At 51.0% G+C, this 100,506-nt stretch carries 98 protein-coding genes, 2 tRNA genes, 2 rRNA genes, 1 other RNA gene, 4 pseudogenes and 1 other annotated feature; of the genes and pseudogenes, 87 read left to right on the forward strand and 20 right to left on the reverse strand.

The genetic code is table 11. The features are described from left to right. The 6 genes and pseudogenes from BN1190_RS01000 to BN1190_RS01025 form a co-directional block, all read left to right on the forward strand. Positions 1–121 (forward strand): 23S ribosomal RNA (locus BN1190_RS01000); the annotation flags it as partial. A gap of 199 nt (positions 122–320) precedes the next feature. After that, positions 321–436, forward strand: a 5S ribosomal RNA gene (gene rrf, locus BN1190_RS01005). 483 nt (positions 437–919) lie between these two features. Continuing rightward, a pseudogene (locus BN1190_RS15360) lies at positions 920–1,063 on the forward strand (YihY/virulence factor BrkB family protein); the annotation flags it as partial. A 413-nt stretch (positions 1,064–1,476) separates the two neighbouring features. Continuing rightward, positions 1,477–1,953, forward strand: a complete 477-nt coding sequence (locus tag BN1190_RS01015; RefSeq protein ID WP_040285185.1) for a glutathione peroxidase — start codon at positions 1,477–1,479, stop codon at positions 1,951–1,953. Positions 1,954–2,060: 107 nt separating this feature from the next. Continuing rightward, positions 2,061–3,527: an IMP dehydrogenase gene (gene guaB, locus BN1190_RS01020; protein WP_040285186.1), complete on the forward strand. Its 1,467-nt coding sequence runs from the start codon at positions 2,061–2,063 to the stop codon at positions 3,525–3,527. Positions 3,528–3,657: 130 nt separating this feature from the next. Beyond that, on the forward strand, positions 3,658–5,001 hold the full coding sequence (locus BN1190_RS01025; RefSeq protein WP_040285187.1) for a D-alanyl-D-alanine carboxypeptidase family protein: 1,344 nt from the start codon (positions 3,658–3,660) through the stop codon (positions 4,999–5,001). Positions 5,002–5,027: 26 nt separating this feature from the next. Here the strand turns inward: BN1190_RS01025 and BN1190_RS01030 are convergent, their stop codons facing one another. Then, positions 5,028–6,440, reverse strand: a complete 1,413-nt coding sequence (locus BN1190_RS01030) for a PLP-dependent aminotransferase family protein (RefSeq protein WP_040285188.1) — start codon at positions 6,438–6,440, stop codon at positions 5,028–5,030. A 160-nt stretch (positions 6,441–6,600) separates the two neighbouring features. Beyond that, positions 6,601–6,815 (forward strand) — a binding site (T-box leader). Positions 6,816–6,885: 70 nt separating this feature from the next. On the opposite strand from BN1190_RS01030, the gene serS reads away from it, so the two are divergent. Further along, positions 6,886–8,169: a serine--tRNA ligase gene (gene serS / locus BN1190_RS01035; RefSeq protein WP_040285189.1), complete on the forward strand. Its 1,284-nt coding sequence runs from the start codon at positions 6,886–6,888 to the stop codon at positions 8,167–8,169. 27 nt (positions 8,170–8,196) lie between these two features. Here serS and tadA read toward each other — a convergent pair whose 3' ends face one another. After that, positions 8,197–8,700 (reverse strand): tRNA adenosine(34) deaminase TadA, encoded by a 504-nt coding sequence (gene tadA / locus BN1190_RS01040; protein ID WP_040285190.1) that lies wholly within the window; start codon positions 8,698–8,700, stop codon positions 8,197–8,199. A gap of 134 nt (positions 8,701–8,834) precedes the next feature. Between tadA and BN1190_RS01045 the strand changes: the two genes are divergently transcribed. From BN1190_RS01045 to BN1190_RS01060, 4 genes and pseudogenes are all read left to right on the forward strand, one after another. Beyond that, positions 8,835–9,473 carry a deoxynucleoside kinase gene (locus BN1190_RS01045; RefSeq protein ID WP_040285191.1) on the forward strand — a complete coding sequence of 213 codons (639 nt, stop codon included), beginning with the start codon at positions 8,835–8,837 and terminating at the stop codon, positions 9,471–9,473. Beyond that, positions 9,470–10,138: a deoxynucleoside kinase gene (locus BN1190_RS01050; RefSeq protein ID WP_040285192.1), complete on the forward strand. Its 669-nt coding sequence runs from the start codon at positions 9,470–9,472 to the stop codon at positions 10,136–10,138. The genes BN1190_RS01045 and BN1190_RS01050 overlap by 4 nt, the downstream gene beginning before the upstream one ends. A gap of 123 nt (positions 10,139–10,261) precedes the next feature. Next, positions 10,262–11,545 carry a kynureninase gene (gene kynU, locus BN1190_RS01055; RefSeq protein WP_040285193.1) on the forward strand — a complete coding sequence of 428 codons (1,284 nt, stop codon included), beginning with the start codon at positions 10,262–10,264 and terminating at the stop codon, positions 11,543–11,545. A 17-nt stretch (positions 11,546–11,562) separates the two neighbouring features. Continuing rightward, positions 11,563–11,715, forward strand: a pseudogene (locus BN1190_RS01060) (tryptophan 2,3-dioxygenase); the annotation flags it as partial. Positions 11,716–11,926: 211 nt separating this feature from the next. Here the strand turns inward: BN1190_RS01060 and BN1190_RS01065 are convergent. The 3 genes from BN1190_RS01065 to BN1190_RS01070 all read right to left on the reverse strand — a co-directional run bounded on the left by BN1190_RS01065 (position 11,927) and on the right by BN1190_RS01070 (position 15,692). Then, on the reverse strand, positions 11,927–14,656 hold the full coding sequence (locus tag BN1190_RS01065) for a class I SAM-dependent DNA methyltransferase (RefSeq protein ID WP_040285194.1): 2,730 nt from the start codon (positions 14,654–14,656) through the stop codon (positions 11,927–11,929). A 190-nt stretch (positions 14,657–14,846) separates the two neighbouring features. Then, positions 14,847–14,999 carry a hypothetical protein gene (locus BN1190_RS14950; RefSeq protein ID WP_179860728.1) on the reverse strand — a complete coding sequence of 51 codons (153 nt, stop codon included), beginning with the start codon at positions 14,997–14,999 and terminating at the stop codon, positions 14,847–14,849. 57 nt (positions 15,000–15,056) lie between these two features. Then, positions 15,057–15,692: a JAB domain-containing protein gene (locus BN1190_RS01070; RefSeq protein WP_052461632.1), complete on the reverse strand. Its 636-nt coding sequence runs from the start codon at positions 15,690–15,692 to the stop codon at positions 15,057–15,059. Positions 15,693–16,108: 416 nt separating this feature from the next. Here BN1190_RS01070 and BN1190_RS01075 point away from each other — a divergent pair, with 416 nt between their 5' ends. Continuing rightward, on the forward strand, positions 16,109–16,834 hold the full coding sequence (locus BN1190_RS01075; protein ID WP_040285195.1) for a hypothetical protein: 726 nt from the start codon (positions 16,109–16,111) through the stop codon (positions 16,832–16,834). 849 nt (positions 16,835–17,683) lie between these two features. Here the strand turns inward: BN1190_RS01075 and BN1190_RS01080 are convergent. From BN1190_RS01080 to BN1190_RS01105, 5 genes are all read right to left on the reverse strand, one after another. After that, on the reverse strand, positions 17,684–17,926 hold the full coding sequence (locus tag BN1190_RS01080) for a hypothetical protein (protein WP_040285196.1): 243 nt from the start codon (positions 17,924–17,926) through the stop codon (positions 17,684–17,686). A gap of 58 nt (positions 17,927–17,984) precedes the next feature. Then, positions 17,985–18,410, reverse strand: a complete 426-nt coding sequence (locus BN1190_RS01085) for a phage major tail protein, TP901-1 family (RefSeq protein WP_052461633.1) — start codon at positions 18,408–18,410, stop codon at positions 17,985–17,987. Positions 18,411–18,473: 63 nt separating this feature from the next. Further along, positions 18,474–20,021: a phage major capsid protein gene (locus BN1190_RS01090; RefSeq protein ID WP_040285270.1), complete on the reverse strand. Its 1,548-nt coding sequence runs from the start codon at positions 20,019–20,021 to the stop codon at positions 18,474–18,476. A 401-nt stretch (positions 20,022–20,422) separates the two neighbouring features. Further along, positions 20,423–20,758, reverse strand: a complete 336-nt coding sequence (locus BN1190_RS01100; RefSeq protein WP_040285197.1) for a hypothetical protein — start codon at positions 20,756–20,758, stop codon at positions 20,423–20,425. Between the two features lie 365 nt (positions 20,759–21,123). After that, positions 21,124–21,729: a hypothetical protein gene (locus BN1190_RS01105; protein WP_040285198.1), complete on the reverse strand. Its 606-nt coding sequence runs from the start codon at positions 21,727–21,729 to the stop codon at positions 21,124–21,126. 174 nt (positions 21,730–21,903) lie between these two features. On the opposite strand from BN1190_RS01105, the gene BN1190_RS01110 reads away from it, so the two are divergent. Then, complete coding sequence (locus BN1190_RS01110) at positions 21,904–22,701, forward strand: hypothetical protein (RefSeq protein ID WP_040285199.1); 798 nt, start codon at positions 21,904–21,906, stop codon at positions 22,699–22,701. Positions 22,702–22,752: 51 nt separating this feature from the next. Here the strand turns inward: BN1190_RS01110 and BN1190_RS01115 are convergent, their stop codons facing one another. The 3 genes from BN1190_RS01115 to BN1190_RS01125 all read right to left on the reverse strand — a co-directional run bounded on the left by BN1190_RS01115 (position 22,753) and on the right by BN1190_RS01125 (position 25,502). Beyond that, complete coding sequence (locus BN1190_RS01115; RefSeq protein ID WP_040285200.1) at positions 22,753–22,941, reverse strand: hypothetical protein; 189 nt, start codon at positions 22,939–22,941, stop codon at positions 22,753–22,755. 176 nt (positions 22,942–23,117) lie between these two features. Next, the gene (locus BN1190_RS01120; RefSeq protein WP_052461634.1) at positions 23,118–23,909 is read right to left on the reverse strand and encodes a hypothetical protein; all 792 of its coding nucleotides are present in this window, start codon (positions 23,907–23,909) and stop codon (positions 23,118–23,120) included. Positions 23,910–24,065: 156 nt separating this feature from the next. Continuing rightward, positions 24,066–25,502 carry a recombinase family protein gene (locus BN1190_RS01125; protein ID WP_040285201.1) on the reverse strand — a complete coding sequence of 479 codons (1,437 nt, stop codon included), beginning with the start codon at positions 25,500–25,502 and terminating at the stop codon, positions 24,066–24,068. A gap of 112 nt (positions 25,503–25,614) precedes the next feature. Here BN1190_RS01125 and BN1190_RS01130 point away from each other — a divergent pair. The 3 genes and pseudogenes from BN1190_RS01130 to kynB form a co-directional block, all read left to right on the forward strand. Beyond that, positions 25,615–26,316: pseudogene (locus BN1190_RS01130) on the forward strand (tryptophan 2,3-dioxygenase); the annotation flags it as partial. A gap of 25 nt (positions 26,317–26,341) precedes the next feature. Beyond that, positions 26,342–27,694 (forward strand): sodium-dependent transporter, encoded by a 1,353-nt coding sequence (locus BN1190_RS01135; RefSeq protein WP_040285202.1) that lies wholly within the window; start codon positions 26,342–26,344, stop codon positions 27,692–27,694. Positions 27,695–27,715: 21 nt separating this feature from the next. Continuing rightward, positions 27,716–28,363: an arylformamidase gene (gene kynB, locus BN1190_RS01140; protein WP_040285203.1), complete on the forward strand. Its 648-nt coding sequence runs from the start codon at positions 27,716–27,718 to the stop codon at positions 28,361–28,363. Between the two features lie 187 nt (positions 28,364–28,550). Here the strand turns inward: kynB and BN1190_RS01145 are convergent, their stop codons facing one another. Continuing rightward, a complete protein-coding gene (locus tag BN1190_RS01145; protein WP_040285204.1) occupies positions 28,551–29,918 on the reverse strand; it encodes an aspartate kinase in 1,368 nt (455 codons plus the stop codon). Between the two features lie 157 nt (positions 29,919–30,075). On the opposite strand from BN1190_RS01145, the gene BN1190_RS01150 reads away from it, so the two are divergent. The 11 genes and pseudogenes from BN1190_RS01150 (at position 30,076) to BN1190_RS01200 (ending at position 40,217) form a co-directional block, all read left to right on the forward strand. Further along, entirely contained in the window at positions 30,076–31,368 is a 1,293-nt protein-coding gene (locus BN1190_RS01150) for a homoserine dehydrogenase (protein WP_040285205.1), read from the forward strand. A 4-nt stretch (positions 31,369–31,372) separates the two neighbouring features. Continuing rightward, complete coding sequence (thrC, locus tag BN1190_RS01155; RefSeq protein ID WP_040285206.1) at positions 31,373–32,431, forward strand: threonine synthase; 1,059 nt, start codon at positions 31,373–31,375, stop codon at positions 32,429–32,431. Between the two features lie 6 nt (positions 32,432–32,437). Beyond that, complete coding sequence (gene thrB, locus BN1190_RS01160) at positions 32,438–33,325, forward strand: homoserine kinase (RefSeq protein ID WP_040285272.1); 888 nt, start codon at positions 32,438–32,440, stop codon at positions 33,323–33,325. 276 nt (positions 33,326–33,601) lie between these two features. Next, positions 33,602–34,057: a MarR family winged helix-turn-helix transcriptional regulator gene (locus tag BN1190_RS01165; RefSeq protein ID WP_040285207.1), complete on the forward strand. Its 456-nt coding sequence runs from the start codon at positions 33,602–33,604 to the stop codon at positions 34,055–34,057. 63 nt (positions 34,058–34,120) lie between these two features. Then, entirely contained in the window at positions 34,121–35,077 is a 957-nt protein-coding gene (gene mhqE / locus BN1190_RS01170) for a ring-cleaving dioxygenase MhqE (protein WP_040285208.1), read from the forward strand. A 19-nt stretch (positions 35,078–35,096) separates the two neighbouring features. Beyond that, on the forward strand, positions 35,097–35,990 hold the full coding sequence (locus BN1190_RS01175; protein ID WP_040285209.1) for a VOC family protein: 894 nt from the start codon (positions 35,097–35,099) through the stop codon (positions 35,988–35,990). Between the two features lie 90 nt (positions 35,991–36,080). Continuing rightward, positions 36,081–36,677, forward strand: a complete 597-nt coding sequence (locus tag BN1190_RS01180; RefSeq protein ID WP_040285273.1) for an alpha/beta hydrolase — start codon at positions 36,081–36,083, stop codon at positions 36,675–36,677. Between the two features lie 119 nt (positions 36,678–36,796). Beyond that, positions 36,797–37,408, forward strand: a pseudogene (wrbA, locus tag BN1190_RS01185) (NAD(P)H:quinone oxidoreductase). A gap of 325 nt (positions 37,409–37,733) precedes the next feature. Beyond that, positions 37,734–38,258 carry a sigma-70 family RNA polymerase sigma factor gene (locus tag BN1190_RS01190; protein WP_082023224.1) on the forward strand — a complete coding sequence of 175 codons (525 nt, stop codon included), beginning with the start codon at positions 37,734–37,736 and terminating at the stop codon, positions 38,256–38,258. Between the two features lies 1 nt (position 38,259). Next, positions 38,260–39,132 carry an RsiV family protein gene (locus BN1190_RS01195; protein WP_040285210.1) on the forward strand — a complete coding sequence of 291 codons (873 nt, stop codon included), beginning with the start codon at positions 38,260–38,262 and terminating at the stop codon, positions 39,130–39,132. Between the two features lie 134 nt (positions 39,133–39,266). After that, positions 39,267–40,217 (forward strand): polysaccharide deacetylase family protein, encoded by a 951-nt coding sequence (locus BN1190_RS01200; RefSeq protein ID WP_040285275.1) that lies wholly within the window; start codon positions 39,267–39,269, stop codon positions 40,215–40,217. 404 nt (positions 40,218–40,621) lie between these two features. Here BN1190_RS01200 and BN1190_RS01205 read toward each other — a convergent pair whose 3' ends face one another. Further along, complete coding sequence (locus tag BN1190_RS01205) at positions 40,622–41,458, reverse strand: zf-HC2 domain-containing protein (protein ID WP_040285211.1); 837 nt, start codon at positions 41,456–41,458, stop codon at positions 40,622–40,624. Next, entirely contained in the window at positions 41,451–41,927 is a 477-nt protein-coding gene (locus BN1190_RS01210) for an RNA polymerase sigma factor (protein ID WP_040285212.1), read from the reverse strand. Before BN1190_RS01210 ends, BN1190_RS01205 begins: the two co-directional genes overlap by 8 nt. Before the next feature lie 425 nt (positions 41,928–42,352). On the opposite strand from BN1190_RS01210, the gene BN1190_RS01215 reads away from it, so the two are divergent. From BN1190_RS01215 to BN1190_RS01230, 4 genes are all read left to right on the forward strand, one after another. Continuing rightward, entirely contained in the window at positions 42,353–42,883 is a 531-nt protein-coding gene (locus BN1190_RS01215) for an RNA polymerase sigma factor (protein WP_040285213.1), read from the forward strand. Further along, positions 42,880–43,650 carry a hypothetical protein gene (locus tag BN1190_RS01220; RefSeq protein ID WP_040285214.1) on the forward strand — a complete coding sequence of 257 codons (771 nt, stop codon included), beginning with the start codon at positions 42,880–42,882 and terminating at the stop codon, positions 43,648–43,650. The genes BN1190_RS01215 and BN1190_RS01220 overlap by 4 nt, the downstream gene beginning before the upstream one ends. 215 nt (positions 43,651–43,865) lie before the next feature. Continuing rightward, on the forward strand, positions 43,866–44,621 hold the full coding sequence (gene thrB / locus BN1190_RS01225) for a homoserine kinase (protein WP_052461636.1): 756 nt from the start codon (positions 43,866–43,868) through the stop codon (positions 44,619–44,621). Between the two features lie 521 nt (positions 44,622–45,142). Continuing rightward, on the forward strand, positions 45,143–46,054 hold the full coding sequence (locus tag BN1190_RS01230) for a hypothetical protein (RefSeq protein ID WP_040285215.1): 912 nt from the start codon (positions 45,143–45,145) through the stop codon (positions 46,052–46,054). An 848-nt stretch (positions 46,055–46,902) separates the two neighbouring features. Here the strand turns inward: BN1190_RS01230 and BN1190_RS01240 are convergent. Continuing rightward, the gene (locus BN1190_RS01240) at positions 46,903–47,763 is read right to left on the reverse strand and encodes a helix-turn-helix domain-containing protein (protein ID WP_040285217.1); all 861 of its coding nucleotides are present in this window, start codon (positions 47,761–47,763) and stop codon (positions 46,903–46,905) included. Positions 47,764–48,130: 367 nt separating this feature from the next. Between BN1190_RS01240 and BN1190_RS01245 the strand changes: the two genes are divergently transcribed. From BN1190_RS01245 to BN1190_RS01255, 3 genes are all read left to right on the forward strand, one after another. After that, a complete protein-coding gene (locus BN1190_RS01245; protein ID WP_052461639.1) occupies positions 48,131–48,814 on the forward strand; it encodes a YiiX/YebB-like N1pC/P60 family cysteine hydrolase in 684 nt (227 codons plus the stop codon). Between the two features lie 63 nt (positions 48,815–48,877). Next, complete coding sequence (locus BN1190_RS01250) at positions 48,878–49,753, forward strand: hypothetical protein (protein WP_040285218.1); 876 nt, start codon at positions 48,878–48,880, stop codon at positions 49,751–49,753. Positions 49,754–49,783: 30 nt separating this feature from the next. Further along, entirely contained in the window at positions 49,784–50,065 is a 282-nt protein-coding gene (locus tag BN1190_RS01255) for a hypothetical protein (RefSeq protein ID WP_040285219.1), read from the forward strand. Between the two features lie 117 nt (positions 50,066–50,182). On the opposite strand, the gene BN1190_RS01260 is transcribed toward BN1190_RS01255, so the two are convergent. Then, positions 50,183–50,275 (reverse strand) — tRNA-Ser (locus BN1190_RS01260). Between the two features lie 127 nt (positions 50,276–50,402). On the opposite strand from BN1190_RS01260, the gene ffs reads away from it, so the two are divergent. The 16 genes from ffs to rsmI all read left to right on the forward strand — a co-directional run bounded on the left by ffs (position 50,403) and on the right by rsmI (position 61,365). After that, positions 50,403–50,670, forward strand: an RNA gene (gene ffs, locus BN1190_RS01265) — signal recognition particle sRNA large type. A gap of 177 nt (positions 50,671–50,847) precedes the next feature. Next, a complete protein-coding gene (gene dnaX / locus BN1190_RS01270) occupies positions 50,848–52,629 on the forward strand; it encodes a DNA polymerase III subunit gamma/tau (RefSeq protein WP_040285220.1) in 1,782 nt (593 codons plus the stop codon). Positions 52,630–52,653: 24 nt separating this feature from the next. Next, entirely contained in the window at positions 52,654–52,974 is a 321-nt protein-coding gene (locus BN1190_RS01275; RefSeq protein ID WP_040285221.1) for a YbaB/EbfC family nucleoid-associated protein, read from the forward strand. Between the two features lie 11 nt (positions 52,975–52,985). Continuing rightward, positions 52,986–53,582, forward strand: a complete 597-nt coding sequence (gene recR, locus BN1190_RS01280; RefSeq protein WP_040285222.1) for a recombination mediator RecR — start codon at positions 52,986–52,988, stop codon at positions 53,580–53,582. Further along, the gene (locus BN1190_RS01285) at positions 53,579–53,809 is read left to right on the forward strand and encodes a YaaL family protein (RefSeq protein WP_244898649.1); all 231 of its coding nucleotides are present in this window, start codon (positions 53,579–53,581) and stop codon (positions 53,807–53,809) included. The genes recR and BN1190_RS01285 overlap by 4 nt, the downstream gene beginning before the upstream one ends. 93 nt (positions 53,810–53,902) lie before the next feature. Beyond that, positions 53,903–54,166: a pro-sigmaK processing inhibitor BofA family protein gene (locus BN1190_RS01290; RefSeq protein ID WP_040285223.1), complete on the forward strand. Its 264-nt coding sequence runs from the start codon at positions 53,903–53,905 to the stop codon at positions 54,164–54,166. Positions 54,167–54,257: 91 nt separating this feature from the next. Next, the gene (locus BN1190_RS01295; RefSeq protein WP_040285224.1) at positions 54,258–55,706 is read left to right on the forward strand and encodes an aminotransferase class I/II-fold pyridoxal phosphate-dependent enzyme; all 1,449 of its coding nucleotides are present in this window, start codon (positions 54,258–54,260) and stop codon (positions 55,704–55,706) included. Further along, positions 55,699–56,328, forward strand: a complete 630-nt coding sequence (gene tmk, locus BN1190_RS01300) for a dTMP kinase (protein ID WP_040285225.1) — start codon at positions 55,699–55,701, stop codon at positions 56,326–56,328. Before BN1190_RS01295 ends, tmk begins: the two co-directional genes overlap by 8 nt. Before the next feature lie 47 nt (positions 56,329–56,375). Then, positions 56,376–56,705, forward strand: a complete 330-nt coding sequence (locus BN1190_RS01305; RefSeq protein ID WP_040285226.1) for a cyclic-di-AMP receptor — start codon at positions 56,376–56,378, stop codon at positions 56,703–56,705. Positions 56,706–56,726: 21 nt separating this feature from the next. Continuing rightward, the gene (locus tag BN1190_RS01310) at positions 56,727–57,167 is read left to right on the forward strand and encodes a YaaR family protein (protein ID WP_040285227.1); all 441 of its coding nucleotides are present in this window, start codon (positions 56,727–56,729) and stop codon (positions 57,165–57,167) included. 55 nt (positions 57,168–57,222) lie between these two features. Then, positions 57,223–58,230 carry a DNA polymerase III subunit delta' gene (gene holB, locus BN1190_RS01315; protein WP_040285228.1) on the forward strand — a complete coding sequence of 336 codons (1,008 nt, stop codon included), beginning with the start codon at positions 57,223–57,225 and terminating at the stop codon, positions 58,228–58,230. Next, the gene (locus BN1190_RS01320) at positions 58,223–59,041 is read left to right on the forward strand and encodes a PSP1 domain-containing protein (protein WP_040285229.1); all 819 of its coding nucleotides are present in this window, start codon (positions 58,223–58,225) and stop codon (positions 59,039–59,041) included. Before holB ends, BN1190_RS01320 begins: the two co-directional genes overlap by 8 nt. A 21-nt stretch (positions 59,042–59,062) precedes the next feature. Continuing rightward, positions 59,063–59,422 (forward strand): DNA replication initiation control protein YabA, encoded by a 360-nt coding sequence (yabA, locus tag BN1190_RS01325; protein ID WP_040285279.1) that lies wholly within the window; start codon positions 59,063–59,065, stop codon positions 59,420–59,422. Between the two features lie 68 nt (positions 59,423–59,490). Then, on the forward strand, positions 59,491–60,264 hold the full coding sequence (locus BN1190_RS01330) for a tRNA1(Val) (adenine(37)-N6)-methyltransferase (RefSeq protein ID WP_040285230.1): 774 nt from the start codon (positions 59,491–59,493) through the stop codon (positions 60,262–60,264). Further along, a complete protein-coding gene (locus tag BN1190_RS01335; protein WP_040285231.1) occupies positions 60,227–60,496 on the forward strand; it encodes a GIY-YIG nuclease family protein in 270 nt (89 codons plus the stop codon). The genes BN1190_RS01330 and BN1190_RS01335 overlap by 38 nt, the downstream gene beginning before the upstream one ends. After that, positions 60,493–61,365 carry a 16S rRNA (cytidine(1402)-2'-O)-methyltransferase gene (rsmI, locus tag BN1190_RS01340; protein WP_040285232.1) on the forward strand — a complete coding sequence of 291 codons (873 nt, stop codon included), beginning with the start codon at positions 60,493–60,495 and terminating at the stop codon, positions 61,363–61,365. The genes BN1190_RS01335 and rsmI overlap by 4 nt, the downstream gene beginning before the upstream one ends. A 58-nt stretch (positions 61,366–61,423) precedes the next feature. Here rsmI and BN1190_RS01345 read toward each other — a convergent pair whose 3' ends face one another. Beyond that, positions 61,424–61,699, reverse strand: a complete 276-nt coding sequence (locus tag BN1190_RS01345; RefSeq protein ID WP_040285233.1) for an AbrB/MazE/SpoVT family DNA-binding domain-containing protein — start codon at positions 61,697–61,699, stop codon at positions 61,424–61,426. A 258-nt stretch (positions 61,700–61,957) separates the two neighbouring features. Here BN1190_RS01345 and metG point away from each other — a divergent pair, with 258 nt between their 5' ends. The 25 genes from metG to BN1190_RS01470 all read left to right on the forward strand — a co-directional run bounded on the left by metG (position 61,958) and on the right by BN1190_RS01470 (position 85,372). Next, positions 61,958–63,925: a methionine--tRNA ligase gene (metG, locus tag BN1190_RS01350; RefSeq protein WP_040285234.1), complete on the forward strand. Its 1,968-nt coding sequence runs from the start codon at positions 61,958–61,960 to the stop codon at positions 63,923–63,925. A gap of 123 nt (positions 63,926–64,048) precedes the next feature. Continuing rightward, positions 64,049–64,816: a TatD family hydrolase gene (locus BN1190_RS01355; protein ID WP_040285235.1), complete on the forward strand. Its 768-nt coding sequence runs from the start codon at positions 64,049–64,051 to the stop codon at positions 64,814–64,816. 133 nt (positions 64,817–64,949) lie between these two features. Beyond that, a complete protein-coding gene (locus BN1190_RS01360) occupies positions 64,950–66,236 on the forward strand; it encodes a G5 and 3D domain-containing protein (RefSeq protein WP_040285236.1) in 1,287 nt (428 codons plus the stop codon). A gap of 189 nt (positions 66,237–66,425) precedes the next feature. Beyond that, positions 66,426–66,983: a ribonuclease M5 gene (gene rnmV / locus BN1190_RS01365; protein ID WP_040285237.1), complete on the forward strand. Its 558-nt coding sequence runs from the start codon at positions 66,426–66,428 to the stop codon at positions 66,981–66,983. Beyond that, positions 66,980–67,879 (forward strand): 16S rRNA (adenine(1518)-N(6)/adenine(1519)-N(6))-dimethyltransferase RsmA, encoded by a 900-nt coding sequence (gene rsmA / locus BN1190_RS01370; RefSeq protein ID WP_040285238.1) that lies wholly within the window; start codon positions 66,980–66,982, stop codon positions 67,877–67,879. Before rnmV ends, rsmA begins: the two co-directional genes overlap by 4 nt. A gap of 391 nt (positions 67,880–68,270) precedes the next feature. Further along, on the forward strand, positions 68,271–68,537 hold the full coding sequence (veg, locus tag BN1190_RS01375; RefSeq protein ID WP_040285239.1) for a biofilm formation stimulator Veg: 267 nt from the start codon (positions 68,271–68,273) through the stop codon (positions 68,535–68,537). Positions 68,538–68,664: 127 nt separating this feature from the next. After that, complete coding sequence (locus BN1190_RS01380; protein WP_040285240.1) at positions 68,665–68,850, forward strand: small, acid-soluble spore protein, alpha/beta type; 186 nt, start codon at positions 68,665–68,667, stop codon at positions 68,848–68,850. A 175-nt stretch (positions 68,851–69,025) separates the two neighbouring features. Further along, complete coding sequence (ispE, locus tag BN1190_RS01385; protein WP_040285280.1) at positions 69,026–69,889, forward strand: 4-(cytidine 5'-diphospho)-2-C-methyl-D-erythritol kinase; 864 nt, start codon at positions 69,026–69,028, stop codon at positions 69,887–69,889. Between the two features lie 58 nt (positions 69,890–69,947). Continuing rightward, complete coding sequence (gene purR / locus BN1190_RS01390; protein ID WP_040285241.1) at positions 69,948–70,775, forward strand: pur operon repressor; 828 nt, start codon at positions 69,948–69,950, stop codon at positions 70,773–70,775. A gap of 1 nt (position 70,776) precedes the next feature. Continuing rightward, the gene (locus BN1190_RS01395) at positions 70,777–71,151 is read left to right on the forward strand and encodes a RidA family protein (protein WP_040285242.1); all 375 of its coding nucleotides are present in this window, start codon (positions 70,777–70,779) and stop codon (positions 71,149–71,151) included. A gap of 163 nt (positions 71,152–71,314) precedes the next feature. Next, entirely contained in the window at positions 71,315–71,593 is a 279-nt protein-coding gene (gene spoVG / locus BN1190_RS01400) for a septation regulator SpoVG (RefSeq protein ID WP_040285243.1), read from the forward strand. Between the two features lie 197 nt (positions 71,594–71,790). Beyond that, positions 71,791–73,164: a bifunctional UDP-N-acetylglucosamine diphosphorylase/glucosamine-1-phosphate N-acetyltransferase GlmU gene (glmU, locus tag BN1190_RS01405; protein WP_040285244.1), complete on the forward strand. Its 1,374-nt coding sequence runs from the start codon at positions 71,791–71,793 to the stop codon at positions 73,162–73,164. Positions 73,165–73,179: 15 nt separating this feature from the next. Then, positions 73,180–74,139: a ribose-phosphate diphosphokinase gene (locus tag BN1190_RS01410; RefSeq protein ID WP_040285245.1), complete on the forward strand. Its 960-nt coding sequence runs from the start codon at positions 73,180–73,182 to the stop codon at positions 74,137–74,139. A 103-nt stretch (positions 74,140–74,242) separates the two neighbouring features. Continuing rightward, positions 74,243–74,878, forward strand: a complete 636-nt coding sequence (locus BN1190_RS01415) for a 50S ribosomal protein L25/general stress protein Ctc (RefSeq protein ID WP_040285246.1) — start codon at positions 74,243–74,245, stop codon at positions 74,876–74,878. A gap of 76 nt (positions 74,879–74,954) precedes the next feature. Next, positions 74,955–75,512 (forward strand): aminoacyl-tRNA hydrolase, encoded by a 558-nt coding sequence (gene pth / locus BN1190_RS01420; protein ID WP_040285247.1) that lies wholly within the window; start codon positions 74,955–74,957, stop codon positions 75,510–75,512. Positions 75,513–75,583: 71 nt separating this feature from the next. Then, entirely contained in the window at positions 75,584–75,799 is a 216-nt protein-coding gene (locus BN1190_RS01425; protein WP_040285248.1) for an anti-sigma-F factor Fin, read from the forward strand. Between the two features lie 79 nt (positions 75,800–75,878). Then, positions 75,879–79,412 carry a transcription-repair coupling factor gene (gene mfd / locus BN1190_RS01430; RefSeq protein WP_040285249.1) on the forward strand — a complete coding sequence of 1,178 codons (3,534 nt, stop codon included), beginning with the start codon at positions 75,879–75,881 and terminating at the stop codon, positions 79,410–79,412. An 82-nt stretch (positions 79,413–79,494) separates the two neighbouring features. Next, the gene (gene spoVT / locus BN1190_RS01435; RefSeq protein WP_040285250.1) at positions 79,495–80,031 is read left to right on the forward strand and encodes a stage V sporulation protein T; all 537 of its coding nucleotides are present in this window, start codon (positions 79,495–79,497) and stop codon (positions 80,029–80,031) included. Positions 80,032–80,176: 145 nt separating this feature from the next. Next, positions 80,177–81,745: a putative polysaccharide biosynthesis protein gene (locus BN1190_RS01440; RefSeq protein ID WP_244898651.1), complete on the forward strand. Its 1,569-nt coding sequence runs from the start codon at positions 80,177–80,179 to the stop codon at positions 81,743–81,745. Positions 81,746–81,749: 4 nt separating this feature from the next. After that, a complete protein-coding gene (gene mazG / locus BN1190_RS01445) occupies positions 81,750–83,222 on the forward strand; it encodes a nucleoside triphosphate pyrophosphohydrolase (RefSeq protein WP_040285252.1) in 1,473 nt (490 codons plus the stop codon). Next, positions 83,209–83,499 (forward strand): RNA-binding S4 domain-containing protein, encoded by a 291-nt coding sequence (locus BN1190_RS01450; RefSeq protein ID WP_040285253.1) that lies wholly within the window; start codon positions 83,209–83,211, stop codon positions 83,497–83,499. Before mazG ends, BN1190_RS01450 begins: the two co-directional genes overlap by 14 nt. A gap of 87 nt (positions 83,500–83,586) precedes the next feature. After that, the gene (gene yabP / locus BN1190_RS01455; protein ID WP_040285254.1) at positions 83,587–83,883 is read left to right on the forward strand and encodes a sporulation protein YabP; all 297 of its coding nucleotides are present in this window, start codon (positions 83,587–83,589) and stop codon (positions 83,881–83,883) included. After that, entirely contained in the window at positions 83,880–84,347 is a 468-nt protein-coding gene (yabQ, locus tag BN1190_RS01460; RefSeq protein WP_040285255.1) for a spore cortex biosynthesis protein YabQ, read from the forward strand. The genes yabP and yabQ overlap by 4 nt, the downstream gene beginning before the upstream one ends. A gap of 55 nt (positions 84,348–84,402) precedes the next feature. Further along, positions 84,403–84,822: an FtsB family cell division protein gene (locus tag BN1190_RS01465; protein ID WP_040285256.1), complete on the forward strand. Its 420-nt coding sequence runs from the start codon at positions 84,403–84,405 to the stop codon at positions 84,820–84,822. 130 nt (positions 84,823–84,952) lie between these two features. Next, a complete protein-coding gene (locus tag BN1190_RS01470) occupies positions 84,953–85,372 on the forward strand; it encodes a S1 domain-containing RNA-binding protein (protein WP_040285257.1) in 420 nt (139 codons plus the stop codon). Between the two features lie 456 nt (positions 85,373–85,828). Here BN1190_RS01470 and BN1190_RS01475 read toward each other — a convergent pair. Beyond that, positions 85,829–85,902, reverse strand: a tRNA-Met gene (locus tag BN1190_RS01475). A gap of 305 nt (positions 85,903–86,207) precedes the next feature. Between BN1190_RS01475 and BN1190_RS01480 the strand changes: the two genes are divergently transcribed. The 12 genes from BN1190_RS01480 to lysS all read left to right on the forward strand — a co-directional run bounded on the left by BN1190_RS01480 (position 86,208) and on the right by lysS (position 100,024). Then, positions 86,208–88,628 (forward strand): SpoIIE family protein phosphatase, encoded by a 2,421-nt coding sequence (locus tag BN1190_RS01480; protein ID WP_052461637.1) that lies wholly within the window; start codon positions 86,208–86,210, stop codon positions 88,626–88,628. Between the two features lie 25 nt (positions 88,629–88,653). Continuing rightward, on the forward strand, positions 88,654–90,057 hold the full coding sequence (tilS, locus tag BN1190_RS01485) for a tRNA lysidine(34) synthetase TilS (protein ID WP_040285258.1): 1,404 nt from the start codon (positions 88,654–88,656) through the stop codon (positions 90,055–90,057). 53 nt (positions 90,058–90,110) lie between these two features. Further along, positions 90,111–90,653: a hypoxanthine phosphoribosyltransferase gene (hpt, locus tag BN1190_RS01490; RefSeq protein ID WP_040285259.1), complete on the forward strand. Its 543-nt coding sequence runs from the start codon at positions 90,111–90,113 to the stop codon at positions 90,651–90,653. Between the two features lie 130 nt (positions 90,654–90,783). After that, positions 90,784–92,778 carry an ATP-dependent zinc metalloprotease FtsH gene (gene ftsH / locus BN1190_RS01495; protein ID WP_040285260.1) on the forward strand — a complete coding sequence of 665 codons (1,995 nt, stop codon included), beginning with the start codon at positions 90,784–90,786 and terminating at the stop codon, positions 92,776–92,778. Between the two features lie 108 nt (positions 92,779–92,886). After that, positions 92,887–93,651, forward strand: a complete 765-nt coding sequence (locus BN1190_RS01500) for a type III pantothenate kinase (protein ID WP_040285261.1) — start codon at positions 92,887–92,889, stop codon at positions 93,649–93,651. Positions 93,652–93,665: 14 nt separating this feature from the next. Beyond that, entirely contained in the window at positions 93,666–94,553 is an 888-nt protein-coding gene (gene hslO, locus BN1190_RS01505; RefSeq protein ID WP_040285262.1) for an Hsp33 family molecular chaperone HslO, read from the forward strand. Continuing rightward, positions 94,531–95,463: a peptidyl-prolyl cis-trans isomerase gene (locus BN1190_RS01510; protein ID WP_040285263.1), complete on the forward strand. Its 933-nt coding sequence runs from the start codon at positions 94,531–94,533 to the stop codon at positions 95,461–95,463. Before hslO ends, BN1190_RS01510 begins: the two co-directional genes overlap by 23 nt. Before the next feature lie 130 nt (positions 95,464–95,593). Then, on the forward strand, positions 95,594–96,520 hold the full coding sequence (gene cysK / locus BN1190_RS01515; RefSeq protein WP_040285264.1) for a cysteine synthase A: 927 nt from the start codon (positions 95,594–95,596) through the stop codon (positions 96,518–96,520). A 119-nt stretch (positions 96,521–96,639) separates the two neighbouring features. Beyond that, positions 96,640–97,491, forward strand: a complete 852-nt coding sequence (folP, locus tag BN1190_RS01520) for a dihydropteroate synthase (protein WP_040285265.1) — start codon at positions 96,640–96,642, stop codon at positions 97,489–97,491. Between the two features lie 16 nt (positions 97,492–97,507). Further along, positions 97,508–97,876: a dihydroneopterin aldolase gene (gene folB, locus BN1190_RS01525; RefSeq protein ID WP_040285266.1), complete on the forward strand. Its 369-nt coding sequence runs from the start codon at positions 97,508–97,510 to the stop codon at positions 97,874–97,876. Continuing rightward, positions 97,873–98,382 (forward strand): 2-amino-4-hydroxy-6-hydroxymethyldihydropteridine diphosphokinase, encoded by a 510-nt coding sequence (folK, locus tag BN1190_RS01530; RefSeq protein ID WP_040285267.1) that lies wholly within the window; start codon positions 97,873–97,875, stop codon positions 98,380–98,382. Before folB ends, folK begins: the two co-directional genes overlap by 4 nt. Before the next feature lie 133 nt (positions 98,383–98,515). Then, positions 98,516–100,024, forward strand: a complete 1,509-nt coding sequence (gene lysS, locus BN1190_RS01535; RefSeq protein WP_040285268.1) for a lysine--tRNA ligase — start codon at positions 98,516–98,518, stop codon at positions 100,022–100,024. Positions 100,025–100,506: the final 482 nt, after the last annotated feature.

Here is a 100,506-nt window from a genome sequence, read left to right on the forward strand (position 1 = left end):
TGAGATTTCCCATTACGCAAGTAAGTAAGATCCCTCAAAGATGATGAGGTGGATAGGTCTGGTGTGGAAGCATGGCGACATGTGGAGCTGACAGATACTAATCGATCGAGGACTTAACCAAACAAAAAAGCGGAGACGACCGTTTTGATGCGACAAGCATAAGGCGAATCGACGGAGTGGCGGTTTCTGCCACGCAGACGAGTTGACTTATGACCTCGAGCATCAGGGAGTCGAAGCTGGATTAAAAGCGGAAGGGCCGTAAGGCGGTCTTGACTGCACAATGTCTGTTTTATCCAGTTTTGAGCGAACAAGCTCATCTGTCTGGTAATGATGGCGAAGAGGTCACACCCGTTCCCATACCGAACACGGAAGTTAAGTTCTTCAGCGCCGATGGTAGTAGGGGGCTTCCCCCTGTGAGAGTAGGACGTTGCCGGGCACTATAAAAAGCGGGGACGACCGTTTTGATGCGACAAGCATCAGGGAGTCGGAGCTGGATTAACACGAGCGGAGACAAAATGTCTCTGCTCGTGTTTTTTTATTGCATGGAATGCTAGCATGTAAATGTTATCATGGGTCTGCCACCCGTCGCAGAGTATTAACATACAGTTTCGCTTCAGAAGGCGGTCCGTAAGAGTGAAGAGGCTACGGGTTCTCCTCTGATTTCCTGCATGGACTGCGGATGTGTGAAACCCTTAGAATAGAATAAGATAATGGATGGTATGATGATAAGTATTGGATGGCATTTAACATGATTTTGGGCTACGCCGTATGGGGTAAAAGCTCCTAATCATGACTTTCAAGATGGAAAGATAATTTTTCAATAAATTGGTTGTCAGGACTCTCAATGTCCCCCTAATATAGATGGCTGTGTCTTTAACCGGCTTCTCCATGAACCCAAGACGACAAAAGGAGATTGATGATGAGTATAGGTATTAAAGTCCTAAAAAGGTTCTTTTTTGAGCGTTTTTTTGACCAAGCGGCTCAAACTGCCTACTATCTGCTGCTGTCGATATTGCCGTTTTTCCTGTTCGTGCTGTCGCTGCTCAGTCTCTTTCCGGTCAATGAAGAAGTTATGTTTNACACAGAAGCACGAGCCGAGACGATATGTCTCAGCTCGTGTTTTTTATTTGCTGACTGTGCTGAAGTGCAAGGTGCCCTTAAAAAAGGCGGAGCCCACCATTCATCTCTTGGTCTTGCTCCTTGAGGACCACCTGCAAATTGTGCGGCCTCATAACCGGTCGCGTCAGCAGGCCGGTTATGAGCGGAAATCAAGTTTTATGAGCGGAAATCAAGTTTTATGAGCGGAAATCAAGTTTTATGAGCGGAAATCAAGTTTTATGAGCGGAAATCAAGGTTTATGAGCGTCAGCCCCCAGCAGTGCCTGTCTCACCGTGTAAACAGCCCAGGACGTCTTCTTTGCGCTCTGAAACCCTTTGCATTATGGTTAAACTACTACAAACGAGGGAGAGGGAGCAGATGGAATCCATTTACGACTTTACGATGAAGAAGCCGGACGGCACGGAAGAATCGCTCGCGGCCTATGAAGGTAAGCCGATGCTGATTGTGAATACGGCGAGCAAGTGCGGTTTCGTCAAACAGTTCGATGAGCTCGAAGAAGTGTATGACACCTACAAGGACCAAGGTCTCGTAGTGCTCGGTTTCCCGTCGGATAACTTCAGCAACCAGGAGTTCGGCAGCAGTGAGGAAGCGGAGGAGTTCTGCCGTATGAATTATGGTGTCACCTTCCCGGTCTCTGCCAAAGTGGATGTGAAGGGGGACCAGGCTGAGCCGCTGTTCAAGTACCTGGCCTCCCAGAAGAAGGGGATGCTGACGGAAGGGATCAAGTGGAACTTCACGAAGTTCCTCATCGACCGGGAAGGCCATGTCGTTGACCGCTTTGCTCCGCAGACGGGTCCGCTTAATATGAAAGATGCCATTGAAAAGCTTATTTAACCGAAAAGCGGCAATACTTTTACTTGTCGGGGCTTCCTTGACACGGTTCAGCACCGCTGATAACCTATTATCTAATATTTAACCGAAACTACAGGGGGGCGTCAGACATGTGGGAGACGAAATTTGCACGTGAAGGACTGACTTTTGATGATGTGCTGCTGGTACCGGGAGCATCGGAGGTACTGCCGAAGGATGTATCGCTGTCCGTCAAGATGACTGATATGATCCAGCTGAATGTGCCGCTGATCAGTGCAGGCATGGATACGGTGACGGAATCCAAAATGGCGATCGCCATGGCGCGTCAGGGCGGGCTCGGCGTCATCCATAAGAACATGAGCATCGAAGAGCAGGCGGAGCAGGTCGTGACCGTCAAACGCTCGGAGAATGGCGTCATCACGAATCCGTTCTATCTGACACCGGAACACCAGGTCTACGATGCAGAGCACCTCATGGGCAAATACCGGATCTCCGGTGTGCCGATCGTCGATACGCTCGATAACCGGAAGCTGGTCGGCATCATTACGAACCGTGATCTGCGCTTCATCCAGGACTATTCACTCCTCATTTCCGATGTCATGACGAAAGAGGAGCTGGTCACGGCACCGGTCGGCACGACACTTGAAGATGCGGAGAAGATCCTTCAGCAGCACAAGATCGAAAAGCTGCCGATCGTGGACGAGGCAGGGCATCTGTCCGGCCTGATCACGATCAAGGATATCGAGAAGGTCATCGAGTTCCCGAATGCGGCGAAAGACAAGCACGGCCGGCTGCTCGCAGCTGCAGCGGTCGGTGTCACCTCTGATACGATGGTGCGTGTCGAAAAGCTCGTCGAAGCGGAAGTCGATGCCATCGTCCTCGACACGGCGCACGGCCACTCGAAAGGCGTATTGGAGATGGTGAAGAAGATCCGGGAGACATATCCGGAACTTGCCATCATCGCCGGCAACGTTGCAACAGCCGAAGGGACGGCAGCACTCTATGAAGCTGGAGCGGATGTCGTCAAGGTCGGTATCGGCCCGGGCTCCATCTGTACGACACGCGTGGTTGCCGGTGTCGGCGTTCCGCAGATCACCGCAGTCTACGACTGTGCAGCGGTCGCACGGGAGCATGGCAAGACGATCATCGCGGACGGCGGCATCAAGTTCTCCGGCGACATCGTTAAGGCACTCGCGGCCGGCGGACATGCCGTCATGCTCGGCAGCCTGCTGGCAGGCACGACGGAAAGCCCGGGCGAGACGGAGATCTACCAGGGCCGGACGTTCAAGGTGTACCGCGGCATGGGTTCCGTCTCCTCCATGGAACGCGGCTCGAAAGACAGGTATTTCCAGGATGATGCGAAGAAGCTGGTCCCGGAAGGCATCGAAGGGCGCATGCCGTACAAGGGCTCGCTGTCAGATACCGTGCATCAGCTGATCGGCGGCATCCGTGCCGGCATGGGCTACTGCGGTACGAAGGATCTGCATACGCTGCGTGAAGAAGCGCAGTTCATCCGCATGACGGGTGCAGGCTTACGCGAAAGCCACCCGCATCAGGTGCAGATCACGAAAGAAGCACCGAACTATACGATCTCCTGAGCATCAGGAACTTCAGCACCTTTCCGGACGTCCCATATGGGCGGAAAGGTGCTTTTTTTGTTATACACTCCCCGCCCTCTTTGAGGTATGATAAACTATGGGAGTAAATTGCAGTAACGGGGGTAGAAATGTGAAGAAAATGAAGAACAGATGGCTGTCTGTCCTGTGTTCAGCAGTGCTGCTGATCACGTTGTTCGGTGCATCCACCGCACAGGCGGACACATCACTCGGTCTGCACGTGGACGGAGCGATTTTGATTGACGCGGACAGTGGAAAGATCTTGTATGAACAAAATGCCGACGCACCGCTTGGCCTTGCGAGCATGTCCAAGATGATGGTGGAGTACCTTCTGTTCGAAGCGATCGATGAAGGCAAGATCAAGTGGGATCAGCAGTACAAAGTGACCGATTATACATATGCTGTTTCACAGGACGGCAGTCTGAGCAACGTGCCGCTCCGCCGTGACGGCTCGTATTCCATCAAGGAACTGTACGAAGCATTGGCGATCTATTCGGCGAATGCTGCGACGATCGGGATTGCGGAAACGATTGCCGGCACGGAAACGGAATTTGTGAAAATGATGAACGAAAAGGCGAAGGAACTCGGTCTGACCGACTATAAATTCGTCAACTCGACAGGTTTGAACAATGCCAACCTGCACGGCATGCATCCGGAAGGGACAGGCCCGAATGATGAGAATGTCATGCCTGCCAAGTCCGTCGCAAAGCTTGCGTATTCGCTGCTGCGCGATTATCCGCAAGTACTCGATACGACGAAGATCACGACGGAGTATTTCCGGAAAGGCACGGACGATGAAACGAAGATGGACAACTGGAACTTCATGCTTCCTGGTTTCGTGTATGCCTATGAAGGTGTTGACGGCCTGAAGACCGGAACGACTGAATTTGCCGGCTACTGCTTCACCGGGACTGCGATGCGCGACGGCAAGCGGGTCATCGCGGTTGTCATGAATGCGGTCGATAAGAACGGCAAAGGGTCATACGGAGCCCGTTTTGAAGCGGCGCGCTCGATGTTCGATTATGGGTTCAGCCAGTTCTCCGAAGTGGAATTCGTGCCGGAAGGGTACCAGTTCAAAGGCAAGGAAACCCTCCCTGTCCTGAAAGGGAAAGAGAAAGAAGCTGCAATTGAAGTGAAGGAACCGATCACAATGATGGTGAAAACGAGTGAGAAGGATCAGTATGAACCGAAGCTCGTCATCGACAAGAAAAAGCTGAAAGATGGTTCACTGGAAGCCCCTGTCAAGAAAGGCACGGTCATCGGTCATGTGGAACTCGTGAAGAAAGACGGTTCCGAAGACTATGGCTATGTCGACGGCACGGATGCAGGCGCTGAAGTCGTCACGAAAGAGGCGGTCGAGAAGGCCGGCTGGTTCTCCCTTGCGATGGGCGGAATCGGGCATTTCTTCTCGGGTCTCTGGGACAGTGCCAGCGGGTTCGTCAAAGGCCTGTTTTAACAGATGAAAAAGGAACAGCTGCAGAGTCATTCTGCGCTGTTCCTTTTTTTGATGGTCCAGGCGGCCATGAGCCGCCGGACACCTTCTGTGATCTGTTGATCCGTCAAACCGCCGAATCCGAGCAGGAAGGCGGGAGATCCAGAGGATGCGCCCGACCGGTAGCTGTCCAGGCGGTAGACCCGCACATCGGCCTGCAGTGCAGCTTCGGCAAGTTCCTCTTCCGACCGATCGAGTGCAAGTGTGACAATGATATGCATGCCGGCCTCATCCCCTGAATAGGTGACTGCCGGTTGATAGGGGGCAAGCTGCTCGAGCAGCAGCTGCAGCTTTTTCCGATACAGCTTCCGCATGCGGTTCAGATGCCGGGCGAACTGTCCGTCCGCCATGAACCGGGCGAGCATATGCTGATCGATCCGCGGGACGGTGGATGCATAATGGATGAACGCGCCGCGGTACCGGTCGAGGAGCGGTTTTGGCAGCACCATATAGGCGATCCGCAGTGAGGGCATAAGAGACTTCGAAAACGTACTCAGATAGATGACATGGTCCCCGCGGTCCATACCATGAAGGGCTGGGATCGGCCGTCCGGCATAGCGGAATTCCCCATCGTAATCGTCCTCGATGATGTACCGGTCCGGATGCCCTGCCGCCCAGTTCAGCAATGCTGCCCGGCGTGGCGCTGACAGCACAGTGCCTGTTGGGAACTGATGTGACGGCGTGACATACGCCGCAGTCGCCGGCGACTGAAGGAGACGGTCCGTGTCCATCCCTTCCGCGTCTACGGGAATGGGGATGGCCCTTCGCTGCCCCTGGTCGAACACATGGTGGCTGAGCGGGTAGCCCGGGTCCTCGACGGCATAGACAGCGCCGTCCCCGAGGATCCGGATGATGAGCGGGATGAGCTGCTCGGTTCCGGAACCGACGATGATCTGATCCGGGTCACAGATGACCCCACGGGAGTGATATAAGTAGGTCGCAATTTCGGCACGCAGTTCGGCGTCACCGTGCGGGTCGCCGAGCTGCAGCAGGTGCGCCGCCTGCTCATCGATGACATCTTTTGCGGCTTTGCGCCATTTTTTGAACGGGAACGACTCGGTGTCCACCATTCCGGGAGAGAAATCAATTTCCGCCTTCCGCGACATCGAGACCGGTGTCCCGGTATAAGCGGCGGGCTCGGTATACGCCAGTTCTTCGATATCCTGGACGTAATAGCCGCTGCGCGGGACGGCGGTGATATAGCCTTCGGCAGTCAGCTGGCCGTATGCCAGTTCGATGGTCGTCTGACTGACCGCGAGAAATTCGCTCAGCTTGCGTTTTGACGGCAGTTTCTTTCCGACCGGTACACGCTGTTCCGTAATATCGCGCTTCATCTGCCGGTAAATCTGTTCATACAGCGGCAGTTCGTGTGATTTGTCCAAGGCAATCAGCCATTCTTCCATCGGTCCCCTCCGTTTCTGACCTGCATCAGGAGTGTAGAAAATCGATAACAGGACAGGTCATAGGGCCAGTATACCGCAAGCGGTCCAGACGTCCAGGAGGAACCGTCAGTGCACTTGCCAAACAGGCGGCCTTATAGTACAGTAAAGGTACTTTCATACACTAAACACGATGAGGGGAAGCAGTAGCAGATCTGTTTTCGACCAGAGAGCCGGCGGGTGGTGCAAGCCGGCGGAAACGACTGTGAATCCGTCCCTGAGCAGCCGGGCTGAACTTGAAGTAGGCCTGCGCCGGCACCGGAGCCGTTACCGTCCTGGAGTGGATCAGCTTTGTGCTGGTTAAACTGGGTGGTACCGCGGGTAGTTCTCGTCCCTGATGTCAGGGGATGGAGGGCTTTTTTTATGCCCGGAAACCGGGGAATCGTGACCAATCGAAGGAGGAATTCAAATGCTGGACAGGAAAGTATTGCGGACGGATTTTGAAGGTGTGAAACAGAAATTAGCGAAACGCGGGGAGGATATTTCGGAACTGGACCGGTTCCCGGAGCTCGATGAAAAACGCCGCGAGCTGCTGGCGAAAGTGGAAGCACTGAAGGCGGAGCGCAACGAAGTATCCCAGCAGGTCGCGGAGATGAAGCGCAACAAGCAGGACGCTGATGAGCTCGTACTGAGGATGCGGAAGGTCGGCGAGGACATCAAAGCGTACGACAACGAACTGCATGAGATCGAAGAGCAGCTTGACTATGTGCTCATGCGCATCCCGAACATCCCGCATGAAAGCGTCCCGATGGGCGACAGCGAAGACGACAACGTGGAAGTGCGCAAGTGGGGCGAGACACCGGAGTTCAGCTTCGAACCGAAACCGCACTGGGAAATCGGGACAGGACTCCAGATCCTCGATTTTGAACGGGCTGCGAAAGTGACAGGCAGCCGGTTCGTCTTCTATCGCGGACTTGGTGCACGTCTCGAGCGTGCCCTCATCAACTTCATGATGGATCTGCATCAGGAGGAGCACGGCTATGAGGAGATGCTGCCGCCGTACCTCGTGAACCGTGCGAGCCTGACGGGAACGGGCCAGCTGCCGAAATTCGAGGAGGATGCATTTCTGATTCCGGAAGAAGATTATTTCCTCATCCCGACGTCTGAAGTGCCGGTGACGAACTTCTACCGCGATGAAATCCTGCCGGCGGACATGCTGCCGAAGGCGTTCGCTGCGTACAGCACGAACTTCCGCTCGGAAGCGGGTTCAGCGGGACGTGACACACGCGGGCTCATCCGTCAGCACCAGTTCAACAAAGTGGAACTGGTGCGTTTCGTCAACCCTGACAACTCGTATGATGAACTCGAGAAACTTACAGGGCATGCGGAGAAAGTTCTGCAGCTTCTGGAACTGCCATACCGTGTGCTGAAGATGTGCACAGCGGACCTCGGCTTCACTGCGGCGAAGAAGTACGACATCGAAGTATGGATCCCGACGCAGAACGTGTATCGCGAGATCTCGTCTTGTTCGAACTTCGAGGACTTCCAGGCGCGCCGGGCGAACATCCGGTTCCGCCGCGAAAAAGGCGGCAAGCCGGAGTACGTCCATACGCTGAACGGCAGCGGGCTGGCAGTCGGCCGAACCGTTGCGGCATTGCTTGAAAACAACCAGCAGGAAGACGGCTCGGTCCGGATTCCGGAAGTGCTGCGTCCGTATATGGGCGGCCGGGAATTCATCACACCGGCAGAATAAGACAACTGGAAAAAGCGGCAGGGGAAGTCATTCGGCTTCCTCTGCCGCTTTTCGTTTGGCCGCTTTTTTCTTTGCACGCAGGCTGCGGAAAAACCCAGAGAGCAGGGTACCGCAAGCCTCGCCCAGCACACCTTCCCGGACGGTGCATTCGTGGTTGAACCGGGGGTCGTTCAGCAGCCGGTACAGCGTGTCCACACAGCCTGCCTTCGGATCGCGCGCCCCGTAAACGACGGTCGGGATGCGCGACTGCAGGATGGCTCCTGCACACATCGGGCAGGGCTCGAGTGTCACATACAATTCCGTCTCCTCGAGCCGCCAGCTGCCGATCACCGCGCAGGCCTGCTCGATCGCGGACAGTTCCGCATGCGTCACGGCGTTCTGCGTCGTCTCCCGCAGATTGTGCGCCCGGGCGATCACTTCACCGTGGTGGACAATCACCGCACCGATCGGCACTTCACCGATCGCTTCCGCCTTCATCGCTTCCTCGATTGCGAGCCCCATGAAATGCTCGTCTCGTTCCTGCATATTCATCGACATCGCTCCTTACCTTCAGTGTAGCACGGACAGGTGAAAATGTTCCACGTGGAAAAAATGTCACACCCTGTTCCCATCCGCTTGTGATACACTGAAAGGACGACAGTAACTGAAAGACAGGAGCGTTAGTCATGACCATTCCGTTCATCGCGGTGGAAGGGCCGATCGGTGTCGGCAAGTCCACGTTATCGAAGGCGATTTCCGATACACAGCAGTTCCATCTGCTCATGGAGATTGTAGACGAAAACCCGTTTCTCAATAAATTCTACGACGATATAGCAGAGTGGAGCTTCCAGACGGAAATGTTCTTCCTCTGCAACCGGTACAAGCAGCTCGGCGACATCCAGAAGCATTACTTGGCGGCCGGAAAACCGGTTGTCGCCGATTATCATATCTTCAAGAACCTTATTTTTGCAAAACGCAGTCTCTCCGACAGCGATTATGCGAAATACGAACAGATCTACAGCATCCTGACAGCAGGGATGCCGGTGCCGAATGTCATCGTCTATCTGCATGCGAGTCTCGAGACACTTATGAAGCGTATCGCCATGCGTGGCCGCGACTACGAGCGCGGCATGGACCCGGCCTACCTGCGCCGGCTGTCCGCGGACTATGAGACGTTCATCGATGAATTCGAACAGCAGCATCCGGACATCCCCGTACTCCGTTTCAATGGCGATGAACTCGATTTCGTCGCCAATTCCCGTGACCGTGACTATATCCTGAACGCTGTACAGGCAGCAATCCAGAAAGAAGGCGTCAACCCATGAACCTACGAGAAAAATACGGCATTCCGCAAAATGCGGTCATCACGATCGCCGGGACAGTCGGCGTCGGCAAATCGACGATGACCACCGCGCTTGCGGAAGCGCTCGGTTTCCGGACTTCATTCGAAAAGGTCGATCAGAACCCATACTTGGACAAGTTCTACGAGGACTTCAAGAAGTGGAGTTTCCACCTGCAGATCTATTTCCTTGCCGAGCGGTTCAAGGAACAGAAACGTATCTTCGAATACGGCGGCGGCTTCATACAGGACCGTTCCATCTACGAAGACACGGGCATCTTCGCCCGCATGCATATGGAAGAAGGCACGATGGATCCGGTCGATTACGAGACGTATACGAACCTGTTCGACGCGATGGTGATGACACCGTACTTCCCACACCCCGATCTGCTCATCTACCTGGAAGGGCCGATCGACTGCATCATCGACCGCATCCATGAGCGCGGCCGGGAAATGGAGCAGGAGACACCGACCAGCTACTGGGAGGAGATGCACGCCCGCTACGAGACGTGGATCGATTCCTTCAGCGCCTGCCCGGTACTGCGTCTTGACATCAACGACTACGACCTGCTGACCAATGCGCACGAAGTGGAACTGATCGTCGAGAAGATCGGCGGCATCCTGACGAAAACAGCAGCTCTGCGCGGCTGATCAAAGCCCTTTCCCTCCAGCTTTCGAGCTGCCGGGAAAGGGTTTTCCCGTTCTCCGGCGAAAGAAAGAAGAGTGCAACTGTACTGGACATCATGAATTCTGCAAACAAAGGAGCGGATCATTATGACAACATCGACTCTCAATACACCTGACTACGCGGCCCAGCTGGAGGCGCGCTATGCCGCCGCCAGCCGGCGGGACGAATTTTACATACAGGACGGCACCATCTATTTCGACGGCAACTCCCTCGGCCTGTTGTCCAAGCGGGCGGAATCTTCACTGCTTGCGGTGCTCGACACATGGAAGCGGCATGGCATCGACGGCTGGACGCAGGGGGAGCGGCCGTGGTTCCATCTGTCTGAACAGATCGGCGCGATGATGGCCCCATTAATCGGCGCAAATCCGTCCTCGGTCATTGCGACAGGCTCGACAACGTCCAACCTTCACCAGCTGCTCGCGACGTTCTTCAAGCCGGCGGACGGGCGTACGAAGATCCTGGCCGATGAACTGAACTTCCCGACGGATCTGTACGCGATCCAGAGCCAGCTGCGGCTGCATGGGCTCGATCCGGAGGAACACCTCATCCGCGTGGAAAGCCGGGACGGCCAGACACTGAAGACGGAGGACATCATCGAGACGATGACGGACGACACGGCGATCGTCATCCTGTCAGGTGTACTGTACCGAAGCGGTCAGGTGCTCGACATGGAACGCATCACAAAAGCGGCCCATGACCGCGGCATCCTCGCCGGCTATGACCTGTGCCACTCGATCGGCTCGGTGCCGCATCACCTCGACGACTGGAATGCGGACTTCGCCTTCTGGTGTAATTACAAACATCTGAACGGCGGACCGGGCGCAACGGGCGGCTTGTACGTCAACGAACGCCATTTCGGCACAGCGCCGGGTCTCGCCGGCTGGTTCGGTTCCGACAAGGAGCGGCAGTTCGACATGGAGCATACGTTCACACCCGCCGCGGACGCCGGCGCGCTCCAGATGGGGACCCCGCATCTGCTCAGTTCAGCGCCGCTCATCGGCTCTTTGGAACTTCTAGATGAAGTGGGGATTCCGGCGATCCGGGAACGGTCGCTCGCCCTGACAGGCTACCTGCTGGATCTCGTGAATACGGAACTCGGAGATCACGGGTTCACCGCAGCGAGTCCGGCTGACGCAGCGGAACGGGGAGGGCATGTGTTCCTCGTCCACCCGGAAGCAGCACGCATCTGCAAGGCACTGAAAGCGAACGGACTCATCCCGGACTTCCGGGCGCCGAACGGCATCCGGCTCGCACCGGTCGCTTTGTATAACACGTTCGAAGAGGTCCGGCAGGCGGTCTTGCTGCTGAAACGGATCATGGTTGAAGAACAGTACAAGCAGTTCGAAAACAAACGGGACGTGGTCGCATGACGGAAAGGGGTGCAGGGATGAACAAAGGGATATCCGATCTGAATCTCGACCATGAAGCGATCCATACGGACTTCAAGAAGGACATGACCTACGGGGAATACTTGAATCTCGACAAGATCCTGTCGGCGCAGGAACGGCTGTCAGGCCACCACGACGAAATGCTATTTATATAACTTCGGCTATTTTGGTACAGTATAGCACAAAAAAAGACGACCTAATTAGGCCGTCCTCAAAAGGTATTCTGCTATATGTGTAGGATTCAGTTCTTGTTTGATAACTACTTTTACTTTGAGCTCTTTTTTCTTAGCCATATCTGTCACCTCGATGAAGTTATATCGAGGAAATTTCATTTGTAAATTTAATTGTGAGTTAGAAGTTGCTTTATTTTTTATTTGAATTTATTTTTTTAGTAATTTCTCTTTGGTATAGCTTTATTAAGTGTTTAATTCTCTCATCAACTGAATCAAACGGTTCTTTTCTGTAAAGTGTATCAATTAGTTTATCTAATTTTTGATGAGATACTTGTAAGTCTGTCGGAAGTATTTTCCCATATAAATCTCGAAGACTGTTCCCTTCATTAAAGTACTTTTCTCTGATGTCTAGAATCTGTTGAGACAAAGATTCAACTTTTCTTTCTTCCTCCTTATTCAGCCTAGGAAATGGAAAAGTATTATAGCAAAGTGTATTAGAGTACCTAAAGTCGTCTTTGAGTTTTCCAGAAACAAGATTAATCCATGCAGTATGCATCTTAGACTCGAGAAAACCGAACAAAACTAAAGATGCGTCTGCAATTTGAAAAGCGGCATCACTGACAATTACATCAGGACCAAAATAGCCCATCGGTACATATTCCCTAGCACCTGAGCTAGTTCTAGGAATAATTAACACATCTTTGCGCCAATATCTGTCTCGTTTAAAAAGCAATGGTGTATTGCTTAATTTTTGATCTTCTTTAGCTACTGTTAATCGAAACTTTTTAACATTTTCTACTCGTTGTTGAATCTCAGGCATTTTAATCAACATGTTAAACGGAATGTCTTTAACGTAGATTATATACCTTTCATACTTATTAGGTTCTAATAACTCTTGGCTTCCGTAATAAGGATGAATATAGTCTTCCATAATGTTGTATTTAGTGAGTATTTCTTTCTTTTCCTCCACCGAAATAATATATTGTTGGTTTTCTAAAGGAAGACTTCCCAAGGTCATTGGGGGATAACCCGAAATCTGCTTCCTAGTGTTAGGATCAATTAAAAGAAATGGTTCATCTATAAGATATTCATTAATTGAATTTGTAGTTTGCATTGTTGGCAAGTCTTTAACATTTGCATAACTAAATAGTTGTTTCTTCTGCACATTTTGTCGTGTAAAGCCAATTATGACCACCATTACATTCGCCTCGTTATCCCAAGCAAAAGTTTGATGTGCAAAATGAATACTAATATCCATAGCTCTTAGCTTTCTCCAAAGAATAGTGGCTTGAATTCCTTGAGAAATTGAGTTAGTAGAAACTAATGCAGTTTTCATTTGAGGATTAATCATCATCATCTCAGAAGCCTTAATAAACCATCCACCTACAAAGTCTAAATTTAATATTCCTTTCATTTTTGGTGATACAGATTTTAATTGCGCCTTATGGGTCGGTGTCATTTTTTTTGCTCCTATAAATGGAGGATTGCCAAAGATAAAATTCAAGTCTTTTGCCGAAATTACTTCTTCCCAATCAATTTCTAAAGCATTTGCATTAACTATATTTGCACCTGCATGTAGAGGAAGCCTTAAGAACAGCCTTCCGAATAACTCACTAGCTTCGACATTCATTAAGTGATCCATTAACCATAAACCAACTTTTGATATGGATACCGCGTACGGTACAATTTCAATTCCATAAAATTGCGATACCTCAACCTTAATCAGTTCTAAAACATCAAAAACTACTTGTCCTTCGTTTATTTCGTCAATTACTTCATGTTCTAATCTTCGTAACTCGCGATATGCAACAATCAAGAAATTCCCTGAACCACATGCAGGATCTAGGAATTTCAAATTTGAAAGTTTGTGATGAAACTCATTTAACCTTCCGCTTCTACCATGTTTTAAAGTACAAATGTGGTCAAATTCATTTCTTAAATCTTCTAAAAACAAGCTATTAACAACCTTCATGATGTTAATTTCAGATGTATAATGTGCACCTAAATTCGATCTACGGGTATCATCCATCGCAGCTTCGAACATTGAACCAAAAATTACAGGAGAAATACGACTCCAATCTAGAGTTGAAGCTTGGATTAGATGCGACCGGATTTCCGTAGTTAATGGTAGTCCAATTTTTTGAGGGCGTTCAAATAACCCCCCGTTTATATAGGGAAACTCTTTTAATATGTCTGATTGATACCGATCTTTCTCTGGAGTGTTTAATACTTCGAATAAGGCACCAAGTTTGTCAACAAGATCAGTTCCATCTTCTTTAGTTTCATCTTTTAAATACTTTCTGAATAAGCCTTTCTTAAAAATACCGCTATCATCTGAAAATAAACAAAATACCACTCGTGTCATAAGTAAATCAGAGTAATTTCTCGGATAATTAGAATCTAACAATTGTTTATGGAGCTGTTCCATCATTCTAGCAGCATCTTCGTTTACAGGATTCTTGGGAACTGAGGCCTCAATGTGTTTTCCAACTAAAAAACCAAAGTGATCAATGTATTTTGGTAAGTCAGTTACAAGAAAGTCCCATATACCTTCATTGGCCAGATCATATAAACGTATGCGTTCAAAATTACAGATCAATATATACCTTGGTAAATCCTCATTAGATAAGTTCATAACATAACGGTATGCTTGTGACTTAGCCTTCTCTAAGTTTTTTCCTCTAGACTTCATTTCTATAAGTAATGTTCCATTTAACAAGTGATCCACAAAGTTAGTAGAACCATCAATATTTACACGCCATTCAAAACCTATTTTAATTTTTTGGTATGGAACACCGAAAAGTTCAAGGAAGTCTCGAACCCACATTTGACTCTGCTGCTTTTCATCACTATCATTCTCATGTTCCTTAACAAATTGTAATGATTTATTCAATAATTCATTACGACTTTCTATTAACATTTGAACTCCCCCTATATAGCTATAAGTTCTATATAGATCTATAATACCATGAAAATATAGTCAAAAATATGTCTCTACTGTATATTTCCTGAAAAAAGAAAAAGTAAAAAGAAGTATTATCGCTCTTATGTTAGATAAATAAAAAAAACGCTCAAATTGAGCGTTTTTAACTGAGTTTAAGTAGTGATAGTCAAGAGTACTTGTTTATGACTCTAAGCTGCTCAATAGCAGTATGAGCTTGCAGTATTTCTTTATTGAACTCTGCTGATTGCAAGATGCCAGCGACTTTGAATACTAACTCCGACATTGTATTCTTGCCTAATTTGATTTTCTTAATTGTCATATGTTACACTTCCTTTATAGTTAGTAGTTGGACACCTTTGTGATTCGTTGGTAGCGATCAAAGGTGTCCTTTGTCTTTAAAGCTAAGAAAGCTTGTACCATTTACAATTAAATGGTCTAACAGCTCAATCCCCATTATTTCCCCTACGTCTCTCAATCTTCTCGTTACTTCAATATCTTCACTGCTCGGATTCAAATCTGAACTTGGATGATTATGAGCAATAATTATTGAAGCTGCATTATACTTCAAAGCCATTCTGTACAACTCTCTAGGATGCACAATACTTGTATTCAAAGTTCCCTTGAAGATTTCCTCATAGTGAAGGATTCGATTTTTCGTGTCCAAGAATACAGCAGCAAATACCTCACGTTGCTCGTAGCTGATCTTTAGAAAAGGAATGACCGCATCTTTCGGAGATTTTATCTGGAACGTCTTTTCAATACGTTCGTCTGCAAGCTGTCTAACTAAAGAGAGGGCAGCAACTACTCTTTTTGAAGATACTGGACTGATACCAAGCTCAACAAAATCAGCTACTGAAAAATCAAGAAGCTGCTGTAAACGATATTTAGAGATTTTGTTGATCTCTTCTTTTTCTGCTTTTGGACCAACAAGCATCGTCAGAGAATCCTCAACGCTAATACTTTCCTTGCTGTACTGACTGAACTTTTCCTTAACTTCACTGTAAATCGTCATTTTCATTCCTCCTAATCAATAATGCGAGAAATCAATTTGAGGATTAAAGAGGCTTCCAAACGAGGAATCAAGTCTACTTCATAAAATCGAAAGAGTTTAAAACGTGGTATTAAATTTCTCACTAAATCAATTATATATCGAACATTTGTTCGAGTACACTCTTTTATGTAACTATATATTTCGGAATTAGATGAGAATAGCTTTCTGAGGCCACACAAAGCTCTCTACTCAGTGAAAACACCCTCTCTAATATAAATACTCATTCAAGTGATAAAACGTCGTGTAAAGCCTTGTATGAGATTTTAAAAAATAAGCTAAGAATATTCCCAGTAAATACAGTGATTTAACTAATCATTTGTGAAACAGGAATAAATTTGGTAGTGTTAGAAATAAGCTAAAATTTGGAGGAATTGAAAATGAAAAAAGCAGCTATGGTATTAGGATCAGTGGTAATCGGAGGAACCCTTTTGACAAGCTTCACAGGATTGGGAAATCTTGATTTGAATGCAAACGCTAGTGAAACGTTGAAGAACCCACTTGATGAAACTACTAATTTAGTGGATGAACAAGGACGAGAATTTGTTTATGACATCAATGGGATAAAGTACTATATAGACACCGAGAAGAATAAAAACGATGAAGAAGAAACGACAAACATTGATTCATTAACTATGGATGGTGAAGAATCTTCAGAAGTAAGTAAGACTTCTCATGTATCCACTTTATCCGATGAGATTTATCGTAACGATCAAGAAGCATATGATGAAGTCCGAGGAGATCTGTTTAAGATTCAAGAGAACAATGTCATCACAAAAGAAAACGCTGAATACGACAGCTTCATTGATGTATTAGAAGATATATATCCATTGATCGATCCTTGGAAAAACCCTAGTGGATATGATGAATCTGTTATTGGACCAGAAGAAGAAAACGAATATTATGATGCAGCAATTAAATACATTGCTTATGCTAAATACTTCGAAGATGAAATTGAAGAAAACGGATGGTCTGATGAAGTAAAGAAATCGATGCGCTATAATGTTCAAGTTGTAAACCAAGATCATCAGACTGATTATGGAACTCGTCTTCATTTTGGATCTGGAGTATTTGGAGTGCTCGCTCTTCATGACATGGGAAAATGATTTAGCTTATGACTACAATCAAAACTGAATACCAACTCTTGAGGTTCATTCGTACAGAATGAGCCTTTTACCTTTCAACACCATTTGGGTCATTTGGTCCCGACAATAAAACCTCACCTCCCAGTGTTATTTAGGTATCTCTCCACTTTTTTATTTTTTTATATAGGCGATACTTATACCACCACCAACTCTATTCACATTCACACCACTCTCAATCCTCATTGACCCTTGAACAACAACCCTTACTACTACTACCACTTCCTCAACCAACATCAATCACCATCCCATCTACTATCATCTACTACCTACAACACCTATCATCAACTCCTACTACATACTACTACCAACATACACCAACTGAGTTATGATCTCTCCAACTCACATCACCATCTCACTTATGATACTCTCCTGTGAACATCATCTAAACAATATCAATCGTGGATGCATCTACATCATATGCTCTATGCTTACTATCAAAAGTTATTTATATAATGAGAATGATGAATCCCCCCATAACTAACCATCACAACTCAATATGATGTGCTATCCTATGCTCATATCTGCAATACAGACAAGCTCTTTAAACTGGTATATCAGTAAGCTTATTAAACGGTATTAACTATAATTTTAGCTGCATAAAATATTCGATTGTTTTCTATATGAGCGTAAGCATTATATCTGTAAGTCTGTAATATGTAAGGCAGCAAATTATCGTTATTATAAGTTTCTGCTACTGATTTACAAATTCAAAAAGTAATATAGAATAGGATCGAATAGCTATGAAGGATATGTGTGTATGGAAGTTTAAACTGCCATGCAAATAAATCTGTATGTATAAAATCTGCATTATTAGCATGCAGATTTATACTTAGAAGCAACCTTTCTAACAAAGCTATGACTAATAGGCTGAATACCATTGCTCTCCAAAGAAAAATTGATTCGCTCTGTAACTTTCAATAAAGCCAAATTTCGATCGTTTTGTTTCAAATAATCTAAGCAATATTTCACCAAATTGGTTGCAACAATGGATCGCAACTGATTACGAGTGATTTTGTCTTTCAAATCTAATAGTTCGTCTATTTTTTGTTTCATGATCTTACCTCCGATTTACTTAGTATTAAGAGACTAGCCAAAGCTAATCTCTAATTTGTCATACTCCTGGTACAACTGGTGCAGCTGTAGTAGTAAGAGCTCCATTTCCTTGAAGAGCGATGGACCAAGTAACGAGGTCATCGTATGGTGCTTCAAGTGAGAAGTCGGTAATCGTTGCGTTTCCTTCGTATTTAGTACCGGAAGGAAGCTCAAGATATACATCTACGTTCTCAGAAGCTAGGAACGCTGTTTCGAGAATTTTGTACGCTTCATCAGATTCAATAAACGCTCCATCGCAGTCGATAGACCATTCTTTAAATCCTTGAATCGATTCTTTCCAGAACCCTTCAGTGTCTTTCGATGTTGCATCAATCGATTCGGCAGATCGGTTCAATGTAGCATTTCGCTGACCAGCAAGAACCTTTCCACTCATTGCTTCCTTGATAAACAATTTAACTTTCATACCTGAAACTTTTCCAGACATTCAAGATTCCTCCTTAATAAAGTAAAAAGAGACCAGAGTTTATCTGGCCTCAACTAACAATTCTTATGCGGTTACGACTAGCTTGGTAAGAGCATCAGAGTTATAAACTGCTCCATCCATATATGCTTCAACTAAGAAGCCTACAGAGCCATTGAGCGCTTTCTCGGTGTCTTGAATTTGAATCAGTTCTACTCCCTTTTTAAGAGAAATAGCATATCCATCAAAGAGACTGCCAACAATACAAGGAGTTTCACCAATAGCCATACCAGCTTCAAGAGAAGAAGTAATCACTACTGGCAAACCGAAGAGTGTGTAAGTTGGTTTCCCATTAACGATACCATTCTGTACATAGTAATGACCCGCAGCGTCACGTAGCTTTGCAACACGATTGAAGAATGGACGAGACATGATGTATTGAGAGTTTTGAAGATATTCTGGATGAATATTCAAATTCATATCTAATAGAAGATCTTGCAGTTCATCATCTGTCGAAGCAGCGGAGAGCTCGATCTTATTTACCGTTTGATCTGGCACAATTCCTTTAAATTCATCTGTACGTGTTCCTCGTAAAATGGACTGCTCAATTGCTTTGAATGTACGCTTAGCAAGTTGAGAAGGAATATACGATGCCATATTGACAGCAGAATCGTGAATAAACTGCCTAGAGATAGTAATAAGAGCGCCTACTCGTTTTTGATCTAATTCTACATGTCCAAGATGAAGCTGGCCTTCAACTAAGTTTTTACCTTCACCAACAAAGGCTCCATCTTCAGTAGCTGTTTCTCGTGGAATCTTTAGACTTCCAGCTGATGTAGGAAACTTCCGAGCCAATGAAAAGACGGTTGAGCTTTCATCTAGTTTCTCTACAATCACGTCTGCTACCGATTCAGGAATAACAGAAACATTTCCTGCAGTTGTATTCATTTCACGATTTTCAACATTAAATTTCAGCCGTTCATTGAACTCACGTGTTTCTTGCTCTTTCTTAGATTCAGCTACCTTGTAGTTGTTGTATGTGTGGACAGTTTTCATTTTGTTTTCTCTCTCCTCTTTAGTAGTTGTATTATTCAGCTCAGGAATTTTGACGTTTTCAATAAGGTTAATTCCTCGAGCAGCAATTGTCGATTGAGAGTAAGCAGGATTCTTCACTACGCTTACTTCGAAAAGTTCTAGCTCTTCAATTGTCCTTTCTTTAAGATCTCGAGAAATTTTTTTCCAAGAATCTTTAATCGTTCTAAAGCCAAACGACATATTTTTAAAAAGACCAGACTTGATCATTGTGTAAGCATCTTTGCCCCATGAAGTTGGAGTAATAGTAGCTTCCATGTATAGACCTTTCTCGTCCTCTCGAAGAATTAGCGACGAGTTTTTCGTCGATGCAAGTAGCTGTCTATTGTCATGTTCAGCCAAGAAATCAATATCTCGATTAGCGTGTTGAGAGTTTTTGATAGCACGAGAGAATGCTCCTTTTGAGATTTTTTCTTTGAATTTATTTGCTGATCCAAGTACTTCACTATGCATGTCAGTTAGATTCACATAGCCAGAAACTTTCATATTTCCATCCGACTCAGAAGTAAAGTATGTTTCAGCAGTTCTTAATTCCATTTTCATGATTTCAATATCTCCTTCAGAATAGTTTTCTAAGATTTTGCTGATATTCAGCAAAAAAAATAAGCATCCAGAAAGGATACTTATCGATAAAATATTTGTTTCGATGGACTCTATAGGAATCGAACCTATGACAACATTATTGAAACTTTGCAGCTAACCATTTAGCTATAAGTCCGTATATGGAGGTAACCTAGAAACTGTGACTTCAATCTCGTATAAGGATAGAAGAATAAAATCATAGTTTCTAAGTTCAATGTTCAACTCTGCATTGCTGAACACAGTCTATGGAAAACAACAAAGAAAAAAGAAATCGAACAAACAAATATGTTAGAGAGAGACAATGGATTATATTTTACCTCTCTCTAATAATATATATATGTGAACGCTGACAAATGTACGTATTATTGGCACTTTTGTGCTAATATTTTTTCTTTTTCTTTTCTATACTGCATTATCAGTTCAATCAATTGATCAGACTTCATTTTCGGAAAACGATACCAGTTCTTTGATAGTGCTCTGTCAAACTTACTAGATATTTTGTGCTGTCTAAAGTGTCGATAGAAGGAAGAGACTTCACTGTCTAAATCATCAACAGAGAACATCATTAAGCAACTGAGGCCAGTACATTCAATGTCAAAAAATTCTTCTTTCCAATTCTCATAGTCTAAAGCAGCTAAAGCTATTTCACTTTTCCATTGATGCTTAAAAACACATATAACGCCTTGTCTCTTGAACACAATAAGAATCCTTTCCTAGATTACTCTCACCACAAAAGCATTATATCTGCACGATTTAAAACGTAAACTATTTTATGTAAAAAGAAAAAGCTGCTCTTCAGCGACTCTAATAAACTGATCGTATTTAAGCTGCTTGTTTACAAGCGTTAAATAAAACTTACTATTACTAAGTCAATTGTTTGCGTAAAACACGCCGTGTTTTTGCGCAATAAATATATTTATTTATTTTATATTATATTATTTAGTGTATCAATTTAGCTCATACGGAACCCTTTTGATATATCAAAAAGGATCATATGGAGCCATTTTGTACAAGCTAAAATTTTAGCTATAATGCAAAAAAAATAGGAGCAATTACGCTCCTATCAACGAATATCGTAGCTTTTTAAGATCTCATACTCAGTAGTTTGTTCTTTTAAGTTATTGCCTTTGTCAGTGATCCTTATCCATCCTTTTTCTTGTAAAGAATCAATGCATTTCGTTAGAGTGTTAAAGTTTTTTACGCCACTATAATGAGCTATTGTTGAACGACCAATTCTTAGTCGCTTTAAATTCTTTTGTTTATAGATAGTAGAATTTTTAATGAAACTAAACAAAATCAAAAATACACGAATTTCATTTGAATCAAGTTGAAGAAGCTCGTCTATCTCAAATTCGTACAAGAAAGAGAAGTTAGTTAGATCATAAGGAAACTGTATGACAAACCTCTCATTAGATGAATACTCTGCTGGAATAAAATCGATAGCTAAATGATTCTCCATGCTTTCATCTATCATCTTATAAACTGTTGATTTGGCGACTTTCTTGCTTACATTGCTTGTTGTAGCGAGTTCATTAATAGTAAATGAAGACCGACGATTTCCATTCATTAATTTAATGATTCCTAAAACAACTTTACTGTCGTAGTTTTTTATTAGTGTTTTACCATAATAGAATTTGTAATCGTTTAGATATGATAGTTGTCCATTCATTCTGTTCACTCCATTTGATTTATTTGAATCTATTATTTCTGCTCAATGAAAAACGTAAATGGAATGAAGTGAATTTTTTAAAATATTTCTGGACAGAGTAATGTGAAAACATATTTTCCTTCTACCAACCCTAAAATGGTATACTTGCGCTACAAACTTCCTAGGAGAATCACAATGTCAAATACGAAAAGAAAATTAAGCAAGAGAAAAAGGGTGCTCACGGAATTAAACAGGTTAGATGAACACGCATCAAAGCTTTTATTTGTACACTATTCTTGCGAGAGCTTCTATGACTTAGTAGATACTGGACGGTCGGCTCGAATTACTTCGATTGCAGCAAGATATTTCGAAACAGGACAATCAGTGAGTTTTTCAATTCATACAACTGCTGAAAAAGAAAATAAATTAGACAGTATTGAATCACACTATGATGAACTAGAGAAAATAATGTTAGAAGACTTCTTTGACTTTGTTTGTCGACATGATAACTACTACTGGATTCATTGGAATATGAGAGATATAAGCTATGGCTTTCAAGCAATAAATCATCGTTTTGAGGTATTAGGAGGGACACCGAAGATCATTGCCGATGACAAGAAATTTGATTTAGCTGATAAATTAAAAGTCGTCTTTGGTAGCAGCTATATTGGTCATCCTCGCTTTGAAATGTTAATTAAGATGAACGAGATATCAGACAAAGATTTTTTGAAGGGCAAAGAAGAAGCGGATGCATTTGAGAATAGAGAATATATCAAATTACATCATTCTACTTTGAGAAAAGTAAATGTAATGCATGAAATTTTTGATAAGGTGCTAGACAAAAATCTAAAAACAAATTCAAAGAAAAGAGAAGTTTATGGGCTTTCCCTTCAAGGAAGATATGAAATGGTCAGGGAGCACTGGTTATTTAACTTGTTCCTTCTTGTCTTGGGCGGAATAATCTCACAAGTAATTACATGGTTATGGAAGTAATTAAAATTAGAAGAGGAAGCTTAATCGATAAAAAAGACCAAGCAATTAAGCTTAGTCTAGTTCGAATAGTATTCCTTCAATTTCAACTGCAGAAGTTAAATAACCACCAATCCTTTTTAGCTCCCAATAAATTTCATAATCAAGTTCTTCTGCATAAGTTATAAAATCTACATCTCCGTTTAACATTGCGTACTCCATTAAACTTTCTTTAGCTGATAACATACCGATTAAGTACCCCATAATACAACAGCTCCTTTTCTAAGCTGTTATATCCTTATCTGTGAATTTGTAAAGAGAAATAAAATATCAATTTTATGACTCTGCGTTGTCTTTTAAGAGCTGTGAAAGAGCGAAATGAGGATATATATTAAAACTCGTTTAAAGACTCATACAGAGCCTTCTGGAGCTTTCTAAAGTTACTCCTGATCCTCTAGCCAATCATAAATAGGAACACCTCTCTTTTGTGCACGTTTTATCAGGAGATCTTTCTTTCGGAGTGAACCATTTCTAACCATACTGTTATCAAGAGCATTTTGAAGAGCTGCTTTAAAATATCCACCGAAGTTTTGGATATCTGGATTCAAATTTACTTCATTAAGCACTCGTAAGCACACTTCTTTGCTAAGTCCTTTTTTCATGAACTCAAAAATTAACGAGTCAATTGTCTTTTGCTTTGTTAACAAATTGTTGTCAACATAAGTATTTATTTCTTTTTCATTTTTTTCTTTTTTGTTTTTTTTAATAGAGGAACCTTTTTGTACATACTTGCCTTGCTCATTTGTATATTCAAGTTTTGCTCTTTTGTCATAACTAGGAGACTCCGACCTATTATTATCAATACGTTGCAGATCTGACATTTTGTCAGAACTAGGATTGCAAATCATTTCTTGAATCTTGCTCGTTAAATGAAAATGTTTCTTTGCAGGAACCCCTCTTATGACGGTAGTAATAAGTCCGAATGACTCAAGTTCCTTGATAGCTTTAGTTTGCTGCCTATAAGTCAATGAGGTCTCTTCTTGTATAACATCTGCAGTTAAAAAGAAGTAATCATCACCTTCAATATGAATTAGCATATTCTTGCTCCCAAAACTCTCATAAGAGCTTGCAAGTTGACCATACAGTATAGCTGCATTAGTCGATACTTCTCTGGCAATCAGTTTAGAGTACATAACAAATCCTTTACCAGATATTAAACTAAGCAATTCCACCAGACTCTTCTCCTTTAAAGACAGAGAAAATTCTGCTACAATAAAAAAATAGCAGAAGAATCTCTGCTTGTTGTATTAAGAGATGGCTGAGCCGCGAAACTCTGTTGCCATCTCTTATTTTTATTTTAACAAAGTCTGAATATTTCGTAAACTTTATTATTCTTTGAAGAAAATATCGATCTCAAGTTCATCTTCTGTCCGGAAGTATTCGATACGTTCAATTATATTGAGAAGTATTCTGTTCTGTTCATCAGTAGGTTTGTTTTGCAAGTCAGTAAGCTGTTCGAGCATCTTTTCAATTCTCTCAGTATCGTTAGAAACTGACCTCTGAATCAAAATTTCTTCAATATCAGATAGTCTTTGTTCAATTGCTTTTATTTGAGTTGCAAGATCAGTGTCTTTTTCTTTGAATGCTAATTCATTAATCGTTTCGTTTAGCAGTAGATCAAGCAAACGCTCTTTTTGCTTGATAGTGGACTGTAAATTCTTATCGAGAACTTTCTTTTCAGACCGGAGTTTCTCAGAGCTGCCATCGACTCCGCCTGTATATAATTCACTAAGCTTATTTTGTATGACAGGAATATGCTTTTCGATCTCCGTATATATAGAAGGAAGGACAAGACTCAGAGCACTTCCTTTATTTGGGCAAGGTTCTCCTTCTACATAATGCCTACACTTGTTGATGTTAGTATATCGCTTAGTTTTAACACTGCTACCTCTCGTTATCTGCATTTTTCTTTTGCAGTACTTGCAGTACACAAGTTTATCGACTGGAGATAATACTTTCGATATTCTTTCGTTAAACCTTTTTCTCTTGTCTAAGATTTCTCTAACTTTATAGAAGTCTTCGTAGGAAATAATAGCAGGATGAGCATTCTTAACATATACTTCTTCATCGAATTTGTTGCTCTTGAAGTTTACTTCACCTAAGTAAGCTCGATAATCAAACATCATAGATATCGTTCTATCATGAAAGACCTTACCGTTTCTTGTACGTATACCTTCTTGGTACACCTTTCTGTAGATCTGAGTTAATGAAAATCCTTCGATAACCATATCAAACATTTTACGTACTACAGCTGCTTCTTCTTCAACAATCTCTAGTTTGAGCGTCTCAGGATTTTTTCGATATCCATAAGGAGTGGAGTTCAGCCATTTACCCTGGCGAGCTGATTGAAGTCTGCCTAAGTGCATTTTCTTCGCAGTTTCTTTATAAGCAAGCTGATTAAACGTACCTTTAAAGATGCTCATCATTTCGTTCATCTGATTAGAAGGATCAATAATATCGTTGTCCAATACAGCATGGATAACGACCTGATTTTCTGTTAAGATTTCAAAGAGTTCGAGCTGCTGCTTTAGATTACGAGTTAAACGAGAGAGCTCCATGATAACTATTGCATCATATTGACCAGTTTTTACATAGCTGATCAACTCTATGTAGCCTTTTCTTTCATCGTCAACAGAGCTGCCGATCTCTTCAAGATACCTGTAAGTAAAGTCGTTTTTTGTACAGTAATCAATCATTTCAGTCTTGTTCTTTTGAAGTTCTTCTTCTGTACCTCTTGATTTACGATTGTAGATTATTGCATTCATGCCGATTCCTCCTACTAACTATTATACAATTTTTGTATCTAAATAGCCGGTAGTTTGTTCATATAACTACGGTTAAGTTGATAATCAACTAACTATCAAATTAGTCGTAGCTCTATTTATTATTATCCATCAAGTAAGCGAGCTGTGGATGAAGCTCACGCTGCACGAACTGACGGCAGCCATCTCGGCGATCGATGCCGGGGAGATGCAGTCGGCGTTCAAGAAACTCGCGCGCGTGACGAAGATCCAGTCGCAGATCATCCAGGCATGGGATGTGCTGTCGACGATGACACCGGCAGAGTACCTCGAATTCCGGGACGATCTCGGCAAAGCCTCCGGGTTCCAGTCGTACCAATATCGGCTCATCGAGTTCGCCCTCGGGTACAAGTCGCCGCATATCCTGAAAATCTATGAAAAGGATCCGGACGTGCATGCGATGCTCGAAACGGCGCTCGCCCAGCCGAGCCTGTATGACGTCGCCATCCGGGCGCTCAGCCGGGCCGGTCTGCCGATCAACCCCGAGCTGCTCGACCGGGACTTCCGTAAGACGTACGAGGGGGATCCAACGGTGGCGGCCGCCTGGGAGACGGTGTACCGGGACGTCGAGACCTACTGGGACCTGTACCAGCTCGCGGAGAAGCTCGTCGACGTGGAGGACTGGCTGCAGCAGTGGCGGTTCCGTCACATGAAGACCGTCGAGCGGATCATCGGCTTCAAGACAGGCACCGGGGGTTCGTCCGGCGTGAACTACTTGCGCCACGTCCTCGACCACCGGTTCTTCCCGGAGCTGTGGGAGCTGCGGACATCTTTGTAACTGGTAAATGAAAAGGAGGCGGACTATGGAAACACGCAAGAAAACCGACCAGTGGTCATCGAAACTCGGATTCATCCTATCTTCCGCCGGTGCGGCGATCGGCCTCGGCGCCATCTGGAAGTTTCCGTACGTGACAGGCATGAGCGGCGGGGGCGCGTTCTTCCTGCTGTTCGTCCTCTTCACGCTCGTCATCGGGCTGCCGATGCTGCTGTCGGAGTTCATCATCGGGCGGGGGACCGGCAAAGAAGCCATCAGTGCCTATAAACAGCTCGCCCCGCGCAGCTGGTGGGTCTGGACGGGCCGGCTCGGCGTGCTTGGATGCTTCCTGCTGCTGTCGTTCTACAGTGTCGTCGGCGGCTGGGTGCTCGTCTACAGCGGACTGTCCATTCCGGGGCGCATCATCGGCGAAGGCGCGGATTACGGTGCGCTGTTCGGCTCGGTCACCGGCTCCGCCGCCATCACCCTCATCGGCCTGCTGCTGTTCACGCTCATCAATGTGCTCGTCGTTTCGACAGGCATCCAGAACGGCATCGAGCGGGCGAACAAATTCATGATGCCGCTGCTGTTCCTGTTCTTCCTCATCCTTGTCGTGCGGTCGCTGACACTCGACGGGGCGATGGAAGGCGTGAAATTCTTCCTGTCGCCCGATTTCTCGAAACTGAATGCGGAAGCCGTACTGTATGCCCTCGGGCAGTCGTTCTTCTCACTTGCGGTCGGCTTCTCGTGCATGGTGACGTACAGTTCGTATTTGAAGAAGGACGTCAGCCTGCGGTCGTCCGCCGGCTCCGTCGTCGGCATGAACATCTTCGTCTCACTGCTCGCGGGTCTTGCGATTTTCCCGGTCGTGTTCTCGTTCGGCATGCAGCCGGACGAAGGACCGGGGCTGCTGTTCATGGTGCTTCCGGAAGTGTTCGGGCAGATGCCCTTCGGCGAACTGTTCCTCGCACTGTTCCTCGCACTGTTCCTGTTCGCGACGCTGACGTCGTCGTTCAGCCTGTTCGAAATCATAGTTGCAGCGCTGACAGCGAACGGCAGACGCACAAGGAAGGCCGTCACCTGGCTGACCGGGCTGATCGTCTTCCTTGCGGCAATTCCATCCGCACTGTCGTCGAGTGCGCTGTCGTGGTTCACGCTGTTCGGCAAAAGTGTCTTCGACAATACGGATTATCTCGTCAGCAACATCATGCTGCCGCTCGGCAACCTGCTGATCGCGCTGTTCATCATCCACCGCATGGACCGGGCGCTCGTCGAGAGGGAGTTCAATCTGAGTGCAACCGCCTCTCCCGGCCTGTTCAAGCTGTGGAAGGTGCTCATGACGATCGTTGTGCCGCTCGTCATTGCTGTCGTGTTTCTGACCGGCCTGTCGGTGGAAGGATAAGAGAAGGAGAGGGTGAAATGAATGAACGTCAAAGAATGGATCGATATCACGCAGCCGCTCAGCAATGACATCGCCGAGTGGCCGGGCGATACGCCGTTTCACTACGAGCTGTCGTTCACGAAAGAACAGACAGGCTCCGTCAATATCGGCCAGCTGACGATGAGCGTCCATACCGGCACGCACATCGATGCCCCGTTCCATTACGATGAACACGGCAAGAAGGTGCATGAGCTCGACCTCGGCCTGTACATGGGGCCGGCGGTTGTCGTCGATACGGGCGGCCACGCGGAAATCGGCCGGGCGGAACTTGAAGGGACCGACTTCAAAGGGGCCGAGCGGATGCTGCTGAAGACCGGCGGCCATCCAGATCCCACCGTGTTCCCGGAACACTATCCGGTGCTGAAGCCGGATATCGGGCCGTTTTTGTCCGAACACGGCATCCGGCTCATCGGCGTGGACGTGCCGTCGGTGGACGCCGTCGACAGCAAGACGATGGACGCCCACCATGCGCTGTATGACAATGGCGTCCACATACTGGAGAACATCGTGCTGACCGAAGCGGAGCCGGGGCTGTACGAACTGATCGCCCTGCCGCTGAAACTTGTCGGCTCCGACGGCAGTCCGGTACGGGCCGTGCTCCGTCCTGCGGGCGGCATCATCATCGAATAACGGAAAAAGAGTCTTGGAATGAACATAGAAAATGCGCAGAGGAGTTTCCTTCTCTGCGCCTTTCTTTGTTATGGGTGACATTGGTTTGGAAAATGAAGTATACCGAAGCGGAGAATTAAAATTGGCGCCCCGCGGAAAGCGTGCCTTTTGCAGCGCAGGGGAACGGTCCTTAATGCAGTCTGGTTCATCAGGTATGGACCGCTTCGCTCGCAAAGAACTCTTCATACAGCGCGCGGAGTACCCCCGTCTCATCCTGCTTATGGACTCCGAAGACGAGGCTCACTTCGGTGGAGCCCTGGTTGATCATCTGGATGCTGACACCGGCTTTCCGGATGGCGTCCGCTGCACGGGCGGTCAGGCCGACGGTGTCCCGCATCCGTTCCCCGACGAGTACAACCATCGAGTAGCCTTTCCGGAAGTAGGCATCATCCGCCTCCAGTTCCTCCATGACCCGTTCCAGGATGCGGGCTTCCGCTTCCGGCGTGAGGAACGACTCACGGATGATGACGGACATGTTGTCGATGCCGGACGGCGTATGCTCGAACGGGATCTCTTCGTCCTCGAGGATCTGCAGCAGCCTCCGTCCGAAGCCGATTTCAATGTTCATGAGGTACTTGTCGACGAACAGTGTGGTGAACCCGTCATCTGCCGCGATGCCGACGACCGGACGCGTGCCGCAGTCCCGTTCTTTGACGATCATCGTACCGGGCGCTTCCGGATTGTTCGTGTTCTTGATGCACACCGGAATCGATTTCAGGAATGCAGGCCGCAGTGCTTCGTCGTGGAAGACGGAGAAGCCGGCATAGGACAGCTCCCGCATTTCCCGGTAGGTCAGCGTGTGGATGCCGCACGGCTTGTCGATGACGGCCGGATTCGCAACAAACACGGAATCGACATCCGTGAAGTTTTCATACAGATCGGCGCCTATTGCTGCAGCGAGAAGGGATCCGGTGATATCCGAACCGCCGCGGTTGAACGTCCGGAGCGTCCCGTCTTGGGTGAATCCGAAGAATCCAGGGAAGACGACAATCCCCGGCTGGTCGGCCAGCCTTGCAAGCAGGGCTTCGCCTTCCGGCAGTGCCTGCACCCGTTTCGGCCGTTCGTTGACGAGCAGGCCGGCTTCAAGCGGGCTGATGTAGACCGCTTCGGTGCCGATGGACTGCAAGTACGCGGCGATCAGCTTCGCATTATTGTCCTCACCGGACGCTTTCAGGGTGTCCATGAACAGGACGGGGTCTTCCATGTCTCCGTCCAGCCGGCTCCGTAAATCCTCTTCGATAAGAGACAGTACATCATTTCCGAGAGCCAGGTCCGCTGCGATGTCCCGGTAGCGGGTGAGCACGGACTGCAGCTGCTCTTCCGCGTCCTGCCCCATCAGCGTCCGTTCTGCCAGGATGATGAGCAGGTCTGTCACTTTGGTGTCATCTGAATGCCGCTTGCCGGGTGCGGAGACGACGGCAATCTTGCGGGAGGGGTCGGCTTGGAGGATAGCGGCTACTTTTTTAATCTGCTTTGCGGTGGCGACAGACGTCCCGCCGAATTTACAAACCTTCATGGCACCAGATCCAATCTTTAATATAGTATGAGTAGTGTGATATATTGAATAACAATAGCATGTACCGGTTGTTCTGTGAAGACTTTATCTTTATAATGTCTGTATGCCAAGGACAATTGTTTCTGCATAGTGTACATACGGTTAGGAGACTCGTCAAATGAAAAAAGAGATAGGGATCGGCCTGCTCGGCTTCGGCACTGTCGGCAGCGGAGTGGCCAGCGTATTACAGCAGCATCAGGAAGATCTGACCTACAAACTCGGCGTGCCGGTGAAGATCCGGCGCGTCCTCGTTCGGAACCTGCACAAGGAGCGGAATACGGACCTGCCGCAGGAGTTGTTCACCGATTCGCTGGACGATTTGCTGAACGATGAATCGATCGATATCATGGTCGAAGTGTTCGGCGGCATGGAAGAAGCGAGAGTTGCGATTGAACAGGCGCTGCAGGCGGGCAAAGGGGTCGTCACCGCGAACAAGGATGTCATGGCGGTGCACGGCCGGGACCTGCTGGTGCTCGCGGACCGGAACGGCTGTGACCTGTTCTACGAAGCGAGTGTCGGCGGCGGCATCCCGCTCATCCGGACACTCGAGGACGGACTCGCTTCCGACCGCATCACCTCACTGCTCGGCATCATCAACGGCACGACGAACTTCATCCTCACGAAGATGAAGCATGAGAAGAAGACGTACGCGGAGGCACTCGAGGAAGCGACTGCACTCGGATTCGCAGAAGCGGATCCGACGGCGGATGTCGGCGGTATCGATGCTGCGCGCAAGATGGCGATCCTTGCGTCGCTGTCGTTCTCCGAGGAGGTGCAGCTCGATGACGTGTACGTACGGGGCATGGAAGCCATCGAGGACGGCGACCTGGAACTCGCCGAACAGTTCGGCTATACGGTCAAGATGGCAGGCTCCGCGAAGAAGGACGAGCAGGGTGTCGAAGTGGCGGTCGAGCCGGTCTTCTTCCCGAACGCGCACCCGCTCGCTTCGGTCAACAACGAATTCAACGCAGTGTATGTGCGTGGCGCAGCAGTCGGGGAGACGATGTTCTACGGTCCGGGCGCCGGCTCGCTGCCGACCGCGACGTCCGTCACGTCGGATATCGTGGCGGCCTGCCGCAACCTGCTGCTCGGCGTAAACGGCAAGCGGGTCCACTCATACCAGTACGAACGCAAAACGAAAACGGACGAGCAGAAATCCGCCCGGTATTTCCACCGGATTGCCGTGCGTGATGAAATCGGTGTGCTGGCAAGGCTGTCCGCGATCTACAGCAAGAACGGCGCGAGTCTTGCCACGGTGATCCAGCATCCGAACCCGGCGCGGGAAGACGCAGATCTGATCTTCATCACACACACGATCTCACGCAAGCAGCATCTCGACGTACTCGAAGAACTGACAACCGCACCAGAGGTCAATGGCGTCTTGAGCCATTACCGGATTGAGGGGGACTGAACTGATGAGACGATGGAACGGACTGATCGAAGAATATAAGGAATGGCTGCCTGTTACGGAGAATACACCGGAACTGACACTGCAGGAAGGCAACACGCCGTTCATCCATCTGAAAAACCTGTCGAAGCAGTGGGGGGTCAACCTGTACGTGAAGACGGAAGGGGCGAATCCGACCGGCTCCTTCAAGGACCGCGGCATGGTGATGGCAGTCGCCAAAGCGAAGGAAGAGGGCAAGACGACGCTCATCTGTGCATCGACCGGCAATACGTCGGCATCCGCTGCCGCTTACGGCGCACGGGCCGGCATGCGGACGATCGTCGTCATCCCGGAAGGCCGGATCGCCCTCGGCAAACTCGCCCAGGCGAAAATGTACGGAGCGGAAATCCTTGAGATCGAGGGCAATTTCGATGAAGCACTGCAAATGGTGCGGGAAGCGGGCGGCGGGGACATCGCGCTCGTCAACTCGGTGAATCCGTACCGCCTGGAAGGGCAGAAGACGATCGCCTTCGAGACGATCGAACAGCTCGGGGCCGTTCCGGACATCTTCGCACTGCCCGTCGGCAACGCCGGCAACATCTCCGCTGCTTGGAAAGGGTTCACGGAATACGCAGAGAAGAAAGGCGGCAGCCGGCCCGAACTGCTCGGCGTGCAGGCGGATGGAGCCGCACCGATCGTCTATGGCCGTGTGTTCGAAGAGCCGGAAACGGTCGCGACTGCAATCCGCATCGGAAACCCAGCAAGCTGGAAACTCGCGGAGAACGCGCTGAAACAGTCCGGCGGCCATATCCTGTCGGTGACCGACGACGAAATCTTGGAAGCATACAGCCTGCTCGCCGCAACAGACGGCGTCTTCGCCGAACCGGCGTCCTGCGCCACGATTGCCGGCCTGAAGAAACGGATTGAAGCCGGGGAGATCAAAAAAGGCGCGACGATCGTCGGCGTCCTGACCGGCAACGGCCTGAAAGACCCGGAAACGGCGATCCGCGTCAACGACGGCAAGCCGTTCATGACCCGTGCGGAATTCGAAGCGTTCGCCGCGGAATTGAAGAAGGAGGCGGAATAATTGGGGATGTCACGAATCACCGTCACCGTACCCGCAACGACCGCCAACCTCGGCCCCGGTTTCGACAGCATTGGCATGGCGCTGTCGCTCAGCATGACAGTTGAAGCGGAACCGGCGGAGGCATGGTCGGTCCAGTACGAAAGCGAGAACACAGAAGGCCTGCCTGTGAACGAAGACAGCCTGATCATCCAGACGATGGGCAGAGTGACCCGCCGTGCAGGACGGAAGGAAATCCCCTGTGCGCTGCGTGTCCATTCCGACATCCCGCTCGGCAAAGGGCTCGGCAGCAGTGCTGCGGCCATTGCAGCAGGCATCGAGATCGCCGACCGTCTGCACGAGCTGAAATTGAACCGGAAAGAGAAGATGTGGTTCGGCGCAAGCATCGAAGGCCACGCGGACAACGTCACCGCCGCCATAGCAGGCGGCGTCACCGTGTCGTTCTACGACGGCACGTCCCTCGAAGTGATGACGTTCGACCCGCCAGATATCGGCGGTGTGCTGCTCGTACCGGAAGAAAAGCTGAGAACCGATCATTCGCGCGGCTTACTGCCGCATCAGCTGGATTACAAAAAAGCGACGGAAGGCAGCGCCGCCAGCAGCCTCATGGCAGCCGCGCTTGCAACAGGGGACTGGAATCTCGTCGGCCGAATGATGGACCGGGATATCTTCCACGAACCCTACCGGAAAAAACTGTTCCCGGACTTCGATAACATCCGGGAAGCCAGCCACAAGCACGGCGCCTACGGCATGACGCTAAGCGGCGCGGGTCCGTCCCTGTTTATCGCCGTCCATACAGGCCAAGAAGAAGAAGCGGCCCGTGCACTCGAGACGGCGTTCCCGTACTACAAGGCAATTGCTGTGCGGCCGGCAGCTGAGGGTGCCGGCAGTAACTGATCCGATGACAGAGGTAAGGCATCCCGGCAGCATCCATCCTTGTCCGCTGGAAGGGCATGGATGGGCATGCGGGATGTCTTTTTTACGCATCAAAGGCAGTAGCGGACAGACGGATACTTGGAACGTTCATCGCAACCCCTTGATATGCAAATTGAATTTATGGATCGATCAGGTGAAAAACAGATCTTTGAAGCTATCCGTTTGACACTCTAGAAAAGGGCATGTAGAATTAGTATGAATTCGAGATAACTGAAATTGAGGTAAGAAGGAGAAATCATGAACGGGAAAGATAGTGAATTTCACGAAGAAGAATTGTCTCTGAAATTATTTGTGGTGTTGACTCGGGCGCTGCAGTCCATTAAAACCCGTGTAGAGGAGGATATCAGAAAGTCAGGGTTGAATCTCACCGAATTTGCCGTGTTGGAATTGGTATACAGCAAAGGTGACCAGCCGATACAGAAAATAGGGGAAAAGGTCTTGATTGCGAGCAGCAGCATCACCTATGTGGTAGACAAACTGGAAAAGAAACAATTGCTGAAACGAGTGCCCTGCCCAAAAGACCGTCGTGTAACCCATGCCTCTTTAACAGCAGAGGGCAGTGAGTTAATGGACCGGCTCTTTCCAGTCCACAGAACAGCAATAAAAGAAATAGTCAACGGATTGAATAACGAGGAAAAAGAACATATGATTGAGCAATTGAAAAAACTGGGGATGTATGCAAGGGACTTGTAATCTCCCAGGCTAAATATCTCGAATTAGTATTATACGAATTAAACATAAGGAGAGCTGCAAATCATGACAAACAACTTATTGGGAATCCACCACGTGACAGCCATGACGGATGATGCAATGAGAAACTATAAGTTTTTCACAGAGGTGCTTGGCATGCGATTGGTTAAGAAAACTGTGAACCAAGATGATATCCATACGTATCACACATTTTTTGCCGATGATATCGGTTCACCCGGGACGGACGTGACATTCTTCGATTTTCCGAACAACCCGAAAGGAACGCCGGGAACGAACTCCATTTCCAGAACAGGGTTAAGGGTGCCTGACGATGCTGCAGTAGATTATTATGCAGAGCGTTTCAATGAGTTTGGTGTAAAGAATGATGGCATACAGGAGCTGTTCGGTAAAAAGGTGTTGCCTTTTCAAGAATCGGACGGCCAGAACTATCAATTGTTCTCCGATGAGAAGAACGAAGGCGTAGCGCCGGGAACACCTTGGAAGAATGGACCGGTTCCTGAAGACAAAGCGATCTACGGACTGGGTCCCGTAGAAATCACGGTAAGTTACTTCGATGATTTCAAAAAAATGCTCACTGACGTCTATGGCATGAAACCGATCATCGAAGAGGAGAACGTGACACTGTTTGATGTAGGGGAAGGCGGCAACGGAGGACAGGTCATTTTAAGAAAAGAGGATACGACGCCCGGACGCCAAGGCTATGGTCAAGTACACCATGTTTCGTTCCGAGTGAAAGATCACGAGGCCATCAAGGAATGGGAAGCCAAGTATAACAAATTGGGAATTCAGCATTCCGGTATTGTCGATCGTTTCTACTTCGAAGCACTCTATACACGTGTCGGTCATATCCTGATTGAAATTTCAACGGACGGGCCGGGATTCATGGGGGATGAACCCTATGAAACACTGGGCGAAAAGCTGTCCCTTCCGCCATTCCTTGAATCGAAACGTGACTATATTGAATCGCAGATCCGTCCGTTCGACACCACACGTGCAAAATGACAGGGGAGGGAAGTTTGAAATGGATGCTATTCAAAGAATCCACCATATCTCAGCTATTGCAGGCGACCCCAATGAAAACCTGAAGTTTTATCGGGATGTATTAGGACTCCGTCTCATTAAACAGACAGTGAATTTTGATGACCCGGGTGTTTACCATTTATACTTCAGTGATCACCATGTGACGCCCGGCACAGTCATCACCTTCTTTCCCTGGACGAACAAAAACTATGGCCGGAAAGGAAGCGGCCAAGTGGGAAGGATCGCTTTCAGAATACCCAAAGGCAGTATGGATCATTGGAAAGGACACTTGACTGCCCACAATATCCAATTGGAAAGCACTTATCTGTTTCGCAAAGAGACACTGGAGTTCGATGATATCCACGGTCTGGAGTTCGCACTGGTCGAAGGCGAAACGGCCGCTGAATCTCACGACATCCTGGGTTTCCACGGATCCGTGCTGTTATCCGCTGATCCCGAAGGTACGAAAGAAATGCTCACGGCTATCATGGGCTTGGGGCAACTGGAAAGGGACGGGGAGAATTACCATTTTGAAACACAAGGACCAGAAAAGCATCATATGATCACACCCATCTCCCCGCAGCCAGCCGGTCGATTCGGTATCGGCACTGTCCATCACATTGCCTGGTCTGTCCCCGACGTTGAGACATTGAAAAAGTGGCAGTCCGCGCTTCAGAATAAGGGATTCGGCGTCACGGTCGTGAAAGACAGGAATTACTTCAACTCGATCTATATGGGTGAAAAGGGAAATATCGTATTTGAATTTGCGACAGACGGCCCGGGGTTCGATATAGACGAGAGCTTGGAATCACTTGGCACGACGCTCCAGCTGCCTGAACAGTATGAACAGAAACGACAAGAATATGAAACACGGCTGCCGAAACTGGATCTATGATCTCTGCCTGCACGGTCATCTTTTTTTCGGAAATCAGCTGGAGATTAAAAATCAGGCGTCCGGGTGAATAATAAGAGAGGCGTGAAAAAAGTGAACTACATTTACAAGGAAAAGAAAAAAGACGCGCCGGTGTTTGTGCTGCTTCATGGCACAGGCGGAACGGAAACAGACTTGATATCCCTCGCTGAGTTCATGAATCCTGACTTTAACATTTTGGGTATCCGAGCAAATGTACAGGAAAACGGAATGAACCGATATTTCAAACGTCATGGGGAAGGCCAGTATGACTGGGAAGATCTCGAATTCCGTGGGAATGAACTGTATGAATTCATCACGGAAAAGGCAAAAGAATTCAAGTTCAAAATGGAAGATGTGGTGCTCGTCGGATTTTCGAACGGGTCGAATATTGCCATACAAATGATGCTGCAGCAGCCTGATTCGTTCAAAAAGGCGGCATTGTTCGCACCGTTATACCCGGCGGATGTCTCCGAGAGACAGGACTTCAATGAGGTGGATGTCTTTCTCTCACTCGGCAAAGGAGATCCGATTGTACCTGAATCAGAGAGCTTGCGGGTCATCGACCTCTTTAAAGAAAGAGGTGCGGACCTGACCACAGTCTGGGTGACTGGACACAGCCTCACGCAGGAAGCCGCCGGGCAGGCAAAAAATTGGCTGGGCAGCGAGTGAAGAAAAGTTCATCAGACGGCTCGGGTCATTCCATAAAAGGTATTGCGTTGCGAAAAAAGGGAACAGGACCGAAATGATTGATCTGATTTAAAAAATAAAAAACAGAGGAGAGTGTAATTATGAAAAATGTAAAATTAGCTGTCATCTTTCATAGTATGGGCGGAACAAATTTCCAAATGGCAAAATAGACAAAGGAAGCAGCAGAAGCAGCGGGCGCTGAAGTCAGATTACTGAAAGTGGAAGAGCTTGCACCACAGTCAGTCGTCGATGCGAATGAAGGCTGGAAGGCTACGCAGGAAGCGACGAAAGATGTGCCGCAGGCGGGGTCTGACGACATCGAGTGGGCAGACGCGATCATTTTCAATGTGCCGACCCGGTTTGGAAATATGCCGTCACAGCTCAAGCAGTTCATTGACAAACAAGGCGGTATCTGGGCGCAAGGGAAGACTGTCAATAAGGTGGTCAGCGCCACTTCAAGTGCACAGAACATGCACGGAGGCCAGGAGGCAACCATTCTGAGCCTGTATACGTCCATGATGCACTGGGGAGCAATTATCGTACCGCCGGGATACAGTGATGCCGTACTATTCGGCGCAGGTGGCAACCCTTATGGGACAAGTGTGACTGTCGGACAGGACGGGAAGATGATCGAAGACGTCGAGGAATCGGTGAAATACCAGGCGACACGAACAGTGAATATTGCCAAGCAGCTGATCAACGGACAAGAGTAATGTCTGCCGAGCCGGCGGGCTGGGTGGCATCGCCGCCAGGCAGTGGAATCAGAACAATCGGTTGTTCGTTCGCTGCTCCACTAACCAGGAAAAAACGGAACGAATGACTCCCAATCCTGACGTTTCCGGTAAGCACGTCAGAAGAAGCATCCCGTCAGGCAGTGCATTAATAGCCCTTTCCTTCGAAGTTTGAAGGGAAGGGCTATTTTCATGTGTGCGGCACGGGGACTCGGCAAGCTCCCCACATCCGCGTGCGAATGAGTTTGTATCCACGCCAAACTTTTTGCTGAGGCTGCCCGTCAAAAGAGTAGGACGTGATCGCGACATGTTTAAAATTGAAGAAGGTGGATCTTTTGTCATGACAAAAAAGGAAAAGTTCAAACGGGTCGAACAGTTCTTGATTGAAAACCAAAATGCCCATTACCGGCTTGCTTATAGCTATGTAAAGAACAAAGAAGATGCACTTGATATTGTGCAGGATTCCATATTCAAAGCCCTTCGATCCATAGACCGTCTGGATGATCTCAAGTATTTAAAGACTTGGTTTTACCGGATATTGGTGAACACGTCCATCGATTTCATACGGAAACACCAGCGCATGATGGTGATGGACGAAGAGACTCTGGATGGATATTTACCTTCGACGGAAGACGCACAAGCGGATATGGATTTACGCAGGGCATTGGATGCACTCACGGCTTATGAAAAGTCGTTACTACTCCTGCGTTTTTTTGAAGACTTGAAGATTGACGAGGTGGCGGCTGTCTTAGGGGAAAATGTCAACACAGTCAAAACGAAACTGTACCGGACAGTAAAAAAATTGCGTATCGAAATTGGAGAGGGGACTTAGGATGAAACAGATCAAAACCCTAAAGAAGGAATATGATGATATTGAGATCCCTGCTGAATTGGATGAAATAGTGAGACAATCCATCCGGAAAGCTGCAGGTGAAAAAAAGAACCGTTCGTTTGTAAAGCGGTATGTCCTCAGTTCAGCGGCGGCGGCAGCTCTGTTCGTTGGCAGTATCAATGCAAGCCCCGCATTGGCCAATTCGTTAGTGAAGATCCCTGTTCTCGGTCCCTTCGTGGAAGTGCTCACAGTGCAGACGCTAACGATGGACGAAGAGACGTACCAGGCCAATTTGGAAACCCCGGCAATCAGCGGCTTGGAAAATGAAGGGCTGCAATCCGCATTGAATGACAAATATATTGAAGAAAACAAAGAGCTCTTTAAACAATTTAAGGAGGACGTGGGGGATATGGAGGAAGCCGGGTCAGGCCACTTGGGCATCGATACGGGGTATGAAGTGAAAACCGACACAGCGCAGCTCCTTTCGATTGCCCGTTACGAAGTCATTACAGCCGGCTCATCCTCTGTCGTCATGCAATACGATACGATTGATAAACAAAACAATATCTTAATTACACTGCCGAGCCTGTTTAAAGATGACTCCTACATGGCCGTCATCAATTCTTACATTCAGGACGAGATGAAGCGGCAGATGGCGCGTGACGGAAACACGGTATATTTCTCCACAGAAGAAGAGGGTCTTGCGTTCAGTTCCATTCAGCCCGATCAAAGCTTCTACATTACCGCAGATCATAAACTTGTCATTTCTTTTGATGAATATGAAATAGCACCTGGATACATGGGTGTCGTCACATTTGAAATCCCTTCAGATATCTTGAGTGATGTCCTGGTAGGAGACACCTATATCCGTTAAGTTTTTCAGCAGCAGATGACTAAATCATCTGCTGCTCTGCCATGTGATGAAGGAAGTCCCGAGCATACATAAGAGCGGAACGTGAACAACCTATCGTGAAACGATTCACAAATGGACAGGAGGAGATGATGACTATGAACACACTACATCAAAAAAAGGCAGGGAGGAGAAGGAGGCTGAAAAAACAGTACCTCGTACTTCTTCTTCTCGTCCTGTTTGGAATCGGTTTCTTTGTCGGTAAATCGTATTCAGCAGGCGAACTGCTCAGTGCCTCCGAAGGCTCGTCAACTGTATCGGAAGCAGCCGAGCAACCAGAAAAACCTCCCCGTACAGCGGAAGAGGCCGAAAAAACAGAAGAGCCTTCCGCTGTACCGGAAGCAGTCGACAGACCGGGAGAATCAGCTCCCACGTCAGACGAACCGCCTATAACGGAAACCGGCAAAACGGAACCAATCGCCGAAGAACAATCACCGAAAAAAGTAGTCTATATAACGTTCGACGATGGCCCCAGCAAGTGGACCGGTCAATTCTTGGATGTCCTGCAGGCGCACGGGGTGAATGCGACGTTCTTTATGCAAGGGAGCAACTTAAAGAAGGAAAACCTGCAGGAGAATGTGAGACGTGCAGTCCAAGAAGGTCATTACGTAGGCGGCCATAGTATAACACATAACTTCAGGACGCTTTACACAGACAAGCAATTTGTACCTGAGATGATCGCAACACTGGACATGATCCATGACATTACAGGATCGACCCCTCACTTAGTCCGTCCGCCGTATGGGTCAGCTCCAGGATTGAAAGACGAACAGGTGAGGGAACAGCTTACCAACGCGCATATTAAAGTTTGGGACTGGACCATCGATTCGCAAGACTGGAAACTAGCGGGCAACCCCTCTCAAATCGTCCGGAACATTAAACAGGGGACCACGTCCGACAGGGAGATTGTCTTGATGCATGAAAAGCCGCAGACGCTGAAGGTGCTCCCCGAGATTCTGCAGTTTTTCAAAGACCAAGGGTACGAATTCAGGGTCTATGAAGAGGCAGACCACTTCATGCTCAATTTCCAAAACGATAGCAGACTATAAAAAGACTGCAGGCCCCTCCGAAATGTCAGAGGGGGGCTGCAGCCTTATTTTGGGATCGGATCACTGGGCTGTTAGTTTCATGCTTTTATTTCTTGATAAAATGTAATACAACAAAACGGGCGCGATAATCGTATAACGTGCAGAATTGGACCATATAAGTGAACAACATTTTTATGATGTAGCATCAGAAAGATGCAGATTTATAACGATAAGAAATATAAAATAAGAAAGCACCAAGGAAATACAAACACCGCTGCATCAACGGTTTGACTGCTCTATATAAAAAATGTATAAATAATGTTCATACAAAAAGGCACGAAACGTTGATTTAACAACATTTGTTCCTTTTAAAGTGTCCCCGAAATTACATTTAGTGACGTTATTTTTTATATTTTTTTATAAAATTAGGATATCAAATTTCGAACTTTTCTATTTGTCTTTTTTATTTTTCTATATAAGAAGAATGAACAAAGTGAGGCAGCCATAGCTATCAGTGCAGGAATCAATAACTGTAAAGTAGTTGGACTGTAATGCTTTGTTTGAAAGGCTCTTTCAACTTCATCTAAATAATGTCCAGCATATTCAAATTGAACAATATATCCATCTTTCTCCATCACCATCGTGCCAATGTCATAATCAGAAGGTGTTATACTTTCTGTTAGTAACTGTCCATTTTCATAAACAGCTATTGCTTTTTCGTATGGTAGAGGATAAATTGCTTTTGGCTTGGCATAATCTTTAGCTAGAGGTTCTACATCGGCAGCATCAAAAACAGCAATGTATTTAATCTTATTCTGATAATCAGTTGAAACCTTCTCTAGTCCAGTCGCTCCTTCACTGGAAATTTTTTCAAAAGAAGTGTTCATAATGTTTTGTTGTTCCTGCTGGATATTTTCTTGATGTTTTATAACTGCTTTCAACCCTTGTATATCTATAAAACCTTTCCCTAGAAGGATAATCGTAATAACAACAGCAAGCACTGTCAGCCATTCTAACAGTTTTGAAAAATCCCCATAAGATTTAAAAATGTTATTCAATTTTTCAAATGGTTGTTTTTGTTGTATTGCTATTGTATTCAAGTCGATTTGTTCAACCTCAAATTCATTTAGCATTTGCTCATAAATTTGTTTACAGTGTGAACAAGTAGAAAGATGTTGTTTTACTAATTTATTGCTTGTATCGCTACATAAACCATCTATATACATTGGTAATAAATCTTTAACGATTTCACAATTATTCATTTTGTTTTACCTCCTCTTGTAGTTTCACTTTAGCTCTATAAAAAGTGACTCTTGCCCAGTTTTCATTTTTTCCTAAAATACCACCTATTTCTTTAAAGCTAAGTCCACCTAATAGCCGTAAAAGAAAAATTTCTCTATACGGTTCTTTTAGTCGGTGAATATGACGATATAGCTCTATTTTGTCCTCTTGAGCGATTAATAGCTGCTCAATCGAAGGACCGTCTTGTAGTTCTGCGAGTTCTGGTTGTTTTACTTGCTTATCAACGTATTGATAATATGTATGTTTTGCGATTTGACATAACCAAACAGATATTTTACAAGTACCGTTAAAGCGTTCTATAGAATGAATCGCTTTATAAAGTGTCTCTTGCGTTAATTCTTCTGCTATATCAGTGTTCCTACATAAAGTTATCAAATATTTGAAAACAAGTTCAAAATTTTCCTCATATATTTTAGTTAAATGCCCCACACCGTTCCTCCTTTCACTTATACATCTAAAAATAAAGATGAACGTTACAGCTTTTTAAAAAAATTTATCATTAATTGCAAAAGAATTAATTTTAGTATATTAAGATGCTGTTTTGTTACCAAAATCGTTTTTGGAATATTTAAATTGTTTAATGTTGAAAATCCTTATAAGAATGACGCTACCCCTTATACAACTAACAGGCGCGATTGTAGCATAGAACGCCTATCAATTCCCACTTCACCCAAACACCAAAAGCAAAACCGGCCGGACAGCGCATTCCCACTGTTCCGGCCGGTTTTTTAGGTCGGTATAAATCACTTTGATCATTGGTTGGCCCCTGCTAATCTCCCATATCCAAGTGAAATCCAAAAAATTAAATCCTTTTCATCCCCAGGCGTGTTATATAGAAGTATGGAGGTTGGATCATGGTTGAGGATGACGCGGTGTTGATCAGCGCAATACAGCAGGGGGACGAGGACGCAATGGCGCAGCTGGTGCGGCGTTATTACGATGAGATCCTCCGTTATATTTACCGTCTTGGGAGTCCGTACGAAGAAGCGAAGGATCTGACGCAGGAAACGTTTGTTGCGATGTTGCAGGCCTTGCCTGCTTATAAGGAGCAAGGGACGTTCAAAGCGTGGCTGTACAGGATCGCGCGGAACCGGGCGATGATTTACGTCACGAGAACGAGGCGTTCCGTTGAATTCACGGACGAGCATGACTCGCTGCATCAGGTGTCTGACCTGGAGGACCAGTTCTCCGATCGCTCCGACGTGCAGGAGCTGCTTGCGTCACTGCCTGCGAAACAACGGGATGCCCTGATTTTGAAGTATTATCATGGCTTCACGGCCAAAGAAATTGCAACGATTACGAAGACGACTGTGCCGGCAGTGAAATCGAGACTGTTCCAAGGGCTGCAGAAACTGCGGAAACGAGCGAAGGGGGTTATGGAGTGAAACAAGGGAAACTTGAGGAAGATCAAATGCGCAGCTGGCTGCACGGGGACATTCCCCCTGCCATTGACGAACAGGACAGGGAGAGAACCATTGACTACTTGAGGTCTTACATGCCTGTTCCGCAGGAAACTACAGCGGTTGTCATGAAACAGCTTGTCCGGCAATCCTTCAAAGAACTTTGGGGGCACTTTGCGGTACAGCTGATCCTTCTGGTGATCGTGTTGGTGGGGGCTGTCACCATCCTTTCCGGCACCACTGATCAATGGATTCTATTCATCCTCTCTGCACCGGCTCCCGTATTTTTAGCAGGGTGGCATCTTGTCCATACACAGACCAAGGACATGGTGGAATTGGAACAGACATTTACCTACTCGTTTCAGCAGGTTCTGTTTTCGAAATTGGTGGCGATTTGTCTGTGGAGTCTAGTCTTATACGGCGGGGCCTTGCTGTATGCGGCGTCCATTCAGAAAGCGGGTCTCTTCTCGCTGACGTTCCATATTGCGGTAGCAGGAATCACGCCGATTCTGCTGTTCTGTGTCATTCTGCTGGCAATCAGTACGAAGTACCGGAATCCGCTGTCGTGGACAGTCATCCTGTTAGTATGGGTCTCGTTCCTCTTACTGTCCATCTACACACCGTTCGGCTCATGGCTGCTGTCGGTCCATACCCTGATTTTCTTGGCTGCTAATAGTGGACTGGCTGCTGTCTTCATACGACAACTGACTAAACTTTGGAGAATGGAGCGAGTACCGTATGGGATTCAGTAAACTAGCGTGGGTGGAAGGAAAAAAATTATTCTCACAGCGTGAGCTCTATATCGTCCTTTTCCTATGCACCGTTCTATATGTGATGAACCTGAACGCAGTGACCGACTCTTCACAATCGGTCGTATTCTGGCAAGAGATGGCGTCCGTCATGCCCTATATCGGTTATATGCTCATTGCGGTAACCGTAGTCGTCGGTGTTTCCCGGTGTCTGCCCATTGAGCGAGAACACAGAAGGCCTGCCTGTGAACGAAGACAGCCTGATCATCCAGACGATGGGCAGAGTGACCCGCCGTGCAGGACGGAAGGAAATCCCCTGTGCGCTGCGTGTCCATTCCGACATCCCGCTCGGCAAAGGGCTCGGCAGCAGTGCTGCGGCCATTGCAGCAGGCATCGAGATCGCCGACCGTCTGCACGAGCTGAAATTGAACCGGAAAGAGAAGATGTGGTTCGGCGCAAGCATCGAAGGGCACGCCGACAACGTCACCGCCGCGATTGCAGGCGGCGTCACCGTGTCGTTCTACGACGGCACGTCCCTTGAAGTGATGACATTCGAGGCACCTGACATCGGCGGCGTCGTCCTCGTCCCGCCCGTCATGATGAAAACCGGCGACTCCCGCGGCCTGCTGCCGGCCCAGCTCGATCATAAGAAAGCGACGGAAGGCAGCGCCGCCAGCAGCCTCATGGCAGCCGCACTCGCCACCGGCAACTGGCCGCTCGTCGGCCGCATGATGGACCGCGACATCTTCCACGAACCGTACCGGAAAGACCGGTTCCCGGACTTCGATAACATCCGGGAAGCCAGCCACAAGCACGGAGCTTATGGCATGACGCTGAGCGGCGCCGGCCCTTCCCTGTTCGTCGCCGTACCAGCCGGCCGCGAGCAGGAGATCGCCCAGGCACTGGAAACCGCTTTTCCGTACTACAAGGCGATTGCTGTGCAGCCTGTGGCGGTGGGTTCGAGCGGTAATTGATATGTTGAAATTGAAAAGACATCCTGGCACTGTCCAGTCTCCGTCGTTTTTACGCCAGGAGACCTGGAGGGGCGGGGTGTTTTTTATCATTTTGGATTGAGTGTGGAGAGCAGTCTAGCAGTGATGCAGGGAAACAGGAAGTAGCTCTTCAGATAGCAGTTAAATAAAATTAAAAGTTTTTTAATTAACAAGGATACAATGCAAGCTTTATATTGAAAACAAAAAGCTAACAAATTGTATGACAACCTGTATATTGCGCAATATAGAAGCAATTCTTTGATTTAAAGTTGGTTTGAGGACTAGCTAAAGCCATCATATAGTCATGATTCTAAGGAAAAAAATCAATACACACTACGAATAACTCTCTGTTAGCAGTCATTTACGACTATTTTACTTCTTTTTAATAGATGAGTAGTATGCTTACAAAGAATAGAATGGTTGATACACAAACAGGAGGTGACAAAGGCATTAAGGAGACTAAATAGTTTTTCACAGTAAAAAATAAAGGAAAGTGAAGTGAAATGAAAAAGTATTTCATCGTTTGTTTAATCTTAGTATTATTAAACCTTAATCTGACGAATGTGAATGCTAACGAATCTCTAGAAGTAAAAAGTGATAAAGACAGATTTACGACTCCTATACTAGATAAGTACTCAGGAGAAATTGTTGGTGAGAGATTATACAAAGTAGAAAAGGTTAGTGAATACTTAGAGGACGATGTAAAAATAATAAAGATTAAGGCACGTGTTGAGAGTACCAAATTTGAAAAAGATGAGACGGAAGTAAGCACTGTGACTGATATATTAGAATTTAGGGATGGAAATCTTACTAAGTTAAATGAAGATGCAATAACCGAAGAGACAAATGAACCACTTGTTTCACTGAGTGTATTTCAAAGCAAAAGAGTATTAATGCTTGGCAACATATATAAACAAGGTGAAATATCTATGGAGGAATATAGAAAGGCAGCTAAAGAAATAGCAACTACAATTATGATTGAAAATGATAACATTGATGGTTTTTATGACGCTTTTCATTCAAAAAAGCTCCATAATGCAATAGGGTATGAAAAACGCGCAAGTGGCTATTATGTATATGCAGGTAAAATGCTGAGAAGGGATAATTTAAATTCATTCATGTTAGATCCCAAAGGTGTGCAAGCTAATTCAAAGACATCTAGAATAGTATACGATTCTAGTTTCATTAATTCTTTTGTGGACAAGGCAGACGATGTTTGGAATGCTAGAACTGAGCTGCTTGCAGAGGGTGTTGTGTTAATGGGAATATTAGGTGTGACAGCTTTGACGTTTGCTACTATAGTTGGTGCCCTTGGAGGAGCCGGTTCTGCCGCTGTAGTGGCAGTGAGAATGAATGTAATATCTTCGGGAGCACACGTTAAAATTCAGAGTGCCTATGCACAACTGTGGAGATAGGAATAATTAGTTTCTGAAGGGGTAAAAAGAGGAGGTAATGTGCATTAATTTCATGATAGATGTAATGGTAGTAATACTCATTACGGGATCTTTATTTGCATTAATAGAAAAGAAAAGTATCAATAAATCCGACAAATTCATTTTCTACTTGATAATTCTTGGCGGGTTACTTGCTTTGAAGTATTGGACTTAAGTAGAATGCCTGAGCAACTTAGTGTAGGGTGCCTGTGCATTAAACTTTCATGTTTGTTTAAACATTCACGATAGTTTTTCGCACAGGCACCATTCATTGGCACCATTCATTTTTCGCACAGGCACCATTCATCATTGGTACCGTCCGCCAGAAACTGGCGGACGTCTCAAAAGCCCCATTCACCTCTTGAAAGCGCTCCCTTGCCGGCAGGAAAAAACATCAAAGGAGTAACCGCTTTTTTCAGCAATCACTTGTCGGTTGTGAAATTACTCTTTACCGAAGTGGTTTCTTTCATCTTATCTAGGTTAATGACCCAAAAGACGCTAACGATTAGATAATAAAATATGATAATTGGAAGAGATGATTCGAATGCGCTCCAAACGTCATTGCTTCTCGATATCATTTTAAACACTGTCAGTAACGTTATGGAAATGATCGGTACCAACAAAAAGAAAACGCTGAATATCTTTTTCTCCATAATCAGTCCTCTTTTCTTTTCAAGTTAATTTTAGGACCTCTTTCTAATTGTATCTATTCAATACTGACTTGAAAAGGGAAAGGATATATATAAAAGTAAAATTAATTTCACTATGAATTAATTATTTTCTTCTATGTGATGCATCGACAAATTCTCCTGACAGCACCATCACCTGCATTACAAACGCACCGTATACCGAGCGACCTCTCCATCCGCCATCCGCAGCAGCCCCTCTTCGTCCAACACCTCCAGTATCGTCATCCCTTTATCAATCCAACATTGGCCGCCTTCCTTCATCACCTGCAGGCAGATCCCTTTCCGCACATAACAGACCGCCAGCTGCAGGAAGGCTTTATGTTGTTTGGCAAGAGGAATGGCCGCTTCCGCCTCCTCCAGCGCCTCGGCGAATCGATTCTCTTTCATCAGCAGCAGCGAGATATTGACACTGAAGTTCAAATGCAGTCTGGGCGCTTTTGGAAACTGGCTGTAGCGGGCCAGACTGTACTCTGCCAGCTTGCGCACCTCGAGCATCGTTTCCAAAGGAAAGAGATAAAAGATAGCATTCAGCAAATACAAATCCGTAAGATACAGCTGATTTTTGCCAGACAGCCGTTCCCACACATTGGTGACAGAGGCTTTGAGCGATTCCTCATTGCTTGTATGGACAAACAAAAGCAACCCTTCAAACAAAGCTTGGATATCTCTGACTAACAGATCGTCCTCGCTGTCCAAATAGGCGTCTGCCCAACATACCAACTCGTTCAATTGTTCTTCATCATTATAGGAAATCGAGGTGAATGCGCTAATAATCCGGTTCTTTGCAGACGGACAGAAGCCGTTATGGATATAGAGAAACTCATCCATCGAGACCTCTAAATTCTCCAGGATTTTGGCTAACGAGAAAAACGAAATGTCCGTCTTATTCAGCTCGAACTTTGAATACGCACTTTGTGTCATGATGCCGTCGGTCACATAGCGCTGTGAATAATTTTTGTCCGTTCTGATCTTCCGTATCGTGGAACCGATCGTCCTCTCCACTCCCTATTCCTCCATTTGTAGTCATTTACGACTTTTTTAATCTATTATAAACTTTTTGGAGTATTATGACAATGAACGATAATATAGGAACAGGTGGTGATCCTCATGCTGGATATCGTTATCTCGTTGCTGGATATTTGGTTTATTGGAGGGGGTTGAGTCAGGGAGTAGCAGGTAAATGAAAGTGCCCGTGCCATGGGAAAGCTTTTAGGAAATTGATAACCTCATTGTCTAAAGGAATTCGTATGCCATCGCGTGACGGAGTATGTAAATTACGACTAGCTTGTACCAATCCACTCTACTAAATACACTACGAGGAGTGCTGAACGTGAAAAAAACGATTTTAGCTCTTTCTTTAACGACCACTATGTTATTTAGCCAAGCGGGTACTGCAGATGCTAGTTCAACGTTGCGTGAGATACTGACTCTCCAGCCGGATGTCTCGAAAAATGAGTTATTACAAGATGTTCGAACGATCGCTGCGAACACGGGGCAATCCGAAGAGAGCGTACTCAACCAAATTTACGAAGAGTTATCAGCCAACGAAGAAAAGGGGAAGGCAGAGAAGTTAGCCAGGGCTGATATCTCCGACTATGGATCTTCGGGAGGAACGGTCAGTGTTGGCTCGAGCACGAAAGGCAACTTTTACTACACGCCGTCTCAAACCGCTTATTTAGATCATGGTCACGTGGGCATGTATTACTCCTCCACCACCATTGTAGAATCTGTGCCTTCTGATGGGGTTCGGACCATTTCCACGACGGCCCGAAAAGTGGATAGCTCTGGAGCCATGGTGAAGTCGGTCACCACTACCGCGACGAATCGGAACAAGGCGGCAGATTGGGCAAAGACTCAAGTCGGACAGTCCTATTCGTATAACTTTGCAACCAATCGGAAAACCAGTCACACGGGAGCAAAAAACTGTTCCAAGTTGATCTGGTCAGCGTATAAGCTGAATGGCTCGCTCGATCTGGATGTGGATGGCGGATTAGGGGTCTACCCGCGCGATGTCCGGGATGCCAAAGCCACGAAGCTCGTTAGAAATATTTAACCTATCAGAAGGGCCGTCTACCTTATCCAAGACGGCCTTTTTTCAAAGTGGGAGGGGATTCACATGAAGAGAAAAGCGTGGATGAGCGCTGTTGTGATCACAGTATGTTTCGTTGCCCTTGCCTTCATTCTCACGAGGAGCAAAGACGCTCCTGCAAAATCGATTGTTTCGCTGGAGACGATCCCTGATTCGGAACTGTTGGATAAGACAAAAGCGGTTCTGTATGTGTCGACGACCGCCGACCAGGACATTGACAATAAGGGGGTCAGTTATGCCGTTTTCATACAAGAGGATCACTCCGTCCAAGCGTTGTCCATGAACGGGTTGGAACTGGGAGGTGTGGCGGTAGGCGGCAGGGACGTATTGTTGGAAGACAAAGACACCATCCATATTGTCAGCGATCACACTAAAAGTTTTAAGATGGATGCCTCCCAATATACGGGGGAGCGGACCGGGTACCTTCCAGGTAAGGAGCTGTTTTTCAGTATTTACAACAGCGGGTTTGTTGAAGATGGATATCGTTCCGATGTTCGTTTCGGAGATTCCCAGGGGTTCCGCACAGACAGCATCCCGTATTACATAGCTGCCTCGGGGACCACTGATGAGACAGTGACAATTCTTACGCAAGATTTGGAAGAAAACAAGTTCTACTTGAAGGAAGTTGTGTTTGATAAAGAACTGAAAGTGAACGATCTCACGACCATCCAGTCCGGTACGACTGAAAATATGCAAGTCCTTGCGCCGGTACTGGCAGATGACACGTACTACTATTTGACATTGTCGACCATTCACGATGATACGAATGAGACGGTATCGATCCACAGAGTGAACAAAAAGACGTTACAGCAAGACTCCTTTGAATTGGTGGACTATAAAAATGAAGACCTGACGGCGACCATTCCGTACAACTACAAAAATTCTGCAGCGCTGCATAACTAGAAATTATATTACGTAAACGGGTTAGGGCAGGTGTATTCATTTAGCACCGAGTCAACAGCAGTATCACAAGAGTTTACCCTGAAGAACGTCGATGCTTCGAAAATCCGCCACAATGAAGAGACGTATTTCAAAGAGGGCGATCTGTACGTATTGCGCTACAGCCCGGATAAACAGGAGCATTACTACTTGGAAACGTACGCGCTGGACAGTGGCGATCTGACAGATTCCTTCGATATCGAAGGGCTCGATGCAATCATCCAGAGCAACAAGAGCAAGAACGTCTACTCGTATGATTTAAAAGTGCTGGAGTAGTAGGTGTACGGCTTGTGAAGGCAGGAGGAATTTCAGCTGCGACCACGAAAAAAGCTGCCCGTCGGAATTCTCCGGCTGGACAGCTTGTTCTATGATATAAAAGTTCGTGCTTATGTATGGAGGAGGTAGAGGGATTCGAACCCCCGCGGGTTTTGACACCCCTGTCGGTTTTCAAGACCGATCCCTTCAGCCAGACTTGGGTATACCTCCGTAATCGGACAAGAACTACTATAGCAAGCGGAAAAACGGAAGTCAACAGATTTTCGAAAAAAGGGGTCCTGTTGACTCTGGCGCTCCGAGTTGATTTTTCCGCACCCACCCTCTATAATGGAGGATGCCGTGCTAGGTGGGGAGGTAGCGGTGCCCTGTCACTTGCAATCCGCTCTAGCAAGACTGAATCCCTTTCCTGAGGCCGTCCGTATTGTAGGGCCTGCCTCTTGCACGTAGTGTTGACATCTGGGTCCTGCGCAATGGGAACCCATGAACCATGTCAGGTCCGGAAGGAAGCAGCATTAAGTGGACTCTCTCATGTGCCGCGGGGTCGCCTAGATCGAGCCAACGACAAGAGTAACGCTTATGTGCGGCGGTCGAAGGAAGGTGCACGGTATACATACGCGAACGCCCCCCATCCCTTTTTCGGGTGGGGGGCGTTTGCATGCCTGCGGGGATGCGTGTCGGTTGTTTTCATCGGACAGCGGCTGCGTATTCCGCAGGCGTTTTTTCTGCCCGGCTGTGCTATAATGGAAGGAACGGACGTAACAGACAGAAAGGGGAGCGGACGGTTGGGTTATCAAGCTTTCTACCGGGTGTACCGGCCTCAGACATTCGACGAGATGTCAGGACAGCGGCATGTCAAACAGACACTTCAAAACGCTCTCCTCCACAACAAAACCACTCATGCCTATCTGTTTTCAGGACCCCGCGGCACCGGGAAGACGAGTGCCGCCAAGATCTTCGCGAAAGCGCTGAACTGTGAGAACGGGCCGGCCAAGGAACCGTGCAATGCGTGCGACACGTGCCGGACGATCACGGAAGGCTCGAACACGGATGTCATCGAGTTTGACGCCGCCTCCAATTCCCGCGTGGAGGAGATGCGCGATATCATCGAAAAGGTTCGGTATGCGCCGGCCTCCTCCAAGTACAAAGTCTACATCATCGATGAAGTGCATATGCTGTCCAACTCGGCGTTCAACGCGCTGTTGAAGACACTTGAGGAGCCGCCTGCCCATGCGGTGTTCATCCTCGCGACGACGGAACCGCACAAACTGCCGCTGACGATCATCTCCCGCTGCCAGCGGTTCGACTTCAAGCCGATCACCGCAGCGGAGATCACGGAGCGGATGGCGTACGTGCTCGACGAAGCGGGTATTGAAGCTGACAACAGTGCCTTGAAAGTCATCGCGCAGGCAGCGTCAGGCGGGATGCGGGATGCGCTCAGCATGCTCGACCAGGTCGTGTCGTTCAGCGGGGAGCGGGTGACGGCAGAAGAAGCCCTGCTCGTGACGGGCTCGGTCGGTGAGGACATCTTTTACGAGCTCGCTTGTGCCTTGCAGTCGAAAGACGCCGGCACCGCACTCACGCTGCTGAACCGGCTCATCGCAGAAGGCAAGGATGTCTCGCGGCTGGCGGAAGATCTGATCACGTTCTTCCGGGATCTGCTGCTGCTGCATACGGCGCCGAACCTGACCGACCTGCTGGAAGCGATCTCCGGGGATGACCGGTTCGTTGCGCTCGCCGCGGACTTCGATCCCGATCTGCTCTATGCGTATATCGATATACTAGGAGACACCCAGGCGGAGATGCGGTTTTCGAACCATGCGAAAGTGTACATCGAATCCGCGCTGCTGAAAATGATCCAGACGAAAGGTGCGGTGACCGGCGCCGCCGGAGCTGCTGCCGTCCCGGCTGAACTGGAACAGAAGATCGCGAGTCTCGAACGGCTCGTCGGCGACCTGCAGAAACAGCTCGCTGACGGGGTTCCGGCCGGGACGCCTGCGGCCCAGGCACCCGCCGCACGCAAGAACTCATCCAACAATGCCCGGGCGTACAAGATTCCGACGGGCAAAGTCCATCAGGTGCTGAGTGCTGCGACGAAGCAGGACATCCAGGTGATCCGGGAGGAATGGGCGCGCATGATGCAGACGATGCAGCGGTCGCATTCGGCGCTCCTCGAAGAAACCGAACCGGTTGCGGCATCGGACAGCGCCTTTGTGTTAAAATTCAAATATGAAATTCACTGCCTGATGGCGTCCGAGAATGCGTCGCTCCGCTCGGGGCTTGCCGAGGCGCTGCGTCAGCAGACCGGCAAGGCCTATGACGTGGTCTATGTGCCAGAAGAAGGCTGGCTGAAAGTCAGGGAGGATTTCATCCGCAAGAACGGGCTGGCGAAACAGCCGTCTTCCGGGGAGTCCCGTCCTGAAGATGAGGGAGCATCTGCTGAACCTGCAGGGCAGGAAGAGCTGCCTGCGTTCCTGGAAGGCGCGGAGCTGACGGAAGAGGACGGCCTCGTGTCCGAAGCGGAAAAACTGTTCGGCAAGGAATTCATTACCGTCCATGACGAGTAAGACAACTGACAAGGAGGAATTCACATGCGTGGTATGGGAAATATGCAAGGTATGATGAAACAGATGCAGAAGATGCAGAAACAGATGGCGGAGGCTCAGGAGAAACTGGGGGACGAGCGCCTTGAAGGTACAGCTGGCGGCGGAATGGTGAAAGTCATCGTCTCCGGCGATAAGAAAGTCGTCGATGTCGTTGTCGATCCGTCCGTGATCGATCCGGAAGATGCGGAAATGCTGCAGGACCTGATTCTCGTGGCGACGAACAACGCGATGGAACAAGCGGATGAATTAACGAACTCCACTATGGGACAATTCACGAAAGGATTGAACCTGCCGGGGATGTTCTAGGAGGCAGACCTATGCATTATCCAGAACCGATCTCGAAACTGATCGACAGTTTTATGAAACTGCCAGGTATCGGCCCGAAAACCGCGGGCCGTCTGGCGTTTTTTGTGTTAAGCATGAAAGAGGACACCGTGCTCGACTTCGCGAAAGCGCTCGTCGATGCGAAGCGGAATCTTCGGTTCTGCAGTGTGTGCGGCCATATCACCGATATCGACCCGTGTCACATCTGCCAGGATACGTCGCGCGACCGTTCGCTGATCTGCGTCGTACAGGATCCGAAAGACGTCATCGCCATGGAGAAGATGCGCGATTACAACGGGCTCTATCACGTACTGCACGGGGCGATCTCCCCGATGGACGGCATCGGCCCGGAGGATATCAACGTGCCCGACTTGCTGAAGCGCCTGCAGGATGACGAAGTGCAGGAGCTGATCCTCGCAACGAATCCAACCATCGAAGGGGAGGCGACCGCGATGTACATCTCCCGGCTCGTCAAGCCGTCGGGCATCACGACGACGCGGATCGCCCACGGCCTGCCGGTCGGCGGCGATCTGGAGTACGCGGACGAAGTGACCTTGTCAAAAGCGCTGGAAGGGCGGCGTGAACTGTGAGGCGGTCGGCCGGCCTGTTCCGCCGCAAGCACAAAATGAAGCGGGAGTACGATGACAAGCTGCGCACGCTTATGATGGAGACGCGCCAGGAATGGGAGCATGCGAAACAGATCGAGAAGTATGCCGATGACCTGGATGCGGAAGTGCTTATCCGGCGGAAAATCGCCGAATGCAGCCATTTCTATCTGTATAAAGAAGCCAAGCAGCGCAACCTCGGCCTGGAATGACTGTGCACGCCTCTGCATATACTGGTGACGGGCTGAGTGGAGCGGAAGGCTCCGCTTCTGCTGAGATCCTGGACATGCAAAGGGGGAGTCTGCATGAAAGCGGCGATCATTCTGGCGCTCGGTGTGCTGTTTCTTTTCATTCTGCGGCTGACCAAGCCTCAGCTGCAGCAGGCGGCTGAAAAGATATCGGTCTTCTGGTTCCGTATCGCCTTTTCGTTCCTGGTTTTGTTTTTACTGAATATCGCAGGAGGATTTGTCGGCCTGTATGTGCCGATCAATCTCGGATCAGGCCTGCTGCTCGCCATTCTCGGTCTGCCCGGGGCGGCGTCGCTGCTCGTGCTGGCCGTTTTCCTGTAAGGGCGGTGTACCGCCGACCGCAGTACTGCCAGCCGACTGTCGCGCTGGCTTTTTTACATAGAAGACTACCAGTTTAGAAGGAGGATTCGATATGGATCAGCAAAAACGGCCGATCGTGGAAGCACTGGAAGCGTTCCAGGCGGCGGATCCGGTCTCGTTCCACGTGCCGGGTCACAAAACCGGCCGGCTGTCCGGACTGCCGGACGGCCTGCGTGCGGCGATGCGTTATGACGCCACCGAACTGACGGGACTTGACGATCTGCACGCCCCGATCGGTGCCATCCGGGAAGCCGAAGAGCTGCTTGCAGACGCGTACGGGGCGGATCGCAGTTTCCTGCTCGTCAATGGTTCCACTGCAGGCAATCTCGCAATGGTCCGTGCTGTCTGCACACCCGGCGACGTGCTGCTCGTCCAGCGGAATGCCCACAAATCCGTGTTCCATGCGGTTGAACTGGCAGGAGCCCAGGCGGTCTTCCTGAATCCCGAGTGGGACGGGATGACTTGTACCGCGGGAGCGGTCTCTGTCGACACGGTCCGGGAGGCGCTCGACCGGCATCCGGAAGCGAAAGGGATTTTTGTGACGTATCCGACCTATTACGGAACCGCCGGAGAGACCCTCTCCGACATCATTTCCTGTGCACATGGGCACGGCATTCCGGTGCTCGCCGATGAAGCGCACGGCGCTCATCTGCTGGCGGGCCCGCCGTTTCCGCCGTCTGCCCTCGCGCTCGGTGCGGACGCAGTCGTACAGTCCGCGCACAAAACACTGAGTGCGATGACGCAAGGATCGTTCCTGCACGTGAATTCGAGCCTGGTCGACGCCGACCGGATCGCCCGCGGACTGTCCATGCTGCAGACGAGCAGTCCATCTTATGTACTGCTCGCCTCACTCGACGATGCCCGTGCACGGATTGCGGCCTATTCGGAAGCGGACAAGCACGCATTCCTCGAGTGGCGCCGGCAGTTCATCGACCGATGCCGGAAGCTGGCAAAACTCGACATCATCGAGCCGGACGATCCACTGAAAGTGCTCGTACGGCACAAACACGTATCCGGGTATGCCCTGCAGCAGGCGCTTGAACAGCAGGGGATCTACACGGAACTCGCGGACGAGCGTCAGGTGCTGTTCATCCTGCCGCTGCTCACCGAAGGGGCGGACTATCCGGCCGAGCGGGTGGCAAGCGCACTTGCGAAAGCCATCCGGACGCTCGAATCCGAGGACGAAGAGAAGAAACCTGAACCGGGGCCTGCGCTGCCGGCGGATCGTCCCGCTATCCGGATATCAGGCGGACCCGCCGGCAGTCCATCCGAATGGGTGCCTGTCGACGAGGCGGCAGGCCGTTCTGCTGCTGGAGCGATCATTCCGTATCCGCCAGGCATCCCGCTCATCCTGGAGGACGAACCGTTATCCGGTGAAACGATTGACACCGTCTGCCGGATGGCGGCTTCGGGCGCCGCTTTCCAGGGAGCGGTGCGGACGAGCGATGGAAGGGTCGAATTCGAAGTGAAAACAGAACAGGGAGGCGACGGAAATGGCTGACGGCGTATTCATATCATTCGAAGGTCCGGAAGGCGCTGGCAAAACGACGGTGATCCGCGAGATCCACAGGCGGCTGACGGAAGAAGGACGGGCTGTCGTGCTGACACGGGAGCCGGGCGGCATCCGGATCGCAGAGAAGATCCGGAGCATCATCCTGGATAACGACCATGCAGAGATGGACGGACGGACGGAAGCGCTGCTGTATGCGGCTGCGCGCCGCCAGCACCTCGTCGAAAAAGTGCTGCCGGCCCTTGCACAAGGGGCGATTGTGCTGTGCGACCGGTTCGTCGACAGTTCGCTTGCGTACCAAGGCTACGCCCGCGGTCTCGGTATCGATCAAGTGCTCGCCATCAACGAGTTCGCCATCCAGGGGATCATGCCCGACCATACGATCTTCTTTGACATCCCCCCCACGGCAGGGCTTGCCCGGATTGCCGCAAACAGCAATCGGGAACAGAACCGGCTGGACAATGAGACACTTGCGTTCCATGAATCCGTCTATGAAGGCTACCGTCTCGTCCGCGAGCGGTTTTCGGATCGGATCACTGCAGTGGATGCGTCGGAATCATTGGAAACCGTTACGGAGACTGTATGGGGGCAGATTGCATCATTCATATCCTGAGCCATTTCATGGTATACTAAAAGAAAGTGGAAAAAGGAGAGATCTCTGTGAAACTTATCGTGGCAGTAGTACAAGACCAAGACAGCAACCGGCTTTCATCCGCATTGACGAAAGGTGATTTCCGGGCGACGAAACTGGCTAGTACAGGCGGCTTCCTGAAGTCGGGGAATACGACATTCCTGATCGGGACGGACGACAGCCTCGTGCCGAAATGTCTGGATCTCATCCGGGACAACTGCCGGTCGCGTGACCAGATGGTCGCACCGGTCTCCCCGATGGGCGGCAACGCAGATTCCTACATCCCGTACCCGGTTGAAGTGGAAGTCGGCGGCGCCACCGTTTTCGTCCTGCCAATCGAACAGTTCCGTCATTTCTGATGACGCTCGGAGTGAACGCATATGAAAGTGAATAATGAGGTCCGGACGGGTCTCGATAAACTGAGGAACGATCCGCTGAAAGCGCCGCAGGGCGGGGACCGGTTCGGCCAGATGGTGCAGAAACAGGAATCCCGCCTGCATGGTGAGCAGATCACCCGCCTGCTCGGTGACATTTCATCGGCAGGCGATCGGCTGGCCCGTTCTCGGAACTTGCGCGACATGGCGAAATTCAAAATGCTTGTGAAACGGTTCTTGAAAGAGTCCGTCGAAGGCGGTCTCGGCTTGAAACAGTCCCATACATGGAACCAGTTCGGCGAAGGGCGCCGGCTCAAACTGGTGGAAACGATCGATCAGAAACTGGTCGAACTGGCGGAACAGCTCTTGCAGGATGAGGAATCGTCCGTCGATCTCCTTGCCAGAATCGGGGAAATCAAAGGACTGCTCATCAACCTATATACATGAGGGCGTTTTCTGCAGTTACGGGAAAACGCCTTTTTCAACGAAAGGGGGCAGCGGGATGGACCAGCAGCCTGCACAGCGTTTACAGACAGAACAGCCGCGGATTGCTGCAACCTTGCGTGCTGCCTTCCGCAATAACCGGATTGCACATGCTTATATTTTCGACGGTGAAACGGGGGTTGGAAAGAAAAACGCCGCCCTGTACTTTGCACAGCTGCTGCTTTGTGAGAATCCTGTCGAAAATGTTCCATGTGAAACATGCCGGGCGTGCAAACGTGTCGAATCGGGGAATCATCCGAACATACTGACCGTCGAGCCGGATGGCCAGGACATCAAAAAGGATCAGATGACACAGCTGCTGAACGTCATGACGAAGAAAGGCTACGAAAGCGGGCGACGCATCTACATCATCGAGCAGGCGCACCGGCTGAATACCGCTGCCGCCAATGCGCTGCTGAAATTCCTGGAGGAACCGGATGGCGACATTACAGCCATCCTGCTGACGGATGCCTATCATATGATGCTGCCGACCATTCAGTCGCGCTGTCAGCGGATATCCTTCCTGCCTCCCCAGCGCGAACAGATCATCCAGATGCTGACAGAGGAAGGGATTTCCCCTTCGCTTGCAGCGACGGTAACCTGCCTGACAGCAGACAGAAGCCGGGCAGCCGAACTGGCCGCAGATGAGCAGTTTGTCAATCTGCGAAAGACAGTGGTAAAATTAGTGCAGGCCATCGATCTGCATGTGACCGATGCGCTGATGCTGATCCAGACCGAGTGGGGTCCCTTCCTGAAAGAGAAGGACGACACCGAGACAGGCCTGGACTTGCTTCTCTATATGTACCGTGATATCGTGGCGAAGAAAGCGGGATTGACCGCAATAGCCGCCTATCCGGATCTGGAGGAGTTCACTGCCGGTCTTGCCATGAAACTGACCTATGAGCAGCTGGCCGCCAATCTGGAAGCGATATTGCAGGCGAAAAAACAATTGCATCGCAATATGCACCGAACGCTTTTATTGGAACAACTGGTGCTTAGTATGCAGGAGGGGTTATCCGTTGTATAACGTAGCAGGAATCCGCTTTAAAAAAGCGGGTAAAATACAGTATTTCGACCCTATGGCTTATGAGCTGAAGGCAGATGATTATGTAATCGTCGAGTCTGCCCGCGGCACGGAATTCGGCAAAGTCGTCAACGTCCGGGAAGGGGTGGATGCCGCCGACCTGGTCCTGCCTCTGAAGAAAGTGATCCGGCCGGCAAGCCCGGAAGATCTGGAGCAGGTGAACGAGAACCGGCTTGACGCCGAGAAAGCGTTTGATACGTGTGTGAAGAAAGTCCGCGAGCATAAGCTGGACATGAAAGTGGTCGATGTGGAGTACACGTTCGACCGCAATAAAGTGATCTTCTATTTCACGGCGGAAGGACGAGTCGATTTCCGGAATTTAGTGAAAGACTTGGCGTCCATCTTCAGGACACGCATCGAACTCCGTCAGATCGGTGTGCGGGACGAAGCGAAAATGCTAGGCGGAATCGGTCCTTGCGGCAGGATGCTCTGCTGCTCGACGTTCCTCGGGGATTTCGAACCGGTCTCCATCAAAATGGCGAAGGACCAGAACTTGTCCCTCAACCCATCCAAGATTTCGGGATTGTGCGGCCGCCTCATGTGCTGCCTGAAATATGAGAACGATGAGTATGAGGAAGCGAAAGCCCTGATGCCCGACATCGGTTCACGTATCGAGACGCCCGACGGACCGGGCAAAGTGGTCGGCCTGAACTTGCTGGAACGCCTGCTGAAAGTCAGGCTGCAGGATCAGGACCAGACACTGGAATATGCGTGGGAAGAACTTTCGAAGAGGGCGGGACAGCCCGTCAATTGATGAAGCGGTGAGGTGAAAAAGTTGAAAGAAGGGAACTTTCTCGACAAGGTAATCGAATACGAACAGCAACTCGACTCCATGCACAAGCAATTCCGGGAAATCATCGGTTTTGTTGCCAAGATGACAGAAGAGAACCATTCACTTCAACTTGAAAATCATCATCTGCGTACGCGGCTGAACGAACTCGACCTGGAGGCGAAAGCGGCAGCTGACAAGAAACAGTCCGAGCGGCTCCAGCGGGCGGATGTGGGCGAAGGGGTCGATAACCTCGCCCGCCTCTATAACGAAGGGTTCCATGTGTGCAATGTCCATTACGGCAGCACGCGCAAAGGGGAAGACTGCCTGTTCTGCCTGTCGTTTTTAAGTAAACAGAATCTGTAACAGAGAACCGATCCCTACAACCCATAGGAATCGGTTTTTCTTTATCATCATCGAGTGAGGAGTCCATTATGGAAACAAATTTACTGCGGGGCGATGAGCGCCTCGATTATTTGCTGGCGGAGGACTTGCGGATCATCCAAAGCCCGTCCGTGTTCTCGTTTTCCCTGGATGCGGTGCTGCTGGCGCGTTTTGCATACATGCCCATCCGGAAAGGGAAGGTCGTGGATCTATGTGCGGGCAACGGGGCGATCCCGTTGTTTCTGAGTGCCCGGACGAACGCCCATATCACGGCTGTCGAACTGCAGGAACAGCTTGCGGATATGGCGGAACGCAGTATCGCCTTCAATGGGCTCAGCGGACAGATCGGCGTCATGTGTGACGATGTGATCGGCATTGCCGCGAAGATCGGCTATGAGAAGTACGATACCGTTACGTGCAATCCGCCCTATTTCAAGGCCCATGAAAAGAGTGAGCAGAATTTGAAGGAACCGCTGACGATCGCCCGGCACGAGGTGAAGCTGACGCTGGAGCAGGCGGTACGATCGGCGAGTGAGCTGCTGAAACAGGGCGGGAAGGCGGCATTCGTCCACCGGCCGGGCCGGCTGCTGGATATCGTCACGGCCATGCGGGCGAACCGGCTGGAACCGAAACGGATCCGGTTTGTCTATCCGAAGGAAGGGAAAGAGGCGAACACTCTGCTGATCGAGGGCACGAAAGACGGGAAGCCTGATTTGAAGATCCTGCCGCCGCTGATCGTCTATCAGGCGGACGGTACGTATACGGAGGAAGTGAGGGAGCTGCTGTATGGAGCCGAAGACGGGCCATCTGTTCTACGTCCTTGAATGCAGCGATGGCTCCTATTACGGCGGCTATACAACAGATCTTAACCGTCGGGTGGATCTGCACAATGCAGGGAAAGGCGCAAAATACACGAGGGCGAAAGGTCCCGTCCGCTGCATCCATTCCGAGCCGTTCACAACGAAGCGGGAGGCCATGCAGGCGGAATACCGGTTCAAACAGCTTACCCGGGCCGCCAAAGAGCGGTATTTACGACAACAGGAGGCGGAGCAATGATCACACAAAAAAGTGCCGAGGCTGCCGGCGGGGTGCTCTACCTGGTCGGAACGCCGATCGGCAATCTGGAAGACATGAGCTACCGCGCGATCCGCATTCTGCAGGAAGCGGACCTGATTGCAGCGGAGGATACACGGAACACCGTCAAGCTGTCGAACCATTTCAAGATCGATACGCCGTTCATGAGCTATCACGAGCACAATCTCGAAGCCGGCGGACGCAAGATCTTGGACCTGCTGACGGACGGGAAGACGGTCGCCCTCGTCAGTGATGCCGGCATGCCGTGCATCTCGGATCCGGGAGCGGACATCGCTGAAAAGGCGATTGCGGCAGGAATTGCTGTCGTTCCGGTGCCTGGTCCGAATGCAGCGATCAGCGCACTGGTCGCATCCGGGCTGCCGTCACAGCCGTTCCTGTTCTTCGGCTTCCTGGACCGGCAAAAGAAGAAACGCCGTCAGCAACTGGACCTGCTGGCCCGCCGGCAGGAGACGCTGCTGTTCTACGAAGCGCCCCACCGTCTGAAAGAGACGCTGCGTGCCCTGTCCGAGCAATTTGGCGCAGACCGGCGCATCACACTGGCCCGCGAGCTGACGAAACGCTATGAGGAATTCATCCGGGGGACGGTTGAAGAGGTTCTCCAATGGGCAGAATCGACAGAGATCCGCGGAGAATTCTGCCTGGTTGTCGAAGGTGCCGGAGAACTGGAAGAGCAGGCCGCAGACGCCTGGTGGACCGGACTGTCAGCGGCTGAGCACGTCACCCGTCTCATGGAAGAGGAAGGGTGTTCCTCCAAGGAGGCTATCAAGAAAGCAGCGGCAGACCGTGGAATGAGCAAGCGGGATGTCTATCAGGCGTATCATGTCGAATGAAAAAAACACTTATTTCCCGTAATAAGGAAATAAGTGTTATGTAAATAAAAGTATTAAATCAAGACATCTTGTTTTCGATTTCAGCGATCAGCTGTTTTGCGCCTTCAGGGCTGAGAATGAGCTTTCCGTCGATGAGAGAGAGGTTATCGTCGGACACTTCGCCTGTTACGGAACAAGTCATGTTCGGCATATATTTCTTCAGGATGATTTTGTCGTCATCCACGTAAATTTCCAAAGCGTCTTTCTGGGCGATGCCGAGTGTTCTGCGCAGTTCGATCGGAATGACAACACGGCCAAGCTCGTCGACTTTACGTACGATTCCAGTGGATTTCATAAGATCGTGCCTCCTAAAATGGGTTTGTATTCGTCAAAAATCGACATTTTTCTCTTGTCTGCTTATCATCATACCAACTCTTCCAATTAACGTCAATAGAGAAACCCGTAAACTATGAAATGAATAACAAATACATGAAAAACTCACAATCAAATGAAATAAAAATACAATATGCAGCACTGTGGATGATTGGTCATAGCGTAAAACGGAAAAGTCCGCTAAACTAGAAACATCGATCTTGATACAGGAGGAATTAGAGTGGCGGAACAGAACAATACATTTTACATCACGACACCGATTTACTACCCGAGCGGTAAATTCCATATCGGGACAGCCTACACGACGATTGCCGCAGATGCCATCGCCCGCTACAAGCGGCTCCGGGGCTATGATGTCCGCTTCCTGACCGGGATGGATGAGCATGGTCAGAAGATCCAGGAGAAAGCGGAAGAAGCCGGCAAGCCGCCGCAAGAGTATGTCAACGAGATCGCAGACTACGCGAAAAACCTCTGGAAACTGATGGACATCACCTACGATGACTTCATCCAGACGACGGAAGAGCGCCATACGAAAGCAGTCGAAAAGATCTTCCGGAAATTCCTCGACAACGGCGATATCTATAAAGGTGAATATGAAGGCTGGAAGTGCATCCCGTGTGAATCGTATTTCACGGAAACCCAGCTCGTCGACGGCAACTGTCCGGACTGCAACCGCCCTGTGGAGCGGGTGCGGGAAGAGTCCTACTTCTTCAACATGAAAAAGTATGCGGACCGGCTGCTTCGCTATTATGAGGACCACCCGGGCTTCATTGAACCGGAATCCCGCAAAAATGAAATGATCAACAACTTCATCAAGCCGGGGCTTGAGGACCTGTCCGTGTCACGGATGTCGTTCGACTGGGGCATCAAAGTGCCGGGAGACCCGAAGCACGTCATCTACGTCTGGGTCGACGCTTTGACGAATTACATCACGTCACTCGGCTATCTGTCGGATGATGACTCGCTGTTCAAAAAATACTGGCCGGCGGATGTGCAGGTCGTCGGAAAGGATATCGTCCGCTTCCATACGATCTACTGGCCGATCTTCCTCATGGCGCTCGATCTGCCGCTGCCGAAAAAAGTGTTCGCACACGGATTTATCATGATGAAAGACGGCAAGATGTCGAAATCCAAAGGGAACGTCGTGTACCCGGATATGCTGGTCGAGCGCTACGGACTGGACGCGACACGCTACTTCCTGCTTCGTGAACTGCCGTTCGGCTCGGATGGCACCTTCTCGCCGGAAGCCTTCGTTGAGCGTACGAACTACGACTTAGCGAACGATCTTGGCAATCTGCTGAACCGTTCCGTCTCGATGATCAACAAATATTTCGATGGTGAGATTCCGGCTTCCCTTGCGGAGGAGACACCGTACGATGCAAGTCTGCGGAAAGCCATCACGGATACAGTGGACCGTTATGAAGAATCGATCGAGAAGATGCAGTTCAGCGTCACCCTGGCGGAACTTTGGACGCTCGTCTCACGGACGAACAAATATATCGACGAAACGGAGCCTTGGGTGCTTGCGAAAGATGAGAACGACCGCGGAAAGCTTGCGGCAGTCATGACGAATCTCGTCCACGCCCAGAGGCATATCGCAGTGATGCTTCAGCCATTCACACCTGAGACACCGAAAAAGATCATGGAACAGCTCGGTCTCCCGGAATCATTGCTCGCATGGGAGACACTTGGAAACTTCGAGGCGATTCCGGAAGGCGCAACAGTCATCGGCAAAGGGGTGCCGATCTTCCCGCGTCTCGATACTGAGGTGGAAATCCAATACATTAAAGATCAGATGGCTGTCACAGCGCCGAAGGAATCCGAAGAAACGCCTGCTGAAGTTATTGAGGCACCGGAACAGGCGCCGGAAATCACGATCGATGACTTCAATGCCGTCGATCTTCGGATTGCGACTGTCACAGCATGTGAAAAAATGCCGAAAGCCGATAAGCTTCTGAAGCTGCAGGTCGACCTCGGCTACGAACAGCGCCAGGTCGTCTCCGGTATCGCTCAGCATTACACACCTGATGAACTGGTCGGGCAGAAAGTGATCGTCGTTGCGAACCTGAAGCCGGTCAAGCTGCGCGGGGAATGGTCGCAGGGAATGATCCTCGCCGGGACGTCCGGTGATGTACTGAAGCTCGCCACCGCAGACGCATCTCTTGCAAACGGCGCACGCGTGAAATAATATAGGGCAGCGGACTCAAGAAAAGGTCCGCTGTCCTATTTTTGTTGTCATCGTTTTGTAATGTAATTGCGATATCCGTGTAAAGAGGATGCTTTAGACTATAACCATTGTGAGGCGATAGAGATGTTGATCGATACCCATGTCCACTTGAATGCAGACCAATATGAAGATGATATAGACGAGGTCATCCAGCGTGCACTGGACGCTGGCGTGGAACGTATGGTCGTGGTCGGTTTCGACCGTCCCACCATTACGAAAGCCATGGAACTCGCAGAAGTGCATGAGTTCATCTACGCAGTGGTCGGCTGGCATCCGGTTGATGCCATCGACTGCACAGAGGAGGATCTGAAATGGATCGAGGAGCTGGCAGCCCATCCGAAAGTCGTCGGCATCGGAGAGACCGGTCTCGACTACCACTGGGATAAGTCCCCGAAGGATGTCCAGCAGGCGCTGTTCCGGAAGCAGATCCGGCTGGCGCAGAAAGTGAAGCTGCCGGTCATTATCCATAATCGTGATGCCACTGGTGACGTGGTCCGGATCCTGCAGGAAGAGGAGGCGCACCTCACCGGCGGCATCATGCACTGCTACAGCGGCAGCGTGGAGACTGCACACCAATGCATCGACATGAATTTCATGATCTCGCTCGGCGGTCCGGTGACCTTCAAAAATGCCCGGATGCCGAAAGAGGTGGCGGCTGAAATACCGCTCGAGCATCTGCTGGTCGAGACCGATGCGCCGTACCTTGCGCCGCATCCGCACCGCGGAAAACGGAACGAACCCGCCTACGTAGCACTCGTTGCCGACCAGATTGCGGAACTGAAAGGAATCTCGGCTGAGGAAGTCGCGGAAACAACGACCCGGAATGCCATGAACCTGTTCGCCATCGACTGACCGTACGAGCCGGAAGCCTGCACAGCCTGACTGCAGCAGCCTTCCGGCGTTCTCATGCAGGAAAGGTCGATCGGTTGACAGTGCAAAAGAGGGTCTATATAATCAGCCGAGTGATTAAGGAGGAGAAACGTTAATGACGAAAAGAACCACAGGCAATCGATTCTTTCAATCATTGAGAATACAGAAAATCGCAGCCGGCATAGCAGTGCTTGCGGTTTTCGTGACTGTTCTTTCTCTTGTCCTGTATGAGGGCACGAAGAAAAACATCAGCCTTGCGGCAGATGGAAAGACCATCGAACTCAAGACGCATGCAGCCACAGTGGCGGACGTCCTGGCGCTGCAGGACATAGAGGTCGGCTCACATGATGCCGTAACACCGGCAGCGGATACGCCGGTCGAAGACGGTATGTCGATCGACTGGAAGAAAGCGAATCCGGTGGCGGTCAACATGAACAATGATACAACGACAATCTGGACAACCGAGTCGACGGTTGGCTCCGTGCTGAAGGAAGCGGGCGTCGAACTGTCGGAACACGACGCGGTAACTCCTGCTCTGGACAGTAAGGTCGGTGAAGACGGGGAGATCACTGTCGACAAGGCGTTCCAGGTGACATTGAAGGACGGCAGCAAGACGAAGAAAGTATGGTCCACTTCGACTACGGTCGCTGACTTTTTAAAGAACGAAAACGTCCAGTTGAGTGAACTGGATCGTGTGGAAGGCGACAAGCAGAAGCTTGTACTTCCGAAATCGGTTATTTCGGTTGTTCGTGTGGAAAAGGTCACCGATGTAGTGGAAGAGACGACGGATTTCGACGTGAAGACACGGGCTGATGAAACCCTGCTGAAAGGCCGCGAAAAAGTGGTCGCAAAAGGACAGAAGGGGAAAGTCAGGAAGAGATTCGAAATCGTCAAAGAAAACGGCAAAGAAGTATCGCGCAAATTGATCCGGGAGCACGTCGTCTCCCATCCGAAGCCGAAAGTGGTATCAGTCGGCGCAAAAGTGGAAATTGCAAGTGCACCTGCTGCGAAGTCGGTGAAAACAGTTAAAGCAGCTGCGGCAGCTAAACAGCCGGCAGTGACGACCGCTTCTGCGAAGACATCTGTTTCCCGTGGAAATGGCGGAGAATCCGGCAAGGTGATGTACATGAATGCCACTGCCTACACAGCGCACTGTACTGGCTGCAGCGGAATCACAGCAACGGGCATCAACCTTGCGGCAAATCCGGGCATGAAAGTGATCGCTGTTGACCCGGGTGTCATCCCCCTCGGCTCGAAAGTGTGGGTGGAAGGATACGGCTACGCAATCGCAGGAGATACGGGCGGTGCCATCAAAGGCAACCGGATCGATCTGCACGTGCCGAACAACGCAGCTGCCCGGCAATTCGGCCGGCGCCAGGTCAAGGTCAAAGTGCTGAACTGACCGTGCCATACAATTGGATACAGCAATTCCGGTACAATCCGCATGGCATTCCTGCTATGCGGATTGTTGTCCGTTTCATGGTTTTCTGTACAACCGTCCGTACAGCCGGTAAAATTGGTTCATCAGCTGAGTCACATAATGAGCAGACGCAACACGCCGTCCGCATACAGCAGAGGAAAGAGGAATACAGTGGACATTAAAGAAATCATCGTAGTGGAAGGGAAATCGGATACGATCGCTGTGCAGCGCGCAACAGGTGCTGACACGATCGAGACGAACGGATCGGCCGTCAGCGAAGAGACGCTGAGGAGGATCGAGCATGCCCAGCAGACGAGGGGCGTCATCGTCTTTACGGACCCCGATTATCCGGGCCGGCGCATCCGTGCCATCATCGAAGAACGGATCCCTGAGGTCAAGCACGCCTTCCTGGACCGCAAGAAGGCCATTGCCAAAAACGGCAAGAAAGTCGGTATCGAGCATGCGGCGGATGATGTGATCCGGCAGGCGCTCGAAGCCGTCTATACGACCGGGCCTGCAGACTTCGCAGAGATTCCGGCCAGCCGGCTGATTGAAGCGGGCCTGATTGGGCATCCTGAAGCCAGACAGCGGCGTGCGCGGCTTTCGGAACTGCTGCAGATCGGCCAAGTGAACGGCAAAGGGCTGCAGAAGCGGCTTGGGATGTTCCGCATCAGCGAAGCGGCATTCCGCCAGGCAGTGGAGACTATCGACAAGGAGGAACAGTCATGAGGAAAGACATCGCAACGCCTGTACGCACGAAAGAAATCCTGGAGAAACACGGGTTCTCTTTCAAGAAGAGCCTCGGCCAGAACTTTCTGATCGATCCCAATATCCTGACCAACATCATTTCGGCGGCCGGCATCACGAAGACGTCGGGTGTCATTGAAATCGGACCCGGCATCGGTGCATTGACGGAACCGATTGCACGGGCGGCCGGGAAGGTCACGGCATTCGAAATCGACGGGCGTCTGCTGCCTGTTCTTGAAGACACATTGTCGCCGTATCCGAATGTCTCGGTCATCCACCAGGACGTCCTGGAAGCGGATTTGCATGCCGTCATCAAGGAACGGATGGCAGATATGGAGGAAATGGTCGTCGTTGCGAACCTGCCGTACTATGTCACGACCCCTATTATAATGAAGTTTCTCATGACGAATGTTCCGATCGACAGGATGATCATCATGATGCAGCGGGAAGTCGCAGACCGGATCACCGCGTCGCCCGGCACGAAAGCATATGGCTCTCTCTCCATCGCCATCCAGTACTATATGGATGCGGAAGTGGCGATGATCGTGCCGAAGACCGTCTTCATGCCGCAGCCGAATGTCGAATCCGCCGTCCTCAAGCTGACCCGGAAAACGGCTCCGCCCGCCGACGTCATCAGTGAGGACTTCCTGTTCACCGTCGCCCGTGGATCGTTCGTCCAGCGCCGGAAGACGATCCTGAACAACCTGCAGTCGTCCCTGCCTGACGGGAAGACGAGAAAGGCCGACATCCTTACTGCGCTCGATACGGCAGGCATCGACCCGGGACGCCGGGGGGAGACGCTGTCCATCCAGGAATTCGCCGCGCTGTCGAATGCATTGTACGGCGTGTTCGGTGCGGCTGCTGCGGATAAGCAGTGAGGCGCTTACTTATAGAAGGAAGCAGATTGCGGCGGCTGTCTGCTTTTTTTCATGGAACAGGACAGCCGGGCAAGGGAATGGAATCCGACGGCTGGCAGGAGGGAATGATCGGTTCTGCACGGGAATTGATCGCTTGGCGGTGAGTATGGAGCGGTCAGCCGTCGTAATTGATCGGTTCGCACCGGGAAATGAGCGCTTCTGCATCTCCTTGACACTAAGGATTTTACCGAATAAAGCAAATATGACGATTCTGAGGAAAAAAGAATGTCGAAACGTAAAAAACTAGACTAAAAGCATTGACAAAGCTAAATTCAACCTGTTAAAATTTAAAGTTTTAATTGACAGAACTTTTTCACTGTGTTATGATAATACATAGTGAGGTGGAAGCGACATGCCAAAAACATTAGCGGACATTAAGAAGTCATTGGATGCTCACTTGGGAAAACGTATGCACCTTCGTGCAAACGGCGGTCGGAAGAAGACGATCGAACGAGCTGGAATCCTTCGTGACACGTATCGTGCAGTATTTGTAGTGGAACTTGATCAGGACGAAAATGCGTTTGAACGGGTATCATACAGTTATGCGGATATTTTGACCGAAGCGGTTGAAATAACGATACTGGACGGTGGAGACACCACAGCGTTTGAGATTAAATAGCACTTTTACTATCAGCGAATTCAATTTTACCGAAACACCCCAAACTTTCCTCTGGAAAGTATTACGGGGTGTTTTTTCGTTCCTTCCGGTCATGCTACGGTCGTCAGCCAATAAGGAGGAAACCTGAATGGCGAAACGGAATGGCGTAATGTCTGAGCAGCTGAAGGTGGAAATTGCGAAGGAACTTGGATTTTACGATGTGGTCGAGCGTGAAGGGTGGGGAGGCATCAAATCGCGGGATGCCGGTAATATGGTGAAGCGCGCGATTGAGATGGCACAACGGGGACTCTCGGAGCAGGAACGGCCGCACTAAGAGGACCAGTGCTGCATAACCCAAATCCAACGAATGGCTGACAGAAGAAGCTGTGGTTCTGCACAATCGTGCGGGGCCGGCTTTTTTTGTGCTCTTTGCACAAACCCGGCATTTTTATTTGCGCCTATGGTAAAATAGGGGGCAATGAAGTTTGAATGGAGGCAGCCAGATGAGTATGATATCTGAAAAAGCGCCCGCAAAAATAAATCTAACGCTCGATGTCCTGCAGAAACGGCCGGACGGCTACCACGAAGTCGAAATGATCATGACGACGGTGGATCTTGCAGACCGTGTCTGGCTGAAACCGCTCGACCGCGGCATCATCATCCGTTCATCCGAGCGGTATGTCCCGAATGATAAGCGGAATCTCGCATGGCAGGCCGCTGATCTGCTGCGGAAGCGGCATCACGTGACTGAAGGCGTTGAAATTACATTGGACAAACATATACCGGTCGCTGCGGGTCTGGCAGGCGGAAGCTCGGATGCTGCTGCGACACTGCGCGGTCTGAACCGTCTGTGGAACCTCGGCTTGACGCTGGACGAGCTGGCGGAGCTCGGCGGGCAGATCGGCTCGGACATCCCCTTCTGTGTCTACGGCGGCACAGCGCTTGCATCCGGCCGCGGGGAAAAGATCCGGCACTTGGACGTTCCGCCGAACTGCTGGGTCATTTTGGCAAAACCGGCCATTTCCGTCTCGACCGCGGACATATATAGTGCCCTCGACGTGCAATCCATCCATCATCCGAATACAGCGGGCATGATGGCGGCTCTGGCGTCTGGTGACTATGATGCGATGTGCAGCCTTCTCGGCAACGCACTCGAACCGGTCACAATGCGCCTCCATCCCCAAGTGGCCGTCCTGAAGGAGCAGATGCTGAAATTCGGTGCGGATGCCGTGCTGATGAGCGGAAGCGGACCGACAGTGTTCGGGTTTGTGCAGCATGAATCCCAGGTGGCCCGTGTCTATAACGGACTGAAAGGCTTCTGTCCGGAAGTCTACGCTGTGCGGATGATGGGCGAACGGACCCATCTTGCTTGAAGACAGATGATTATGGTAGTCTAGATATAGAATATTCGGGTTTTAGGAGTTGTTGGCCATGAAGTGGAAGCGGAGTGAACGTCTCATCGAGATGACCCGCCATTTGCTGGAACACCCCCACCAGCTCATCCCGCTCACTGTTTTTTCTGAACGGTTCCAGTCGGCGAAGTCGTCCATCAGCGAAGATCTGACCATCGTGAAAGAGACGTTCGAAACGAGCGGTGCAGGCAGGCTGCTGACCGTTTCGGGTGCTGCCGGCGGCGTGAAATATATTCCTCTTATGTCTGAAGAGGCGGCACATGGTGTCATCGCCCAGCTCATGGAAGAACTGGGCCATACGGACCGTCTGCTGCCCGGCGGCTATTTATATATGACCGACCTGCTCGGCAATCCGCGGCTTATGGACAGTGTCGGGCGCCTGTTCGCGGCAGCGTTTGCGGACAGCGGGATCGATGTCATCATGACCGTGGCGACGAAAGGCATTCCGATCGCCCATGCGATCGCACATCATCTGAATGTGCCGGTCGTCATCGTTCGGCGTGACAGCAAGGTGACGGAAGGCTCCACGGTGAGTATCAATTACGTTTCCGGATCGGCCCGCCGCATCCAGACGATGGTCCTGTCGAAACGCAGCATGAAAAGCGGTCAGCGTGTACTGATCACCGATGACTTCATGAAAGCCGGCGGCACGATGCTCGGCATGCGGAACCTCGTCGAAGAGTTCGATTGCCAAGTGGCAGGAGCGGCTGTATTGGTCGAATCCGAGCACTCGGAGCGGGTGCTGAAGGAAACGTACAGATCACTGGTGAAATTGCGCAGTGTGAATGAGGTTGACCGGACGATTGAACTCGAGGAAGGCAACTACTTTTCGGAAGGCGGAGAATAAGATGGACTACGTAGCGACAGAGAAGGCACCGAAGGCGATCGGCCCCTATGCACAAGCGGTCAAAGTGAACGGCATGGTTTACACATCAGGCCAGATCCCATTGCTTGCAAACGGTGAGCTTGCCGGTGCGACAATCGAAGAACAGACGGACCAGGTGTTCGAAAACCTGAAGGCTGTACTGGCGGAAGCCGGCTCTTCACTCGGACAGGTCGTCAAGGCGACGGTCTTCATCAAGGACATGAACGAATTCGGCGCGCTGAACGATGTTTACGCCCGCCATTTCGGGGAGCATACCCCTGCACGTGCAACCGTGGAAGTCGCACGTCTGCCGAAAGATGTGAAAGTCGAAATCGAAGTAATTGCAGTCGCTGGGTAAGCGGCATGTACAGCTGCTCGGACTGTCAGCCTCTGCTGATGGGCGGGCAGCTTTTTTGCACATGGAATAGTCGGAAAAATTTAAATTCCCATAAAGGGATTCGGGAGTCTATGTAGAACTTATACAAGAACACGTTTTGTCAGAAAGGGGAATGGAAAGGGATATGCAAGTAACGAATGTACGGCTGCGCAAGGTGGAGACAACGGGAAGGATGCGGGCGATCGCATCCATTACAATCGACGACGAATTCGTCATCCATGATATCCGGATCATCGAGGGGAATGCCGGCCTGTTCGTGGCCATGCCGAGCAAGCGGACGCCGGATGGGGAATTCCGCGACATCGCACATCCCATCAATCCGGACGCACGGATGAAAGTCCAGGATGCTGTATTGCAGGTCTACCATGCCGAGGAAGAAGTTCTGGATCCGGCACCTGTGTGAAACTGAATCTGTCGGTAAATTGTCACAGAGCCGCAAGCCTGCCCGCTTGCGGCTCTATTGGCGAGCGCTGAGCGGTTTGTCATCCGAAAAAGCCAATAATAATAAGACACTATGCATAAATTGTCAAGCGGCAATAGTTGAAAATCACTGCTGTGTCGGCTATAGTCTAATATGAAATCTAGGATGGGGGACAGCTCATGACAAGTACATATGCAATCGTACTGGCAGCAGGCCAGGGAACACGCATGAAGTCGAATTTATATAAAGTGCTGCACCCGGTTTGCGGGAAACCGATGGTGGAGCACGTCATCGATCACGTCAGAGGCATCGGGGCGGACCGTGTCGTCACCGTTGTCGGCCATGGAGCAGAAAAAGTGGAACAGACTCTCGGTTCCAAAAGTGAATACGTCCTGCAGGATGAGCAGCTCGGGACTGCGCATGCGGTACAGCAGGCGGAACAGCTGCTCGGCGATCTGGATGGCACGACACTTGTCGTCTGCGGAGACACGCCGCTGATCCGCTCGGAGACGATGGAGGCCCTTGTCCGTGAGCACCGGGAACTTGGCGCAAAAGCGACCATCCTGACCGCGATTGCAGACAACCCGGCAGGCTATGGCCGGATCATCCGCGGGGAAAACGGGGAAGTGCTGCGCAACGTTGAACAGAAGGATGCCACCCCTGAGGAACAGGCCGTCCGGGAGATCAACACCGGTACGTACTGCTTCGATAACCGGGCATTGTTCGAAGCACTGAAAAAAGTGAAGAACGACAATGCACAAGGGGAATACTATCTGCCGGACGTCATCGGCATCCTCCAGTCGGAAGGATCCCTGATCGGCGCATATGCCTGTGAAGACTTCAGTGAAACGCTCGGCGTCAATGACCGGGTCGTCCTGTCACAGGCGGAAGCGGTCATGCGCCGCCGGATAGCGGAAACACATATGCGGAACGGTGTGACGATCATTTCACCTGATACGGCAGTCATCAGCGCGGATGCTGAAATCGGCCGTGATACCGTCATCCAGCCGGGGACACTAATCGAAGGGGCTTGCCGCATCGGTGAAGAATGTGTGATCGGCCCGAACAGCCACCTGACGGACAGCACGATCGGCGACCGGACGACGGTGCACTCCTCGGTCGTCAAGTCGAGCATCATTGGTGCCGATACAGCTGTAGGCCCGTTCGCCCACATCCGGCCCGAGTCCGAACTCGGTGACCATGTCAAAGTCGGCAACTTCGTGGAAATCAAGAAATCGACATTCGGCAATGGCAGCAAGGTATCCCACCTCAGCTATATCGGGGATGCGGACGTCGGCTCCGCCGTCAACATCGGCTGCGGCTCGATCACGGTCAACTACGACGGTAAGAACAAGTTCAAGACGACAATCGAAGACGAGGCGTTCATCGGCTGCAATTCCAATCTGGTCGCACCGGTCAAGGTAGGCAAGGGTTCCTACGTCGCCGCGGGATCCACTGTCACGAAAGATGTCCCGGAAGACTCCCTGGCCATCGCCCGGGTCCGCCAAGAGAACAAGGAAGGCTATGCAGCGAAACTAAACTCTAAACGATAAAACAGGAGGTCCATCATGGCCAATCAATATCCGAACCACAAACTGAAAATCTTCACACTGAACGCAAACGAACCGCTGGCGAAAGAAGTCGCAGATTTCATCGGCTGCCCGCTCGGTGAATGTTCCGTCAAACGGTTCAGTGACGGTGAAGTTCAGATCAATATCGAAGAAAGCATCCGCGGCTGTGACGTATACGTCATCCAATCCACTTCCTACCCGGTCAACGATAACCTGATGGAACTTCTGATCATGATCGATGCACTGCGCCGTGCATCTGCCCGGACGATCAATGTCGTCATGCCGTATTACGGCTATGCCCGCCAGGACCGCAAAGCGCGTTCCCGTGAACCGATCACGGCCAAGCTCGTTGCGAACCTTCTGGAGAAAGCGGGAGCGGACCGGGTGATCGCGATGGACCTCCATGCGCCGCAGATCCAAGGGTTCTTCGATATCCCGATCGACCACCTGGTGGCCGTTCCGCTGCTGTCCGAGCACTTCAAAAACCAAGGGTTCAAAGGCGACGATATCGTCATCGTCTCGCCTGACCACGGCGGCGTGACGCGTGCCCGCAAAATGGCCGACCGCCTGAAAGCGCCGATTGCGATCATCGATAAACGCCGTCCGAAACCGAACGTCAGTGAAGTGATGAACATTGTCGGCCAGGTCGAAGGCAAAATCGCCATCCTGATCGATGACATCATCGACACGGCCGGCACAATCACGGCCGGAGCCAATGCAATCGTTGAAGCGGGCGCAACGGAAGTCTATGCCTGCTGTACGCACCCTGTCCTGTCAGGACCGGCCATCCAGCGCATCAACGATTCGAAGATCAAGGAACTGGTCATCACGAACACCATCGAGCTTCCGGAAGACAAACACTCACCGAAGATCAAGCAGCTGTCCGTTGCGCGCCTCATCGGAGATGCGATCATCCGGGTGTTTGAAGAGAAATCCGTCAGCACACTGTTCGACTGAGCCGTCAGCGCAGCGTGCTGGAAACAGGCAGACAGGGTTTGGAACGTCATGTAACGGGTATTTACTATGTAGGAAAACTTCTTTTATAAAGGGGACTGAGCATATGAGTACAGCATTACAGTCGGAAAAACGTGAAACTGCTCCACAGTCAGCATTGCGCGAATTGCGCCAGGAGGGGAAAGTGCCCTCTGTCGTATACGGGTTCAGAACGGAATCTACTCCGATCACAGTGGAAGAACGCGACCTCATCAAGACCGTTCAGGAACACGGCCGCAATGGTGCGTTCAAACTATCGGTGGACGGAAACGATATAGACGTCATGCTCGGCGATTACCAGGCGGATGTCCTGACAGGCAAAGTCGAGCACGCAGACTTTCTCGCCATCAACATGTCGGAAGAGCTTGAGGTCGACGTGACGATCCACCTCACAGGCACATCACCGGGTGAGAAAGCGGGCGGCGTCGTCCAGCAGCCGCTTTGGGAACTGAAAGTCAAAGCAAAACCTTCGGACATCCCGGAGAGCATCGAAGTCGACGTGTCAAAACTGGACATCGGAGATACGATCCAAGTATCCGACCTGCGTGAAGGGACCAAGTACGAAATCCAGAACGAAGACGACGAAACGATCGTTCTCGTCTCTGCACCGCGTACTGAGGAAGAGCTTGACGCACTTGACGAAGAGTCCGGCGGCACAGCTGAACCGGAAGTCGTCAACGAAATAGACAAAGACAGCGAATAATACAAAGAGCGCACGGCACGCCGTGCGCTTGTTTTTACGTTTTACGATACATTCCCCATAGAAAGAGAGCGTTCCTATGAAAATGATCATCGGACTCGGAAATCCGGGTAAACAATATGAAATGACCCGTCACAATGTCGGTTTTCAAGCGATCGATCTGCTGGCGGAACAGCTGGATGCACCCGCCTTCCAGACGAAATTCAACGGTCTCTATACGACCGTCCGGGCCGGCGGTGAAAAAGTGATGCTCGTGAAACCGCTCACCTATATGAACTTGTCCGGCGAATGCGTGCGGCCGCTGATGGATTACTTCGAAGCGGACGATGAGGACATCGCCGTCATCTATGATGATCTCGATCTTACGCCCGGCAAACTGCGGCTGCGGGCGAAAGGCGGGGCTGGCGGGCATAACGGCGTGAAATCCCTTATTGCCCACTTGGGGACCGACGTGTTCAACCGGGTCAGGATCGGCATCGGCCGTCCGGACGGCCGCATGGCGGTAGCGGATTATGTACTGGGTCCTTTTTCCGAGGATGAACAGCCGCTCATCCGTGAGGCCGTCGAACGCAGCGCCGCTGCCTGCCGCGACTGGCTGGGCAGACCGTTCCTTGAAGTGATGAACGACTATAACTGACCCGCAGGCATAAGCGCTGTCTGTGCTGCCTATACTTGTACAGCATGTACATTTGAAAGGCGGCGATGCGGATGGTCACCTACCGCTGCGGGCATTGCCGGACGGAGATCGGCTCCGTGCCATTTGCGTCCGTGAAGGAAACGATCGCTGAACTGCAGAAATCGGATGACGGGTTCCTGTCCGAGCACGGCCGGGGATCCTTCGAAATCCGCTGTATCTGCGAACAGTGCGAAGACTCGCTGAGCATGTTCCCCGAGTACTATACAGTTGAAAAGTGGCTTCAGTGAGAAGCCTGGCTTTGGCGCCTGCTGCAGGCGCGCAAAGCTTTTTGTGCTTATGCATTTCACGGAGAAAGGACGGATCCGAATGGACTCATTAGTAAACTATTACCGGAAGTCAGCAAAGATCGGGCAATTGGCGGACAAATTGGCGAAAGGCCAGGACCGGCAGCTGCTGACAGGTCTGACAGGAGGCGCAAAGACGCTGTTCTTCCAGACGCTCCAGCAGGAGATCGGCCGCCCGGTGGTCATCGTTTCGCCGAACATGCTGCAGGCACAGCGTACATATGACGATCTCGTCAAACAGCTGGGGGAGGAGTGTGTCCATCTGTATCCGGCAGAGGAACTGATAGCGGCGGACTTTGCATTCGCAAGCTTCGAACTGCGTGCAGGACGGATCGACACGCTCAGCCATCTGGCATCCAAAGGACAAGGCATCTACATCACGCCTGTCGCCGGATTGAAGAAACTGATCCCGACAAAGGGCCGGTTCGCCGCGGGCACCCTTTCCGTATCTGTCGGGGACAGCATCAATATGGACAGCTGGCTGAATCGGCTGACCGGCATGGGGTATGCCCGGAAAGACATGGTCACCGCTCCCGGGGAATTCGCTTTACGGGGCGGAATCCTGGATATCTATCCGCTGACGGCGGACGATCCGATCCGGATTGAGCTGTTCGACACTGATGTCGACTCGATCCGGACATTCTCGGCCGAAGACCAGCGTTCCACGGGCAAGCTGACGGATGTCAGTCTGCAGCCGGCATCCGAATTCTCCTGGTCTGCCGGGGATCTGCTGATAATCGCAGACAAGCTGGAAGCGGCACTTGCCAAGAGTCTGAAAAAAGTCAAAGACGATACAGTCAAAGAGAATCTGCTGGAGACGATCTCCGGGGATATCGAACTGATGAGAGCTGGCGTCCAGCCGGAAAGCATGGTGAAGTACGCCGGCTTCGCGGGGGACCAGGTCACGACCCTCAACACCTACTTGCCGGATGATGCGCTTGTCGTTTTCGATGAAATCAACCGGGTCCAGGAAGGCGCGGCCATGCTTGAGAAAGACGAAGAGGAATGGCGCCTGTCGTTGCTGGAAGAAGGAAAGATCGTACATGACGCGGTGCTGTCTGTACCGTTTGCTGAAGTGCATGCCGCGCTCACTGCCCAAAAGCTGTATACGTCCCTGTTTACACGGACCCTCCCGGGAATTACGGTGAAGGAAGTGCTGTCCTATTCCTGCAAGCCGATGCAGGAGTTCCACGGACAGATGAACCTGCTGAAAGCGGAGACGGAGCGCTGGCAGCATGGCGGCTTCAATGTATTCGTTGTCGCAGAAGGGCGCGACCGGGTCGAAAAAGTCCGGTCCATCCTGGCCGATTATGATATTCAGGCAACCGGGAACGCGGCTGCTGCGGAAGCCGGCATGATCACAGTCATCGACGGCAGTCTCCATGCCGGGTTCGAGCTGCCGCTGCAGCATCTCGCTGTCATCACGGACGGTGAACTGTTCAAAGGGAAACCGAGGCGGAAAGCCCGTCCGCAGAAAATCTCGAACGCGGAACGCATCAAAAACTATTCGGAAATCAAACCCGGTGATTATATCGTGCACGTCCAGCACGGCATCGGTAAGTATTATGGTGTCGTGACCTTGGATGTCGGCGGTGTCAGCAAGGACTATCTCGATATCCGCTACCGCGGCGAAGATAAGCTGTTCGTGCCGGCCGATCAGATCGACCTCGTACAGAAGTATGTCGCATCCGGTGACAAAGAGCCGAAGCTCCACAAGCTCGGCGGGGCGGAATGGAAGAAGACGAAGACGAAAGTGTCAGCAGCCGTGAAAGACATCGCCGATGACCTCATCAAGCTGTATGCGGAGAGGGAAGCCCAGAAAGGGTTCGCCTTCTCGAAAGACGATGACCTGCAGCGGTCCTTCGAAAATGCATTCCCTTATGAAGAGACGGACGATCAGCTCCGGTCCATTGTCGAAGTGAAGCAGGACATGGAGAAGGAACGGCCGATGGACCGGCTGCTCTGCGGGGACGTCGGGTATGGCAAGACGGAAGTGGCCATCCGTGCTGCATTCAAAGCTGTATCGGACGGCAAGCAGGTCGCATTCCTCGTGCCGACGACAATTCTCGCCCAGCAGCATTACGAGACGATGAAGTCGCGGTTCGCCGACTTCCCGATCGAGGTCTCCCTGCTCAACCGGTTCCGGTCGAAAAAACAGCAGACAGAGACCAAGAAAGGACTGAAGAACGGCACGGTCGATATCGTCGTGGGCACACACCGCCTGCTGTCGAAGGACGTTGCCTATCAGGACCTCGGCCTGCTGATCGTCGACGAGGAACAGCGGTTCGGCGTCACACACAAAGAAAAGCTGAAACAGCTGAAGACGAATGTCGATGTACTGACACTCACCGCGACGCCGATTCCGAGAACGCTGCATATGTCGATGATCGGTGTACGCGACCTGTCGATCATCGAAACACCGCCAGCTAACCGGTTCCCTGTCCAGACCTATGTCATGGAGGATAACCTGGCGCTGGTGCGCGAGGCAATTGAGAGGGAGATGTCCCGCGGCGGACAAGTGTTCTACTTGTATAACCGGGTGGAGGATATGACGAAAAAGGTTGATGAGATCCGTCAGCTGGTGCCGGAAGCCCGTGTTGGATTCGCACACGGACAGATGGGGGAAGCGGCGCTGGAAGAGATCATCCTCAGCTTCCTCGAAGGGGAGTATGATGTCCTCGTGACCACGACGATCATCGAGACAGGAATCGATATCCCGAACGTCAATACGCTGCTCGTCCATGACGCCGACCGCATGGGCCTGTCCCAGCTGTATCAGCTGCGGGGCCGTGTCGGACGGTCGAACCGGGTTGCCTATGCCTATTTCCTGTATCAGCGCGACAAAGTGCTGACGGAAGTGGCGGAGAACCGTCTGCAGGCCATCAAGGAATTCACGGAACTCGGCTCCGGATTCAAAATTGCAATGCGTGACCTGTCCATCCGGGGAGCCGGGAACCTGCTCGGATCCCAACAGCACGGATTCATCGATTCGGTCGGGTTCGATCTCTATTCCCAGATGTTGCAGGAAGCCGTGGAGGAGAAACAGACCGGCATCTCGAAAGAAGACCGGCCTGACCTGGAGATCTCCCTGCCGATCAATGCCTATCTGCCGGATACGTACATCAAGGACGGCTACCAGAAGATCCAGATGTATAAACGCGTGAAAGCGATTGAGGGTGAGCAGGATTTCAACGAACTGTGGGACGAAATGACCGACCGGTTCGGCGATCTGCCGTTCGAAGCGGAACTGCTGCTTCGCGTAGGCCGCCTGAAAGCGTGGGGGAAAGAAGCGGGCGTTGCCTCCATCAAAAAACAGCAGTCCGTCATCGAAATCCGGTTCTCCGCTGAAGGGACCGCGAAGACGGACGGTGCGAAACTCGTCTCGGAAACGATGGCCTATGGCCGTGCTGTCGGCTTCACGATGGATGACGGCCGGCTGGTCATCACGATCGATGACCGGAAACTCGGTAAACAGACGGAGTTCGATGTGCTTGAAGCGATCATACAGCTGCTGCGGACAGCCGAGAAAGAAACTGCCGAAGTGGATGCCGGATAGTCCCGTCCCTGCATAAAATGCCCATGCATGAAGCATACTGAGTCCGTAAAGCGGATTTCAATTAGAAAGTGAGGCATCATGCATGAAGGCAACCGGTATTGTCCGCAGGATCGATGACTTGGGAAGGGTGGTCATCCCGAAAGAAATCCGGCGAACGCTCCGGATCCGGGAAGGGGACCCTCTTGAAATTTTTACGGATCGGGACGGCGAAGTCATCCTGAAAAAGTATTCCCCGATTTCCGAACTCGGCCAGTTTGCAGCGGAATATGCAGAAACACTTTATCAGACATTGGGCACGCCGGCACTTATCAGTGACCGGGATGAAATCATCGCGGTGGCCGGTCTTCCGAAGAAGGACTATTTGAATCGGCAGGTGTCTGCCGACGCTGAAGAGCTGCTGAAGCAGCGGGCGATGGTGACGGAAAAAATGGAGAAGACCGTGGAATGGGTGCCGGGACAGACCGAGCATGTGAAATCCTACTGTGTCACTCCGATTGTTGTGAACGGTGATACCATCGGCGCAATCTATTTATTGTCGAAAGTCCACTTTGTCGGGGAAGCCGAACAGAAGACTGCCGAAACGGCCGCCTTGTTTTTAGCCAAACAGATGGAACAGTAATCTGCCTGCACCGCCTGAACCCTTCAGGACGTGCAGGTTTTTTTGTGCGTGCCCCCGGGAAGCTGTCGTTTCAAGCGGGCAGTGGTATAATGGACACCATCCACAAAACGAAAGAGGACTCAGCATGGCAGCAGGCGATTGGAATATGAAAACATTTATGAAAGGCGCGTCAATGCTGACGGTCTCCGCCTTGATTGTCAAACTGCTCGGGGCCGTGTACCGTGTCCCCTTCCAGAACTTGGTCGGGGACAAAGGGTTCTACATTTATCAGCAAGTGTACCCGATCACCGGGATCTTCGTGATCTGGACGACGTACGGTGCGGCGGTTTCCATTTCCAAGCTGCTGGCGGGTACGGAACATCCCGGTGAACGGCGGGCGATCATCAATTTATCGTTCGTCTATCTGAGTGTACTGAGCATACTCGCGTTCGCAGGGCTGCTGACCGGTGCTCAAACGATCGCACGGATGATGGGGGATGCCGCCCTGGCGCCGCTGCTGCGTGCGGGTGCCTATATTTTGCTGGTCATGCCTCTGCTTGCGGTGTACAAGGGGGTCTTCCAATCCAAAGGGGACATGATGCCGATCGCCGTGTCGGGTGTCGGCGAGCAGGGAATCCGCGTCGCCATCATTCTGGCGGGTACGTGGCTCGCGGTTCGTTCGGGCGCGTCGCTGTATACGACAGGGGAGATTGCAGTCATTGGGACCGTGATCGGCCAGGCTGCCGGCGTCCTGATCCTGGCACTCTGGCATCGCCGGTCCGTGCGCGCCAGGCCCGCAGCCATCGACCGGAAACGCGTCATCCGCGAACTGACCGTCGTCAGTGTCAGTCTGAGTGCAAGTTCCCTCATCCTCCTGCTGTATCAGCTGGCGGATGCATTCACGGTACTGAACCTGCTGACAGCGGACAGCATCGATGACACGGCTGCCATGGTCCTGAAAGGGATCTATGACCGCGGCCAGCCGCTGCTGCAGCTCGGCAGCCTGATCGCCACGACGCTCGCGATGGCGATTGTGCCGCTGATCGCGCACCATACGGCAAGAAGCGGAGGACGGAGCGCCTGGCCGTTCGTACAGCTGACGTACCGTGTTGCTGTCTTGTTCGGATTTGCAGCCGCACTCGGTCTTGCGCTTCTGCTGCCTTATGTGAATGTGTTATTGTTTGAAACAAGAGACGGTTCCGGCGCACTTGCGATCTTCTGCCTGCAGATTTTCTGGCTGTCGCTCGTACTGCCGCTCTGTGCAATCCTGCAGGGGGCCGGTTCCGGGAAAGGCCCGGCAGCCTGGCTGGTACTCGGGCTGGCTGTGAAGGTCCTGTCGAATGTCCTGCTCGTCCCTGTATACGGGATTGCCGGGGCAGCGCTTGCCGGCAATATCGGGTTTGCGGTAACAGCGGCGGGTCTGCTTTTACTCTTCAAGAAAACCTGGCCGGCGCGCCTGGCCCCTGCCAGGTTCTATGGCTGGATAGGTGCGGCAGGCGCTGCAATGGCGGCCGTTGTGCTCGCCTGGACAGCGGGAATCGATGCGGCAGGCCTGGCAGGGGACAGCCGGCTGTCTGCAGCACTGTCGGCGTTGCCCGCTGTCGGACTCGGCGCTGCCGTATTCCTGTTCATCATCATGAAGACGCGTGTGCTGGGCGACCGGGATTGGTATTTGTTGCCGTTCGGGAAACGGCTTGCGCGCGTGCAGCTGGTATTGACGAAAAAGAGAAGGTGATTGTATGGAAAAAATAACGATAATCGGCCTTGGTGCCGGTGAACTCGACCAACTGCCGCTTGGCGTCTACAGGAAATTGAAAGCCGCCGGTACGCTCATCGTCCGGACGGATCATCATCCGGCCGTCGACGAGCTGAAAGCGGAAGGTGTCCAGGTGCGGAGTTTCGATGCCGTCTATGAGGCAAATGATTCGTTCGAAGCGGTCTATGAGGAGATTGTCCGGCAGCTGACGGAGCTGGCATCGGAACAGCCGGTTGTATATGCTGTGCCCGGCCATCCGCTCGTTGCGGAACGTACTGTCCAGCTGCTGATCGAGCAGGAACGGGCAGGGAATGCCATCCTGGAGATCGCGGGAGGCAGCAGCTTCCTCGACCCGATCTTTTCGGCACTCCGCATCGATCCGATTGAAGGGTTCCAGCTTTTGGATGCAGCGGACCTGCATCAGGATGATGTGCTGATGCAGCAGCATATCCTGATCGGCCAGGTCTATGATGCGTTCGTCGCTTCGGATGTAAAACTGGCACTGCTCGAGAAATACCCGGTCGAACATCCGGTCACGATTGTGAAGGCGGCCGGGACGTCGCTTGAGCGGGTGCGCACCCTTCCGCTTGTAGAACTCGACCGCGAGACGGAGATCGACAACCTGACGACGGTCTACGTGCCGCCTGTCCCTGAACAGACGGACAGGCTGAAGGAATGGCGGACATTCCGCGCGATCATTGCCGCACTCCGCGGACCGGACGGCTGCCCGTGGGATCGGGAACAGACGCATGAGTCGCTGAAACGATATCTGATAGAAGAAGCGCACGAAGTCCTTGATGCGATCGATCGGGAAGACGATGACGGGCTCATCGAGGAGCTCGGTGATGTGCTGCTGCAGGTCTTCCTGCATGCGCAGATCGGGGAGGATGAAGGCTATTTCGCTATGGAAGACATCCTGCAGGCGGTCGGGGATAAGATGATCCGCAGGCATCCGCATGTTTTCGGGGAAATTGAAGTCGAGGATACAGAGGATGTCCTGACCAATTGGCAGGCCATCAAGGCGGCTGAGAAACCGGAGCGTACCTCCCTGCTCGACGGACAGGCGCTGACAAGCTCGTCCCTGCTGACCTCGTTCAATTACCAGAAGGCGGCAGCCCGGGTCGGATTCGACTGGGAGGATGTAAAAGGAGCATTCGATAAGTTCGAAGAGGAATGGCAGGAATTCAAGGACGAAGTGGCAGAAGGGACGCAGGATACCCGCACGGACGAACTCGGCGACGTGTTCTTCACGCTCGTCAACATCGCCCGGTTCCTGAAGCTCTCACCGGAGGAAGCGATGCAGCATGCCAACCGCAAGTTCAGCACGCGGTTCGGCTACATCGAACAGGCCGTAGCCGCCGGGCGCGGTTCATTCAGCGATTATACACTGGACGAGCTGGAACAATTCTGGCAAGATGCCAAACGGACAGGAGGAACCCAGCATGAGACTCGATAAATTCTTGAAAGTATCCAGGCTTATCAAAAGAAGGACACTCGCAAAACAGGTCGCGGACCAGGGTCGGATCACGATCGACGGGAAAGTCGCGAAAGCATCATCGGATGTGGCACCGGGCAATGAACTCGCCATCCGGTTCGGCCAGAAGATCGTCACCGTCACAGTGAACGAACTGAAAGCCTCCACGAAAAAAGAGGATGCAGCTGCGATGTACACGATCGTCAAAGAAGAAAAACTCGACAAAGTGGAACCGGAATTCGTGGACGATGAAGACTGAGGAGGGCATGACAGGATCTTTTCCTGTCATGTTTTTTATTGGACGCGCATAGGATGGCAGTGTACAAAATCGACAGGAGGACGAACTATGCAAATTCAAACTGAAAGTCCGACGTACACAATCCCATCCGGCGACCACGTCGTCACCATGCGCAACCGGAAACGAATGGATCTCACTTCTGTAAAGACTATCGACCGGTTCGACCAAGAAGAGTTCCTCGTCCGCACGTCCCAGGGAATGCTGACCATCAAAGGAGAAGAATTACGCATCGTCCACTTGGATGTCGACAAAGGCCTTCTCACATTGGAGGGCTCTGTCAGCACACTGCAGTACGATGAAGAAGAGACAGGCTCCCGTAATTTCCTCCATAAATTGTTCGGATGAGCATCTCCGGCCAGTTCCTCAGCCTGCTTGCGATGATCGGTTCAGGGGTCATTGCAGGCGCGTTCATGGACATGATCGGTACAGGGATCGACCGGACGCAGAAAGCATCGTACATCCGGAGGATCTCCGGCCTTCTGGAAGGCGCGGGCTGGCTGCTTGCCGGCTGCTTCGCTTTCGCTGTCCTGTTTGAATACCGTGCGGGCGAGTGGCGGATGTACGATCCGATCGCCCAGCTGGCCGGTCTGCTGCTGTATGCGAGTCTGTTCCATAGACCGTTCCGTCTGTTCGGCAGGCTGGTCATTGTGCTGGTCATCCGGCCGGTCACCTGGATCATCCGGCTGGTATATGTCTGCATCCGGGCAGTGTTCCGCATCCTTTTTACAGTGGTCTACGTCCTATTGGGACCAATCCGGTATATCTATCGCCGTTTTGCCAACTTATCCTTCAAAAAAAGGGCGGCATGACGTATACTGGGGAAAGAACCATCTGTAAATTGTAGTTGAGGGGGCTGTACAGGAGATGGAGCAAAAGGCAAGGAAACTGAATTCCTCATCTGTTGCGTCAATTGAAACTGAATATGTCCGCTCCATGCAGCGCAAAGAGGACTGGCGGCGCAAACAGAAGAAGCGGCTGAAAGTGAAACTGCTCGTGTTTGCGATGATCGCCATCGTCACATTCGGCGGCATTGCGGTCTACAATCATCAGCAGAAGGAATTGCTCGCAGCCAAACAGCTGGAGAAACAGGAATTGATCGAACAGCTCGCCGTGAAGACGGGCGAGCAGGAGCAGCTGAAGAAACAGCTGCTGAAACTGGACGACGAAGAATACATTGCAAAATTGGCCCGGAAAGAGTATTTCGTTTCCAATGAGGGTGAAATCATCTTCTCCCTTCCGGAAGGGAAGAAAAAACTGGACAAAAAAGATGACGGAAAAGAGTAGTCTTATTGACACTCTTTTTTTGTTGGATATAATGAAAGTAGGAATCTTGCGCAGGCAGGACCCGTAAAAACGGTTGCTAGGCTTTCTGAAAGGAAGGCCCGCTTAAATTCTAAGGAGGAGCATTTTTTTTATGTCAATTGAAGTAGGCAGCAAATTAGAGGGTAAAGTGACAGGGATCACTAATTTTGGGGCATTCGTTGAATTGCCGACCGGCGTAACAGGACTTGTCCACATCAGTGAAGTGGCAGACAACTACGTCAAAGATATCAACGACCACTTGAAAGTCGGCGACAAAGTTGAAGTGAAAGTCATGAACGTCGGATCTGACGGCAAAATCGGCCTGTCGATCCGGAAAGCGAAACCGGAATCCGAACGGCCGCAGCGACCGCAGCGACCATCACGCCCTCGTCAGGGAGGACGCGCACCGGAGCGTCCGGAGAATTTCGAGCAGAAAATGGCGAAATTCATGAAGGACAGCGAGGAACGCCTTACGACACTTAAGCGAGCAACTGAGTCCAAACGCGGAGGCCGCGGAGCACGCAGAGGCTGACGCCCGAGTACAAAGGTTGGAACGACCCTTCTGAGCTGTTTCAATACAGGAAAAAATGTCTTATAGATGAAAAGCTGAGTGTGTGCCTGACGGCGCCGCTCAGCTTTTTTCGTTGTCCGGCAGGTGTGTGCTGCAAACAACCGGGCGTTCGGGGAAGCGGGGTTGACGGCTGGGCACGGGCGTGCGGGAGACTGGATTGTGTAAAGTTATGAGCGCATTCGGCTGGTTTATGAGCGGAGTCCAGGGTTTATGATCACTTTACGAGGTTTATGAGCGGAATTCCAAGTTTATGATCACTTTCCGCGGTTTATGATCATAATCCGGGATTTATGATCACTTCCCCCGTTTTATGAGCACCCCTACAATTCCCCCTGGCGGCATCATGATCCGCGAGCAGTCCTAAAGCGCAAAAAAAAGGGCCTGTCATGTCGACAGACCCTTTGTGTGCAATTCGTATAGCGGCGGAGGGGATCGAACCCCCGACCTCACGGGTATGAACCGTACGCTCTAGCCAGCTGAGCTACACCGCCAAATGGATGATCCGCAACCTCTACAGTTGCGACCTTTTACATCATACAGACTGCAGGAATACTTGTCAACGGTTTCCGTACAATTTTCCATAGTGTGCACGAGCAAAGGAGAAATACCCCCGCGCGGCAAAATACGCGCGGCCCGGACCCGGATACGCGCAGCCCGCAAAAATAGCCCACCCACCCTGTCGACAACCTGCACGTAAACCGTCGAAATGTTTTTAGGACCTGGTGCCAGAAAGAGACAAAATATGAAGCCGCCCCCCGGTATACTTAACGGCAATAGGTCATAGGGGGAATGAGAAATGAAGATGGTCAGCAGCAATACAGAGAGAACGATGATGCATCCGCTTCACAGCCTGATCGGATCGATAATGGTACGGAAAGTGCACCTGCTTACATCGCTGTTGTTCGCGGTCGGCTCCTTCTTCTTGGCGCAGGCAGTCCTGTTCGATGCAGCGGTTCCATTTTTGCTGCCGGTTTGGGCACTTGCGGTCATGCGCTACCCGAAGTATATGATTCCGGCATTCGTCGGAGGCATGAGCGGAAGCCTGTTCCTCGGGTTAGGACAGGCCCTGCTGTTCGTGCTGCAGCTGCTTCTGTTCAATGTGGTCATCCGGCATTCATTCACAAGGAAATCGGTGCCGCTCACCGTTGCCGCTACGATCATCGCGGTGCAGGTGTTCTGGCAGCTGATCATGTATGCAGGCCAGCCGCCGCTGACGGTCCAGCTGTCCATCGGATTCGAAGCACTGCTGGCCCTGGTGATGACAATCTTCCTGTTCATCGCCTTCCCACCGGTCGATAAACTGCTGTATTCGCCATGGCGTGCGGAGCAGCTCGGGGCGGCCTGCATCATCGCTGCGATGGCGGCAACCGGGATGGACCGCCTGATGATCGGGCTCGTGTCCGTGCCGGGCGCGCTTCTTTATATGGCGATCCTCATCGCAGCAGTCTCAGGCGGCATCCTGTTCTCCACGACGGTCGCCATGATGATCGCCGCCATTACCGGGATGGCGGAACTGTCATTCACCGGAATGATGACGGTCTACGGCATGACGGGGTTTGCTGCCGGTGCCATGAAAGGGTTCGGGAAGCTGGGGGTGGCAACAGGCGGCTTATTCGCATCGGTCTTTTTCCTGCTGTATGACCTGACGCTGCCGCTCGATCAGACGCATTTCGTGACGATCGGAGCAGCGACATTGTTGTTCTTCTGCATTCCATCAAAACGGCTTGCATCCGTATCGGATATGCTGCAGCCGGAGCGGCAGGATCTCTCCGAGAAACGGCAGCAGTGGCTCGCCCGCCAGCTGGATGAGCAGCTGACGGACTTCCAGCAGTTCGCATCGTTCATGTCGACGATGGTGAATGACCAGTTCCCTGTCCAGGAGACCCAGCAGAAAGCACGTGCAGAGGAGACTCCAATCGCCTGCCGTTCGTGCTTCCGCTATGCGAAGTGCTGGGAATCGAATGACGACAGCATGCCTGCGCTCCTGTCCGAATGGGAGTCGACCTATTCGGCAACGAAAAAGGCGGCCCGGCACCGTGTCGAAGAGAAGATCCGCTATAAATGCGTCCGCCATAACGGGCTGATCGAGGAACTGGAGGAGCGCGGTGCCGACCGTCTGCTGATGGGCCAGCTGCAGCATGGCCGCAAGATGCTGGCACTCCAGCTGCGGGATATGAGCAACCATCTGGAAAAGATGATGAAAGATATCAAAGAGGACGTCACGGTCTATCAGCCATCTGAGGAAGAGCTCGGCAATTGTCTGCGTGCGCAGGATATCGAGTTTTTCCAGATCGATATTTTATCGGAAGAGAAGGGGTCCATGCGGATCGTCTGTTCCATCCCGGAGCGCCGTTCGTCCTTCGAGACCGATACGACGGTTGCGGAACGGCTGATCCTGCCGATCTTGGAAGAGATGTACCAGGAGCCGTTCCAGGTGGAAAAAGCGGTGATGCGGGAGCAGCCGTTCACCCATCTGCAGCTGACGTTCACATCCGCTGTCCGTTTCTCCATGCAGTACGGCGTCGTCGCGACTGCCGGCGGCGGATCACTGTATGCCGGGGATGCGTATGAAGTATTCCCGATCCATGACGGGCTGACGGCGGTGCTGCTGTCGGACGGCATGGGGCAGGATCTCAACGCGTACTATGAAAGCCAGAAAGTGATCCGCCTCATGCGGGAGTGCCTGGACCGCAAGATGGGACCGGAGACAGCGATGCACACCCTGCATTATATGATGGCGCTGAACGGACTGGACGATATGTATGCGACCCTCGATCTAGCGCTGATCGATCTGCAGGACGGGCGGCTCTGGTCGTGGAAAGCAGGTTCCATGAGCACGTATATCAAACGGGGGGATGAATTCCTGCGTGTCGACAGCAAAGCGGTGCCGTTCGGGTTCCTGCCATCCTTTACCGTGGAGGCGAAAAACGAAGAACTGAAATCAGGCGATATCATCGTCATGATGACGGACGGCATTTTCAATGGGGATATTCCGCTGGAGCAGCAGGAACGGTCGCTCTGTCAGACGCTGGAGCGGCATGGCGGGCTGGACTGCGAAGCACTTGCGGACCGCATCATGGGCGAAATGGAAAGGAAGTTCAAAACGACAGCGGATGACCGTACTGTCCTGGTCATGAAGATGGACCATATCGTGCCGAGCTGGTCGAGTGTGAAAGTGCGGACACCATCACTTTTCCGGCAGAAAGTGGTAGTATGAGGGGAAGAGAAGGGGGCGGATGGGTATGGAGAAGACACAACTGCAGAAAGCGACAGACTTCATCCGTGAAAAGGGTCTGTTGCAGAAAGGAGACCGTGTGCTCGTCGCCTGCTCCGGCGGCGTGGACTCCATGGCGCTGCTGCACTATTTAGCAGCCATGCGCCCGGTTTTCGGTTTTGAGACGGCTGCCATACATGTCGATCACTGTCTCCGCGGCGCAGAATCCGCAGAAGACGGTGAAGTGGTGCAGCAGCTTGCGGACCGGCTGGGTGTCCGCTGCCACCGCACTGCCGTCCCTGTACCCGAACTTATGGAAACATCAGGCGGAAACGTCCAGGATGTCTGCCGCAGAGGAAGATATGCGAAATTCAAAGAAGTGATGGCGGAGGGGCGGTATGCTGTGCTTGCTGCTGCCCATCATTCGGAGGATCAGCTGGAGACCGTCCTGATGCAGATCACGAAAGGACAGCGGCCGAAAGGGATGCCCGCCGTCCGGCATCTCGGGGAGGGCCGGCTGATCCGTCCTTTCCTGCAGCTCGGAAAAGCCGATCTCTATGCATATGCAGCGGATCACGATCTTGCCTATCGGGAGGACCCGAGCAATATGAAAGACGACTATACACGCAACCGGTACCGGCATCACGTGCTGCCGGCACTGCTCCGTGAAGAGCCGGCTGCAGCTGTGCAGTCCGTACGGATGACGGAAACACTCCAAGAGGAGGATGACCTTCTTGGCGGCCTTGCGGAAGAGCAGACGGAAAAGCTTATCCGGCATGACGAAAAGGGGAGGCTCTGTATTGAAACGGAGATGTTTTCCGCCATGCACCCTGCTTTACAAAAGAGGACGGTTCCTCTACTATTGAAGTATCTTTACAATGGGGAAACTATACCTGCAATTTACAACGCTTCTCTGGTGAATCAAGTCGTCCGTCAGCTGAACGGGGTGCACGGCAGTGCTGCTGTCCATCTGCCGAAGGGCTGGAGGCTGGAACGGACATATGGCCGTTCCATATTCTTGCGGAACGGACCTGCAGAACGGGGCAGCCATCCCATCTCCTTCCCGGAAAACCAGTGGATCCGATGGGGGGCGTTCCGGCTGCGCTGGTGCCGTGCGTCCGAGGCAGCCGCCGATGAATTGGCGGCTGTTTCGGAATGGCGGTATTTCCGGCCCGCGCCAGAAGGCTTTCCTGCGGAGATCCGGGTCCGGCAGCCGGGAGACCGGATCCGCCTGAAAGGGATGGACACGCCGAAGAAGCTGAGCCGGCTGTTCATCGATGAAAAGATCGGACACTCGCAGCGCGATGAACTGCCCGTTATCATCGCGGAAGACGGCAGTGTCTGTGCGGTGCCTTTCGTCCGGTATGGCGGACGATTCACAAGTGAAGAGCCGGATGGAGAAGCTTACATACTGATGACGGACCGGCAATAGTGCCGGCATCCTCCAGCAGCTCGTTGACCCACAAACCTTAGGAGGAATTATTCATGTTGGAAAAAGATATTCAGGAAGTGCTTATCACGGAAGAACAGCTCCAGGAAAAAGTGGCGGAACTCGGCCAGCAGCTGTCTGACGAGTATAAGGAGAAGTTCCCGCTTGTCATCGGCGTGCTGAAAGGTGCCCTTCCGTTCATGAGCGATCTTATCAAACGGTTCGATGCGTACATAGAACTCGATTTCATGGATGTATCCAGCTACGGGAATGCCACCGTTTCTTCCGGTGAAGTGAAGATCATCAAGGACTTGAATACGAGCATCGAAGGCCGTGACATCATCATCCTCGAGGACATCATCGACAGCGGGAAGACGCTGAAGTATTTGGTGGAGCTGTTCAAGTACCGGAAAGCGAACTCCATCAAAATCGTCACACTGCTCGACAAGCCGACCGGCCGCAAAGTCGATCTGAAAGCGGATATGGTCGGATTCGAAGTGCCGGATGCGTTCGTCGTCGGGTACGGTCTGGACTATGCGGAAAAATACCGCAACCTGCCATATATCGGTGTTCTGAAGAAGGAAATCTACACAACCTGAATACGATGTAAGAGCCTCTGAAAAAGGGAATGGCACTTGCTGTTCTGCAAAGTCATTTCCTTTGTGATTCAAATTGCATATATGATAAGATTGTCAATAGTTTTCTGTTGAAGAAATGAGGAGGCTTGGGATGAATCGAATATTCCGATACTTTCTATTATATGGGCTGATTTTTCTGGCGATCATGGGAATCTTCAGTTCGCTGAACAATCCAAACCCTAAAATGGAAAAGATCCGTTATGACGAATTTCTCACAGCATTAGAACAAGGGAAAGTGGAACGAGCCGAATTTCAGCCTGTCCAGCTTGTCTATGAAGTAAAAGGGCATATGAAAGGCGCAAAGAAAGACGAGACGTTCACGACCAACGTTCCGATGAATGATGAGACGACTATGAGCGATATCCGTGATCTTGCGAAAACAACGAAAACGGAAGTGGATATCCTGCCGGCACCTGAAACGAGTGCCTGGGTATCCTTCTTCACCGGCTTGGTGCCATTTATCATCATCATCATCCTGTTCTTCTTCCTGCTGAACCAGGCGCAGGGCGGCGGCGGTGGCGGAAAAGTGATGAATTTCGGGAAAAGCAAAGCGAAATTGCACTCCGATGACCGCAAGAAAGTCCGCTTCACCGATGTTGCCGGAGCGGATGAAGAGAAACAGGAACTTGTCGAAGTCGTCGACTTTCTGAAAGATCCGCGGAAATTCGCGGAAGTCGGCGCACGTATTCCGAAGGGGATCCTGTTAGTAGGACCTCCGGGTACCGGGAAAACCCTCCTGGCCCGTGCTGTAGCAGGGGAAGCCGGCGTGCCGTTCTTCTCGATCTCCGGTTCGGACTTCGTGGAAATGTTCGTCGGTGTCGGTGCATCCCGTGTGCGTGACTTGTTCGAAAATGCGAAGAAAAATGCACCATGTATCATTTTCATCGATGAAATCGACGCAGTCGGACGCCAGCGGGGCGCAGGCCTCGGCGGCGGTCATGATGAGCGTGAACAGACGCTCAACCAGCTGCTTGTCGAAATGGATGGCTTCGGCGAAAACGAAGGCATCATCATTGTCGCTGCAACGAACCGTCCGGATATCCTGGACCCGGCACTTCTGCGTCCAGGCCGTTTCGACCGTCAGATCACAGTCGGCCGCCCGGATGTCAAAGGCCGCGAGGCTGTACTCAAAGTGCATGCACGCAACAAGCCGCTCGATGAAACTGTCAACCTGAAGGCGCTCGCACAGCGGACCCCTGGATTCTCAGGAGCCGATCTTGAGAACCTCCTGAACGAGGCGGCGCTCGTTGCGGCCCGCCGCAACAAGACGACGATCGACATGGCGGATATCGATGAAGCGACAGACCGGGTCATTGCGGGTACCGCCAAGACAAGCCGTGTCATTTCCGAGAAGGAACGCCGCATTGTCGCAAACCACGAAGCAGGCCACGTCGTCGTAGGACTCATCCTGGATGACGCGGAGATCGTCCACAAAGTGACGATCGTGCCGCGCGGCCAGGCAGGCGGCTATGCGGTCATGCTGCCGAAGGAAGACCGGTACTTCATGACGAAGCCGGAACTCCTCGACAAGATCGCGGGTCTCCTCGGCGGCCGGGTTTCCGAAGAGATCGTTCTCGGCGAAGTGTCCACTGGTGCGCATAATGACTTCCAGCGGGCGACCGGCATTGCGCGCTCCATGGTGACGGAGTACGGGATGAGCGACAAACTCGGACCGATGCAATTCGGCCAGCAGCAGGGCGGCAACGTCTTCCTCGGCCGTGACTTCAACTCCGAGCAGAACTATTCCGATTCCATCGCGTATGAAATCGATCAGGAAATGCAGTCGATCATCAAAGGTGAATACGAGCGGACGAAACGGATCCTTACGGAGAACCGCGACCTGCTCGATCTGATCGCAAAAACGCTCCTCGAAGTGGAAACACTCGACGCCGAGCAGATCAACCACCTGAAAGATCACGGCACGCTGCCTGACCGTCCGTACGACCGGAAAGAAGTCGGTGAAGATGCGGATGCCAATCCGGATGTCACCGGTGCACCGGCAGATCCATCTGTCGGCAACCTGCCGGACAGCTCAGGTCCTGAAGAAGCACCTGGCTCGATGGACGAGAAACGAAACGACTTTTAATCATCAGCAGCTGGCTGTCCGCCATGAGACAGCCAGCTGTTTTTTTTGAAAAGATGTATGGTATGATGTGAGGGAAAAAAGACTATTGAGAACAGTGAGGAATGGGACATGCTCTTAGTTTTGGATACAGGCAATACGAACATCGTACTGGGCGTCTACGAAGGGGATGGCCTGAAGCATCATTGGCGTATGGAGACCTACCGCCAAAAGACCGAAGATGAGTACGCCATGCAGGTGAAATCGTTGTTTGCGCATGTCGGTCTTGAGTTCTCGGACATTTCAGGGATCATCATTTCGTCCGTTGTACCGCCTGTCATGCATCCGCTGGAACAGATGTGTAAAAAGTATTTCAAACAGGAACCTGTCATTGTCGGTCCGGGGGTGAAAACGGGCCTGAACATAAAGTATGAAAACCCACGGGAAGTCGGGGCGGACCGGATTGTCAACGCGGTGGCGGCGATACATGAATACGGCAGTCCGCTTATCATCGTAGATTTCGGCACCGCGACGACTTATTGTTATATCAACGAACGGGCAGAGTATATGGGAGGAGCCATCGCGCCGGGTGTCAGCATTTCCATGGAAGCACTGTTCGACCGCGCCTCCAAACTTCCGCGAGTGGAACTCACCCGTCCTGAACACGTCGTCGGGAAGAACACAGTGTCCGCCATGCAGGCAGGCATCCTGTACGGCTACGTCGGACAAGTGGAAGGTCTCGTCAACCGGATGAAAAACGCCGGCCGGGAGAATCCGACAGTCATTGCCACCGGCGGGCTTGCTCCGCTGATCGGCAAGGAGACCGAAGTGATCGATGTCATCGATGAGTTCCTGACATTGAAGGGGCTGAAACTGATTTACGAACGCAACCGATAAGGAGAGATAGGCAGATGAATGATTACTTAGTAAAAGCACTGGCGTTCGGAGGGACCATCCGCGCATACGCCGCAACCACAACGGGAGCGGTCGGTGAAATGCAGCGGCGTCATTATTCATGGCCGACTGCGACCGCAGCCATCGGCCGGACGATGACAGCGACAGTCATGATGGGTGCCATGCTGAAAGGCGACGACAAACTGACTGTCAAACTGGATGGCGGCGGACCCCTCGGGGCCATCGTCACCGACGCGGACGCGCATGGCCATATCCGCGGCTATGCCATTAATCCGCAGACGCACTTCGACTTGAATGCCCAAGGGAAACTCGACGTCCGGCGCGCTGTCGGAACGGACGGCTTGCTGACGGTCGTCAAAGATCTCGGACTCCGGGATATGTTCACCGGCCAGACGCCGATTGTATCTGGCGAAGTGGCGGAAGACTTCACGCAGTACTTCGTCGTGTCAGAGCAGGTGCCTTCCGCAGTAGCACTCGGTGTCCTGGTGAACCCGGACAACACGGTGAAAGCGTCGGGCGGTTTCATTATCCAAGTGATGCCGGGAGCCGAGGACGAAACCATTACGGAACTGGAGACGCGTATCAGCCGTATGGAGCCGATCTCAAAAATGATCGACCGCGGGCTGTCTCCGGAGCAGGTGCTCGAAGAAGTGCTGGGTGCTGACATTGTACAGATTGTCGATAAGATGGACGTGAACTTCCATTGCAGCTGCTCGAAAGACCGCTTCGGCACGGCCATCAAGAGTCTGGGGGAAGCGGAAATCCTCCAGATGATCGCTGAAGATGGCCAGGCGGAGGCGGAATGCCATTTCTGTCTGGAAACGTATACGTACTCCAAAGAAGAATTAGAGGAATTTGTCGATGAACTCCGGGCGGGTTCCTGACCGTTCAGGAGGCGCACAGCCGAAGCGCAGACTGAAGACAGGGCCTCTGCTGCTCCTGATCGCCATCCTGGCGGCAGGGAACCTCCTGTGGTTCATCGGCTGGCTCATACCCGACAAGGCGGAAAGCCCGTTCGAGGCGGGCGAGGAAGTGGCCTCCGTCGCAGGCAAACCGATCACCCGTGAGGAATGGATGATGGCGATGGAGCAGGAAGTCGGACGCGATGTCCTGCTTGGACTGGTCAATGAGCGGGTCATGGAGACAGCGGCTGACGAGTACAAGATCAAAGTCACCGACGAGGAAGTGGACCGGGAACTTGCACTGCTGTCGTCATCTGACGGCAAAGCCTATACCGGGCTGGATGCGGAACAGATGAGAAAGAAAGTGCGTTCCGATCTCATCCTGGACAGTGTCCTGACAAAAGATATCGTGGTCGAGGACGAAGCGGTGTCCGCTTATTACAAGAAGAACAAAGACCAATATGAAATCCCTTCGGCGCATCGTACATCGCTTCTCGCGGCGTCCACCAAGGAGGATGCCGAGCAGGCGGCGGCCGAGCTGAAAGGCGGGTCAAGTTTCTCTGTGCTTGCGAAGGAGCGGTCCGTCGATCCGGCCTCGGCATCCATCGGCGGCGACCTCGGCTTTATCAGCAGCCGCTCCGAAGAGACCGACCCGGCGATCGTCAAACAGGTCGAGTCCATGAAAGCAGGGGACACAAGCGGTATCATCCGGCTCTCTGACGGCACATATGGAATTCTGCATGTAAAAGATGTGCTGAAGGGCAGATCGTTCAAATTGAAAGACGTTAAGGAGCATATCCGAAGGGAACTCGCACTTCAGCAGCTTTCCCAGTCGGTCACGCCGGAAACATTCTGGCAGGAATTCGATGCTCATTGGTTTTATGGAAACTGAAGGACTCCGCATTTTTGCGGGGTTTTTTTAATGCGGGAAGGGATAGAGATGTTTGACAACTGTCACAATACTCTTGTACACTGAATACAGTACAAAACCTACCTACTAACTAGGAATTGGAGTGTTCGAGATGAAAAACATTGGAAATTCAGTAGCGGATCTGGTCGGCCGGACGCCTTTGGTCAAGCTGAACCGTCTGGTGGGACCTGATGACGCAGATGTCTATTTGAAATTGGAGTATTTCAATCCGGGCTCCAGTGTCAAGGACCGGATCGCACTTGCGATGATTGAGGCAGCGGAACAGTCGGGAGAATTGAAGGAAGGCGGAACGCTGATCGAGCCGACGAGCGGCAATACCGGAATCGGGCTGGCGATGATTGCTGCAGCGAAAGGCTACAAAGCTGTCCTCGTCATGCCGGATACGATGAGTCTCGAGCGGCGCAACCTGCTGCGCGCATACGGAGCCGAGCTGGTTCTCACACCTGGCGCCGAAGGGATGAAAGGCGCCATTGCCAAAGCGGAGCAGCTGGCTGAGGAAAAGGGCTGGTTCCTTCCGCAGCAATTCAACAACGAGGCGAATCCGGAAGTCCACCGTCTGACGACAGGACCTGAAATTGCTGATGCACTGGAACAGGTCGATGCATTCGTTTCAGCGGTCGGCACAGGCGGAACAATCACAGGTGTCGGCAGTGTGCTGAAAGAGCGTTTCCCCGGTGTGAAGATCATCGCCGTGGAGCCGACCGACTCGGCAGTGCTGTCCGGAGGGAAGCCGGGCCCCCACAAAATTCAGGGGATCGGTGCCGGCTTCGTGCCCAAAGTGCTCGATACAGACATTTACGATGACATCACGCAAGTCACGAACGATGAATCGTATCAATATGCCCGGAGACTTGCGAAAGAGGAAGGGATTCTCGGAGGGGTTTCATCAGGAGCGGCCGTGTTTGCAGCCCTGAAAGCGGCACGGGAACTCGGCAAAGGAAAAACCGTCGTTGCGATTCTTCCGTCAAATGGCGAACGGTATTTGAGTACACCGCTCTATCAATTCGAAGAAGAATAAGGTATACGGGAAAAGGGGGGAGCGGACTGCTTCCCCCTTTTTGTGCATTTCATTAGAAAAAGCGGCAGGCAGCCAGTAAACTGGGGAGTACGAGTGTAGACAGACGGGAGAGGAACCGCATGAGATTGCAACATGCAAAGAAGATCTATCAGCTTGGGGATACCTTCATCGATTTCCAGAACGAAACGGTCGTTATGGGCATACTGAACGTAACGCCGGATTCGTTCTCGGACGGCGGCCGCTACAGCCGGACGGACGCGGCGCTGCGGCATGCGGAAGAAATGGTTGCTGCCGGTGCGAAGATCATCGACATCGGCGGGGAATCGACGCGCCCGGGCCACACACCTGTGCCGCTTGAGGAAGAGCTGGCCCGCACGATCCCGATCATCGAGGCGCTTAGCGCGGAATTCGGCTGTGCATTGTCGATCGATACATACAAAGCGGATGTGGCGGAAGCGGCCCTCGCAGCAGGCGCCCATATCATCAACGACGTCTGGGGGGCGAAACGGGAACCCAGGATTGCTGAAGTGGCGGCAGCCTGCGATGCGCCGATCATCCTGATGCATAACCGTGAACAAGCTGTCTATGATGGGGAGCTGGGTGATGAACTGATTACGGATATGGAAGAAAGTATTGCGATTGCGGAACAGGCGGGAGTGGAGGCCGGAAACATCTGGCTCGATCCGGGTATCGGATTCGCAAAAGACGTCCGGCAGAACATCGAAGCGATGCAGAGTCTCGGCCGGTTGTCGGAACTCGGCTACCCGGTGCTGCTCGGGACATCGAAAAAGTCTCTGGTCGGCCGTGTCCTTGATCTGCCTGTCGATCAGCGGTTGGAAGGGACGGGGGCGACTGTCTGCTACGGCGTCGAACACGGCTGCCATATTGTCCGGGTGCATGACGTGGAACCGATTGCCCGGATGGTCAGAATGATGGATGTGCTGACAGGAAAACAGCATTATACCGAGTGAGAAGGGGGCGGAACGATTGGACTTCATTCATATAAACGAAATGCAGTTCTACGGCTATCATGGCGCGCTGGCAGAAGAGACGGTTCTCGGCCAGCGGTTCACCATATCGGTGACACTGGCTGCGGATCTGCAGCAGGCAGGCAGGACGGATGATCTCTCCGCGACAGTGAACTATGCAGAGGTCTACGAGACGGTCCGCAGTATTGCGGAAGGTGAGCCGGTGAAGCTGATAGAGACTGTAGCCGAGCGGGTTGCGGCAAAGCTTCTGACGGATTATCAGGAGCAGGTGAGCGGTGTGCGCGTGAAAGTCGTGAAACCCGATCCGCCGATCCCGGGACACTATGCATCCGTGGCAGTCGAGGTCGAGAGGGGGCAGCTGCGTTGAATACAGCCTATCTGTCCATCGGTACAAACATGGGAGACCGGGAAGCGAACCTGGCGCGTGCGGTGGATCTGCTGCGCGCAGCGGACGGCGTCGGGTCGGCTGTCGTCTCGTCGATCTATGAGACAGCGCCGGTCGGACTGACCGAGCAGGCGGACTTCCTCAATGTCGCTGTCCGGGTCGAGACGTCTTTGTCTGCCGGTGAGCTGCTGGAGGTGTGCCAGCGGATCGAACAGGAGCTAGGACGCGTCCGTACAGTACGGTGGGGACCGCGGACAGCAGATCTCGACATCCTTCTGTATAATGAAGAAAGAATGGATACGGAAACACTGACAATTCCGCATCCGCGTATGCATGAACGCGCATTTGTGCTGATACCGCTTGCAGAACTCGCTCCGGACGTGCAGGAACCCGGCAGCGGCCGCCCATATCGCGAAATGCCTGCAGCGGCGGAAGGCGGTGTCAGGCTGTGGAAAGCAGCGGATACCGGCTGGAATGGCAAAGAATGAACTCTGCCCCGGCACCGGATCATCTTGCGAAGGAGAGACCGCTTAGCAAGCGGCTTTTTTTACGCAGCGGATTTGTGTACAATGGACATAGTACACGCTGTAAACGCACGACCAATCTAGAGGAGTGAACAGGATGTCGAATAACGAAGAATTGAATGACCAGCTTCAGGTCAGACGCCAGAAGATGGAAGATATACGGAACAGCGGCCAAGACCCTTTCGGCGCACGGTTTGAACGGACACACTTATCGAACGAACTGAACGGGACGTACGGTGAGCTGTCAAAAGAAGAATTAGATGAAACGCCGCATCACACGAAAATCGCCGGCCGTATCATGACGAAACGCGGGAAAGGGAAAGCGGGCTTCGCGCACATCCAGGACCTCGGCGGCCAGATTCAGATCTACGTTCGCCAGGATGCTGTCGGTGAAGAGGCGTACAAGCTGTTCACGATGGCGGATCTGGGAGATATCGTCGGGATAGAAGGGACAGTATTCAAAACCAAGGTAGGAGAACTTTCCATTAAGGCACAAGGATTCACGTTCCTGTCGAAAGCGCTCCGTCCCCTCCCTGAAAAGTATCATGGACTGCAGGATATCGAGCAGCGCTACCGCCAGCGCTACCTGGACCTGATCTCCACGGAAGGCAGCAAAGAGACCTTCATCCTGCGCAGCCGCATCATCCAGGCGATGCGCCGTTACCTGGATGACCAGGGCTTTTTGGAAGTTGAAACACCGATGCTCCACTCCATTGCAGGGGGCGCAGCAGCCCGTCCGTTCATCACGCACCACAACACACTGGACATGACACTGTATATGCGTATCGCAATCGAGCTGCACCTGAAGCGTCTGATCGTCGGAGGACTCGAGAAAGTCTATGAAATCGGGCGTGTCTTCCGGAACGAGGGGATCTCCACTCGCCACAATCCGGAGTTCACGATGATCGAACTGTATGAAGCCTATGCCGATTACAACGATATCATGGAACTGACGGAAAACCTGATCGCCCATATTGCGCAAGAAGTACTCGGTACATCGGAAGTGCAGTACGGGGAAGACACCATCAATCTGTCACCGGGCTGGAAGCGGCTCCACATGGCGGATGCCGTGAAGGAATACACAGGTGCGGACTTCTGGAAGCAAATGACGAAGGAAGAAGCACATGCACTGGCAAAAGAACATGGTGTCGAAGTGCAGCCGTCGATGGAAGCGGGGCATGTGCTGAATGAATTCTTCGAACAGAAAGTCGAGGAGCAGCTGGTGCAGCCGACCTTCATCTATGGTCACCCTGTTGAAATCTCGCCGCTGGCCAAGAAGAATCCTGAAGACAGCCGGTTCACAGATCGGTTTGAATTGTTCATCGTCCGTCGGGAGCATGCAAATGCCTTCACGGAGCTGAATGATCCGATTGACCAGCGCCAGCGTTTCGAAGCGCAATTGGTGGAGAAAGAGCAGGGGAATGATGAGGCGCATGAGATGGATGAGGATTTCATCGAAGCACTCGAGTATGGTCTTCCGCCGACGGGAGGTCTAGGCATCGGCGTAGATCGTCTTGTGATGCTGCTGACGAATTCCCAGTCGATCCGGGATGTCCTCCTGTTCCCGCAGATGCGATCAAAAGATCAGCCATCTAAAAAGGACTGATCATAAAGCTAGGAGCATCCCGATTCCCGGGGTGCTTTTTTATTGGCAAAAAACACTTGCATAGTTTCCGAATGCGTGGTAAATTATTAAACGCTGCTTTTCACATAAGCCGCCGAGGAAAACGATCATCTATTTCTCATCAATTTAATTGTTGACATGATCGATTGTGGGTGGTATTATTAAAAAGTTGCTGAAAACAACAAGCATCAATTCAACAGCGTGATAAGCGTTGAAAACTTCTTTGATGGATACTATCTCGGATGTAAATGAAATAGTAAGACATTGAAAAAAGTTGTTGACAGCGAGGGTACAGGATGATATACTGTAAGAGTTGCTGAAAACAACAAATAAACAACATGAACCTTGAAAACTGAACAGCAAAATGTCAACGAATCAACGTTTGGGAAGCCGACCCCGTCGGCGGAACAGACAAAACCAGATCAACAGATCTGATAGACATCTTAAATGATGCCAGCAAGAAT

The organism is Sporosarcina koreensis (genome assembly GCF_000826145.2).
Classification (GTDB): Bacteria; Bacillota; Bacilli; order Bacillales_A; family Planococcaceae; genus Sporosarcina; species Sporosarcina trichiuri.

Excerpts from the sequence above, each read along its gene's own strand:
- BN1190_RS01015 (WP_040285185.1), top strand. The coding sequence starts at position 1,477 with ATGGAATCCATTTACGACTTTACGATGAAGAAGCCGGACGGCACGGAA.
- guaB (WP_040285186.1), top strand. The coding sequence starts at position 2,061 with ATGTGGGAGACGAAATTTGCACGTGAAGGACTGACTTTTGATGATGTG.
- BN1190_RS01030 (WP_040285188.1), bottom strand. The coding sequence starts at position 6,440 with ATGGAAGAATGGCTGATTGCCTTGGACAAATCACACGAACTGCCGCTG.
- serS (WP_040285189.1), top strand. The coding sequence starts at position 6,886 with ATGCTGGACAGGAAAGTATTGCGGACGGATTTTGAAGGTGTGAAACAG.
- tadA (WP_040285190.1), bottom strand. The coding sequence starts at position 8,700 with ATGAATATGCAGGAACGAGACGAGCATTTCATGGGGCTCGCAATCGAG.
- BN1190_RS01045 (WP_040285191.1), top strand. The coding sequence starts at position 8,835 with ATGACCATTCCGTTCATCGCGGTGGAAGGGCCGATCGGTGTCGGCAAG.
- BN1190_RS01050 (WP_040285192.1), top strand. The coding sequence starts at position 9,470 with ATGAACCTACGAGAAAAATACGGCATTCCGCAAAATGCGGTCATCACG.
- kynU (WP_040285193.1), top strand. The coding sequence starts at position 10,262 with ATGACAACATCGACTCTCAATACACCTGACTACGCGGCCCAGCTGGAG.
- BN1190_RS01065 (WP_040285194.1), bottom strand. The coding sequence starts at position 14,656 with ATGTTAATAGAAAGTCGTAATGAATTATTGAATAAATCATTACAATTT.
- BN1190_RS14950 (WP_179860728.1), bottom strand. The coding sequence starts at position 14,999 with ATGACAATTAAGAAAATCAAATTAGGCAAGAATACAATGTCGGAGTTA.
- BN1190_RS01070 (WP_052461632.1), bottom strand. The coding sequence starts at position 15,692 with ATGACGATTTACAGTGAAGTTAAGGAAAAGTTCAGTCAGTACAGCAAG.
- BN1190_RS01075 (WP_040285195.1), top strand. The coding sequence starts at position 16,109 with ATGAAAAAAGCAGCTATGGTATTAGGATCAGTGGTAATCGGAGGAACC.
- BN1190_RS01080 (WP_040285196.1), bottom strand. The coding sequence starts at position 17,926 with ATGAAACAAAAAATAGACGAACTATTAGATTTGAAAGACAAAATCACT.
- BN1190_RS01085 (WP_052461633.1), bottom strand. The coding sequence starts at position 18,410 with ATGTCTGGAAAAGTTTCAGGTATGAAAGTTAAATTGTTTATCAAGGAA.
- BN1190_RS01090 (WP_040285270.1), bottom strand. The coding sequence starts at position 20,021 with ATGAAAATGGAATTAAGAACTGCTGAAACATACTTTACTTCTGAGTCG.
- BN1190_RS01105 (WP_040285198.1), bottom strand. The coding sequence starts at position 21,729 with ATGAATGGACAACTATCATATCTAAACGATTACAAATTCTATTATGGT.
- BN1190_RS01110 (WP_040285199.1), top strand. The coding sequence starts at position 21,904 with ATGTCAAATACGAAAAGAAAATTAAGCAAGAGAAAAAGGGTGCTCACG.
- BN1190_RS01115 (WP_040285200.1), bottom strand. The coding sequence starts at position 22,941 with ATGGGGTACTTAATCGGTATGTTATCAGCTAAAGAAAGTTTAATGGAG.
- BN1190_RS01125 (WP_040285201.1), bottom strand. The coding sequence starts at position 25,502 with ATGAATGCAATAATCTACAATCGTAAATCAAGAGGTACAGAAGAAGAA.
- BN1190_RS01135 (WP_040285202.1), top strand. The coding sequence starts at position 26,342 with ATGGAAACACGCAAGAAAACCGACCAGTGGTCATCGAAACTCGGATTC.
- kynB (WP_040285203.1), top strand. The coding sequence starts at position 27,716 with ATGAACGTCAAAGAATGGATCGATATCACGCAGCCGCTCAGCAATGAC.
- BN1190_RS01145 (WP_040285204.1), bottom strand. The coding sequence starts at position 29,918 with ATGAAGGTTTGTAAATTCGGCGGGACGTCTGTCGCCACCGCAAAGCAG.
- BN1190_RS01150 (WP_040285205.1), top strand. The coding sequence starts at position 30,076 with ATGAAAAAAGAGATAGGGATCGGCCTGCTCGGCTTCGGCACTGTCGGC.
- thrC (WP_040285206.1), top strand. The coding sequence starts at position 31,373 with ATGAGACGATGGAACGGACTGATCGAAGAATATAAGGAATGGCTGCCT.
- thrB (WP_040285272.1), top strand. The coding sequence starts at position 32,438 with ATGTCACGAATCACCGTCACCGTACCCGCAACGACCGCCAACCTCGGC.
- BN1190_RS01165 (WP_040285207.1), top strand. The coding sequence starts at position 33,602 with ATGAACGGGAAAGATAGTGAATTTCACGAAGAAGAATTGTCTCTGAAA.
- mhqE (WP_040285208.1), top strand. The coding sequence starts at position 34,121 with ATGACAAACAACTTATTGGGAATCCACCACGTGACAGCCATGACGGAT.
- BN1190_RS01175 (WP_040285209.1), top strand. The coding sequence starts at position 35,097 with ATGGATGCTATTCAAAGAATCCACCATATCTCAGCTATTGCAGGCGAC.
- BN1190_RS01190 (WP_082023224.1), top strand. The coding sequence starts at position 37,734 with ATGTTTAAAATTGAAGAAGGTGGATCTTTTGTCATGACAAAAAAGGAA.
- BN1190_RS01195 (WP_040285210.1), top strand. The coding sequence starts at position 38,260 with ATGAAACAGATCAAAACCCTAAAGAAGGAATATGATGATATTGAGATC.
- BN1190_RS01200 (WP_040285275.1), top strand. The coding sequence starts at position 39,267 with ATGAACACACTACATCAAAAAAAGGCAGGGAGGAGAAGGAGGCTGAAA.
- BN1190_RS01205 (WP_040285211.1), bottom strand. The coding sequence starts at position 41,458 with ATGAATAATTGTGAAATCGTTAAAGATTTATTACCAATGTATATAGAT.
- BN1190_RS01215 (WP_040285213.1), top strand. The coding sequence starts at position 42,353 with ATGGTTGAGGATGACGCGGTGTTGATCAGCGCAATACAGCAGGGGGAC.
- BN1190_RS01230 (WP_040285215.1), top strand. The coding sequence starts at position 45,143 with ATGAAAAAGTATTTCATCGTTTGTTTAATCTTAGTATTATTAAACCTT.
- BN1190_RS01245 (WP_052461639.1), top strand. The coding sequence starts at position 48,131 with ATGTTATTTAGCCAAGCGGGTACTGCAGATGCTAGTTCAACGTTGCGT.
- BN1190_RS01250 (WP_040285218.1), top strand. The coding sequence starts at position 48,878 with ATGAAGAGAAAAGCGTGGATGAGCGCTGTTGTGATCACAGTATGTTTC.
- BN1190_RS01275 (WP_040285221.1), top strand. The coding sequence starts at position 52,654 with ATGCGTGGTATGGGAAATATGCAAGGTATGATGAAACAGATGCAGAAG.
- recR (WP_040285222.1), top strand. The coding sequence starts at position 52,986 with ATGCATTATCCAGAACCGATCTCGAAACTGATCGACAGTTTTATGAAA.
- BN1190_RS01290 (WP_040285223.1), top strand. The coding sequence starts at position 53,903 with ATGAAAGCGGCGATCATTCTGGCGCTCGGTGTGCTGTTTCTTTTCATT.
- BN1190_RS01295 (WP_040285224.1), top strand. The coding sequence starts at position 54,258 with ATGGATCAGCAAAAACGGCCGATCGTGGAAGCACTGGAAGCGTTCCAG.
- tmk (WP_040285225.1), top strand. The coding sequence starts at position 55,699 with ATGGCTGACGGCGTATTCATATCATTCGAAGGTCCGGAAGGCGCTGGC.
- BN1190_RS01310 (WP_040285227.1), top strand. The coding sequence starts at position 56,727 with ATGAAAGTGAATAATGAGGTCCGGACGGGTCTCGATAAACTGAGGAAC.
- holB (WP_040285228.1), top strand. The coding sequence starts at position 57,223 with ATGGACCAGCAGCCTGCACAGCGTTTACAGACAGAACAGCCGCGGATT.
- BN1190_RS01330 (WP_040285230.1), top strand. The coding sequence starts at position 59,491 with ATGGAAACAAATTTACTGCGGGGCGATGAGCGCCTCGATTATTTGCTG.
- BN1190_RS01335 (WP_040285231.1), top strand. The coding sequence starts at position 60,227 with ATGGAGCCGAAGACGGGCCATCTGTTCTACGTCCTTGAATGCAGCGAT.
- rsmI (WP_040285232.1), top strand. The coding sequence starts at position 60,493 with ATGATCACACAAAAAAGTGCCGAGGCTGCCGGCGGGGTGCTCTACCTG.
- BN1190_RS01345 (WP_040285233.1), bottom strand. The coding sequence starts at position 61,699 with ATGAAATCCACTGGAATCGTACGTAAAGTCGACGAGCTTGGCCGTGTT.
- BN1190_RS01355 (WP_040285235.1), top strand. The coding sequence starts at position 64,049 with ATGTTGATCGATACCCATGTCCACTTGAATGCAGACCAATATGAAGAT.
- BN1190_RS01360 (WP_040285236.1), top strand. The coding sequence starts at position 64,950 with ATGACGAAAAGAACCACAGGCAATCGATTCTTTCAATCATTGAGAATA.
- rsmA (WP_040285238.1), top strand. The coding sequence starts at position 66,980 with ATGAGGAAAGACATCGCAACGCCTGTACGCACGAAAGAAATCCTGGAG.
- veg (WP_040285239.1), top strand. The coding sequence starts at position 68,271 with ATGCCAAAAACATTAGCGGACATTAAGAAGTCATTGGATGCTCACTTG.
- BN1190_RS01380 (WP_040285240.1), top strand. The coding sequence starts at position 68,665 with ATGGCGAAACGGAATGGCGTAATGTCTGAGCAGCTGAAGGTGGAAATT.
- ispE (WP_040285280.1), top strand. The coding sequence starts at position 69,026 with ATGATATCTGAAAAAGCGCCCGCAAAAATAAATCTAACGCTCGATGTC.
- purR (WP_040285241.1), top strand. The coding sequence starts at position 69,948 with ATGAAGTGGAAGCGGAGTGAACGTCTCATCGAGATGACCCGCCATTTG.
- BN1190_RS01395 (WP_040285242.1), top strand. The coding sequence starts at position 70,777 with ATGGACTACGTAGCGACAGAGAAGGCACCGAAGGCGATCGGCCCCTAT.
- spoVG (WP_040285243.1), top strand. The coding sequence starts at position 71,315 with ATGCAAGTAACGAATGTACGGCTGCGCAAGGTGGAGACAACGGGAAGG.
- glmU (WP_040285244.1), top strand. The coding sequence starts at position 71,791 with ATGACAAGTACATATGCAATCGTACTGGCAGCAGGCCAGGGAACACGC.
- BN1190_RS01410 (WP_040285245.1), top strand. The coding sequence starts at position 73,180 with ATGGCCAATCAATATCCGAACCACAAACTGAAAATCTTCACACTGAAC.
- BN1190_RS01415 (WP_040285246.1), top strand. The coding sequence starts at position 74,243 with ATGAGTACAGCATTACAGTCGGAAAAACGTGAAACTGCTCCACAGTCA.
- pth (WP_040285247.1), top strand. The coding sequence starts at position 74,955 with ATGAAAATGATCATCGGACTCGGAAATCCGGGTAAACAATATGAAATG.
- BN1190_RS01425 (WP_040285248.1), top strand. The coding sequence starts at position 75,584 with ATGGTCACCTACCGCTGCGGGCATTGCCGGACGGAGATCGGCTCCGTG.
- mfd (WP_040285249.1), top strand. The coding sequence starts at position 75,879 with ATGGACTCATTAGTAAACTATTACCGGAAGTCAGCAAAGATCGGGCAA.
- spoVT (WP_040285250.1), top strand. The coding sequence starts at position 79,495 with ATGAAGGCAACCGGTATTGTCCGCAGGATCGATGACTTGGGAAGGGTG.
- BN1190_RS01440 (WP_244898651.1), top strand. The coding sequence starts at position 80,177 with ATGAAAACATTTATGAAAGGCGCGTCAATGCTGACGGTCTCCGCCTTG.
- mazG (WP_040285252.1), top strand. The coding sequence starts at position 81,750 with ATGGAAAAAATAACGATAATCGGCCTTGGTGCCGGTGAACTCGACCAA.
- BN1190_RS01450 (WP_040285253.1), top strand. The coding sequence starts at position 83,209 with ATGAGACTCGATAAATTCTTGAAAGTATCCAGGCTTATCAAAAGAAGG.
- yabP (WP_040285254.1), top strand. The coding sequence starts at position 83,587 with ATGCAAATTCAAACTGAAAGTCCGACGTACACAATCCCATCCGGCGAC.
- yabQ (WP_040285255.1), top strand. The coding sequence starts at position 83,880 with ATGAGCATCTCCGGCCAGTTCCTCAGCCTGCTTGCGATGATCGGTTCA.
- BN1190_RS01465 (WP_040285256.1), top strand. The coding sequence starts at position 84,403 with ATGGAGCAAAAGGCAAGGAAACTGAATTCCTCATCTGTTGCGTCAATT.
- BN1190_RS01470 (WP_040285257.1), top strand. The coding sequence starts at position 84,953 with ATGTCAATTGAAGTAGGCAGCAAATTAGAGGGTAAAGTGACAGGGATC.
- BN1190_RS01480 (WP_052461637.1), top strand. The coding sequence starts at position 86,208 with ATGAAGATGGTCAGCAGCAATACAGAGAGAACGATGATGCATCCGCTT.
- tilS (WP_040285258.1), top strand. The coding sequence starts at position 88,654 with ATGGAGAAGACACAACTGCAGAAAGCGACAGACTTCATCCGTGAAAAG.
- hpt (WP_040285259.1), top strand. The coding sequence starts at position 90,111 with ATGTTGGAAAAAGATATTCAGGAAGTGCTTATCACGGAAGAACAGCTC.
- ftsH (WP_040285260.1), top strand. The coding sequence starts at position 90,784 with ATGAATCGAATATTCCGATACTTTCTATTATATGGGCTGATTTTTCTG.
- BN1190_RS01500 (WP_040285261.1), top strand. The coding sequence starts at position 92,887 with ATGCTCTTAGTTTTGGATACAGGCAATACGAACATCGTACTGGGCGTC.
- hslO (WP_040285262.1), top strand. The coding sequence starts at position 93,666 with ATGAATGATTACTTAGTAAAAGCACTGGCGTTCGGAGGGACCATCCGC.
- BN1190_RS01510 (WP_040285263.1), top strand. The coding sequence starts at position 94,531 with ATGAACTCCGGGCGGGTTCCTGACCGTTCAGGAGGCGCACAGCCGAAG.
- cysK (WP_040285264.1), top strand. The coding sequence starts at position 95,594 with ATGAAAAACATTGGAAATTCAGTAGCGGATCTGGTCGGCCGGACGCCT.
- folP (WP_040285265.1), top strand. The coding sequence starts at position 96,640 with ATGAGATTGCAACATGCAAAGAAGATCTATCAGCTTGGGGATACCTTC.
- lysS (WP_040285268.1), top strand. The coding sequence starts at position 98,516 with ATGTCGAATAACGAAGAATTGAATGACCAGCTTCAGGTCAGACGCCAG.